At 74.5% G+C, this 110,564-nt stretch carries 113 protein-coding genes (1 of these 113 running past the window's edge); 55 read left to right on the top strand and 58 right to left on the bottom strand.

Annotation, left to right across the window (positions count from 1 at the left end):
- The 7 genes from IE170_RS25755 to IE170_RS25725 all read left to right on the top strand — a co-directional run.
- Positions 1–34 carry the 3' end of a HipA family kinase gene (locus IE170_RS25755; protein ID WP_189811815.1) on the top strand. 854 nt of this gene lie to the left of the window's left edge, so 34 of the gene's 888 nt are visible here — the last part of the coding sequence; its start codon lies off the left edge, out of view; its stop codon occupies positions 32–34.
- Positions 31–414: a DUF3037 domain-containing protein gene (locus IE170_RS25750; RefSeq protein ID WP_189811814.1), complete on the top strand. Its 384-nt coding sequence runs from the start codon at positions 31–33 to the stop codon at positions 412–414. The genes IE170_RS25755 and IE170_RS25750 overlap by 4 nt, the downstream gene beginning before the upstream one ends.
- A 142-nt stretch (positions 415–556) precedes the next feature.
- Positions 557–1,318: a 3-oxoacyl-ACP reductase FabG gene (gene fabG / locus IE170_RS25745; RefSeq protein ID WP_189811813.1), complete on the top strand. Its 762-nt coding sequence runs from the start codon at positions 557–559 to the stop codon at positions 1,316–1,318.
- A gap of 29 nt (positions 1,319–1,347) precedes the next feature.
- A complete protein-coding gene (locus IE170_RS25740; protein WP_189811812.1) occupies positions 1,348–2,109 on the top strand; it encodes an SDR family oxidoreductase in 762 nt (253 codons plus the stop codon).
- A gap of 152 nt (positions 2,110–2,261) precedes the next feature.
- A complete protein-coding gene (locus IE170_RS25735) occupies positions 2,262–3,848 on the top strand; it encodes an ABC transporter substrate-binding protein (protein WP_189811811.1) in 1,587 nt (528 codons plus the stop codon).
- A gap of 145 nt (positions 3,849–3,993) precedes the next feature.
- Complete coding sequence (locus IE170_RS25730; protein WP_189811857.1) at positions 3,994–4,662, top strand: uracil-DNA glycosylase; 669 nt, start codon at positions 3,994–3,996, stop codon at positions 4,660–4,662.
- Positions 4,663–4,759: 97 nt separating this feature from the next.
- Positions 4,760–5,275, top strand: coding sequence for a hypothetical protein (locus IE170_RS25725; RefSeq protein ID WP_189811810.1), 516 nt, complete (start codon positions 4,760–4,762; stop codon positions 5,273–5,275).
- A gap of 113 nt (positions 5,276–5,388) precedes the next feature.
- Here the strand turns inward: IE170_RS25725 and IE170_RS25720 are convergent, their stop codons facing one another.
- The gene (locus tag IE170_RS25720) at positions 5,389–5,937 is read right to left on the bottom strand and encodes a hypothetical protein (protein ID WP_229885155.1); all 549 of its coding nucleotides are present in this window, start codon (positions 5,935–5,937) and stop codon (positions 5,389–5,391) included.
- A 121-nt stretch (positions 5,938–6,058) separates the two neighbouring features.
- Entirely contained in the window at positions 6,059–6,583 is a 525-nt protein-coding gene (locus tag IE170_RS25715; RefSeq protein WP_189811808.1) for a DinB family protein, read from the bottom strand.
- A gap of 83 nt (positions 6,584–6,666) precedes the next feature.
- On the opposite strand from IE170_RS25715, the gene IE170_RS25710 reads away from it, so the two are divergent.
- Positions 6,667–7,572 (top strand): Gfo/Idh/MocA family protein, encoded by a 906-nt coding sequence (locus tag IE170_RS25710; protein ID WP_189811807.1) that lies wholly within the window; start codon positions 6,667–6,669, stop codon positions 7,570–7,572.
- Here IE170_RS25710 and lnt read toward each other — a convergent pair.
- The 5 genes from lnt to IE170_RS25685 form a co-directional block, all read right to left on the bottom strand.
- Entirely contained in the window at positions 7,517–9,121 is a 1,605-nt protein-coding gene (lnt, locus tag IE170_RS25705; protein WP_189811806.1) for an apolipoprotein N-acyltransferase, read from the bottom strand. The genes IE170_RS25710 and lnt overlap by 56 nt on opposite strands.
- 47 nt (positions 9,122–9,168) lie before the next feature.
- A complete protein-coding gene (locus tag IE170_RS25700) occupies positions 9,169–9,645 on the bottom strand; it encodes a nuclear transport factor 2 family protein (protein ID WP_189811805.1) in 477 nt (158 codons plus the stop codon).
- A 69-nt stretch (positions 9,646–9,714) separates the two neighbouring features.
- Positions 9,715–9,891, bottom strand: a complete 177-nt coding sequence (locus tag IE170_RS25695) for a DUF8839 family protein (protein WP_114056597.1) — start codon at positions 9,889–9,891, stop codon at positions 9,715–9,717.
- 119 nt (positions 9,892–10,010) lie between these two features.
- Positions 10,011–10,883: an undecaprenyl-diphosphate phosphatase gene (locus tag IE170_RS25690; protein WP_189811804.1), complete on the bottom strand. Its 873-nt coding sequence runs from the start codon at positions 10,881–10,883 to the stop codon at positions 10,011–10,013.
- A gap of 56 nt (positions 10,884–10,939) precedes the next feature.
- Complete coding sequence (locus IE170_RS25685; protein WP_189811803.1) at positions 10,940–11,665, bottom strand: TVP38/TMEM64 family protein; 726 nt, start codon at positions 11,663–11,665, stop codon at positions 10,940–10,942.
- Between the two features lie 404 nt (positions 11,666–12,069).
- On the opposite strand from IE170_RS25685, the gene tuf reads away from it, so the two are divergent.
- The 3 genes from tuf (at position 12,070) to IE170_RS25670 (ending at position 15,140) form a co-directional block, all read left to right on the top strand.
- Positions 12,070–13,251 carry an elongation factor Tu gene (tuf, locus tag IE170_RS25680; protein WP_189811802.1) on the top strand — a complete coding sequence of 394 codons (1,182 nt, stop codon included), beginning with the start codon at positions 12,070–12,072 and terminating at the stop codon, positions 13,249–13,251.
- A 99-nt stretch (positions 13,252–13,350) separates the two neighbouring features.
- Positions 13,351–14,226 carry a patatin-like phospholipase family protein gene (locus IE170_RS25675; RefSeq protein ID WP_189811801.1) on the top strand — a complete coding sequence of 292 codons (876 nt, stop codon included), beginning with the start codon at positions 13,351–13,353 and terminating at the stop codon, positions 14,224–14,226.
- A 122-nt stretch (positions 14,227–14,348) separates the two neighbouring features.
- The gene (locus IE170_RS25670; RefSeq protein WP_189811856.1) at positions 14,349–15,140 is read left to right on the top strand and encodes a spermidine synthase; all 792 of its coding nucleotides are present in this window, start codon (positions 14,349–14,351) and stop codon (positions 15,138–15,140) included.
- Positions 15,141–15,149: 9 nt separating this feature from the next.
- On the opposite strand, the gene IE170_RS25665 is transcribed toward IE170_RS25670, so the two are convergent.
- Complete coding sequence (locus IE170_RS25665) at positions 15,150–16,478, bottom strand: MFS transporter (protein WP_189811800.1); 1,329 nt, start codon at positions 16,476–16,478, stop codon at positions 15,150–15,152.
- A gap of 150 nt (positions 16,479–16,628) precedes the next feature.
- Positions 16,629–17,666 carry a DUF8017 domain-containing protein gene (locus IE170_RS25660; protein WP_189811799.1) on the bottom strand — a complete coding sequence of 346 codons (1,038 nt, stop codon included), beginning with the start codon at positions 17,664–17,666 and terminating at the stop codon, positions 16,629–16,631.
- Between the two features lie 97 nt (positions 17,667–17,763).
- Here IE170_RS25660 and IE170_RS25655 point away from each other — a divergent pair, with 97 nt between their 5' ends.
- From IE170_RS25655 to IE170_RS25640, 4 genes are all read left to right on the top strand, one after another.
- A complete protein-coding gene (locus IE170_RS25655) occupies positions 17,764–18,216 on the top strand; it encodes a DUF4442 domain-containing protein (protein ID WP_185902628.1) in 453 nt (150 codons plus the stop codon).
- A gap of 143 nt (positions 18,217–18,359) precedes the next feature.
- Positions 18,360–18,569, top strand: a complete 210-nt coding sequence (locus IE170_RS25650; RefSeq protein WP_189811798.1) for a DUF2191 domain-containing protein — start codon at positions 18,360–18,362, stop codon at positions 18,567–18,569.
- Positions 18,570–18,701: 132 nt separating this feature from the next.
- On the top strand, positions 18,702–21,230 hold the full coding sequence (locus tag IE170_RS25645; RefSeq protein ID WP_189811797.1) for a beta-glucosidase family protein: 2,529 nt from the start codon (positions 18,702–18,704) through the stop codon (positions 21,228–21,230).
- 58 nt (positions 21,231–21,288) lie between these two features.
- Positions 21,289–21,960, top strand: a complete 672-nt coding sequence (locus IE170_RS25640) for a DedA family protein (RefSeq protein WP_189811796.1) — start codon at positions 21,289–21,291, stop codon at positions 21,958–21,960.
- 57 nt (positions 21,961–22,017) lie between these two features.
- Here the strand turns inward: IE170_RS25640 and IE170_RS25635 are convergent, their stop codons facing one another.
- Entirely contained in the window at positions 22,018–22,575 is a 558-nt protein-coding gene (locus IE170_RS25635; protein WP_189811795.1) for a gamma carbonic anhydrase family protein, read from the bottom strand.
- A gap of 161 nt (positions 22,576–22,736) precedes the next feature.
- On the opposite strand from IE170_RS25635, the gene IE170_RS25630 reads away from it, so the two are divergent.
- Positions 22,737–23,519 carry an acyltransferase gene (locus tag IE170_RS25630; RefSeq protein WP_189811794.1) on the top strand — a complete coding sequence of 261 codons (783 nt, stop codon included), beginning with the start codon at positions 22,737–22,739 and terminating at the stop codon, positions 23,517–23,519.
- An 8-nt stretch (positions 23,520–23,527) separates the two neighbouring features.
- On the opposite strand, the gene IE170_RS25625 is transcribed toward IE170_RS25630, so the two are convergent.
- A complete protein-coding gene (locus tag IE170_RS25625) occupies positions 23,528–24,394 on the bottom strand; it encodes a DMT family transporter (protein ID WP_189811793.1) in 867 nt (288 codons plus the stop codon).
- A 107-nt stretch (positions 24,395–24,501) separates the two neighbouring features.
- Between IE170_RS25625 and IE170_RS25620 the strand changes: the two genes are divergently transcribed.
- On the top strand, positions 24,502–25,080 hold the full coding sequence (locus IE170_RS25620) for a helix-turn-helix domain-containing protein (RefSeq protein WP_189811792.1): 579 nt from the start codon (positions 24,502–24,504) through the stop codon (positions 25,078–25,080).
- A 13-nt stretch (positions 25,081–25,093) separates the two neighbouring features.
- Here IE170_RS25620 and IE170_RS25615 read toward each other — a convergent pair whose 3' ends face one another.
- Positions 25,094–25,504: a CoA-binding protein gene (locus IE170_RS25615; protein WP_189811791.1), complete on the bottom strand. Its 411-nt coding sequence runs from the start codon at positions 25,502–25,504 to the stop codon at positions 25,094–25,096.
- A 179-nt stretch (positions 25,505–25,683) separates the two neighbouring features.
- Between IE170_RS25615 and IE170_RS25610 the strand changes: the two genes are divergently transcribed.
- The 3 genes from IE170_RS25610 (at position 25,684) to IE170_RS25600 (ending at position 30,689) form a co-directional block, all read left to right on the top strand.
- Positions 25,684–26,310 (top strand): YigZ family protein, encoded by a 627-nt coding sequence (locus IE170_RS25610; protein ID WP_189811790.1) that lies wholly within the window; start codon positions 25,684–25,686, stop codon positions 26,308–26,310.
- A 201-nt stretch (positions 26,311–26,511) separates the two neighbouring features.
- The gene (locus IE170_RS25605) at positions 26,512–27,681 is read left to right on the top strand and encodes an exonuclease SbcCD subunit D (protein ID WP_189811789.1); all 1,170 of its coding nucleotides are present in this window, start codon (positions 26,512–26,514) and stop codon (positions 27,679–27,681) included.
- Positions 27,678–30,689, top strand: coding sequence for an AAA family ATPase (locus IE170_RS25600; protein WP_189811788.1), 3,012 nt, complete (start codon positions 27,678–27,680; stop codon positions 30,687–30,689). Before IE170_RS25605 ends, IE170_RS25600 begins: the two co-directional genes overlap by 4 nt.
- On the opposite strand, the gene IE170_RS25595 is transcribed toward IE170_RS25600, so the two are convergent.
- A complete protein-coding gene (locus IE170_RS25595; RefSeq protein ID WP_189811787.1) occupies positions 30,679–31,125 on the bottom strand; it encodes an Lrp/AsnC family transcriptional regulator in 447 nt (148 codons plus the stop codon). The two genes, IE170_RS25600 and IE170_RS25595, sit on opposite strands and share 11 nt — an antisense overlap.
- Positions 31,126–31,220: 95 nt before the next feature.
- Here IE170_RS25595 and IE170_RS25590 point away from each other — a divergent pair, with 95 nt between their 5' ends.
- Positions 31,221–31,760, top strand: coding sequence for a rhodanese-like domain-containing protein (locus IE170_RS25590; protein ID WP_189811786.1), 540 nt, complete (start codon positions 31,221–31,223; stop codon positions 31,758–31,760).
- Between the two features lie 51 nt (positions 31,761–31,811).
- Here IE170_RS25590 and IE170_RS25585 read toward each other — a convergent pair whose 3' ends face one another.
- The 3 genes from IE170_RS25585 to IE170_RS25575 form a co-directional block, all read right to left on the bottom strand.
- The gene (locus tag IE170_RS25585; protein WP_189811785.1) at positions 31,812–33,518 is read right to left on the bottom strand and encodes a DUF885 domain-containing protein; all 1,707 of its coding nucleotides are present in this window, start codon (positions 33,516–33,518) and stop codon (positions 31,812–31,814) included.
- A 191-nt stretch (positions 33,519–33,709) separates the two neighbouring features.
- Positions 33,710–35,131, bottom strand: a complete 1,422-nt coding sequence (locus IE170_RS25580) for a GNAT family N-acetyltransferase (protein WP_189811784.1) — start codon at positions 35,129–35,131, stop codon at positions 33,710–33,712.
- A 137-nt stretch (positions 35,132–35,268) separates the two neighbouring features.
- A complete protein-coding gene (locus IE170_RS25575) occupies positions 35,269–36,120 on the bottom strand; it encodes an alpha/beta fold hydrolase (protein WP_189811783.1) in 852 nt (283 codons plus the stop codon).
- Positions 36,121–36,495: 375 nt separating this feature from the next.
- On the opposite strand from IE170_RS25575, the gene IE170_RS25570 reads away from it, so the two are divergent.
- Positions 36,496–37,251, top strand: coding sequence for a GntR family transcriptional regulator (locus tag IE170_RS25570; protein WP_189811782.1), 756 nt, complete (start codon positions 36,496–36,498; stop codon positions 37,249–37,251).
- Between the two features lie 549 nt (positions 37,252–37,800).
- On the opposite strand, the gene IE170_RS25565 is transcribed toward IE170_RS25570, so the two are convergent.
- From IE170_RS25565 to IE170_RS25555, 3 genes are all read right to left on the bottom strand, one after another.
- A complete protein-coding gene (locus tag IE170_RS25565) occupies positions 37,801–38,958 on the bottom strand; it encodes an ROK family transcriptional regulator (RefSeq protein WP_189811781.1) in 1,158 nt (385 codons plus the stop codon).
- A 109-nt stretch (positions 38,959–39,067) separates the two neighbouring features.
- Positions 39,068–39,718, bottom strand: coding sequence for a response regulator transcription factor (locus IE170_RS25560; protein ID WP_189811780.1), 651 nt, complete (start codon positions 39,716–39,718; stop codon positions 39,068–39,070).
- A 4-nt stretch (positions 39,719–39,722) separates the two neighbouring features.
- Positions 39,723–40,904: a sensor histidine kinase gene (locus IE170_RS25555; RefSeq protein WP_189811779.1), complete on the bottom strand. Its 1,182-nt coding sequence runs from the start codon at positions 40,902–40,904 to the stop codon at positions 39,723–39,725.
- A gap of 108 nt (positions 40,905–41,012) precedes the next feature.
- Here IE170_RS25555 and IE170_RS25550 point away from each other — a divergent pair, with 108 nt between their 5' ends.
- From IE170_RS25550 to IE170_RS25540, 3 genes are read left to right on the top strand one after another with little or no spacing between them, the layout of a single operon-like run.
- Positions 41,013–41,921: an ATP-binding cassette domain-containing protein gene (locus IE170_RS25550; RefSeq protein ID WP_189811778.1), complete on the top strand. Its 909-nt coding sequence runs from the start codon at positions 41,013–41,015 to the stop codon at positions 41,919–41,921.
- 32 nt (positions 41,922–41,953) lie between these two features.
- Positions 41,954–42,703: an ABC transporter permease gene (locus tag IE170_RS25545; RefSeq protein ID WP_229885152.1), complete on the top strand. Its 750-nt coding sequence runs from the start codon at positions 41,954–41,956 to the stop codon at positions 42,701–42,703.
- Between the two features lie 50 nt (positions 42,704–42,753).
- Positions 42,754–43,188 (top strand): hypothetical protein, encoded by a 435-nt coding sequence (locus IE170_RS25540; RefSeq protein WP_189811777.1) that lies wholly within the window; start codon positions 42,754–42,756, stop codon positions 43,186–43,188.
- Between the two features lie 83 nt (positions 43,189–43,271).
- Here IE170_RS25540 and mug read toward each other — a convergent pair whose 3' ends face one another.
- The 8 genes from mug to bioB form a co-directional block, all read right to left on the bottom strand.
- Entirely contained in the window at positions 43,272–43,829 is a 558-nt protein-coding gene (mug, locus tag IE170_RS25535; RefSeq protein ID WP_189811854.1) for a G/U mismatch-specific DNA glycosylase, read from the bottom strand.
- Positions 43,826–45,259, bottom strand: a complete 1,434-nt coding sequence (gene purB, locus IE170_RS25530; protein ID WP_189811776.1) for an adenylosuccinate lyase — start codon at positions 45,257–45,259, stop codon at positions 43,826–43,828. The genes mug and purB overlap by 4 nt, the downstream gene beginning before the upstream one ends.
- A 71-nt stretch (positions 45,260–45,330) precedes the next feature.
- Positions 45,331–46,122: an SGNH/GDSL hydrolase family protein gene (locus IE170_RS25525; RefSeq protein WP_189811775.1), complete on the bottom strand. Its 792-nt coding sequence runs from the start codon at positions 46,120–46,122 to the stop codon at positions 45,331–45,333.
- Between the two features lie 54 nt (positions 46,123–46,176).
- On the bottom strand, positions 46,177–47,202 hold the full coding sequence (locus IE170_RS25520; RefSeq protein WP_189811774.1) for a hemolysin family protein: 1,026 nt from the start codon (positions 47,200–47,202) through the stop codon (positions 46,177–46,179).
- A complete protein-coding gene (locus IE170_RS25515; protein ID WP_189811773.1) occupies positions 47,199–48,548 on the bottom strand; it encodes a hemolysin family protein in 1,350 nt (449 codons plus the stop codon). Before IE170_RS25515 ends, IE170_RS25520 begins: the two co-directional genes overlap by 4 nt.
- Before the next feature lie 276 nt (positions 48,549–48,824).
- A complete protein-coding gene (gene bioD / locus IE170_RS25510) occupies positions 48,825–49,571 on the bottom strand; it encodes a dethiobiotin synthase (RefSeq protein ID WP_189811772.1) in 747 nt (248 codons plus the stop codon).
- A 1-nt stretch (position 49,572) separates the two neighbouring features.
- The gene (locus IE170_RS25505) at positions 49,573–50,886 is read right to left on the bottom strand and encodes an adenosylmethionine--8-amino-7-oxononanoate transaminase (protein WP_189811771.1); all 1,314 of its coding nucleotides are present in this window, start codon (positions 50,884–50,886) and stop codon (positions 49,573–49,575) included.
- The gene (gene bioB, locus IE170_RS25500) at positions 50,879–52,126 is read right to left on the bottom strand and encodes a biotin synthase BioB (protein ID WP_189811770.1); all 1,248 of its coding nucleotides are present in this window, start codon (positions 52,124–52,126) and stop codon (positions 50,879–50,881) included. Before bioB ends, IE170_RS25505 begins: the two co-directional genes overlap by 8 nt.
- A gap of 155 nt (positions 52,127–52,281) precedes the next feature.
- On the opposite strand from bioB, the gene IE170_RS25495 reads away from it, so the two are divergent.
- Entirely contained in the window at positions 52,282–53,475 is a 1,194-nt protein-coding gene (locus IE170_RS25495) for an 8-amino-7-oxononanoate synthase (RefSeq protein WP_189811769.1), read from the top strand.
- A gap of 49 nt (positions 53,476–53,524) precedes the next feature.
- On the opposite strand, the gene IE170_RS25490 is transcribed toward IE170_RS25495, so the two are convergent.
- A complete protein-coding gene (locus IE170_RS25490; RefSeq protein ID WP_189811768.1) occupies positions 53,525–53,746 on the bottom strand; it encodes a DUF397 domain-containing protein in 222 nt (73 codons plus the stop codon).
- Between the two features lie 11 nt (positions 53,747–53,757).
- Positions 53,758–54,642 carry a helix-turn-helix domain-containing protein gene (locus IE170_RS25485; RefSeq protein WP_189811767.1) on the bottom strand — a complete coding sequence of 295 codons (885 nt, stop codon included), beginning with the start codon at positions 54,640–54,642 and terminating at the stop codon, positions 53,758–53,760.
- A 197-nt stretch (positions 54,643–54,839) separates the two neighbouring features.
- Here IE170_RS25485 and IE170_RS25480 point away from each other — a divergent pair, with 197 nt between their 5' ends.
- The 8 genes from IE170_RS25480 to IE170_RS25445 all read left to right on the top strand — a co-directional run bounded on the left by IE170_RS25480 (position 54,840) and on the right by IE170_RS25445 (position 61,940).
- Positions 54,840–55,292, top strand: coding sequence for an ATP-binding protein (locus IE170_RS25480; protein ID WP_189811766.1), 453 nt, complete (start codon positions 54,840–54,842; stop codon positions 55,290–55,292).
- A gap of 265 nt (positions 55,293–55,557) precedes the next feature.
- Positions 55,558–55,860 carry an urease subunit gamma gene (locus IE170_RS25475; RefSeq protein ID WP_189811765.1) on the top strand — a complete coding sequence of 101 codons (303 nt, stop codon included), beginning with the start codon at positions 55,558–55,560 and terminating at the stop codon, positions 55,858–55,860.
- Between the two features lie 13 nt (positions 55,861–55,873).
- Positions 55,874–56,185 carry an urease subunit beta gene (locus IE170_RS25470; RefSeq protein WP_189811764.1) on the top strand — a complete coding sequence of 104 codons (312 nt, stop codon included), beginning with the start codon at positions 55,874–55,876 and terminating at the stop codon, positions 56,183–56,185.
- Positions 56,178–57,899, top strand: a complete 1,722-nt coding sequence (locus tag IE170_RS25465; RefSeq protein WP_189811763.1) for an urease subunit alpha — start codon at positions 56,178–56,180, stop codon at positions 57,897–57,899. The genes IE170_RS25470 and IE170_RS25465 overlap by 8 nt, the downstream gene beginning before the upstream one ends.
- On the top strand, positions 57,899–58,576 hold the full coding sequence (locus IE170_RS25460; protein WP_189811762.1) for an urease accessory protein UreF: 678 nt from the start codon (positions 57,899–57,901) through the stop codon (positions 58,574–58,576). The genes IE170_RS25465 and IE170_RS25460 overlap by 1 nt, the downstream gene beginning before the upstream one ends.
- A 30-nt stretch (positions 58,577–58,606) precedes the next feature.
- Positions 58,607–59,293 carry an urease accessory protein UreG gene (ureG, locus tag IE170_RS25455; RefSeq protein ID WP_189811761.1) on the top strand — a complete coding sequence of 229 codons (687 nt, stop codon included), beginning with the start codon at positions 58,607–58,609 and terminating at the stop codon, positions 59,291–59,293.
- Positions 59,290–60,081 carry an urease accessory protein UreD gene (locus tag IE170_RS25450; RefSeq protein ID WP_229885158.1) on the top strand — a complete coding sequence of 264 codons (792 nt, stop codon included), beginning with the start codon at positions 59,290–59,292 and terminating at the stop codon, positions 60,079–60,081. The genes ureG and IE170_RS25450 overlap by 4 nt, the downstream gene beginning before the upstream one ends.
- Before the next feature lie 197 nt (positions 60,082–60,278).
- Positions 60,279–61,940 carry an alpha/beta hydrolase gene (locus IE170_RS25445; RefSeq protein ID WP_229885150.1) on the top strand — a complete coding sequence of 554 codons (1,662 nt, stop codon included), beginning with the start codon at positions 60,279–60,281 and terminating at the stop codon, positions 61,938–61,940.
- A gap of 65 nt (positions 61,941–62,005) precedes the next feature.
- On the opposite strand, the gene IE170_RS25440 is transcribed toward IE170_RS25445, so the two are convergent.
- From IE170_RS25440 to IE170_RS25415, 6 genes are all read right to left on the bottom strand, one after another.
- Entirely contained in the window at positions 62,006–62,716 is a 711-nt protein-coding gene (locus tag IE170_RS25440; protein ID WP_189811759.1) for a lysophospholipid acyltransferase family protein, read from the bottom strand.
- Between the two features lie 141 nt (positions 62,717–62,857).
- Positions 62,858–63,016, bottom strand: coding sequence for a hypothetical protein (locus IE170_RS25435; RefSeq protein WP_185902661.1), 159 nt, complete (start codon positions 63,014–63,016; stop codon positions 62,858–62,860).
- 32 nt (positions 63,017–63,048) lie between these two features.
- Complete coding sequence (locus IE170_RS25430) at positions 63,049–64,008, bottom strand: cytochrome c oxidase assembly protein (protein WP_189811758.1); 960 nt, start codon at positions 64,006–64,008, stop codon at positions 63,049–63,051.
- Positions 64,009–64,099: 91 nt separating this feature from the next.
- The gene (locus tag IE170_RS25425) at positions 64,100–65,125 is read right to left on the bottom strand and encodes a 6-phosphofructokinase (protein WP_189811757.1); all 1,026 of its coding nucleotides are present in this window, start codon (positions 65,123–65,125) and stop codon (positions 64,100–64,102) included.
- Between the two features lie 204 nt (positions 65,126–65,329).
- On the bottom strand, positions 65,330–66,058 hold the full coding sequence (locus IE170_RS25420; RefSeq protein ID WP_189811756.1) for a type 1 glutamine amidotransferase: 729 nt from the start codon (positions 66,056–66,058) through the stop codon (positions 65,330–65,332).
- 18 nt (positions 66,059–66,076) lie between these two features.
- Positions 66,077–67,315 carry a MurT ligase domain-containing protein gene (locus IE170_RS25415; RefSeq protein ID WP_189811755.1) on the bottom strand — a complete coding sequence of 413 codons (1,239 nt, stop codon included), beginning with the start codon at positions 67,313–67,315 and terminating at the stop codon, positions 66,077–66,079.
- 122 nt (positions 67,316–67,437) lie between these two features.
- Between IE170_RS25415 and def the strand changes: the two genes are divergently transcribed.
- Positions 67,438–68,001 (top strand): peptide deformylase, encoded by a 564-nt coding sequence (gene def / locus IE170_RS25410; protein ID WP_189811754.1) that lies wholly within the window; start codon positions 67,438–67,440, stop codon positions 67,999–68,001.
- A gap of 122 nt (positions 68,002–68,123) precedes the next feature.
- Here def and IE170_RS25405 read toward each other — a convergent pair whose 3' ends face one another.
- Positions 68,124–68,768 carry a TetR/AcrR family transcriptional regulator gene (locus tag IE170_RS25405; RefSeq protein ID WP_189811753.1) on the bottom strand — a complete coding sequence of 215 codons (645 nt, stop codon included), beginning with the start codon at positions 68,766–68,768 and terminating at the stop codon, positions 68,124–68,126.
- 191 nt (positions 68,769–68,959) lie between these two features.
- On the opposite strand from IE170_RS25405, the gene IE170_RS25400 reads away from it, so the two are divergent.
- Positions 68,960–70,186, top strand: a complete 1,227-nt coding sequence (locus IE170_RS25400; protein WP_125543652.1) for an acyl-CoA dehydrogenase family protein — start codon at positions 68,960–68,962, stop codon at positions 70,184–70,186.
- Here IE170_RS25400 and IE170_RS25395 read toward each other — a convergent pair.
- Complete coding sequence (locus tag IE170_RS25395; RefSeq protein ID WP_223856580.1) at positions 70,183–70,968, bottom strand: hypothetical protein; 786 nt, start codon at positions 70,966–70,968, stop codon at positions 70,183–70,185. The two genes, IE170_RS25400 and IE170_RS25395, sit on opposite strands and share 4 nt — an antisense overlap.
- Before the next feature lie 66 nt (positions 70,969–71,034).
- Positions 71,035–71,472: an SRPBCC family protein gene (locus IE170_RS25390; RefSeq protein WP_189811752.1), complete on the bottom strand. Its 438-nt coding sequence runs from the start codon at positions 71,470–71,472 to the stop codon at positions 71,035–71,037.
- A 155-nt stretch (positions 71,473–71,627) separates the two neighbouring features.
- Here IE170_RS25390 and IE170_RS25385 point away from each other — a divergent pair, with 155 nt between their 5' ends.
- Positions 71,628–71,813, top strand: a complete 186-nt coding sequence (locus tag IE170_RS25385) for a DUF5999 family protein (RefSeq protein ID WP_189811751.1) — start codon at positions 71,628–71,630, stop codon at positions 71,811–71,813.
- Between the two features lie 164 nt (positions 71,814–71,977).
- On the opposite strand, the gene IE170_RS33245 is transcribed toward IE170_RS25385, so the two are convergent.
- Positions 71,978–74,080 carry an ATP-binding protein gene (locus tag IE170_RS33245; protein WP_189811750.1) on the bottom strand — a complete coding sequence of 701 codons (2,103 nt, stop codon included), beginning with the start codon at positions 74,078–74,080 and terminating at the stop codon, positions 71,978–71,980.
- 83 nt (positions 74,081–74,163) lie between these two features.
- Positions 74,164–75,120, bottom strand: coding sequence for a fibronectin type III domain-containing protein (locus tag IE170_RS33240; RefSeq protein WP_268255663.1), 957 nt, complete (start codon positions 75,118–75,120; stop codon positions 74,164–74,166).
- A gap of 214 nt (positions 75,121–75,334) precedes the next feature.
- Here IE170_RS33240 and IE170_RS25370 point away from each other — a divergent pair, with 214 nt between their 5' ends.
- Genes IE170_RS25370 through IE170_RS25345 form a run of 6 tightly spaced genes read left to right on the top strand, consistent with a single transcriptional unit; the run spans position 75,335 to position 81,141 of the window.
- Positions 75,335–76,933, top strand: coding sequence for an ABC transporter substrate-binding protein (locus tag IE170_RS25370; protein WP_189811749.1), 1,599 nt, complete (start codon positions 75,335–75,337; stop codon positions 76,931–76,933).
- A 32-nt stretch (positions 76,934–76,965) separates the two neighbouring features.
- Positions 76,966–77,931 carry an ABC transporter permease gene (locus IE170_RS25365; protein ID WP_189811748.1) on the top strand — a complete coding sequence of 322 codons (966 nt, stop codon included), beginning with the start codon at positions 76,966–76,968 and terminating at the stop codon, positions 77,929–77,931.
- Positions 77,924–78,817: an ABC transporter permease gene (locus IE170_RS25360; RefSeq protein WP_189811747.1), complete on the top strand. Its 894-nt coding sequence runs from the start codon at positions 77,924–77,926 to the stop codon at positions 78,815–78,817. The genes IE170_RS25365 and IE170_RS25360 overlap by 8 nt, the downstream gene beginning before the upstream one ends.
- Complete coding sequence (locus tag IE170_RS25355) at positions 78,814–79,791, top strand: ABC transporter ATP-binding protein (protein WP_373299055.1); 978 nt, start codon at positions 78,814–78,816, stop codon at positions 79,789–79,791. The genes IE170_RS25360 and IE170_RS25355 overlap by 4 nt, the downstream gene beginning before the upstream one ends.
- Positions 79,784–80,446 carry an ABC transporter ATP-binding protein gene (locus IE170_RS25350; RefSeq protein WP_189811746.1) on the top strand — a complete coding sequence of 221 codons (663 nt, stop codon included), beginning with the start codon at positions 79,784–79,786 and terminating at the stop codon, positions 80,444–80,446. The genes IE170_RS25355 and IE170_RS25350 overlap by 8 nt, the downstream gene beginning before the upstream one ends.
- A gap of 35 nt (positions 80,447–80,481) precedes the next feature.
- Positions 80,482–81,141 (top strand): DUF2278 family protein, encoded by a 660-nt coding sequence (locus tag IE170_RS25345; RefSeq protein ID WP_189811745.1) that lies wholly within the window; start codon positions 80,482–80,484, stop codon positions 81,139–81,141.
- A 39-nt stretch (positions 81,142–81,180) separates the two neighbouring features.
- On the opposite strand, the gene IE170_RS25340 is transcribed toward IE170_RS25345, so the two are convergent.
- Positions 81,181–82,020, bottom strand: coding sequence for a hypothetical protein (locus IE170_RS25340; protein ID WP_189811744.1), 840 nt, complete (start codon positions 82,018–82,020; stop codon positions 81,181–81,183).
- Positions 82,020–83,294 (bottom strand): VWA domain-containing protein, encoded by a 1,275-nt coding sequence (locus IE170_RS25335; protein ID WP_189811743.1) that lies wholly within the window; start codon positions 83,292–83,294, stop codon positions 82,020–82,022. Before IE170_RS25335 ends, IE170_RS25340 begins: the two co-directional genes overlap by 1 nt.
- Positions 83,295–83,427: 133 nt before the next feature.
- Between IE170_RS25335 and IE170_RS25330 the strand changes: the two genes are divergently transcribed.
- The gene (locus IE170_RS25330; RefSeq protein ID WP_189811742.1) at positions 83,428–83,706 is read left to right on the top strand and encodes a hypothetical protein; all 279 of its coding nucleotides are present in this window, start codon (positions 83,428–83,430) and stop codon (positions 83,704–83,706) included.
- A 6-nt stretch (positions 83,707–83,712) separates the two neighbouring features.
- Here IE170_RS25330 and IE170_RS25325 read toward each other — a convergent pair whose 3' ends face one another.
- Both IE170_RS25325 and IE170_RS25320 read right to left on the bottom strand, forming a co-directional pair.
- Positions 83,713–84,342 (bottom strand): TetR/AcrR family transcriptional regulator, encoded by a 630-nt coding sequence (locus IE170_RS25325; RefSeq protein ID WP_189811741.1) that lies wholly within the window; start codon positions 84,340–84,342, stop codon positions 83,713–83,715.
- A gap of 84 nt (positions 84,343–84,426) precedes the next feature.
- Positions 84,427–86,487, bottom strand: coding sequence for a galactose-binding domain-containing protein (locus tag IE170_RS25320; RefSeq protein ID WP_189811740.1), 2,061 nt, complete (start codon positions 86,485–86,487; stop codon positions 84,427–84,429).
- A 401-nt stretch (positions 86,488–86,888) separates the two neighbouring features.
- Between IE170_RS25320 and IE170_RS25315 the strand changes: the two genes are divergently transcribed.
- Entirely contained in the window at positions 86,889–87,443 is a 555-nt protein-coding gene (locus tag IE170_RS25315; RefSeq protein ID WP_223856579.1) for an HPP family protein, read from the top strand.
- Positions 87,444–87,453: 10 nt separating this feature from the next.
- Here IE170_RS25315 and IE170_RS25310 read toward each other — a convergent pair whose 3' ends face one another.
- Together IE170_RS25310 and IE170_RS25305 are read right to left on the bottom strand one after the other, a co-directional pair.
- A complete protein-coding gene (locus tag IE170_RS25310; protein ID WP_189811739.1) occupies positions 87,454–88,650 on the bottom strand; it encodes an amino acid aminotransferase in 1,197 nt (398 codons plus the stop codon).
- Positions 88,651–88,719: 69 nt separating this feature from the next.
- The gene (locus IE170_RS25305) at positions 88,720–89,691 is read right to left on the bottom strand and encodes an EamA family transporter (protein ID WP_229885157.1); all 972 of its coding nucleotides are present in this window, start codon (positions 89,689–89,691) and stop codon (positions 88,720–88,722) included.
- Positions 89,692–89,829: 138 nt separating this feature from the next.
- Between IE170_RS25305 and IE170_RS25300 the strand changes: the two genes are divergently transcribed.
- The 3 genes from IE170_RS25300 to IE170_RS25290 all read left to right on the top strand — a co-directional run bounded on the left by IE170_RS25300 (position 89,830) and on the right by IE170_RS25290 (position 92,646).
- Positions 89,830–90,288 carry an Lrp/AsnC family transcriptional regulator gene (locus IE170_RS25300; protein WP_189811738.1) on the top strand — a complete coding sequence of 153 codons (459 nt, stop codon included), beginning with the start codon at positions 89,830–89,832 and terminating at the stop codon, positions 90,286–90,288.
- Positions 90,289–90,450: 162 nt separating this feature from the next.
- Positions 90,451–91,896 carry a glyceraldehyde-3-phosphate dehydrogenase gene (locus IE170_RS25295; protein ID WP_189811737.1) on the top strand — a complete coding sequence of 482 codons (1,446 nt, stop codon included), beginning with the start codon at positions 90,451–90,453 and terminating at the stop codon, positions 91,894–91,896.
- An 84-nt stretch (positions 91,897–91,980) separates the two neighbouring features.
- On the top strand, positions 91,981–92,646 hold the full coding sequence (locus tag IE170_RS25290) for an MSMEG_1061 family FMN-dependent PPOX-type flavoprotein (protein WP_189811736.1): 666 nt from the start codon (positions 91,981–91,983) through the stop codon (positions 92,644–92,646).
- An 18-nt stretch (positions 92,647–92,664) separates the two neighbouring features.
- Here the strand turns inward: IE170_RS25290 and IE170_RS25285 are convergent, their stop codons facing one another.
- Positions 92,665–93,405 (bottom strand): LmeA family phospholipid-binding protein, encoded by a 741-nt coding sequence (locus tag IE170_RS25285; protein ID WP_189811735.1) that lies wholly within the window; start codon positions 93,403–93,405, stop codon positions 92,665–92,667.
- Positions 93,406–93,419: 14 nt separating this feature from the next.
- Positions 93,420–95,639 (bottom strand): MMPL family transporter, encoded by a 2,220-nt coding sequence (locus IE170_RS25280; RefSeq protein WP_189811734.1) that lies wholly within the window; start codon positions 95,637–95,639, stop codon positions 93,420–93,422.
- Positions 95,640–95,742: 103 nt separating this feature from the next.
- On the opposite strand from IE170_RS25280, the gene IE170_RS25275 reads away from it, so the two are divergent.
- Positions 95,743–96,363: a TetR/AcrR family transcriptional regulator gene (locus tag IE170_RS25275; protein ID WP_229885148.1), complete on the top strand. Its 621-nt coding sequence runs from the start codon at positions 95,743–95,745 to the stop codon at positions 96,361–96,363.
- A 19-nt stretch (positions 96,364–96,382) separates the two neighbouring features.
- Here the strand turns inward: IE170_RS25275 and IE170_RS25270 are convergent, their stop codons facing one another.
- Together IE170_RS25270 and IE170_RS25265 are read right to left on the bottom strand one after the other, a co-directional pair.
- Positions 96,383–97,687, bottom strand: a complete 1,305-nt coding sequence (locus IE170_RS25270) for an MFS transporter (protein ID WP_229885147.1) — start codon at positions 97,685–97,687, stop codon at positions 96,383–96,385.
- Positions 97,684–98,799, bottom strand: a complete 1,116-nt coding sequence (locus IE170_RS25265) for a PLP-dependent cysteine synthase family protein (RefSeq protein ID WP_189811732.1) — start codon at positions 98,797–98,799, stop codon at positions 97,684–97,686. The genes IE170_RS25270 and IE170_RS25265 overlap by 4 nt, the downstream gene beginning before the upstream one ends.
- Positions 98,800–99,766: 967 nt before the next feature.
- Here IE170_RS25265 and IE170_RS25260 point away from each other — a divergent pair.
- From IE170_RS25260 to IE170_RS25250, 3 genes are all read left to right on the top strand, one after another.
- Complete coding sequence (locus IE170_RS25260; protein WP_189811731.1) at positions 99,767–100,198, top strand: VOC family protein; 432 nt, start codon at positions 99,767–99,769, stop codon at positions 100,196–100,198.
- A gap of 172 nt (positions 100,199–100,370) precedes the next feature.
- Positions 100,371–101,303, top strand: a complete 933-nt coding sequence (locus IE170_RS25255) for a trypsin-like serine peptidase (protein ID WP_189811730.1) — start codon at positions 100,371–100,373, stop codon at positions 101,301–101,303.
- Positions 101,304–101,349: 46 nt separating this feature from the next.
- Positions 101,350–101,628, top strand: coding sequence for a carboxypeptidase-like regulatory domain-containing protein (locus tag IE170_RS25250; RefSeq protein ID WP_189811729.1), 279 nt, complete (start codon positions 101,350–101,352; stop codon positions 101,626–101,628).
- A gap of 4 nt (positions 101,629–101,632) precedes the next feature.
- Here IE170_RS25250 and IE170_RS25245 read toward each other — a convergent pair whose 3' ends face one another.
- The 3 genes from IE170_RS25245 to IE170_RS25235 all read right to left on the bottom strand — a co-directional run bounded on the left by IE170_RS25245 (position 101,633) and on the right by IE170_RS25235 (position 104,209).
- On the bottom strand, positions 101,633–101,884 hold the full coding sequence (locus IE170_RS25245) for an EF-hand domain-containing protein (protein WP_189811728.1): 252 nt from the start codon (positions 101,882–101,884) through the stop codon (positions 101,633–101,635).
- Positions 101,885–102,084: 200 nt separating this feature from the next.
- Positions 102,085–103,548 (bottom strand): amino acid permease, encoded by a 1,464-nt coding sequence (locus IE170_RS25240; RefSeq protein ID WP_189811727.1) that lies wholly within the window; start codon positions 103,546–103,548, stop codon positions 102,085–102,087.
- Between the two features lie 442 nt (positions 103,549–103,990).
- Complete coding sequence (locus IE170_RS25235; RefSeq protein ID WP_189811726.1) at positions 103,991–104,209, bottom strand: hypothetical protein; 219 nt, start codon at positions 104,207–104,209, stop codon at positions 103,991–103,993.
- A 218-nt stretch (positions 104,210–104,427) separates the two neighbouring features.
- Here IE170_RS25235 and IE170_RS25230 point away from each other — a divergent pair, with 218 nt between their 5' ends.
- Positions 104,428–104,847, top strand: coding sequence for a CBS domain-containing protein (locus IE170_RS25230; RefSeq protein WP_189811725.1), 420 nt, complete (start codon positions 104,428–104,430; stop codon positions 104,845–104,847).
- An 18-nt stretch (positions 104,848–104,865) separates the two neighbouring features.
- Here the strand turns inward: IE170_RS25230 and IE170_RS25225 are convergent, their stop codons facing one another.
- Positions 104,866–105,492, bottom strand: coding sequence for a TetR family transcriptional regulator (locus IE170_RS25225; protein WP_229885146.1), 627 nt, complete (start codon positions 105,490–105,492; stop codon positions 104,866–104,868).
- A 62-nt stretch (positions 105,493–105,554) separates the two neighbouring features.
- Here IE170_RS25225 and IE170_RS25220 point away from each other — a divergent pair, with 62 nt between their 5' ends.
- Positions 105,555–106,580, top strand: coding sequence for a saccharopine dehydrogenase family protein (locus IE170_RS25220; protein ID WP_223856576.1), 1,026 nt, complete (start codon positions 105,555–105,557; stop codon positions 106,578–106,580).
- Here IE170_RS25220 and IE170_RS25215 read toward each other — a convergent pair.
- The 4 genes from IE170_RS25215 to IE170_RS25200 are packed head-to-tail and all read right to left on the bottom strand — an operon-like array spanning position 106,570 to position 109,646.
- Positions 106,570–107,757: a zinc-dependent alcohol dehydrogenase gene (locus IE170_RS25215; RefSeq protein ID WP_189811724.1), complete on the bottom strand. Its 1,188-nt coding sequence runs from the start codon at positions 107,755–107,757 to the stop codon at positions 106,570–106,572. The two genes, IE170_RS25220 and IE170_RS25215, sit on opposite strands and share 11 nt — an antisense overlap.
- A 26-nt stretch (positions 107,758–107,783) precedes the next feature.
- Positions 107,784–108,812 (bottom strand): iron-containing redox enzyme family protein, encoded by a 1,029-nt coding sequence (locus IE170_RS25210; protein WP_229885145.1) that lies wholly within the window; start codon positions 108,810–108,812, stop codon positions 107,784–107,786.
- A complete protein-coding gene (locus IE170_RS25205; RefSeq protein ID WP_189811723.1) occupies positions 108,809–109,015 on the bottom strand; it encodes a CDGSH iron-sulfur domain-containing protein in 207 nt (68 codons plus the stop codon). The genes IE170_RS25210 and IE170_RS25205 overlap by 4 nt, the downstream gene beginning before the upstream one ends.
- Positions 108,999–109,646 (bottom strand): HemK2/MTQ2 family protein methyltransferase, encoded by a 648-nt coding sequence (locus IE170_RS25200; RefSeq protein ID WP_189811722.1) that lies wholly within the window; start codon positions 109,644–109,646, stop codon positions 108,999–109,001. The genes IE170_RS25205 and IE170_RS25200 overlap by 17 nt, the downstream gene beginning before the upstream one ends.
- A 249-nt stretch (positions 109,647–109,895) precedes the next feature.
- Between IE170_RS25200 and IE170_RS25195 the strand changes: the two genes are divergently transcribed.
- Positions 109,896–110,411: a hypothetical protein gene (locus IE170_RS25195; protein WP_229885143.1), complete on the top strand. Its 516-nt coding sequence runs from the start codon at positions 109,896–109,898 to the stop codon at positions 110,409–110,411.
- The last annotated feature ends 153 nt before the right edge of the window (positions 110,412–110,564 follow it).

Genomic DNA, 110,564 nt, shown 5'->3' with positions numbered 1-110,564 from the left:
GGACGGCAGCGAGCGGAAGAGCGGCGACGAATGACCGGGCGGGACGTCTTCGAATACGCGCTGGTGCGCGTGGTGCCCCGGATGGAGCGCGGCGAGTGCTTCAACGCCGGGGTGATCGTCTACTGCCGGGCGCGCTCGTACGTCGCCGCCCGCACCCACCTCGACGAGGCCAAGCTCCTCGCCCTGGACCCCGGCGCCGACGTGACCGGCGTACGGGCGGCCCTGCGCGGTGTCGAAGGCGTGTGCAGCGGCGGCGAGCGGGCCGGGCAGGCCGCCGGCGACGACGCGGGCCGCCGCTTCCGCTGGCTGATCGCGCCGCGCAGCACGGTGGTGCAACCGGGCCCGGTGCACACGGGTCTGACGGCGGATCCGGAAGCCGAGGTGGAACGCCTGCTCGACCTGCTGGTGCGCTGATCCGGACGTTCGGGCGGGCCCCGGGCCCGGCGCCGTTGACACCGGGTGCCGGGGCTCCTAGCGTCTCCTCAGCTGAGGCTACTAAGCGGTTGCTCACCCACGGGCGGCCGCCCAGAGGATTCCAAGGGCGAGGAGATCCAGCATGTCCACCACCGAGCAGCGCGTCGCGATCGTGACCGGGGCGGCCCGCGGCATCGGCGCGGCCACCGCCGTGCGCCTGGCCGCCGAGGGCCGCGCGGTCGCCGTACTCGACCTCGACGAGGCCGCCTGCAAGGACGCCGTCGAGGCCGTCACCGCGGCCGGCGGCAAGGCCGTCGCCATCGGCTGCGACGTCTCGGACGCCGCACAGGTCGAGGCGGCCGTCGAGCGCGTCGCGAGCACGCTCGGGGCGCCGACCATCCTCGTCAACAACGCGGGCGTGCTGCGCGACAACCTGCTGTTCAAGATGAGCGAGGGCGACTGGGACACGGTCATGAACGTGCACCTGCGCGGCGCGTTCCTGATGTCGAGGGCCTGTCAGAAGCACATGGTCGACGCGCAGTTCGGCCGCATCGTCAACCTCTCCAGCAGCTCGGCGCTCGGCAACCGGGGCCAGGCGAACTACTCGGCCGCCAAGGCGGGCCTCCAGGGCCTGACCAAGACCCTCGCCATCGAGCTCGGCAAGTTCGGCATCACCGCGAACGCTGTCGCGCCCGGCTTCATCGCCACCGACATGACCGCCCAGACGGCCGCCCGCGTCGGCATGGGCTTCGAGGACTTCCAGGCGGCGGCCGCCACCCAGATCCCCGTCCAGCGCGTCGGGCGCCCGGAGGACGTCGCCAACGCGATCGCCTTCTTCACGGGGGACGCCGCGGGCTTCGTTTCCGGCCAGGTCCTGTACGTGGCCGGCGGCCCGCTCGCCTGACGGCGGCGGAGAGAGGCAGGGGAGAGGCGATGGCGTACGAGGGAACGGACAGCGGCAAGGTCGCGCTGATCACCGGCGCGAGCCGGGGCATCGGCCGGGGCATCGCCGAGGCGCTCGTGGCCCGGGGCGACCGGGTGTGCATCACGGGCCGCAACGAGGAGGCGCTGAAGGAGGCCGTCGAGGCGCTCGGGGCGGACCGGGTGATCGGCGTGGCCGGAAAGGCACACGACGAGGCCCACCAGGCCGTCGCGGTCGAGCGCACGATGGAGGCGTTCGGGCGCGTCGACTTCCTGATCAACAACGCGGGCACCAATCCCGTCTTCGGCCCGATCGCGGACCTCGACCTGGGGGTCGCGCGCAAGGTCTTCGAGACGAACGTGGTCTCGGCGCTCGGCTTCGCCCAGCGGACCTGGCACGCCTGGCAGAAGGAGCACGGTGGCGCGATCGTGAACATCGCGTCCATCGCCGGCGTCTCGGCCTCGCCCTTCATCGGTGCGTACGGCATGAGCAAGGCGGCCATGATCAACCTGACGCTCCAGCTCGCGCACGAGATGGCGCCGGGGGTCCGCGTCAACGCGATCGCACCCGCCGTGGTCAAGACCAGGTTCGCGCTGGCGCTCTACGAGGACCGGGAGGCGGAGGCCGCGGCCGCGTACCCGCTGGGGCGCCTGGGCGTTCCGGCCGACATCGGGGGAGCTGCGGCTTTCCTCACGTCTGCGCAAGCGGAATGGATCACCGGTCAAACACTGGTCGTCGACGGGGGAATGTTCCTCAATGCCGGAGTTCACTGATCGATAATCGGACGAATTTGCCTCCTGACGGGAGGCAAATTCGTATCGAAGGGGTCCTAAATCGGTCAAGCGGCGCACTAAACCTGCCCATTGGATTTGTGCCGCACTGCGGTAGGGTCTGCCGCACCCCTGGCTGATCGAGGAGCGTGCACGTGTTCAACCGGACCAGAAGCCTGCAGATCACTGCGGCCCTTGCGTCCATATCCCTGCTCGCCGGATGCGGTCTGCTTTCGGACGACAGCAAAGACGCCGAAAAGAAGATCACCGTCGGCACGACGAGCGCCCCCACCACCCTCGATCCCGCCGCGGCCTGGGACGGCTCCTGGGAGCTCTACCGCAACGTCTACCAGACCCTCCTGGCGTTCCCCACGGGCTCCGCCAAGCCCCAGCCCGACGCCGCGCAGAACTGCGAGTTCACCGACTCGGCGAACGAGTCCTACCGCTGCACCCTGCGCAAGGGCCTGAAGTTCTCCAACGGCGAGGCGCTCGACGCGAAGGCCGTCAAGCACTCCCTCGACCGGATCCGGACCATCGGCTCCAAGGTCGGCCCGAAGGACCTCTTCGGCAGCCTCGACCGGATCGAGACCCCCGACGCGCAGACGGTCGTCTTCCACCTGAAGACCCCCGACGCCACCTTCCCCTTCGTCCTCGGCTCGCCCGCCGCCTCGCTGGTCGCCCCCGGCGCGTACCCCGCCGACAAGGTCCGCGAGGACGGCAAGGTCACCGGATCCGGCCCGTACGTCCTGGAGTCGTACAAGGAGGGCAGCGAGGCCGTCCTGACCGGGAACGCCTCCTACAACGGCTTCGCGAACCGCCGCAACGACGGGGTCACCATCCGCTACTACGCGGACGCCGGCCAGATGATCTCCGCGCTCAAGGCCAAGGAGATCGACGCCACCTACCGAGGCCTCTCCGCCGCCCAGGTCAGGGAGCTCCAGGACCCCGCGGCCCACTCCCAGGGCGTCCAGGTCGTCGAGAACGTCGGCTCCGAGATCCGCTACCTGGTCTTCAACCCCAAGGACGACCCGAACGTCGCCAAGCCGGCCGTCCGCCAGGCGATCGCCCAGGTCATCGACCGCGGCATGCTCGTCTCCAAGGTCTACCAGGGCACCGCCGAGCCGCTGTACTCGATGGTCCCCAAGGGCGTCGTGGGCCACAAGACGCCCTTCTACGACAAGTACGGCCAGGCCGACGTCGCCAAGGCCAAGAAGATCCTCAAGGACGCCGGCATCACCCAGCCGGTCGAGCTGACCTTCTGGTACACCACCGACCGCTACGGCGCCTCCACTGCGGACGAGTTCACCGAGATCAAGCGCCAGCTCGACGAGAGCGGCCTGTTCAAGGTCACCCTGCGCGGCCAGCCCTGGAAGGCCTTCCAGGAGGGCTACAAGAGCGGCCAGTACCCCGTCTTCGGCCGAGGCTGGTTCCCCGACTTCCCGGACCCGGACAACTTCATCGCGCCGTTCGTCGGCAAGGAGAACGCGGTCGGCACCCCGTACGAGCCCGCGCAGATCCTCACCGACCTGCTCCCGAAGTCCCGCCGCGAGGGGGACCGCGCGGCCGGCATCCCGCAGTTCGAACAGGCGCAGCAGATCTTCGCCGAGGACGTCCGCCTGCTGCCCCTGTGGCAGGGCAAGCTGTACGTGGCCGCGCGCGAGGACATCGCGGGCGCCGAACGCGCGCTGGACCCGCAGACCGTCTTCCAGATGTGGGAGCTGTACCGCAAGACCAGCTGGTGATCCGCCCCGCAGGGGGCGCCCCGGGACCGCACTGGCCCCCGGAAACCCCCTGCGGGTGAAGCACTGTCAGTGGCGGCCGGTAGGTTCGGGGACGTTGCACGCGCTGCGCGTACTTGTACTACCGGAGGTTGTCGACGTGACCCAGATGCTGCCCGAGTCCTGGCTCCCCGTCCTCGGCGGGGAGCTGGACCAGCCCTACTTCAAGGAGCTCACCGAGTTCGTCGAGGAGGAGCGGGCGAACGGGCCGGTCTACCCGCCCCGCGAGCAGGTCTTCGCGGCGCTGGAGGCCACTCCCTTCGACAAGGTGAAGGTGCTGGTCCTGGGCCAGGACCCCTACCACGGCGCCGGCCAGGGGCACGGCCTGTGCTTCTCCGTCCTGCCCGGCGTCAAGACGCCGCCCTCCCTGCGCAACATCTACAAGGAGATGCAGGCGGAGCTCGACCTCCCCGTCCCGGACAACGGCTACCTGATGCCGTGGGCCCAGCAGGGCGTCCTCCTGCTGAACGCGGTGCTGACCGTCCGCGAGGCCGAGCCCAACTCGCACAAGGGCAAGGGCTGGGAGAAGTTCACCGACGCGGTGATCCGCGCCGTCGCCGACCGGCCCGACCCGGCCGTCTTCGTCCTGTGGGGCGCCTACGCCCAGAAGAAGCTCCCGCTGATCGACCAGGAGCGGCACGTCGTGGTCAAGGGCGCGCACCCGTCCCCGCTGTCCGCGAAGAAGTTCTTCGGCTCCCGCCCCTTCACGCAGATCAACGAGGCCGTTGCCGCGCAGGGCCATGAGCCGATCGACTGGCGGATCCCGAACCTCGGCTGACCCCCCACCGCGCCTCGGCCCCCCGGCCGGTGCCTCCGGTTAGCGTCGGACGATCAGACCGGAGCAGGTCTGCAGGGCGAGCAAGCCGGAGGCCGCGGTGACCGAGCAGCAGGAGGCGTCGGAGGACGCCGTCATGACCCGGATCGGCCAGGCGGTCATCCTGCTGCACGCCGGGGACCGCGAGGAGGCCCGCAACCGGCTCCGCGACCTGTGGACGGAGCTCGGCGAGGACGGCGACGGCCTGCACCGGTGCACGCTCGCCCACTACCTGGCCGACGCCCAGGACGACCCGGCCGACGAACTGGCCTGGGACCTGCGGGCCCTGACCGCCGCCGACGCGCTGCGGGAGGGGCCGCGCCCCCGGCAGGAGCCCCCGCCGCCGGCCGTCCGCGTGTTCTACCCCTCGCTGCACCTGAGCCTGGCCGCCGACTATGCGAAACTCCAGCGCACCGCCGAGGCCCGGCTCCACCTGGAACGGGCCCGGGCCGCCGCCCGGGCGCTGCCGGACGACGGCTACGGGGCCGGCGTACGCTCCGCCATCCGGCGCCTGGAGCGGCGGCTGGCGGGGGAGCCGGGGCAGGGGCCCCTGCCGTTCCCCGGACAGCACCCCTGAGCAACCGCACAGGGCCGCAGGCAGCCCGCCGTCGGCCCTCCCGGGGCTTCCCCCGGCCGGCCCGGCACCCCACGGGCCGCCCGCGGCCGCGGGCGGGCGCCGTCCGGCCGGCCTCAGCCGCCTTCGACGCCCCCGCAGATCCGGGCCTCCGGGCTGTCCGGCGACCACTTGCCGTGCTTGCGGCCGAACGCGCACACGTCCTCCGGCCGGACCGGCAGCCGCTCCGCCACCTCGCGCGGTACCCGCGCCTGCGGCTCCGCGCGCTCCCGCGGCCCCTTCCCGCCTTGGCCGGGGCTGCCGGCCCTGCCGGGCGGCAGCGGCTCCGGGATGTCCGGGACGGGCGGCGCGGCCCCTCCGGGAAGCGCCCCCGCGGACGCCGCGGCGGGCTCCGCCGCGGCCGGCACCGAGGGACCGGAGCCGGTGGCGGAGGCCGTCGCATGGGCCGGCTGCTCCGGCAGCGCCTTGAGCGCCTCCAGCGCGGGCGCCCGGACCTCCACGGGGTCCGACGGGCCGGTCGGCTCGTGCCGGGGCGGCGTGCCGGCGGTCCCGGGGGCGCCGGCGGGCTGCATCGGGGCGGGGGTGACGTTCATACAGCCGGACACGGCCGAGACGGCGCAGGCCACCGACAGCAGCAGTTTCGTCGTGGTTCGGGTTGGATGCACTCGCGCAACTCTGCTGTGTGGGGACCCCGTTGTGAAAACCAGGAGACGGAATTGACCCCGCACGGGTGACGGACGTCAGCCGGACACCGCCAGTCGGACACCCGTGCCCGGGCGCCGGACGTCAGCTGCCGGTGGCGCCGTCGAGCTGCTCGCGCAGCAGGTCCGCATGCCCGTTGTGGCGCGCGTACTCCTCGATCATGTGGGTGTAGACCCAGCGCAGGCTGAACACCTCGCCGCGGTGATGGCTGCCGGCCTTCGACGCCAGGTCCAGCGAGCGGCCCGCCGCGGCCTTGCGGGCCTCCTCCACCTCCGTGCGCCACACCCGCTCCGCGTCGGCCCAGGTGTCCTCCGCCGTGAAGTGGAAGTCCCCGTCCCGGTCCTCGCGCGTGACGTAGAGGTCGGGCAGGTCCTCGCCGAGCATGATCTCCCGGAACCAGTACCGCTCCACCTCCGCCATGTGCCGCACCAGGCCCATCAGGGACAGCTCGGACGGCGGGAGGGGCGCCTTGCGCAGGTCCTCCTCGGCGAGGCCCTCGCACTTCCAGGCGAGGGTGGCGCGGTGGTAGTCCAGCCAGCCCTCCAGCATCTCGCGTTCGCCGGCGCGGGTGGAGGGTTCGGTGCGGGAAGATCCCGAAGTCGTCGTCATGGCGGCCATCCTGGGCCACCGCGAGCCGCCCCACCAGCGATTAAGCTGCGGGGATCGGACACGGAACGACACGGAGGTGCACGGTGAAGGTCGGCGTCATCGGACTCGGCGACATCGCCCGCAAGGCGTACCTGCCCGTCCTCACCGCCCGCCCGGGCCTGGAACTGCACCTCCAGACCAGGACCCCCGCCACCCTGGAGCTCATCGGCGAGACCCACCGGATCCCCGTCGCGCAGCGCCACACCGGGCTCGACGGGCTGCTGGCCGAGGGCCTCGACGCGGCGTTCGTGCACGCACCCACCTCCGCCCACCCCGAGATCGTCGGCCGCCTGCTGGAGGCCGGCGTCCCGACGTACGTGGACAAGCCGCTCGCCTACGAGCTCGCCGAGTCCCGCCGGCTGGTCGAGCTCGCCGAGGCGCGCGGGGTAAGCCTCGCCGTCGGGTTCAACCGCCGCCACGCCCCCGGCTACGTGCAGTGCGCCGACCACCCGCGCGAGCTGATCGTCATGCAGAAGAACCGGGTGGGGCTCCCCGAGGACCCGCGGACCCTCGTCCTCGACGACTTCATCCACGTCGTCGACACCCTCCGCTTCCTCGCGCCCGGCGAGACCGACCACCTCGACGTGCGCGCCCACGTGCGCGACGGGCTGGTCCAGCACCTCGTCCTGCAGATGTCCGGCCCCGCCTTCACCGCCCTCGGCATCATGAACCGCCGCTCCGGATCGCCCGAGGAGGTCCTGGAGGTGTCCGGGCAGGACACCAAGCGGCAGGTCGTCAACCTCGCCGAGGTCATCGACCACCGCGGCCAGCCGACCGTGCGCCGCCGCGGCGACTGGGTGCCGGTCGCCCGCCAGCGCGGCATCGAGCAGGCGGTCGACGCCTTCCTCGAAGCCGTGGCCGCGGGGAAGGCGGTCGGCGCGCGGGACGCGCTGCTCACCCACGAGCTGTGTGAGCGGGTGGTGCGCTCGGTCCAGGAGCAGGCTTCCTGAGCCGCAGCGCCCGCATCCCGGCGGCCGCGCCGCAGCCGCCCAGCAGCAGCACGGACGCGGCCACGGCCCAGTCGCCGAAGCGGAGGTAGGCCGTCGTGCCCCGGCCGAGCGGGACCTCGTACACCTCGGCCGTGCTCGCGGAGACCGGCAGCCGCGGGCCGACCGGCTCGCCCGACGGGCCGTGCACCGCGCTGATCCCGGTGAGCGTGGCGTGGACGACGGGGCGGCCGGTCTCCGCGGCCCGCAGCGCGGCGAGCGAGGCGTGCTGCGCGGGCGCCCAGCTCTCCTGGAAGGTGGACGTGGCCGACTGGGCGACCAGCAGGCCCGCCCCCTCGCGCACCAGGTGCCGGCCCATGTCGGGGAACGCCGACTCGAAGCACACGAGCGGGCCGATGCGCACCCCCGCTCCGTCCGGCAGTTCCATCACCACCGGTGCCGCTCCACGCCGGCGGTCCTCGCCCGCCGCCCTGCCGACCGAGGTCGCCCAGCCGAGGACGGACCGGGCCGGCACGTACTCCCCGAAGGGGACCAGGCGCATCTTGTCGTACCGGTCGCCGGTCGGGCCGTCCCGGCCGACGAGCACCGAACTCTTGAAGATGCCCTCCCCGCCGCCCCCGCCGCCCCTGGCGGCCGCTCCGGCCGCCGTGGCCGCTCCCGCTTCGGCGGGGCGCCGGGCGTCGACGTTCACCAGGACCGGCGCCCCCACCTCCGCTGACAGCGCGGCCAGCCGCCGGGCAAGGTCGGGGCGCGCGGCCAGGTCCGCCCCGACACTGCTCTCGCCCCACACCACCAGGTCGAGCGGCCGCCCGGCCAGGGCCCGTGTCAGCCGCTCACCGGCGGTGAAGCGCCGCTCGGCGCTGTCAGGCCCGTCGGCCACCGGGCCCGGCTGGACGACGGCCACCCGCAGCCCGCCGGACACCTCCGGCCGCGGCGCCCACTGCCACGCCGCCCCGGTCAGCACCGCGCACCCCGCCAGCCCCGCCACGGCCGGGACCCGCGCCGCCGGAACGGCTACCAGCAGCACCACCGCACAGTTCACCGCCACCACCAGCAGGCTCACCAGCCACACACCGCCCACCGAGGCCAGCCGCAGCGCCGGCCCGACCTGCCACTGGCTCGCCCCCAGCAGCCCCCAGGGCCCGCCCAGCCCCTGCCACGACCGGACCAGCTCCGACAGCAGCCAGCCCGCCGGGACGAGCACCAGTGCGGCCGCCGCCCGACCCGGCGGCGGCGCCCCGCCGAGCAGCGACCGCACCAGCAGCGCCCACGGGGTCCACAGCACGCCCAGCAGGGCCGCCACCGGCAGCAGGAACACGTGCAGGCTCGGCAGCAGCCAGTGGTGCACGGCCAGGATGAAGCCCGCCCCGCCGAGCCAGCCCTCCAGCGCGGCGCGCCGTGCCGTCGGCGCGGAACGCAGCAGCAGCATCCACGGCACGAGCGCCGCGTACGCCCACCACCACAGCGCCGGCGCCGGGAACGCCAGACACGGCAGCGCCCCCGCGGCGACGGCGGCGGCCGCACGGGCGAACCGGGTACGCCTCGGGATCATGACGCGCCTCCGCTTCCAGTGTGGGGCAGAGCCCGGTCGGCAGCCCCTCAGGCGGACAGCCGGCGCCACTTCTCGTGCACGGCGACGCGGGTGATCCGCCAGCCGTCCCGGTCGGAGCGGGCCAGCACGAAGGAATAGCGCCCGGCGGCCACGAAATTGGGCGCGGCGTCCCCGGCGGGCGCAGATCCCGCCGCATCCAGCCGCATGGGGTTGACGAAATCGGCCCGCACCCGAGCCCGCACGGCCGGCCAGCCGCTCCCGTCGCCCTCCAGCCGGACCAGCCGGTTGACGACGAGGTGCTGGCGTACCGGGAACCGTCGCAACGCCTCCGCGAGCCAGTCGGCCACCTCGCCGGCCGGGCCCTCGATCCCGCCCGCCGAGGTGTAGTCGGCCCGCCCCCCGGGAGCGAACAGCGCCCGGTAGGCCTCCCAGTCGCCGTCGTCCACGGCCACCGCGTACCCCGTGACCACGTCGTCGATCGCCATCCGGTCCATCACGGAGGCGAGATCCCCGCGCTGCGTCATCGGGTCAGTGTGGGGGCCCGGCGCCGCCCGGCCAAGAGGCGTGCGTACACCGGGCCGACGCCGGCGCGGTCAGTGGCCGGAATGCACCTCCCGCTGCCGGACCACCACCAGGAACGCGTCGCTGGCCAGGTCCATCACCACCTCCGCCGGCACGCCCTCGCGTATCCGCTGCGCGGCGTACTCCTCGGCGGGCCAGCTCCCCCGCGGACTCCCCGCGGGAAACCGCTCCAACACCACTCGGCCCATGGGAACCCCCTACTGCTCGCCAGGCCGTTCTCCGGTCTCCACACACAACGACGAGGCGGCCGCGGGGAACGTTCCCCGCGGCCGCCGCAGTTCACTCGAACAGGTGATCGTCGCGGGTGTCAGCCCGCCGACTCGGCGGCGTGCGGGCTGAGGACGCCCAGGCCGATCAGGACGAACAGGGCGATGCCGAGCAGGATCCGGTAGACCACGAAGGGCATGAAGCTCTTGGTGGTGATGAACTTCATGAACCACGCGATCACCGCGTAGCCCACGACGAAGGCCACGACCGTGGCGAAGATCGTCTGCCCCCAGGCGACATGCCCCTCGCCCAGTGCCTTCAGCTCCATGCCGCCCGACGCGAGCACGGCCGGGATCGCGAGCAGGAAGGAGTAGCGGGCCGCCGCCTCGCGCGTGTAGCCCATCAGCAGGCCGCCGGAGATCGTCGCGCCGGACCGGGAGACACCCGGAACCAGGGCCATCGCCTGGCACAGACCGAAGATCAGGCCGTCGCGGACGCCCAGCTCCCGCAGCGTCTTGCGCTCGCGGACCGCCCGGTGCCGGCCGCCCTCCTCGTCACGGGCCGCGAGCCGGTCGGCGACGCCCAGGACGACACCCATCACGATCAGGGTCGTCGCCGTCAGCCGCAGGTCGCGGAACGGGCCCTCGATCTGGTCCTTCAGGGTCAGCCCCAGCACGCCGATCGGAATCGAGCCGACGATGACGAGCCAGCCCATCACGGCGTCCTGGTCCGAGCGCAGCGATTTCGTGTAGAGCGACCGGAACCACGTGGAGACGATCTTCGCGATGTCCTTGCGGAAGTAGATCAGCACCGCGGCCTCGGTGCCGATCTGCGTGATCGCCGTGAACGCCGCCCCCGGGTCCTCCCAGCCGGCGAACGCGGCGGTCAGCCGGAGGTGGGCGCTGGAGGAGATCGGCAGGAACTCCGTCAACCCTTGGACAAGACCGAGGATTAGGGATTCGAACCAGGTCATGTCGGCGTCGCTCGTCCTTGTGCTCGTCGTGCTCGTCGGACAGTTCGGATCAGATGCTAGGCCCCGGAAACGCCCGCCCCGACCACGGGAGCCGGCGCCGGGAGGGGCTCCCCGCCCGTCCGCGCGGCCGAGGCCGCCAGTCGCCGCCGCCCCCGCCACCCGACGACCGCCGCGGCGGCCACGGAGACGGCGATGAACGCGAACGAGAACAGGAACGCGGGGGAGTCGGGGGTGTCCGCACTGGCCCCCGCGACCACGTACGCGGCGGTGTTCGGGACCACGCCCAGCGCCGTCGCGGACAGGAACGGCAGCCAGCCGCAGCGCGACATCGCCGCGCAGTAGTTGGCGGCCGCGAACGGCAGACCCGGGAAGATCCGCACCGCCAGCATCGACCGGAACCCGTGCCGCGCCAACTGGTCGTCGGCCGCCCGCAGCCAGCGGCCGCGCATCAGCGGCCGCAGCGCGTCCCGCCCCAGCACCCGGCCCATGCCGAAGGAGATCCCGGCGCCGATCACCGAGCCCGCCACCGCGGCGGGCAGCCCGAGCGGGATGCCGAAGAGCGCGCCGGCGGCCAGGTTCAGCAGCGGCCGGGGCACCAGTGCCGCCGTGCCGAGGCCGTACGCGACCGCGAACAGCACGGCCGCGGCGCCCACCGGGAGACCCGGCGGCCAGCCCTGCGACAGCAGGCGCTGCGGCTCGTAGACCAGCACGCCGACCCCGGATGCCGCGAGCAGCACCACGAGCAGGGACAGCCGGGCCCACGGGGCGAGGAGGAGGGACATCCGGGGAGACTAACCGACGTAAGCGGCGCCCCGCCGTAATCCGGGTCTCATGCGGAGGAACGCCCGGTGGCCGCGAGATGACCCCGAACAGCCCGCCCGTCCGGGCGCCCTCCCGTCCAACGGGCCGCAGAGACGGGGAAATTCGTTCGACGGGGGCGCCCGCCGTCCGGCAGGATCGCGGCATGTCCCGGTCCGCCTTCACCGCTGAGCCGTCCGCAGTCGCGGACGCGCCGAAGGCTGTCCTCCCGCCCCTCGGCGCACAGGCCGCCGCCATCGACGGCGCACGAAGCTGACCCTTCCCGGACAGTCCGGCGGACCCCGCAGGGGGAGGGTCGGCCCGCCCAGGGGTCCCGTCCCGGCCACGGCCGGCGGCGCGCAGAGCGAACGACACGGGAAGAGACACCATGGCCAAGACGGCCTTCGTACGGACCAAGCCCCACCTCAACATCGGCACCATGGGCCACGTCGACCACGGCAAGACCACCCTCACCGCCGCCATCACCAAGGTCCTCGCCCGGCGCGGAGGAGCCTCCTTCGTGCCCTTCGACCGCATCGACCGCGCCCCCGAGGAGGCCCGGCGCGGCATCACCATCAACCTCGCGCACGTCGAGTACGAGACGGACACCCGGCACTACGCACACGTCGACATGCCCGGTCACGCCGACTACGTCAAGAACATGGTCACCGGCGCCGCCCAGCTCGACGGCGCGATCCTCGTCGTCTCCGCCCTCGACGGCGTCATGCCGCAGACCGCCGAGCACGTCCTCCTCGCCCGGCAGGTCGGCGTCGACCACATCGTCGTCGCCCTGAACAAGGCAGACGGCGCCGACCCGGAGCTCGCCGACCTCGTCGAGCTGGAGGTGCGCGAGCTGCTCACCGCCCACGGCTACGGCGGCGACACGGCACCCGTCGTACGGGTCTCCGGGCTGCGGGCGCTGGAGGGCGACCCGAAGTGGACCGGGGCCGTCGAGGCGCTGCTCGACGCGGTCGACACCTACGTCCCCATGCCCGTGCGGTACACGGACGCGCCCTTCCTGCTGCCCGTGGAGAACGTGCTCACCATCACCGGCCGCGGCACTGTCGTCACCGGAGCCGTGGAGCGCGGGCGGATCCGCACCGGCGACAGGGTCGCCGTCCTCGGCGGTGACGGCGGGCCCGTCGAGTCCGTCGTCACCGGCCTGGAGACGTTCGGAAGGCCGATGGACTCCGCCGAGGCCGGGGACAACGTGGCCCTGCTGCTGCGCGGTGTGCCGCGCGACGGGGTGCGCCGCGGCCACGTGGTGGCCGCGCCCGGGAGCGTGGAGCCGCGGCGGCGCTTCACCGCGCAGGTGTACGTGCTGTCCGCACGGGAGGGCGGCCGGCGGACCCCGTTGACGACGGGGTACCGGCCGCAGTTCTACATCCGCACCGCCGACGTCGTCGGCGCCGTGGACCTGGGCGCGGCCGCGGCCGCCCAGCCCGGGGAGACGGTCGCGATGACCGTCGAGCTCGGGCGGGACGTGCCGCTGGAGGCGGGCCTGGGCTTCGCCGTCCGCGAGGGCGGGCGGACCGTCGGCGCGGGCACGGTCACCACCGTGCTCGGCTGACCGGCACCGGGGGACGCCGCCCCCGCCGTTCCGGCGGCGGGCGGCGTGCGCCAGACTGCCTGACCGACGGCACGGACGACGGCGAAGGGGCGGCGGGCGATGGGCAGCACGGAGGGCGCGGGCGGCGCGGGCCGCGGCACGGCACTGGTGCTGGGCGGCGGCGGGCTCACCGGCGTCGGCTGGGAGTGCGGGATCCTGTACGGGCTTGCCGAGGCGGGCGTGGACCTCGCCCGCGCCGACCTCGTGGTCGGCACCTCGGCGGGCTCCCTCGTCGGCGCCCAGCTCGCCTCCGGCCGGCTCACCCCGCAGGGGCTGTACGAGCGCCAGCTCGCCGACCCGGCCGGCGAGACCGCGGCCCGGGTCGGCGCCGGCCTCCTCGCCCGGTACGCCGCCGCGATGCTGCGCTCCCGCGACGCGGCGGCCTACCGGCGCCGCATCGGGGCCATGGCGCTGGCCGCCGACACCGGCGGGGAGGCGGCGCGCCGCCGGGTGTTCGAGGAGCGGCTCGTCTCGCACGAGTGGCCCGGGCAGCGCCGGCTCGTCGTGACCGCCGTCGACGCCCTGACCGGCGAGCCGGCCGTCTTCGACCGCGACTGCGGGGCCGGGCTGGTAGACGCCGTCGCGGCGAGCTGCGCCGTGCCCGGCGTCTGGCCGCCCGTGACGGTGGGGGAGCGGCGCTTCGTCGACGGAGGGATCCGCTCCGCGGTCAACGCCGACCTGGCCGCCGGATACGAGCGGGTCGTCGTCCTCGCCCCGATCGCCCTCGGCTCCCGGCTGCTCCCCTCGCCGGCCTCGCAGGCCGAGCGGCTGCGGCGGGACGGCGCCCGCGTCCTGCTGATCACCCCGTCGGCCGCGGCCCGCCGGGCCATCGGGCGGAACGTCCTCGACCCCGCACGCCGGGCCCCCGCCGCGCGGGCCGGGTACGCGCAGGCCGCCGAACACGCGGCCGAGGCCGCCGCAGTGTGGAACGCCTGAGCGCCTGCGCGGACGGACGGCGCCCGCCGGGCGGACCGGCCGCCCGGCTGCCGGACAATGGTGCGGTGAGCGACGAGCAGATCCCGGTGGTCCGGGCCGTGGGGCAGGGCACCGCCAAGCTGATGCCGGACGTCGACCGGGACCGGGCGTGGCTGCTGACCGTCGACGGCGCCCCCCAGTCGTACGTCGACCTCGACGACCCGGAGCACCTGGAGTTCGAGTACGCCCGCCGCATCGCGCACGTCCTGGACTGCGCGGCCGAGCCGGGCCGCCCGCTGGACCTGGTGCACCTCGGCGGCGGCGCCCTGACGCTGCCGCGCTACGCGGCGGCCACCCGCCCCGGGTCGCGGCAGTGCGTCGTGGAGTTCGACGCGGGGCTGGCCGCGCTGGTGGCGGAGCACCTGCCGCTGCCCGCCTCGGCGGGTGTGACGGTGTACGTCGACGACGCGCGGGCGTGGCTGGAGGCGGCGCCCGCGGACAGCGCGGACGTCCTCGTCGCCGACGTGTTCGGCGGCTCGCGCGTGCCGGCGCAGCTGACGTCCCTGGAGTACGCGCGCCGGGCGGCCCGGGTCCTGCGGCCCGGTGGGGTGTACGCGGCGAACCTGGCGGACGGGGCGCCGTTCGGCTTCCTCCGCGGCCAGCTGGCCAACTTCCGCGCCGCGTTCGACGAGGTGGCGCTCATCGCCGAGCCGGGCGTCCTGCGCGGCCGCCGCTTCGGCAACGCCGTCCTGCTCGCCTCCGACCGCGAGCTCCCCCTCGCCGCGCTGGCCCGGCGGTGCGCCGCCGACGCCTTCCCCGCCCGCGTGGAGGACGGGCCCGCGCTGGAGCGGTTCGTACGCGGCGCCCTCCCGGTCGCCGACGCGGACGCCGTCGCCTCGCCCGAGCCGCCCGACGGCGCGTTCGGCATCGGCTGACCGCCGGCCTCAGCCGCGCACCGTCTCCGACTCCGCGGGGGTCTCCGGCGCGGGGGCGGGCAGCGAGCCGGCCTTCGGAGGCGAGGGACGGCGCGTCATCCGGCGGACGTCGGGCACCGCGAGGACAGCGGCGGTGACCGCCACGACCAGGACGGCGCAGCCCCACAGCGCGTTCGTACGGCCGAACGCCGCCTCGGCGGGCCCCGCCAGGGCCGTCGCCAGCGGCAGCATCGACACCGAGCCGAACCAGTCGTAGGCGGAGACCCGGGAGAACTTGTCCTCCGGGATCTCCTGGTGCATCGTCGTCATCCAGCTCACGCCGAAGACCTCGATGGCCGCGCCGCTGACGAACATCACCGCGCAGAGGCCCCACACGGGCAGCGGGACGGCGAGCCCGGCCGACGGCAGCGCCAGCGGGAACACGCACAGGGTGCCCACCAGCAGCAGCCGGCGCGGCTTCCACACCATCATCAGGACGGCGCCGGCGAGGGTGCCCACCCCGAACAGGGCGAGCGCCAGGCCCCAGGGGGCGGGGCCGCCCAGCCGGTCGCGGGCCACGAGCGGCCCGTACACGGCCTCCGCCGCACCGACGACCGCAACGACGACCGAGAACTGGAGCACGATGCTCCACAGCCAGGGGCGGGTCCTGAACTCCACCCAGCCCTCGCGCAGGTCCGCCAGGAGGCCGCCGCCCGGGGCCCGTTCGGGGACGTGGCTGACGTCGAGGGCGGCGCGCAGCGCGCCGGCCAGCGCGAACGCGGCCGCGTCGACGGCGAGGACCCAGCCGGGCCCCATCGCGGCGATCATCGCCCCGCCCAGCGCGGCCCCGCCGATGCCGGCGCCGTTCATCGCCATCCGGAAGAGGGCGAACGCGCGGTTCGCGTGCTCGCCGGAGACGCTGGAGAGCAGCATGCCCTCGGCGGCCGGGTTGAAGAAGGCCGTGCCGGTGCCGCAGAGTGCGGTGAGCAGCATCATCTGCCACAGCTGCGGTGTCCCCGTGAGCACGAGGACGGCGAAGGCGGCCTGCGAGGTGCAGTTGAGGGCGTTGGCCGCGACCATCACGCGGTGGCGCGGCAGCCGGTCGGCGACGGCGCCGCCGACCAGGAGGAAGAGCACCAGCGGCAGGGTGCGGGCCGCCGCCACCAGGCCGACGTCGCCCCCGGAGCCCCCCGCCTCCAGGACGGCGAAGGCCGAGGCGATGAGCGCCCCGTGGCTGCCGAGGTTGGTGATGACGGCCGCGCCCGTCAGGAGCGTGTAGTTGCGGCCGGCCCATGCGGGCCTGCGGCGCCGCGGGGCGGGCGCGGACGGGGCGGGAGGGGTGGCGGCGGGAGAACTCACCCTGGGACTATCCCCGTCCCGGGCCGGGATGCCAAACGGATATCCCGCCCGGGACGGACGCCGCACCCGGGGCCCGGCAGGGCGCCCGCGGCGGGCACCGGCAGGGTCAGCCCCGGATCGGCTTCCGGATCGGCCTGGATCGAGCCCCGATCAGCCCGTCGTTCCGGTGCCGTGCAGGCGCACCGAGCTGAGGACCTTGTCCATCGTCGCCTGCGGGACCTCGCCCTCGACGCCGACGGCGCTGAAGAGGATCCAGCTGGAGAAGTCGCCGTTCGCGGTCTTGAAGCTGAACGCGATGGACTTGCCGTCGCGGGAGCACTTGTTCTCCTTGGGCACGCCGAGCGCGGTCGCGGTCGCCATGTGGCCCTTGAGGCCGGAGGAGGTCGTGTACTCCTTGGGGTCGGAGACCTTCACGGTCCCCTTCGGGGCCTTCTGCGCGAACGCGGCGAACGCCCAGTTCCCGGCCTCGTTGCGGACGGCCTCCGCGGTGTCCTTGGCGCCCTGGCCGCCCTTGGTGCCGGTGCCGGCCAGCTCGGTCTTCTCCTCGCGGCCGTCCTTGTCGGAGTCGATCTTGCACCAGTCCTCCTTGAGGAAGGCCGGTGCGGAGAAGCTGATGATCGGCTTGCCGTCGTTCTTCACGTCGTCGGTGAAGCTGGCGATGACGCCGGGGCTCGCGACGTTCCACTCCGGCGGCACGTCGAAGGCGGTGCCGTACTTGGGGTTGACCACGGCCTTCCAGCCCGGGACCACCGGCTGGACGTCGCCGCCGCCGCGCGGGTTCTCGCCGGTCGGGGCCGGCTCGCTCGGGGCCGGGGCGGCGGACGAGGAGGCGGCGGCGGGCTTGCCGTCGGCCTCGTTGCCCTTCCCGTCGTCCCGGGTGAGGACGAACGCCCCCGTCGCGGCCGCCGCGACGACCACCGCGGACACGGCGACGATCGCGACCGTCTTGGTGGAGAGGCCGCCGCCCCCGCCGCCCGGCGGTGCCGGAACGGCCTGCTGGGGCTGCGTCCACGGCTGCGCCGGCTGCCCCGGCTGGCCCGGTGCCTGGTGTCCCGCCTGCGGGTATCCGTAGCCGGGCTGCTGCTGATACGGGTTCGGCTGCTGTCCCGGCGGCTGCTGGTACGGGTTCTGTTGCGCGTCCTGAGGGTTGGACTGTCCCCCGGGCGGCTGCTGCTGTCCTGGCCACATGGCCGACAACCATAGTGGGAGGCACCGTCACCGGGAACGGCCGCCCCCGGCAAGAGGTCTGGTCAAGCGGGTCTACTCGCGGGTAACATCGCCGCCCATGAGCGCAGACCAGATGAACGTGGGCGAACTGCTCGCCGCGACCGTGCCCATGGCCAAGACCCTGAACCTCCAGTTCCTGGAGACCACCCCGGAGCGCGCGGTCGTCCGGCTGCCGGACCAGCCCGACTACCACAACCACGTGGGCGGCCCGCACGCCGGCGCCATGTTCACCCTGGCCGAGTCCGCCAGCGGCGCCATCGTGCTCGCCGCCTTCGGCGACCAGCTCTCGCGCGCCGTGCCCCTGGCGGTGAAGGCCGAGATCGCCTACAAGAAGCTCGCCAAGGGCGTCGTCACCGCCACCGCCACGCTGGGCCGCCCCGCCGCCGACGTCGTCGCCGAGCTCGACGCCGGAGGCCGCCCCGAGTTCCCCGTCGCCGTCGCCATCCAGCGCGAGGACGAGGCCGTGACCGGCGAGATGACCGTCGTGTGGACCCTGCGCCCCAACGCATGACCACACCTCCCAGGGGGAATGAGTGGGGCCGCGCCTGCCGGGCGCGGCCCCACTCGCGTCTCCCGGGCCCGCTCCGGCCCGGACGCCGGGGCCCGCCCGGCCCCGGCCGCGGCGCCGCGGACACCGACGACAGGGGAGCCCCCATGGCAGGCAGAGCCAAGATCGACATCAGCCTCGACGCGGAACTCGTGGTGGAGGTGATGGTCCTCGCCGGGGTCTCCTCACCGCAGGACGCGGTCGAGGCCGTCGTACGCGACTACATCTCCCGCGGGCACCGCACCGAGGCGCGCGTGGAGTCGCAGGACGAGCCGCGGCGCACCCCCGACCCCCTGCTGCAGCCGCCGCAGGGCTGAAACTCCGCGCCGCCCCTGCGCGTCCCGCCCGGCCCGCCGCCCGTACGGCGCCACAGTGGCCCCGGGAGCGGTCCGGCGCGGGCCGCTCCCGCCGACCGGAGCCGCAGGGGGCACCATGAGCGAGGCCGTGTCATGAGCGGGGCCCTCTCCCGGCGTTCGGCGATGCGGCTGCTCGGCGCCCTCGGCGCGGCGGGCGCGGTGCTCGGCGCGGGCGGCTGCGGAGCCGCGCTGCCGCCCGGCGCCACTGCCCGTACGGGGACCACCCGTACCGCCCCCGCTCCGGCGGCGGGCGCGGGCGCCGCGGCGGCAACCGGCCGGCCCGGCAGCGCCGCCCGCGTCGAGGCCCTGCTGGAGCGGCTCACCCTGGCCGAGAAGACCGCCCTCCTGCACGGCGCCCCCGACCCTGCAGGACGCGCCCCCGCCGGCCATCTGCCGGGCGTACCCCGCCTGGGCATCCCGCCGCTGCGGTTCGCCGAAGGCCCCGCCGGGGTGCGGGGCGCCGGCCCGGCCACCGCCCTGCCCGCGCCCGTGGTGCTGGCCTCCGCCTTCGACCCGGCGCTGGCCCGCGAGTACGGCCGCGTCCTCGGCCGCGAGGCCCGCGCCCTCGGCCAGGACGTGCTGCTCGCCCCCGCGGCCGACCTCATCCGCACCCCACTCGGCGGCCGGAACTCCGAGCGATTCTCCGAGGACCCGCGGCTGACCGCCGACCTGGTCGCCGAAGTGGTCCGCGGCATCCAGGAGGAGGGCGTCGTCGCCGCCGTCCGGCATTTCGCCCTCGCCACGCGGGAGCAGGGCCGGCACATCGCCGACGCGGTCGCCGGGGAGCGGACCCTGCACGAGAGTGCGCTGCGCGGCTTCGAGGCGGCCGTCGCCGCCGGGGCCGGCGCCGTCGTGGCCGGACCACACAAGGTCAACGGCACCCGCGCCTGCGAGAACACGGCCCTCCTGGACGACGTGCTGCGCGGCCGCTGGGGCTTCGCCGGCTGGGTGCTCTCCCACCGGGACACCTCCCACGGCACCGTCGCGGCCATCGGCGCCGGCCTCGACATGGAGATGCCGGGCGACACCCGCTTCGGAGCCCCGCTCGTCGAGGCCGTCCGCGCCGGCACCGTCGCCGAGGCCTCCGTCGACCAGGCGGTGCGCCGCATCCTGACCGCCATGGACCGGTTCGGCCACCTCGACGGCCGGCCCGGCGCCCGGCCCGCCCGCGACGCGGCAGCCGGGGCGCGGCTCGCCCGCCGGACCGCCGCCGCCGGCGCCGTCCTGCTCCGCAACGAGCGCGGCACCCTGCCGCTGTCCGGGGCCGCGGCCCGCTCCCTCGCCGTCATCGGGCCCACCGCCCGGATGCCGTCAGCGGGGGCAGCAGGCGGCTCCTCCGAGGCCGCCTCCCCGCTCACCGCCCTCGTCCGGCGCGCCGGGAGCGGCGCCTCGGTGGTCCACGCGACCGGCGAGGACGTCCACGGCCGACCGCTCCCTCCGGACCTGCTGACCCCGCCCGCCGCCCTTGACGACCGGTGGGTCGCCGCCGGGCGCACCTGGAGCCACGAGGGCCGCTTCACCCTCGCCGAGGACGACGAATGGACCCTGCTCGTCCACTACTCGGGCGAGCGCCCGACCGTCCGCCTCGACGGCGAGGAGCTGTTCCCCCTCCGGCAGGGCGCCGCCGAGCAGTACGCGGGCGGACTGCCGGCCGCCGCGCCCGACGGGCTCGCCGTCCGCCGCCACACCGTAGCCCTGCGGGCCGGCGAGCACCGGCTGTCCGTCACCGCCCGGGGCGGCCCCCGCGGGCAGCGGTTCCGGATGCGCCGCACCACGGGCGCGACGAGGGCCGCCGACGTCGCCGAGGCCGTACGGCTCGCGAAGTCCGCCCGCAGCGTCGTGCTGTTCGCCCACGAAGAGACCGCCGAGGGTGCGGACCGGGCCTCGCTGGGCCTCCCCGGCGGACAGGCCGCCCTGATCGAGGCCGTCGCTGCGGCGAACCCGCGCACCACGGTCGTGCTGCAGACGCCCTCGGCCACGGCCATGCCGTGGCTCGCCCGCACCGGCGCGGTCCTCCAGATGTACCACCCGGGCCAGGCGGGCGCGGAGGCCGCCGCGGCCGTCCTCTTCGGCGACACCGACCCGGGCGGGCGGCTCACCCAGACGTTCCCGGCCGACGAACGGCAGGGCCCGGCGGCCGCGAGCCCGCAGGGCCCGGGGCCGGGCGGACGGGAGGAGTACACCGAGGGCGTCCACACCGGCCACCGCTGGTACGAGGCGCAGCGCGCGGCGCCGCTGTTCCCCTTCGGACACGGGCTGTCGTACACCTCGTGGGAGTATGCGGACCTCGCGGTCCGGCCCGAGGGCGCCGGGCTGCGCGTCGAGTTCACCGTCCGCAACACCGGCCGCCGCAAGGGCACCGAGGTCGCCCAGGTGTACGTCGGCCCCTCGCCCCGGATCGCCCTCGACCAGCCGGTGCGCGCCCTGGCCGGCTACCGGCGCCTCATGCTGGGGCCGGGGCAGTCCGAGCGGGTCACCGTCGGGGTCGACGCGCGGGCCCTGTCCTGCTGGGATGCGGAGAAGCACGCCTGGGTCCTGGGCACCGGCCGGCGGGAGGTCTTCGCGGGCCGCTCCTCGCGCGACCTGCCGCTGCGGGCGGGGGCTGTCGTCCGGAACGGATAGGCTGCCCGTTCGGCGCGTCACCGGGGACGCGCCGGTTCGCAAACGGGAGGACGCACCGGTGCACATCCAGGAATGGCTGGAGCAGATTCCGGCGGTGGCCATCTATGTCCTGGTCGGTGGGGTCATCGGGCTGGAGAGCCTCGGCATCCCGCTGCCGGGGGAGATCATCCTCGTCAGCTCGGCGCTGCTCGCCTCGCAGCACGGCGAAATCGACCCGCTGGTCCTGGGCATCTGCGCCACCACCGGGGCGATCGTCGGAGACTCGATCGGCTACGCGATCGGCCGCCGCGGGGGCAAGCCCCTGCTGGAACGGCTCGGGAAGCGGTTCCCGAAGCACTTCGGGCCGGCGCAGGTCGCCCTCGCGGAACGCTCCTTCGAGAAGTGGGGCATGTGGGCCGTCTTCTTCGGCCGGTTCGTGGCCCTGCTGCGGATCTTCGCCGGGCCGCTGGCCGGCGTGCTGCACATGCCGTACTGGAAGTTCCTGATCGCCAACGTCTTCGGCGGCATCCTGTGGGCGGGCGGCACCACGGCCGTCATCTACTACGTCGGCATCGTCGCCGAAGCCTGGCTGAAGCGGTTCTCCTGGCTGGGCCTCGTACTCGCGGTGCTGGTCGGCCTCACCTCGATGATCGTCATCAAGCGGCGCGCCGCGAAGGCGGCCGCCCAGGCTCCGGCGCCGGAGGCGCCCGAGGAGCCCGCGCAGGCCGAGCCGGCGGCCGCCCGCAGCTGACGCCGGCGGCCGCGGCGGATCAGGCGTGCCGGGCGGGCCCGCCGGATCCGCCGCGGATCAGGCGTGCGGGGCGACGCAGGCGCGGTGCTGTTCCGCGAGCTCGCGGTACATCGCCGCGTTGAGCCGGATGCCCTCGCGCTCCTCGTCGGTCAGCTCCCGCCGCACCTTCGCGGGGACGCCCGCGACGAGCGAGCCCGGCGGGACCACCATCCCCTGCGGTACGAGCGCCTGCGCGGCGACCAGCGAGCCGGCGCCGATGACCGCGCCGTTCAGGACGGTCGCGCCCATGCCGATCAGGCAGTCGTCCTCGACGGTGCAGCCGTGCACGACCGCGTTGTGGCCGATGGACACGCGCTCGCCGACGGTGACCGGGAAGCCGGGGTCCACGTGCAGCGTGCAGTTGTCCTGCACGTTGCTGTCGGCGCCGAGCACGATCGGGCCGCAGTCGGCGCGCAGCACCGCCGAGTACCAGATGCTCGCGCCCGGCCCCAGTGTGACGTCGCCGACCACGACCGAGGTCGGCGCCGTGAAGGCGCCGGGGTCGATCTGCGGGCTCTTTCCCCCGACGCCCGCGACGAGTGCCCCGGCCGGGGCGTGGTCCGCGTGTTCCGCCATGTTCTCTTCCTCAGTCCTGGGTGTTACGGCCGCCCGGGGGCGGCGCGCCCGGTGGATCCGACGTGTCGCGCCAGGGGCACCGTAGGCCATGGCCGTCCTCCGGCCTGCGATGGGGTGAAGGTCACGGCGCGGCCGGGGCCCCGGCACGCTACGGTGAGCCGGTGCCGAAGAACCAGAACACGTTCTCATCTCTGACCGCCCTGCGCCGCCGCCTCGCCGGCCGCGCGGCGCACGCCGCCTGGCGCTGGATGCAGCAGGCCGGCGCCGTCACCGCGCAGACACCGGGGCGGCTCCGCTTCGGGGCGATCGGGCACGGCACGCGGCTCGCCTTCCCCCAGGGCACCGTCTTCGGCGAGCAGTGGATCCGGCTGGGCGACCACTGCATCGTCGCCGAACAGGTCACGCTCACCGCCGGGATGCTGCCCGGCCTCGACCTCGGTGCAGAGCCCGTCCTCGTCATCGGCGACGGCGTGGTGCTCGGCCGCGACACCCACGTCATAGCCGACAGCCGCATCACCATCGGGAACGACACGTTCTGCGGGCCCGGGGTGTACATCACCTCCACGAACCACAGCTACGACGACCCGAACGAGCCGGTCGGCAGGCAGTGGCCGCGCAGCGCGCCCGTCGAGATCGGCCCCGGCTGCTGGCTCGGCACCGGCGCGGTCATCCTCCCCGGAGCGCGGCTGGGCCGGAACGTCGTCGTCGCCGCGGGATCGGTCGTCCGAGGCGAGGTGCCCGACCACGCGGTCGTCGCGGGCGCGCCCGCCCGCATCGTCCGGCGGTGGACCGAGGAGGGCGGCTGGCAGCCTCCGCTGCGCACCCCGGCCCCCGTGCCGATCCCCGACGGCGTCACCCCCGACCAGCTTCGGGCGCTCGGGGAGCTGGCCGAGGCCGAGCAGCGCACCGCCCGGGCGGCCGCCGGCGAGCCGGCGGCGGGGTAGGCCCGTACCTATCCGGCGGCCAGGAGAACCGTCCCTGCGAGGGCGAGGCCGGCGCCGGCCGCCTGGACCGCGCGCAGCCGCTCCCGGAGCACGGCGTACGCGGCGAGCGCCGTGACCACCGGGTACAGCGAGGACAGCACGGCGGCGACGGTGACCGGGCCGTTCTGGGCGGCGACGGAGTACGTGCCGTTCGCGGCGACGTCGGCGAGCCCGACGAAGGCGAGGGCGGGCAGCAGCCGCCACAGGGTGCGCATGCCGGTGCCGTCCGGGAGCGCGGGGGAGCCGCGCCGCACCTGCACCCACAGGGCGGCGCCGCCGGCGGCCACGTTGACGACGCGCTGCACGAACAGGGCGAGGAACAGCCCAGTGACGTTCGCCGAGGCGTGTGAGATCAAGGCCATCACGGCGCCGAACCCGAAGGCCGCGATCAGCGTCAGCACCACAGCACGGCGCTGCACCGGCGCCCCGCGCAGTTCGGGGCCGCCCGCGAGCACGATGCCGACGACGGCGATGGCGATCCCGGCGAACTGGCCCGCCCCCGGCTCCTCGCCCAGCGCCAGGCCGACGCCGACCGGGACGACCACGCCGAGCGAGCCGAGCGGCGAGACCACGCCCATCGGGCCGAGCGCGAGCGCCTTGTAGAAGCTGAGCATCGCGACGGGCCCGACCAGGCCGGCTGCGACCGCGAACCACAGCTGCGGCCCGGCCTCCCGCCAGGCGCCGGTGCTCAGGACGACCGCCCCGAGGGCGAGCACGGCGAGGACCTGGGACGCGACGACCACCGTCAGCGCCGGCAGCCGCCGGGTGAGCAGCCCGCCGCCGAAGTCGGCGAGTCCCCACAGCACGGCTGTGGCCAGGGCGAAGAGGGAGGTCATGGGCGGGGCCTCGCAGTACAGTGCGGTGAACGGTGGAGTGCAGCGTCGGGTACGCGGCACGATAGTTCATTCTGTTGGACTGCGGCATCCAGGATATTGGACGGAACGTGTCGGACTTCGAACAGCTCACCCAGGCCCTCGCCCGCAACCTCCGGTACTGGCGCGGCGAGCGCGGCTTCACCCTGGAGGCGCTGGCCGCCCGCGCGGGGGTGAGCCGCGGCATGATCATCCAGATCGAGCAGGCCCGTACGAACCCCAGCGTCGGCACCACGGTCAAGCTCGCCGACGCCCTCGGGGTCAGCATCACCACGCTCCTGGACCGGGACCGCACCCCCCAGGTGCACGTGGTTCTCCCGGGGCACGGCGTGCGCATGTGGTCCACCGAGGCGGGCAGCCGCGCCAGCATGCTCCTCGGCGACGACCGCCGCGGCCCTGTCGAGATGTGGAGCTACCGCCTGGAGCCGGGCGAGGCCGCCGACTCCGACCCGCACCCGGCCGGAACCTTCGAGATGCTCCACGTCACCGCCGGGGAGCTGACCCTCGTCGTCGCCGACGAGCGGTACGCGGTGCCCGCGGGCGGCGCCGTCTCCTTCGAGGCGAACGCCCCCCACGCCTACCGCAACGAAGGCGGGACACCGATGGAGATGACCCTCGCCGTCTCCATCCCGCCCGTCGCCGGGCCCTGACGGCCGGGCCGGGCTACGGCCGCAGCGCCGGGATCTCGATGGCGGGGCAGCGGTCCATGACCATCTCCAGCCCGGCCGCACGGGTCCGGGCGAACGCGGACTCGTCCACCACCCCCAGCTGGAACCAGACGGCGTCCGCGCCGGCAGCGACGGCCTCGTCGGCTACATCACCCGCGAGGGAGCTGTTGACGAACACGTCGACCACGTCCACCTTGAACGGGATCTCCGCGAGCGAGGCGTACCCCTGCTCGCCGTGCACGGTCTCGGCCTTCGGGTGCACGGGCACCACCCGCTTGCCGAACCGCTGGAGCACCCGCGCCACCCCGTAGGCGGCCCGGTCGGTGTTGTTGGACAGGCCCACCACGGCCCAGGTGTCGCCGAGCTCGGTGAGGATCCTGCGGATGGTTGCCGGGTCGCCGTACACGGATGCGCCTCCTGCTGCGATGCTGCCGCTCACGGCCGCCGACCGGCCGCACCCGCTCAACGGCCGGGACGCCCGCCCGATTCCCCGCGGTACCGGCGCGAGGGTGCAGGGCCCGGGCAGCGGTTCGCTCCCCGGGCGGTGGCCCAGGGCCGTCCGCGGCCACGGACTAGGGTGGAGCGGTGAAGTCAGACCAGTACGCGACGGTGGCCCGGGAGGGCGCGCACGAGACCGAGATCAACCGCTCGCGCTTCCTGTGCTCGCTCGCCCCGGCCGCGACCGAGCAGGAGGCGCAGGACTTCGTGGCCCGCATCCGCCGCAAGCACCCCGCAGCCACGCACAACTGCTACGCGTACGTCATCGGCGCCGACGCCGCCGTCCAGAAGGCCAGCGACGACGGCGAGCCCGGCGGCACCGCCGGCGTCCCCATGCTCCAGATGCTGATGCGCCGCGACATCCGGTACGCGGTCGCCGTCGTCACCCGCTACTACGGCGGCGTCAAGCTCGGCGCCGGCGGGCTCATCCGCGCCTACGGAGGCGTCGTCGGGGAGGCCCTCGACGAGCTCGGCACCGTCACCCGCCGCCGCTACCGGCTGGCCACCGTCACCGTCGACCACCAGCGCGCCGGCAAGACGCAGAACGACCTGCGCTCCACCGGGCGGACCGTCGTCGGGCTGCACTACGGCGCCGCCGTGGAGATCGAGGTCGCCCTGCCCGAGGCGGACCTGCCCGCCTTCGAAGCCTGGCTCGCCGACACCACCGCCGGCACGGCCGTGCTCACCCTCGGCGGGGAGACGTACGCCGCCTGACACCGGAACCTGCGGGGCCTGGGGGGCGGTTCGCCCCGATTGAGACGTTCGTCTCACCGCCCTGCCCGACGCCCCCCGAACGGCGGTGCGGGCCGTGGTCGAGGCGTTAGCGTAGGGGGTCCATCGGAGGAGTTCATCGGCAGCGGGCGACGCAGGGGGACGGACGGGCATGCGGTGCGCAACGGCCGGCGGAGCCGCCGAGTGAGGCTCCTGCACACCTCGGACTGGCACCTCGGCCGGTCCTTTCACCGGGTCAACCTGCTCGGCGCGCAAAGCGTCTTCATCGACCACCTGGTCGACACCGTCCGCGAGCACCGCGTCGACGCCGTCCTCGTCGCCGGCGACGTCTACGACCGGGCTGTGCCCCCGCTGCCCGCCGTCGAGCTGTTCGACCGCGCCCTGCACCGGCTCGCCGACCTCGGCGTGCCCACCGTGATGATCTCCGGCAACCACGACTCCGCCCGCCGCCTCGGCGTCGGCGCCGGACTCATCGGCCGGGCCGGCATCCACCTCAGGACCGACCCCGAGGGCTGCGCCGACCCCGTCGTCCTGGCCGACGAACACGGCGACGTCGCCGTCTACGGGCTGCCCTACCTGGAGCCGGCCCTCGTCAAGGACACCGTCGGCGCCGCGAAGGCCGGCCACGAGGCCGTCCTCGGCGCGGCCATGGACCGCGTCCGCGCCGACCTCGCCGGGCGGCCCGCCGGCACCCGCTCCGTCGTCCTCGCCCACGCCTTCGTCACCGGGGGGCAGGCCAGCGACAGCGAACGCGACATCGCCGTCGGCGGCGTCGAAGCCGTCCCGGCCTCCGTCTTCGCCGGGGTCGACTACGCGGCCCTCGGCCATCTGCACGGCTGCCAGACCATCAACGAACGGGTCCGCTACTCCGGTTCCCCCCTCGCCTACTCCTTCTCCGAGGCCGCCCACCGCAAGAGCACCTGGCTCGTCGACCTCGGCCCCGCGGGCGAGATCACCGCCGAGCGCATCGACACCCCCGTCCCCCGGCCCCTCGCCCGGCTCCGCGGACGGCTCGACGACCTCCTCGACGACCCCGCACACACCGCGCACGAGCACTCCTGGATCGAAGCCGTCCTCACCGACCCCATCCGCCCCGACGACCCCATGGCCCGCCTCACCGCCCGCTTCCCCCACACCCTCAGCCTCGCCTTCGACCCCGAGGGCCGCGAGGACGACGGCGGGGCCACCTACGCCCAGCGCCTGCGCGGCCGCACCGACCAGGAGATCGCCGAGGACTTCGTCGCCCACGTCCGCGGCGGCGCCCCCGACGACGCGGAGCGCGCCGTCCTGCACGACGCCTTCGAGGACGTCCGCGCCGCGGCCGGCGCCGAAGGGCAGGAGGCCCGCCGGTGAGGCTGCACCAGCTCCGGATCACCGCCTTCGGGCCGTTCGCCGCAACCCAGGAGGTCGACTTCGACGCCCTGTCCGGCGCGGGCATCTTCCTGCTGCACGGACCGACCGGGGCGGGCAAGACCTCCGTCCTCGACGCCGTCTGCTACGCCCTCTACGGCGCCGTGCCCGGCGCCCGCCAGGCCCCCGGCACCACCCTGCGCAGCGACCACGCCGACCCCGGCACCCCCACCGAGGTCAGCCTGGAATTCACCGCCGGCGGCCGCCGCCTGGAGATCACCCGGCGCCCCGAGCAGGACCGGCCCAAGAAGCGCGGCACGGGCACCACCCGGGACAAGGCGCAGAGCCTGCTGCGCGAGTACGACGGCCGGCAGTGGACCGGGCTGAGCAGGTCCCACCAGGAGACAGGCGAGGAGGTCGAGCAGCTGCTCGGCATGAGCCGCGAGCAGTTCTGCCAGGTCGTCCTCCTCCCGCAGGGCGAGTTCGCCAAGTTCCTGCGGGCCGACGAGAACGCGCGCGGCCGCCTCCTCGGCCGGCTCTTCGACACCCGCCGCTTCGCCGCCGTCGAAACCCTGCTCGCCGAGCGCCGCCGCGCCGCCGAGGCGCGCGTCCGCGCCGGCGACGAGAAAGTCCTCGGCACCGTCCAGCGGATCGCCCAGGCCGCCGGCGACTGCGCCGACCTGCGCGCCCGGCCGCTGCCCGCGCTGCAGCCCGGCGACCCGGGCCTCGCCGCGGCCGTCCGCGCCTGGGCGGCGGTCGCCCGCTGCTCCGCCCGCGAGCGCCTCGCCGTCGCCGAATACGCACTGGCCGCGGTCGAGGGCCGGCACGCCGCCGCCCGCCGGGCCGCCGAGGAGGCCCGCGAACTCGACCGCCTTCAGCGCCGGCACGCCGAGACGGCCCGCCGCGCCGCCCTGCTGGAACAGGCCGCCCCCGAACGGCAGCGCGTCCGCGACCTCCTCGACCGGGCCGCCCGCGCCGCCCTGGTCGCCCCCGCGCTCGACCTGCGCGAGGCCGCCTCCGCGGCCTGCCGGGCCGCCGCCGGAGCCGAGGCCGCCGCCCGCGCCGAACTCCCCGCCTCCCTCGCCGGGGCGGGCGCCGAGCAGCTGGCCGCCGTCGAACAGCGGCTCCGCGAGGACCTCGGGGCGCTGGGCGCCGCCCGCCGCGCCGAGCAGCGCTGCGCCGAGGCCGCCCGCGAACGGGCCGCCCTGGACCGCGAGGCCCGCGCCGCCGAGGAGCAGCTGCGCGAATCCGCCGAGTGGCTCGACCGCTGGGAGGAGACCCGTACCGCCCTGGCCGCCCGCGTCGACGCCGCCCAGCAGGCCGCCACCCTCGCCGAGCAACTCGCCGGCCGGCTGGAGCCCGCCCGGCTGCACCTGAACGCAGCCCGGCGCCGCGACGCCCTGGACGAGGACGCCCGGCGCACCGAAGCCGGACTCCTCACGGCCCGCGAGGAGTCAGCCGCGGCCCGCGAGCGCTGGCTGGAGCTCAAGGAGGCGCGGCTGCGCGGCATCGCCGCCGAACTCGCCGGCGCGCTCGTCGCGGGGGAGCCCTGCACCGTCTGCGGTTCGGCCGAGCACCCCGCGCCCGCCCGCCCCGCCCCCGGGCACGTGGACCGGGCCGCCGAGGACGCCGCCCACACCCGCTACGAACAGGCCGAAGAGCGCCGCGCCGCGCGGGAGAGGGAGCGCGCCGCCGTCCTGCAGGCCCGCGCCGAGGCGGCAGCGGCCGCCGGGGACGCCACCACCGCCGAACTCCTCGCCCTCACCCAGGACCTCGGCTCCCGGCACTCCGCCGCCCACGCCGCCGCCGCGGGACTGCACGCGGCCCGCGAACAACTGGCCCGCGCCGACCGCGAGCACACCGCGCGCGCCGCCGACCGGCTCGAAGCGGAACGCCGCGCCGCCGCCCGGGCCTCCCGGCGCGAGGCCCTCGACCGCGAACACGCCGCCCTCGAAGCCGAACTGGCCCTCGTCCGGGGCGATGCCCCCACCGTCGCGGCCCGCGCCGAAATCCTGGAGGGCAGGGTCCGCATGGTCACCGCGGCCGCGGCGGCGCTGCGCCGGTCCGAGGCGGCCGCCGCCCGGCTGAAGGAGGCCGACGGCCAGCTCGCCGACGCCGCATTCAAGGCCGGCTTCGACACCGTCGCCGAGGCGGCCGCCGCCGTCCTCCCGGACCACGAGCGCACCGCGCTCCGGCACCGGCTCGACGCCTGGCAGGCCGAGGAGGCCACGCTCGCCGACCGGCACGCCGAAAGCGACACCGCCGCCGCGGCCGCCCTCCCGCCGGCCGACCCCGCCGGCGCCGAAGCGGAAGCCGAGCGGGCCGCGGCCCGCCTGCGCACCGCCGCGTCCGCGTACGACGCCGCCCGCGTGCGGTGCGCCGAACTGGACCGGCTCTCCCGCCAGGCCGACCTCGAACTGCGCGCCCTCGGCCCGCTGCGGGAGGCGTACGAGCGGGTGGCCCGGCTGGCCGGGCTTACCGCGGGCACCTCCGCGGACAACGAGCGGAAGATGAGGCTGGAGGCGTACGTGCTGGCCGCGCGCCTGGAGCAGGTCGCGGCCGCCGCGTCGGTGAGGCTGCTGCGCATGTCGGGCGGCCGCTACACCCTCGTCCACTCCGACGCGAAGGCGAGCGGACGCGGCCGCTCCGGCCTCGGCCTCCACGTGGTGGACGCCTGGACCGGCCGCGAGCGCGACACCGCCACCCTGTCGGGCGGCGAGACCTTCTTCGCCTCCCTCGCCCTCGCCCTCGGACTGGCCGACGTCGTCACCGACGAGGCGGGCGGCGTCCGCCTGGACACCCTGTTCATCGACGAGGGCTTCGGGAGCCTCGACGACCAGGCCCTCGACGAGGTCCTCGACGTCCTGGACTCACTGCGCGAACGCGACCGCAGCGTCGGCATCGTGAGCCACGTCGCCGACCTGCGCACCCGCGTCCAAGCCCAGCTCGAAGTCGTCAAACAGCGCGGCGGCTCGGTGGTCCGCCACCACACCGCCGCCCCTACGGGCTGAGGGGACGGCGGGGGAGCGGCGAGGAGTACACGACGCTGGTCGTGACCGCGCCGAGCCCGGAGATCCGGCCCGCCACCTCCTCCAGATGCCCCATCGAGCGGGCGGCTACCTTCAGCACGAAGCAGTCGTCGCCCGTGACGTGGTGGGCCTCCAGGATCTCCGGGGTGGCCTCCAGCAGGTCGTGGAACGGCTTGTAGTTGCCGTGCGGGTAGCGCAGCCGGACCAGCGCCAGGATCGACTTCCCCAGCTTCTCCGGGTTCACCACGGCCGTGTACCCGGTGATCACCCCGGCCTCCTCAAGGCGGCGCACCCGCTCGGTGACGGCGCTCGCGGACATGGACACCGCCCGGGCGAGCTCGGCGAAACTGGCGCGCCCGTCCTCCTGGAGGGCCGCGAGGATGCGCCAGTCCGTGGTGTCGGGGGAATACTCGGTCATGAGGCAGATGTAGCAGGGGAATCCACGGCGGAACAAGGGGAAGGCCGGGGAAAGACCCTTCCGGGATGATCACGGCGGGCCGTAGATTCCTGCCCATGACGACGACACCGAAGCCCGCCGCCTCCGACGCCGCCGCTGTGGGGCGCACCGCCGCGCCCGTGAACCCCGTCCTGCGGGTGCCCCCGGCGGCGCCCGCCGCGGCCGCGGCCTACTTCGCCGCCAGCCTCGCCTTCCACGCGGACACGGCCGACGTCGCCGCCGCCTTCCGCGCCCACCGCGAGGAGGGCGCCGACCTCGGCTTCCAGCTGGTCGACTCCCGCTCCACCCCGGCCTGGGACCAGGCGCACATCCCGGGCGCCGTCCACCTGCCGACGGCGCTCATCCCCGAACAGGCCGAGCGCGTCCTCGACAAGGGCGTCCCCGTGGTCACGTACTGCTGGGGCCCGGGCTGCAACGGCGCCACCCGGTCCGCCCTCGCCCTCGCCGAACTCGGCTTCCAGGTCAAGGAGATGCTCGGGGGCATCGAGTACTGGATCCGCGAGGGCTTCGAGGTCGAGACCTGGCAGGGCCGGCAGCAGCGGCCCGAAGCCGACCCGCTGACCGCGCCGACCGACTCGGACGACTGCGGCTGCTGAGCCGCCCCCGCCGGACGGGGCCGCCGTTCCACCGGCGGCCCCCGGGTGCCGCTACAGGCGGGACAGCTCCTCCACCAGGTCGTCCAGGCCCAGCGAGCCCTGCGACAGCGCCGCCATGTGCCACGCCTTCAGGTCGAAGGAGTCGCCGTGCGCGGCGCGCGCGTTGTCCCGGCCCAGCAGCCAGGCGCGCTCGCCCAGCTTGTAGCCGATCGCCTGCCCCGGCATCGACAGGTAGCGCGTCACCTCGCTCTCGATGAACTCCGCCGGCCGGCTGTTGTGCAGCGTGAAGAACTCCTGCGCCAGCTCCACCGTCCAACGCTCGCCCGGGTGGAACGGCGAGTCGGCGGGGATCTCCAGGCCCAGGTGCATGCCGATGTCGACGATGACCCGCGCCGCGCGCATCATCTGGCAGTCCAGGTAGCCCAGGCGCTGCTCGGCGTCCTTGAAGTAGCCCAGCTCGTCCATCAGGCGCTCCGCGTACAGCGCCCAGCCCTCGACGTTGGCGCTGACCAGGCCGACGCTCGCCTGGTAGCGGGAGAGCCGGTCGGCGACGTGCGTCCACTGAGCCAGCTGCAGGTGGTGGCCAGGCACCCCCTCGTGGTACCAGGTGGAGACCAGGTCGTACACGGGGAAGCGGGTCTGCCCCATCGTCGGCAGCCAGGTCCGGCCGGGACGCGAAAAGTCCTCGGACGGGTTGGTGTAGTACGGGGCCGCCGCGCCGCCAGGAGGCGCGATCATCGACTCGACCCGCTTGACCCGCTCGGCGAGTTCGAAGTGGGTGCCGTCCAGGTTCTCGACGGCCTCGTCCATGAGGCCCTGCAGCCAGGCCCGGACCTCCTCGACGCCGTCGATGTGGGTGCCGTGCTCGTCCAGGTGGCGCAGTGCCTCCCACGGGCCCGCGCCCGGCAGGATCCTGGCCGCCTCGGTCTTCATCTCGGCGAGCAGGCGGTGGTACTCCGACCAGCCGTAGGCGTACGCCTCGTCCAGGTCGAGGTCCGTGCCGTTGTAGTAGCGCGACCAGCGGGCGTACCGCTCGCGGCCCACCGCGTCGGGCGCTCCCGCGACCGCCGGGGCGTACACCTGTGCCATCCACGCCTTCAGGCCGGCCACGGCGGCCGTCGCGACGGAGGCCGCCTCCGCCAGCTCGGCGCGCAGGGTCTCGGGACCGCCGGCCGCGAACTCGTCGAAGAAGGCGGTGGTGCCGTCCTCGTCCTGGCCGGCCCAGGTGGCGAGCTGGTCGATGAACGTGGCGGTGGCGCGCGGGCCGGCGTGCAGGCCGCGGTCCAGGCCCAGCTGCAGGCACTCGCGGTAGCCGCCCAGGGCCGCGGGGACCGCCCGCAGGCGCTCGGCGATGGCGGCCCAGTCGTCTTCCGTGTCCGCCGGGGTCAGCGTGAAGACCTCCCGGACGGCGTGCGCGGGGGAGTGGATGTTGCTGACCGTGCGCAGGTCCTCGTCCGCCTCGTACACGGCGAGTTCGGCGGTGAGGCGCTCCCGCAGCAGGCGGGCGCAGCGCCGTTCGGCGTCGCTGTCCGCGCCGGGCAGCCGCTCGGCGGCGTCGAGGCGGGCGAGGGTGGTGCGGGCCAGGTCGGCGACGGCTGCACGGCCGGCCGGGGAGAAGTCCGGGAGGCTGCGGGAGCTCGACGCGACACCGAGGTAGGTGCCGGTGATCGGGTCGAGGGCGATGAGGTCGTCGACGTAGGCGTCGGCGACCTGGCGCGGCAGCCGGGACGGGATGTCGCTGCGGAGGGTGTCTGACATGCGGACATCTTCGTACGGGGGGCGGCCCCCCGTCACCAGCGTTCGCTGTGGGCCTGCGGACCCCGGCCCGTTGTGCCACGGCCGTGCGCCCGGATCGCCCGCCGGGGCTGCCCCTGCGGACACGGCGGCGGGCGGCCGCAGAGGCCGGCAGCGGGCCGGCCGGGCCGCGGGCGGCGGCCCGGCGGCGGCCGTCAGCCGGCGGACCGCTGCTGCGCCTGCGGGGTCGTCGCCGCGGCGGTGGCAGGCTCAAGGCGGGCGGTGATCACGAGGGTGCCGTCCTCGACCTGGTAATCGAGGGGCAGCCCGAGGCCGCGCATCGCCGCGACCATGCCCGTGTTGGAGGCCTGGGTGACGGCGTAGACGCTGCCGCACCCCGCCTCGACGGCCATCGCGACGAGCCGCCGCAGCAGTTCGGAGCCGATTCCGCGGCGCTGCCACTCGTCCTCGATCAGCAGGGCGACCTCGGTCTCGTCCCCGTCCCACAACAGGTGGCCGAGGGCGATGAGCCTGCCGGAAGCGGTGGTCGCGGCCAGGGTGCGGCCGAAGCGCGGGCCGAGCAGGTGGTCGAGGTAGCGGTCGGCGTCGGCGACCGGCCCGTGGTAGCGCAGGCCGAGGGTGCGCTCGGAGCAGCGGTCGTGCATGGCACGGGCGGCGGCCAGGTCGGAGCCGTCGGCGCGGCGCACGGTGATCTCGTTGCCCTCCGGCAGCGTCAGGACGTCCTGGCTGCGCGGGACGCGCGGGCCGAGCCGGGCGTCGAGCTCGATGAGGGCGCGGGCGCGGGCGAACTCGGTCGGGGTGAAGGGCAGATGGGGCCGCTCCACGGTGATGGCCCCTCCCGAGGGGTCGCGCAGCCGCATGACCGTGGACTCGAGGACACCCTCGGGCGGGACGTCGGCGTCCGAGTTGGGGCGCCCGGACAGGGTGGTCGCGGGGACGGAGTGGATGGTGCAGCGGCCGAGCAGCCGGCGCAGCGACAGCGGCAGTTCGGCGGCGTCCAGTGCGGTGCGGGTGGCGAGGGCGAGCAGGCGGGTCGGCGGGTCGACCAGGTCGTGGGCGTCGGCCCGCTCGATCCAGGTGTCCCGGCCGCCGGCATCCGCGGCGGCGCGGGTGAGGTCGGCGGACGGCAGTCCGCCGGGTGCGCGCAGCAGGAACTCGTCGACGGTGCCGCCCTCGGGCAGCGGGTGCGTCTGCAGGGTCAGGATGTCCACGCCGGCCCGCGCGAGCGCCGTGCACAGCGCGGCCAGACTGCCGGGCTCGTCGCGCACGGTCGTCCGCATGCGCCACAGGGCGGACGCGCCCGCGGCGGGCGCCTCCGGCGCGGCGGCCGGTTCGGTAAGGGGCCCCGCGGCCCCCGTATCGGAGGGCGCCGTGCTCGCGGGCGGCGGGGCGTGGCCGTGGCGGCGCGCCCACCAGGTGTGGAACGCCGCCGTCAGCACGAGCGCCGCGGCCGAGGCGACGAGCAGCGTGGGGCCGCTCGGGCCGTGCACGACGAGGTTGGCGATGCCGTCGGCGACCGCGACGGCGCAGAAGAGCGCGGCCAGTTCGATGACGTCGCGGCGCCAGTGGTGGCGGTGGTGGTGGGGGCGGGCGGAGGCGGAGAGCTGTTCAGTCATGCACGCCACTGTGGCCGAGGGGTGTTGCGTGATCACGAACGGTCTGTGTCCGGCTGGTTAAGTGTCAATCTGGCCGATTTCGCCCTGTTTTCGGGGGACGACGGATCTCGACGTGACCGCTACACGCCGTGCCCGTTTCAGCGGGTCGGGCGGCCGGTGGTCCGTACGGTGTCAAGAACCACTCGGGCGACCAGTGCGGGGTCGTCGTTCATCGGGACGTGGCCGCAGCCGCGCAGCCGCACCAGCCGGGCGTCACGGACGACGTGCTTGGCCCGTACCCCCTGGCGGGGCAGGAGCAGCCGGTCCCGCGAGCCCCAGGCGATGGTGACCGGAACATCCGGGACGTCGTCGGTGAAGCGCACCGAGCGGCCCGCCGCCAGGGTCTCCTCGAAGCCGGTGGCCTGCCGGAGGGCCAGTGTCTCGGCGACCACGGCCTCCGGCGAACGGCGCGCGGGGCGGGCGTAGATGGTGCCGGTGAGCGCGGTCCGGCCGGCGGCGCTGTGGGAGAGGCGCTCCAGCGTCGACAGCGGCAGGGCCATCGCGCCGACCCGCATCGCCCGCAGGGTGGCGAAGGCGTACCGGCGCTCGGCCTCGGTCCAGAAGCCGGCCGGGGAGAGCGCCGTCACCGAGCGGGCCAGGCTGTCGCGGCCCATCTCGAGTGCGAGGAGCCCGCCGAGGGAGTTGCCGACGACGTGCGGGCGGTCGGCGCCCAGCACCGAGCAGAGCGAGCCGAGGGCGGCGGCGACGGTCGGCAGGTCGTACGGGACGCCTTCCGGCAGGGGCTCGGAGGTCCCGAAGCCGGGGAGGTCGACCGCGATGACGTCGTGCTCGGCGGCCAGGATGTCGGTCACCGGCTCCCAGGCCTGCAGGTGGTGCCCTATGCCGTGCAGGAGGAGGAGCGGTTCGCCGGAGCCCTTGCGCTCGTACGTGACGGTGGCGGTGCGGGGGCCCAGCGGTGTGTCGACCGGGAAGGAAACCGTGGCGGTCATGCTGCTCCTCGTCGGGGAGACGCGTGTGAGACAGGCTGTCAGTAATGACTACGTCATGATTACCGCCCGGTAGGGCGTCACTACAAGCCTGCGGTGCGGGCGTGTCGGGGCGGACCCGCGGCGGGGCGGGGCGAGCGGCCGACTGCCTGCGGGGGAGCCTCGGATGTCCACATGGGCGGCTCGGGGCGCGCACGAACATCGCATGAACGGCGCGATGCGAATGCCCGGTCTGCCCGGGAAAGGGGGGACCATTGGTCTTGACCAAGGTGCCGCACCGTCCTATGGTCGCAGGGATAGTGCAAGAACCTTTAATAAACAAGGGCGCGGAACTGCCGCTGGAACACGGCGATTGCAGCGATGGCAGGAGGAGTCAGGGTGGGGACCACGCAGCTGGAAACGGTGCCGGAGCCGAAGTACTGGCACCTCAAGACCGTCCTGAGCGAGGCACTCGACCGCGACTTCGCCGTCGGTGAGGTCCTGCCGAACGAGCGGGAGCTCGCCGCCCGCTTCGGCGTGGCCCGCGCGACCCTGCGCCAGGCCTTGGAGCAGCTCGAACTCGAAGGCCGCCTCCAGCGCCGCCGCGGCGTCGGCACCACCGTCGCCCCGCCGCGGGTCGGCGTCGCCGTCGGCGGAGCCCGCCAGGGCTGGCCCGGCGAGGAGGCCGACGGCTGGCAGGCCGTCGACGCGGCCGAGGCACTCCCGCCCGCCGCGGTGGTCGGCCTCCTCGGCACCGCCGCCGAGCAGCCGGTCCACACCGTGCGGCGGACCCGCGTCACGCACGGCCAGTCCGTCGCCGCCGAACTGCTGTACGTCCCCACCGGCTCCGTGCCCGGCCTGGCCGCCATCGATGCCCCGGCCGGACCGGCCCGCGCCCGCGCCGTCCTGCGGGAACTCCAGCGGCTCACCCTGGACGGCCAGGACCGCTCGGTCGAGCTCGGCTCGGCGCGCGCCGACGACGCCAAGGAACTGGACCGCCTGCCCGGCGCCCCCGTCCTGGTGGTCACCACCCGCTACTTCACGGCCTCCGGCACGGCCGCCGTCTCCGTCGCCACCTACCGCGCCGACACCTGCCGCCTCACCTTCGGCGACTCGGGCGTCGAGATCGCGCACGAGGACCGCGCCGCTTCCTGACCCCGTACGACCACCCCGGTCCACGGCCCCCGTCAGCCACCCGCCCGGGGGCTGCCCCACGCCCGGGCCGTGCAGCGGGCGCGGCTGGGCGGGATGACTGGGGGCAGCTCCGCGCTCCGGGCTGGGAAGGCCGCGCGGCCAGGACGGAGACCGGGAGCCGGCTCCGCGCCCCGCGCCGGGAGGAGGAGCCGATACGCGGCCCCGAGGAGAACCGTGACAGCGCCGCGCCCGGGGCCCGGGGGAGGGCGCGCGGCCCCGAGGCGGACTGGAGGCAGTGACGCCCGCCCGGGGCCGCTGCGGGTCACCGCCACCGAGGACGGACCGGGAGCGAACGCCGGGGACACGGCCTCCCGCCCGGGGCGCAGGCCGTCTCTTCCGCCTCGGGCTCCCCCCAGCTCCGCTGGGCGGTGCTCTCATGCCTGCGCTGCCCGGTACCGCACCTTGCCGTTTCGCCGCGCCCGCGTGCCCCAGTACGCGGAGAGCCCTCCGTCTTGCGGTGCACCGCACCGGACGACGCGGGCTTGACCGGCAGGACCCAAACGGGGCGGCCTAGCGGCGGCGGGAGGTGACCGACTTCTCCACGGCGAACAGCTCCTCCTCGACCTGGTCCAGCGCCAGCCGCAGGGCGCCGGTCGCCACCGCGGCCTCGCCGAGCAGGGACTGCGCCACCCGCGGCGGACGCAGGCAGTAACGCTCCAGCTCCCGCCGCAGCGGATCCAGGACGCCGTCCAGCCCGGCGGCCCAGCCACCCACGACCACCAGCTCGGGGTCCATGGCCAGCACCAGCGCAGCCACATCGTGCACGAGCCGCTGGATGAACCGCTCCACCGCGGCCACGGCCCGCTCGTCCCCGCGCCGGGCCATGGCGAACACCTCGGCCACCGCCTGCTCGTCCAAGGGGTGCAGCGGCTCGCCCGTCGTCGAGAGCAGCTTCTCGGGCGTCACCTCCCGGCCCAGCAGGTGCAGCGCGCCGATCTCGCCGGCCGCCCCGCCGTACCCGCGGTGCAGCCGGCCGCCGATCAGCGAGCCCGCACCCGGGCTGAGACCGGCCATCACGAACACCATGTCGTCGGTGTCCTGCGCCGCCCCCTTCCAGTGCTCGGCCAGCGCAGCCGCGTTCGCGTCGTTCTCCACCTGCACCGGGCAGCGGAACGACCTCCGCAGCCGCTCGCCGAGCGGCAGCCCCGTCCACTCCGGCAGGGCCGTGCCCAGACGCACCGTGCCGTCCGCCTCCACGATCCCCGGACTGCCGACCCCGACCGCCCGCAGAGAGTCCCGGGGCACCCCGGCCCGCCGCAGCAGATCGGCCACCGCCGCACGGACCTTGTCGAGCCGCTCGTCCGCCGGCGCCGTCTCGGCGACGTCCTTCGTACCGGCCCCGATGACCCGGCCGTCCAGCCCGGACAGCAGGACCGCGATCCGGTGGGAGCCGATCTCGATGCCGAGCAGGTGTCCCGCCTCGGCCCGGAACCGGAAGCGGCGGGCAGGCCGCCCCTGGCGCCTGGCACCCTCCTCGGCCTCCGCCTCGACGACGAGCCCGGTGCCCATCAGCTGCTCCACGACGCCCTCGACGGTCGGCCGGGAGAGCCCGGTCACCCGCGTGAGGTCGGTGAGCGTCGGCGACTGGGCGGCCCGCAGCGCACGCAGCACCACGGCCGAATTGATCCGCCGGAGCAGAGAGGGATCCCCGCCGGTCAGCTGCCCCAACGTCGTTTCCTCCCAGCCGGCGAGCCTGTCAGCCGGATCGTACTGCCCGCCCCCGGCGGCGGCGAGAAGCGCCCCCCTGGCCGCACCCCGCGGCGGCGGCTGCGCCCTCTCAGGCCGGGGCTACGAACCCCGACTCGTACGCCGCGATCACCGCCTGTGTCCGGTCCCGAGCACCCAGCTTCGCGAGCACCGCACTCACGTGGGACTTCACGGTCTCGGCCCCCACGAACATCTCGGCCGCGATCTCCGCGTTCGTCATCCCGCGTGCCATCCGCCGCAGCACTTCCTCCTCCCTCTCCGTCAACGCCGCCCGCTCCAGCCGGGCCCGCGCCGAACTCGTTCCGTACTCCGCGGCGAGCGACCGCACCGCCGCCGGGAAGAGGAGGGTCTCCCCTTCCGCGACCAGCCGCACGGCGTGCACGATCTCGGACGGCCGGGCCCGCTTCAGCAGGAACCCGTCGGCCCCCGCCCGCAGCGCCCGGTACACGTACTCGTCGTTTTCGAAAGTCGTCACCACCAGGATCTTCGGCGGTTCGTCGATGCTCTTCAGGACCGCCTTGGTCGCCTCGATGCCGTCCAGCAGCGGCATCCGCACGTCCATCGCCACCACGTCCGGCCGGAGCTTCCGCACCAGCGGGATCACGGCCGCCCCGTCGGCGGCCTCCCCGACCACCTCGATGTCGGGCTGTGCGTCCAGTACAGCGCGCAGACCCGCACGCACCAGCGGCTCGTCGTCGACGAGCAGAACCGTGACAGACATCCGCTCAGCCTATGCCCTTCAACGGCAGCCGGGCCCTGACCCTCCACCGCCCTGCATGCGGACCCGTGTCGGCGGTCCCGCCGAGCAGGGCCGCCCGCTGCCGTATGCCCCGCAGCCCGCTCCCGCTCCCGCCGGGGCCGGCCTCCTCCATGTCCGCCGGCAGCGGATTGGTCACCTCCAACTCCAGTCCCTTCTTCGTCACGTCCACCCGGACCCGCACCGGGACCGGTCCGCAGTGCCGCAGCACGTTCGTGAGCGCCTCCTGCAGGATCCGGTACGCCTCCTGGGAAACGGGTCCCGGCAGCGAGTCCAGCGACCCGTCCAGTTCCGCGTCCACCTCCGCGCCCGAGGCCCGCGTGGACTCCAGCAGCCGGCCGGCGTCCGCGAGGGTCGGCCGCTGGGACGGCCGGGGCCCCGCATGCCGCAGCAGCACCAGCACGCGCTCCAGGTCTTCCAAGGCGGCGCGCCCCGTCTCCTCGATGGCATCCAACGCCCGCTTGGTGAACGCAGGATCACCCGCAGCGCGCGCTGCGCCGGCCTGCACCACGGCCACGGTCAGTGCGTGTCCGATCGTGTCGTGCAGCTCCCGCGCGATCCGCGTGCGCTCCAGCAACTGCTCGGTCCGCTCCTCCAGGACGGACAGCCGGTCCGCGGTCGACGGCCCCAGCAGCCGCACCGCGACAAGGGTGACCAGGTCCCCCATCAGATGCACCACCGTGACCAGCGCCAGAGGGGGCAGCGGAACGAGCACTGCGGCCAGCCAGCGCGGCGGCACCACCGGCAGCACCTCCGCGTTCTCCAAGGGGAAGCCGAGGGCGACGGCCAGCAGTTCGACGGTGGCCATCGCGAGGACGACAGTCGCGAACATCGCCGCGGCCGCCAGCAGCATGCGCACCTCCAGCCACAGGACCGTCCGCCACCGGTCCCCCCACCGCTTCGACGAGGACGCCGATATGGCGCCCTCGCCGGAGCTCCATTCGTCGGGGGTGAGGAGGAAGCGGGCCTGCAGGCCCTCGGCCATCCGCACCCGAGGCAGCAGACCGAGCGGCGCGATCACCAGGGCGGGCACCCACAGGTGCCGTGGGTCTATGAACCCCCACAGCGCCACCAGCAGCATGGGCACGCACAGGTGCAACCAGCGCGAATAGGTGAGCGGTTGGAGAGGCGCCCTGATCAGTCGGTTCATGGCCCCATCGTGTCAGCGGCCGAGCACACGGCTCCTCCCCCGCACGGGGGAGACGGTCCCCCCGCGCGGGGGAGGATCGAAGACGCCGGCCGCGGCCAACCTTGAGGCATGAACACGATCCAAATGCGGGCACTGACCAAGGAATACGGCGCGAAGACGGCCGTGGACCACCTCACCTTCGATGTCCTTCCCGGCCGGGTGACGGGCTTCCTGGGCCCCAACGGCGCCGGGAAGTCGACCACCCTCCGGCTCCTTCTGGGCCTCGACCGGGCCACGTCCGGCACGGCCACCGTCGGCGGCCTCCGGTACACCGACCTCGAACAGCCCCTGCTGCGCGTCGGCGCTCTGCTCGACGCCCACGCCGCGCACGGCTCGCGGACCGCCCGCAGCCACCTGCGCGCCCTGGCGGCCGCCAACCGCATCCCGGCGCGACGGGTGGAAGAGGTGCTGGAGCGGACGGGCATCGCGCCCGCCGCCGACCGGAGGATCAAGACGTACTCGCTGGGCATGCGGCAGCGGCTCGGCATAGCCGCCGCCCTCCTCGGCGACCCCGGCGTCATCCTGCTCGACGAGCCCGCCAACGGCCTCGACCCGGAGGGCATCATCTGGATCCGGGAGCTGATGCGCGGCCTGGCCGCAGAGGGCCGGACCGTGCTCGTCTCCAGCCACCTGATGTCGGAGACCGCCGCCTTCGCCGACCACCTCCTCATCCTGGGCCGGGGCAGACTGCTCGCCGATACGCCGACCGCGGCGTTCATCGAGGAGCGCAGCACGCCACGCGTCCGGCTGCGTACCTCGGAGCCGGGACGCCTGCGGGCGGCGCTCGCCGAAGCCGGCCTGGAGGCGGTGGAGGGCTCGGGCCACTGGACCGTCGAAGGGGTCCGGGCGGAGCGGATCGGAGCGCTCGCGGCCCGCGAGGGCATACCCGTGCTCGAACTGGCCGACGAGCAGGTCTCGCTGGAGCAGGCCTACCTCGACCTCACCGCGGTCCACGCCGAATTCACCACCGCCCGCTGACATCTCCGCCCCTACAGCAGAGGAGACCTGCCGTGTACGGAACCGCACTGCCCACCCGACCCGCCCTGCACGCGGAATGGATCAAGATACGGTCGCTCCGGGGCACCGTCGGGGCCCTGACCGCGATACTCGTCGCCACTGCCGGCATTCAGGCGCTGTCCGCCGCCGCAGGCACCGTGGAGGACGGCAGCCTCGGCGAGGACCCCCTGTTCGCCGCCTTCTTCGGGATCAACTTCGGGCAGATAGCGGCCATAGCCTTCGGCGCGAGCGCCTTCGCCGCCGAGTTCCACAACGGCGGACTGCGCGTCTCCCTCACCTCCGTTCCGAACCGCACCCGGTTCTACCTCTCCAAAATGGCAGTGGTCGCCGCCCTGGCCCTTGCTGTCGGATTGGCTGCGGGGCTCGCCTCCTTCACAGCCGGGCAGGCGCTCGGCGGGGCGTCCGCGCCGGGATGGGACACACCCGGTGCGGGCCGGGCCGTCGTCGGCAGCGGCCTCTACCTGATGGTGATGGCGCTGTTCGCAGCCGGCCTCACAGCGGTCCTGCGCAGTGGCACCCTCGTCCTGGGTCTGCTCATACCGCTGATCCTCATCGTCTCCTTCGTCATCGGCGGGCTCGTGGGAGGACCGGCGCAGTACCTGCCCGACCGCGCCGGGCAGATGGTGCTGCGGAGCGTGGAGCACGGGGCGCTCGGCCCGTGGACCGGGCTGGGTGTGAGCGCGCTGTGGGCGCTCGCCGCGCTGGCCGCGGGCTGGCTGGCGGTCCGCCACCGGGACGCCTGACGGGACGTGACGACCCGCCAGTTGTCAGTGGCGGCTCGGATACTGACGGCATGACCACGGCAGAGCATCTCGAGACCATCGACCGGCTCCGCGTGCAGGGGTTTTCGGAGACCAGGGTGCGGTCCGGGGCCGTGACCAGCGGTCCCGGCTACCACCTGGCCGAGCTCGGACCGAGCCGCTGGTACGGGGACGAGGACGCGGCCGACCGCGCGGCACACGAGGACCAGCTGGCCGCGGAGTACGGGGCGCTGGTCCGGCGGCTGGAGGACCGCTGGGGGGCCTCCGACGTGTTCAGCCTAATCGGGCTGCGGCTGAAGCAGGGAGGTGGGGAAACCGCAGAGCCCTGGCGGGAGATGGGCGACACCGCCGACCACCTGCACCTGTGGCGGGCCGGTGACCGGTGGGTCGCCGTGTACGCGGCCCGCTGGGGGGCCGACCACTCGCCGCAGCTGATGGCGGCGGTCACCGTGATCGACCCGCCGTAGATCCCGTGAGGGCAGGGCCCCTACGCCTTCGGGTGTCGGACGGGTGTGGTCGAGCGGCCGGCAGGCGGGGAGCCGGCTTCCGGTCAGGCGTCGTCGTCGGGTGCGGGGGATTCGGCGGCGGCGCGGAGGCGGGCGAACTCCGCTGCCATGGTCTCTGCCGTCCAGTGGGCGTTGAGTCCGCTGGGGTTCGGCAGGGCCCAGATCCGGGTGCGGCCGATGGTCCGCTCCTGCGGGCCGATGAGGGCCTTCCGCTCGCCGCAGGCGGTGCGGTAGGCGGTGACACCGACGACGGCCAGCCATTGCGGGCGCAGCCGCTCGACCTTGGCGGTCAGGATCCGGCCGCCCTCGACGAGCTCCTGAGCGGTCAGCTCGTCGGCGCGGGCCGTGGCCCGGGCGACGACGTTCGTGATGCCCAGCCGGTAGGCCAGCAGCTGCTCCTGCTCCGCCGGGGCCAGGCGGCGGGGGGTGAAGCCGGACAGGTGCAGGACCGGCCAGAAGCGGTTGCCGGGGCGGGCGAAGTGGTGGCCCGTCGCGGCGGAGAGGAGACCGGGGTTGATACCGCAGAACAGCACGCGCAGGCCGCCCGCGACCACGTCGGGGACGACGCGGTCGCGGGCGGCCTGAAGCTCCTCGGGGGTCAGAGGATCGACCCCGGGGTGTACCCGGCGGCCTCCGGGTACTGCTTGGAGATCTCCTCGACGCGGGCGACGATCGTCGCGACCTGGTCACCGGCGGCTCCCGTGAAGGACAGCTTGTCGGCCATCAGGGCGTCGAGCTGGGCCCGGTCCAGCGGCATCCGGTCGTCGGCGGCCAGCTTGTCCAGCAGCTCGTTGCGCTCGGCGCCCTGCTCGCGCATGGCGAGCGCGGAGGCCACCGCGTGCTCCTTGATGACCTCGTGGGCGGCCTCACGGCCGACGCCCGCCCGCACTGCGCCCATCAGGACCTTGGTGGTCGCGAGGAACGGCAGGTAGCGGTCCAACTCGCGGGCGACAACGGCGGGGAAGGCGCCGAACTCGTCGAGGACCGTCAGGAAGGTCTCCAGCAGGCCGTCGAAGGCGAAGAACGCATCGGGGAGGGCGACGCGGCGGACCACGGAGCAGGACACGTCGCCCTCGTTCCACTGGTCGCCGGCGAGCTCGCCGGTCATCGAGGCGTAGCCGCGCAGGATGACCATCAGGCCGTTGACGCGCTCGCAGGAGCGGGTGTTCATCTTGTGCGGCATCGCGGAGGAGCCGACCTGGCCCGGCTTGAAGCCCTCGGTGACGAGCTCGTGGCCGGCCATGAGCCGGATCGTCTTCGCGATCGAGGACGGCGCCGCGGCCAGCTGCACGAGTGCGGTGACCACGTCGTAGTCGAGGGAGCGGGGGTAGACCTGGCCGACCGAGGTGAAGGCCTGGGCGAAGCCGAGGTGGGCGGCGATCCGCTGCTCCAGGTCGGCGAGCTTCGCGGCGTCGCCGCCGAGAAGGTCCAGCATGTCCTGGGCGGTGCCGACCGGGCCCTTGATCCCGCGCAGCGGGTAGCGGCCGATCAGGTCCTCCAGGCGGTCGAACGCGACCAGCAGCTCGTCTGCCGCGGTGGCGAAGCGCTTGCCCAGGGTGGTCGCCTGGGCGGCGACGTTGTGGGAGCGGCCTGCCATGACCAGCTCGGCGTGCTCGCCGGCCAGCCTGCCCAGGCGGGCGAGGACGGCCACCGTGCGGTTGCGGGCCAGTTCGAGGGAGAGCCGGATCTGGAGCTGCTCGACGTTCTCGGTCAGGTCGCGGGAGGTCATGCCCTTGTGGACGTGCTCGTGGCCGGCGAGGGCGTTGAACTCCTCGATGCGGGCCTTCACGTCGTGCCGGGTGACCTTCTCGCGCTCGGCGATCGAGGCGAGGTCGACGTCCTCCAGGACGCGCTCGTAGTCGGCGAGGGCGGCGTCGGGGACGTCGATGCCGAGGTCCTTCTGGGCGCGCAGCACGGCGAGCCACAGCCGCCGCTCCAGCGTGACCTTGTACTCGGGGGACCACAGGACGGCGAGCTCCGGGGAAGCGTAGCGGCCGGCCAGGACATTGGGGATGCGGGGCTTGGCTGTCACGTAAAGGGATTCTACTTGGGGAGGTGCTGTGCGTTTACGCAGGTCGGGACCCCGTCCCGGTTTGTGCCTTGCTACGAGGGCCGCTCGGCCGCGGCCGCCTCGTACGGGACCAGCTCCGGGCGCTTCGCGGGCAGGCCGTCCCCGGAGGAGCGGCCCGCCAGCCGGCGGCCGATCCACGGCAGCAGGTGCCGGCGGGCGAAGCTCAGGTCCTGCGAGCGGCGGGCCGCCCAGCCCGGCAGCACCGCGGGCGGCAGTCCCGCCCGCCAGTCCTCCTCGGCCGGCAGCCCCAGGGACTGCCACACCGCCTCGGCGACCCTGCGGTGCCCCTCGGCGGTCAGGTGCAGCCGGTCCACGTCCCACATGCGGGGGTCGCCGAGGACCTCTGCGCCGTACAGGTCGACGACGACGGCGCCGTGCCGGGCGGCGAGCTCCTCGACGATGCCGAAGAGCTGCTCCATCCGCGGGCGGAACCGCTCCATCACCGGGCCGTTCCGGCCGGGGGAGCGCATCAGCACCAGCGTCCGGCACGAGGGGGCCAGGATACCGACGGCCTCTTCGAGGTGGCCGCGGACCCGGCCCATGTCGACCTTGGGCCGCAGGGCGTCGTTGAGCCCGCCGACGAGGGTCACCACGTCCGCCCGCATCGCCGCCGCGGCCGGGGCCTGCTCGGCCGCGATCTGGCCGATCAGCTTCCCGCGGACCGCGAGGTTCGCGTAGCGGAAGCCCGGCTCGCGCGCCGCAAGGCGGGCGGCCAGCAGGTCCGCCCATCCCCGGTAGGAGCCGTCCGGGCGCAGGTCGGACATGCCCTCGGTGAAGGAGTCGCCGACCGCGACGAAGCTGGTGTAAGACGCATTGATCCCCATGGCGCTGCGAGCCTACCGCGCGGTAGCCCCGGGGTGCCGGGCACCCCGGGGCCGTCAGGCGGAAGCGGGGCGGCCGAACAGCTCGCGCAGGACGTCCTCCATCGTCACCAGGCCGGTCATCGCCCCGTCCGCGCCGAGGACGGCCGCCAGGTGCGTGCGGCTGCGCCGCATCGCCGTGAGCACGTCGTCCAGCGGGGTGTCCGCCCGGACCTGGGCGATGGCGCGCAGATCCGCCACCGGGAACGGCTGGTCCCGCTCGGGCCCGTCCGCGTCCAGCGCGTCCTTGACGTGCAGGTAGCCCAGGATCCGGGCCTGCCCGTCGACCACCGGGAAGCGGGAGTAGCCCGAGGAGGCCGACAGCCCCTCCAGGCCCGCCGGGGTGATGCCCAGCTTGGCGGCGACGACCCGGTCCGACGGCAGGACGACGTCCCTGACGGGCCGGCGGCCGAGTTCCAGTGCGTCGTGCAGGCGCTCGCTCGCCCGGTCGTCGATCAGGCCGGCCTCGCTGGAGTCCTTGACGATCTGTGCCAGCTCGTCGTCGGAGAACGTCGCCGACACCTCGTTCTTCGCGTCGACCCGCAGCAGCCGCAGCAGCACGTTCGCGAAGGCGTTGATCGCGAAGATCACCGGCCGGAGCGCACGGGTCAGCGCCACCAGCGGCGGCCCCAGGAGCAGGGCCGTCCGCACCGGCTCGGAGAGCGCCACGTTCTTCGGGAGCATCTCGCCGAAGAGCATGTGCAGGTACGTCGCCAGGGTGAGCGCGATCACGAACGAGATCGCGTGGACCAGCCCGGACGGCACGCCGACGAGCTCGAAGACCGGCTCCAGCAGGTGCGCGATGGCGGGCTCGGCCACCGCGCCGAGCACCAGCGTGCACAGCGTGATGCCCAGCTGGGCCGCGGCCATCAGCGCCGACACGTGCTCCAGGCCCCACAGGACGGACCGGGCCCGCCGGTCGCCCTGTTCGGCGTGCGGCTCGATCTGGCTGCGCCGGACAGAGATAAGGGCGAATTCGGCGCCGACGAAGAAGGCGTTCACGACGAGGGTCGCGAGGCCGATCAGGAGTTGCAGCAGGGTCATCGCGCGGTCTCCCCGCCCTCGTCGCCCTCGGCGTCGCCGGAGCCGTCCGGTGCGTGCAGCAGGACCCGCGCGGCCCTGCGCCCGCTCGCGTCGACCACGTCGAGCCGCCATCCGTCGAGGTCCAGGCTGTCGCCGACGGCCGGGATCCGGCCGAGGCCGGTCGCCATCAGCCCGGCCAGCGTCTCGTACGGGCCGTCCGGGACACGCAGTCCTATCCGCCGCAGCTGGTCGGTGCGGGCGGAGCCGTCCGCCGAGTACAGCTCGCGCCCGGCGCCGTCCCGGCCGGCCGGGGCCAGGTCGGGGGCCTCGTGCGGGTCGTGCTCGTCGCGGACCTCGCCCACGACCTCCTCGACGATGTCCTCCAGGGTCGCCACCCCGGCCGTGCCGCCGTACTCGTCGATGACGACGGCCATCGTCTGCTTCCCGGACAGCCGGTCCAGCAGCCGGTCCACGGTCAGGGACTCCGGTACGAACAGGGGGGCGCGCAGCAGCTGCGATACGGGGTGGCGGTGGCGCGCCTCGGCCGGGAGGGCGAGGACGTCCTTGATGTGGACGGTGCCCACCACGGAGTCGAGATTGCCCCGGTAGACCGGGAAGCGCGACAGGCCGGTCGCCAGCGTCGCGTTGGCGACGTCCTCGGCGGTGGTCTGCACGTCCAGGGCCGTCACCTGCACGCGCGGCGTCATGACGTTCTCCGCGGTCAGGTCGGCCAGGTTGAGGGTCCGCACGAACAGCTCGGCGGTGTCCCGCTCCAGCGCGCCCTCCCTCGCCGAGTGCCGGGCCAGCGCCACCAGCTCCTGGGGGGTGCGGGCGGAGGCCAGCTCCTCGGCCGGCTCCATGCCGAGCCGGTGCACCATGTGGTTCGCGGTGGTGTTCAGGTGGCTGATGAACGGCCGGAAGATCCGGCTGAAGACACGCTGCATCGTCGCCACGCGCTTGGCCACGGCCAGCGGTGAGGAGATCGCCCAGTTCTTCGGCACCAGCTCGCCGACCACCATCAGCACGACGGTCGAGACGGCCGTGCCGAGGACCACGGCGGTGGAGGAGGCGGCGCCGGGCGGCAGGCCCATCGCCTCGAAGGGGCCCCGGAGCAGGGCGGAGATGGACGGCTCGGAGATCATGCCGATGATCAGGCCGGTCACCGTGATGCCCAGCTGCGCTCCGGAGAGCTGGAAGGTCAGGCTGCGGACGGCGGACAGCGCGCTGTCCGCGCCGCGTTCGCCGCGCTCGACGGCCCGTTCGAGTTCGCTGCGCTCGACGGTGGTCAGGGAGAACTCGGCCGCCACGAACACCCCGCAGGCAAGGCAGAGCAGCAGCGCCACGACGAGCAGGAGCACTTCGGTCATCGGTCCGTCACCTCCGTTCCATGATCGGCCAGGAGGAGGGGCAGCGCGCGATGTCGGCTACTGGGGGGCTCGCCCATGGGCGGACGCTCACACCTTTCGTCGGGAGTGCCGGTCGGAACCGGCCGGGAACGGCGGTTCGTCCGAGCCGGCCGACCGGGCGGGCAGCCCGGGCCGCGGCTCTGCCCACCATGGTAAAGGACCAGCAAAGTGGCGTGGCTGCCCGTGTACGGGTCCCCGCAAACGCGGGACGCGCCGGTACGGGCAGCCGCCCCGCCCTCAGGCCGCCGGCGCCCCACCCGCCGGGCCGGGCGCCCAAGCGGCCCGGAAGTCCGCCGCGGACCAGGTGCCCGACAGTGCCGGCGCCAGCCAGGTCGGCGCCGCCGCCCGGAACTCCTCCGGGGCCAGCGCCCCGGACCGCTCCGGGACCGCGCCGAGCAGCGGCAGCCCGGAGGAGGACGGCAGGTCGGCCAGGTTGCAGCGGCAGGCGAGGTCGGGGGCGGCGGGCCAGCTGCCCACCACGACACCGAGCGCCGACAGGCCGCGCGCCCGCAGCGCCTCCGCGGTCAGCGTCGTGGAGTTCAGCGTGCCGAGGGCCGCGGGCGCGACGACCAGCACCGGAGCGCCCATGAGCGCCGCCGCGTCGGCCAGGGTGCGCCCGGCCGCGTCGAAGCGGACCAGCAGCCCGCCCGCACCCTCCACCAGCACCAGGTCGTGCGAGGCGGCGAGCTTGCCCGCGGCCTCCGCGACCTCCTCGGGTGTCACGGCCGCCATCCCGGCACGCCGCGCCGCCGTGTCCGGAGCGAGCGGCTCCGGGTACCGGGCCAGTTCGACGGCCGTCACGCGGGGGCCGGCCAGCCGGGCCGCTTCGGCGGCGTCCCCCGGAACCCCCGGCTCCAGGCCGGTCTGGGCGGGCTTCAGGACGGCCACGGAACGGCCTTCGGCGGCGGCCGCGGCGGCGACGGCCGCCGTCACCACCGTCTTGCCGATCTCCGTGCCCGTCCCGGACACCACGATCACGCCCATCTCAGCCCTCCCCGGCCGCAGCGCACACGGCGCGGCAGATCCGCGCCACGTCCTCGTCGCCCGTCACGAACGGCGGCATCGTGTACACCAGGTCGCGGAACGGCCGCAGCCAGACGCCCTCGCGCACCGCCGCCGCCGTCGCGGCCGCCATGTCCACCTCGTGGTCCAGCCGGACCACGCCGATCGCGCCCAGGACCCGCATGTCGAGGACGCCGGGCAGCGCCCGGGCCGGGGCCAGCCCCTCCAGGAGCCCCGCCTCGATCCGCTTGACCTCCCGCTGCCAGTCCTGGCCGAGCAGCAGGTCGATCGAGGCCAGCGCCACCGAGGCGGCCAGCGGGTTGCCCATGAACGTCGGCCCGTGCGCCAGGACCGGCACCTCGCCCCGGGAGATCCCGGACGCCACCCGCTCCGTGCACAGCGTGGCCGCGAGCGTCAGGTACCCGCCGGTCAGGGACTTGCCCAGGCACATCACGTCGGGCGTGATGCCCGCGTGGTCCGCGGCGAACAGGGCGCCGGTGCGCCCGAAGCCCGTCGCGATCTCGTCCAGGACGAGCAGGACGTCGTACTCGTCGCACAGCTCGCGCAGGACGCGCAGGTAGCCGGGGCTGTGGAAGCGCATGCCGCCCGCGCCCTGGACCACCGGCTCCACGATGACGGCGGCCAGCTCGTCGGCGTGCGCCGCGATCAGCGTGCGCAGGTGCGCCGCGTACGCCGGGTCGACGGGGGCGTCGAAGCCGGCGGGCGGGACGTCCGCGAAGACCTGCTCCGGCAGGACGCCGGACCACAGCCCGTGCATGCCGCCCTTGGGGTCGCAGACGGCCATCGGCGTCCACGTGTCGCCGTGGTAGCCGCCGCGCCAGGTCATCAGCCGGCTCTTGCCGAGGCGGCCCAGCGAGCGCCAGTACTGCAGGCACATCTTGGCCGCGACCTCGACCGCGACGGAGCCCGAGTCGGAGAGGAAGACGTGTTCCAGGCCCTCCGGGGTGATCTCGACGAGCTTCGCGGCCAGCCGGACGGCGGGCTCGTGGGTGAGCCCGCCGAACATCACGTGCGACATGCGGCCGAGCTGGTCGGCCGCTGCCTCGTTCAACACCGGGTGGTTGTAGCCGTGGATGGCCGACCACCAGGAGGACATGCCGTCGACCAGCTCGTCGCGGCCGTGCGCCGGCTGCGCGAGGCGCAGCCGGACACCCGAGGCGGAGGAGACGACGAGCGGCTCCTGGCGCCCCGGCATCGGCCCGTACGGGTGCCAGACGTGCTGCCGGTCCAGGGCGAGCAGTTCGCCGGCCGTCAGCGGGGGGTGCCGGTCAGGCATTGGGGGCGAGGTCCGTGCCGGCGCCGCGGCGGCGCACCGCGACCAGGTCCGGGCGCACCGCGCCGGGCTCCGCCTGGGAGGGCGCGGCGGGCGCGGCCTCGGCGGCGGCCCCTGTGGGGTCCGCGTGGCCCGCGCAGCCGCCGCAGGCCGAGCCGCAGCCGGCCTCGGCGGGTGCGGAACCGCACGGCCCGTGACCGGCCGCCGCACCCGCGGCCGCAGTGGCAGCCGCGACGTCGGCGCGGTGTGCGGGCAGGCTCGACGTGCCGGCGCCCTCCACCGTGAAGCCGGCGTCCGCGATCATGTCGAGGTCGGCCTGGCCGGCCTGGCCCTCGCTGGTGAGGTAGTCGCCGAGGAAGATCGAGTTCACCAGGTGCAGCGCCAGCGGCTGCATGGTGCGCAGGTGGACTTCGCGGCCGCCGGCGAGGCGCACCTCGACGTCCGGGCAGACGAACCGGACCATCGCGAGGATCCGCAGGCAGCGCTGCGGGGTGAGGTTCCACTCCTTGGCCAGCGGGGTGCCCTCGAAGGGGATCAGGAAGTTCACCGGGACCGAGTCCGGGTCGAGCTCGCGCAGCGAGAAGACGACGTCGACCAGGTCCTCGTCGCTCTCGCCCATGCCCGCGATGAGGCCCGAACAGGCGGACAGGCCGGCGGCGTGCGCCTTCTGCACCGTGTCGACGCGGTCGGCGTAGGTGTGCGTCTTGGTGATCTGCCCGTACGTCGCCTCGGACGTGTTCAGGTTGTGGTTGTAGGCGTCGGCCCCGGCGTCCTTCAGCCGCTCGGCCTGGCCGTCGGAGAGCAGGCCCAGGCAGGCGCAGACCTCGACGCCCTCGTTCTGCTCCTTGATCGCCTCGATGGTCTTGCCGACGCGCTCCACGTCCCGGTCCGTCGGGCCGCGGCCGCTCGCCACCAGGCACACGCGCTTGGCGCCGCCCGCGATGCCGGCCGCCGCGGCCGCCGAGGCCTCGTCCGGCTTCAGCCAGGTGTACTTGAGGATCTCCGCCTTCGACCCGAGGCGCTGCGAGCAGTAGGAGCAGTCCTCGGGACAGAGCCCCGACTTCAGGTTGACGAGGTAGTTCAGCTTGACCCGGCGCCCGAACCACTGGCGGCGCACCTTGCCGGCCGCGGCCACCACGTCGAGCAGTTCGTCGTCGGAGGTCGCCAGCACGGCGAGCGCCTCTTCGCGGGTCGGCAGCTCACGCCGCAGCCCCTTGTCCACCAGGGTGTTCAGCAGGTCCATGACGCCGATCCTGGACCACGCGAGCGCTCCCGGCCAAGGAGAGATCGCACAACATGGCCGGAACGGAGTGTGTGTATCGCCACACCTGGCACTCGAGTCGCGGCCGCTAGGGTCGGGCATCGTCTGTGGACAGCCGACAAACCGCGAGGACCCGAATGCCCCAGCACAGCCGCGAGGCCGACGCGCCCGCCGACGTGTTCGCCTGGATCGACGAGGCCGAGCGGGCCCGTGAACAGGCGGGACTGGTGCGGACCCTGCGGCCCCGCAGCGCCGCCTCGCCCCTGCTGGACCTCGCGAGCAACGACTACCTCGGCCTGTCCCGACACCCGGAGACCGTCCGAGGCGCGTGCGCGGCGGCCGAGGAGTGGGGCGCGGGCGCCACTGGATCGCGCCTGGTGACCGGCACGACCGCACTTCATGCCGAGCTCGAGCGAAAGCTCGCCGACTTCTGCGGGTTCGAGGCCGCGCTGGTGCTGTCCTCGGGGTACGCGGCCAACCTGGCGGCCGTCACCGCGCTCGCCGGCCGGGGCGCCCTCGTCGCCTCCGACTCCGGCAACCACGCCTCGATCGTCGACGGCTGCCGGCTCTCCCGCGCCGAGACGGCGGTGATCCCGCACGCCGATCCGGAGGCCGCCCGCAAGACGCTCGCCGCGCACACCGGGCGCGCCCTGCTGGTCACGGACTCCGTCTTCTCCGTCGACGGTGACGCCGCCCCGCTCGCCGGCTACGCCGACGCCTGCAGGGCCCGGGGTGCGGCGCTGGTCGTGGACGACGCGCACGGCCTCGGCGTCCTCGGCGAGGGCGGCCGGGGCGCCCTGCACGCGGCCGGGCTGGCGGGGGCGCCGGGGGTGGTCGCGACGCTGACCCTCTCGAAGTCCCTGGGCAGCCAGGGCGGGGCCGTCCTCGGCCCGGCCAAGGTGATCCGCCACCTGGTCAACACGGCCCGCACCTTCATCTTCGACACCGGGCTCGCGCCGGCCGCCGCGGGCGGGGCCCTGGCGGCACTGCGGCTGCTGCGCCGCGAACCGGAACGGGCCGCACGGGCCCGCGAGGTGGCAGCGCTGCTGCACGGGCGGCTCACCACGGCCGGACTGGCCTCGGCCCGGCCCGACGCCGCCGTGGTGTCCGTACGGGCCCCCTCGGCGGCGGCGGCCCTGCGGTGGGCCGCCGACTGCCGGGAGGCCGGGCTGTCCGTGGGGTGCTTCCGGCCGCCGTCGGTTCCGGACGGCGTCTCGCGGCTGCGGCTGACCGCCCGCGCCGATCTCACGGGGGACGAGATCGAGCGGGCCGTCGCGGTGATCCTGCGGACCGCCCCCGCGGGGGCGGCGGAGCTGCCCCGGGCCTTCTGACGGCGGAGCCGCCGGGTCCGGTGTGCGGTGCCCGGCGGGCCGGTTGCGGTCAGGCGGGCCCGTGCGCCCGCACGCAGGCGAGGAAGCCGTTCCAGGCGGGCCCGGTGAAGAGCACCGCCGGGCCGTCCGTCCGTTTGGAGTCGCGGACGGCCAGGAGGCCGCCGGAGAGCACGGCCGTTTCCACACAGTTGTTCATTCCGGTGCTGCGGCTGCTCCGCCGCCACGTCGCGCTGTTCAGAAGTCCGCCTGTGAAGAGGGGGGTTGCGGACACGGGGTGCCTCCTTACGCGCCGTCAGCCAGTGAGCTGATGAGATCCGACGAGTCTTCGGGCGGGAGGGCGTGCGCCTGGATGGTGCGGAACGCGGCGCTGTAGGCCTCGAGGTCTTCCTTCCGCTCCAGATAGAGGCTACTCGTCAAATGGTCGAGGACCACCACATCCAGATCGGCGATGTTCGGAAATGAGAAAATAACGAACGGTCCGGTCAGGCCGAGATGACCCCCCACGCTGAACGGCAGCACCTGTAGGCGCACTTGGGGCAGGCGGGCCACCGCCACCAGGTGCCTCAGCTGCGCCTTTATCACCCCCGGCCCCCCGATCTGCCGCCGCAGCACGGCCTCGTCGAGCACCGCGCTCAGCTCCAGCGGCGGATCGGCCCGCAGCACCGCCTGCCTGGCCAGCCGTACCTCGACCAGCGCGTCCACCTTCGGCTCCGGTAGCCCGCCGAGGGCGGCCCGCGTCACCGCGCGCGCGTATTCCGGGGTCTGGAGCAGCCCCGGCACCACGGACAACTCGACCGTCCGGGCGGAGCGGGCGCCGGCCTCCAGGCTGATGAAGTCCCGGTACTCCTGCGGCAGGAGGCCCCGGTAGTCGTGCCACCACTGCCGCTCCCGGCCGGCGCCGCCCCCCGGCCCCGGGCCGGCCGCCGAGACCGACAGCGCCTCCAGCAGGGCCCGCTGCTCGGGGCGGACGACGTCTTCGTACGCGTCGAGCAGCAGCCGGATGTCCTCCGGTTTCACGCCACTGCGGCCCGTCTCGATGCGGCTGATTTTCGACTGGTGCCACCCCACGATCCGGGCGGCCTCGCCGCTGGTCAGTCCCGTGCGGTCGCGCAGCGCGCGCAGTTCCTCTCCGAGCTTGCGCCGACGCACCGCGGGGCCATGCTGCATACCCGCCTCCTTCCACCGGCACAGATCGCACCAGTCTGCCGTCCAAATACGCTATTCCGTAGCAGAGTTCACCGCATTGGGCGACAGATATATGCGGATCTCGGGTGAACGGCGGCAGCGGCAGGACGATGGGTGGCACTCTGGCGTCCAGCACAGATCCGGGGCGGTCACGCCCCGGAGGGAAAGGGACCGTCGCCATGGCAGACCACCAGGAAGCATCCGTCACTCTGCCGAGCGAACCCGCCTCGGTCGCCGCCGCCCGCCGCCACGTCGCCGAGGTGCTCGCCGACTGGGGACTGCCCGACGGCGCGGACACCGCCGACAGCGTCCGGCTGATCGTCTCCGAGCTCGCCACCAATGCCGTGCAGCACACGTTCGGCCAGTCGCCCACCTTCACGGTCGAACTCCGCCTGGAGCGGGAGGAGTGGCTCCGCATCGGGGTCACCGACAGCCACCCCCGGTGGCCCCGGCGGCTTCCCGCCGCCGTCCAGCAGGACAACGGCCGCGGCATGGTCATCATCCGCTGGCTCACCGCGGAGGCCGGGGGCCGGCTCTCCGTCAGCCCCACCGAGGACGGCGGCAAGACGGTCTGGATCGCCCTGCCCTGGCCCGTCGGGGCCCACGCCCCGGCCGGCCGCGGCCGCTGCTGAACGGCCCGCCGCACGAACCGGGTACCCGCCCGAAACATGCGTTAACGCGGCGGAAAAACGCGCGCCCTAGCGTGGACCGCCCTCGGCCGCCGCGCCGGCGACCGCCCAACCCGCGGCACAGGGGCGGTAGTCGGAGCGGAAAGCCTCCGCCGCCATCGGGAAAGAACCGACCGGTTGGGGAAAGCGCCGGTCCACGCCGGTGGCGCGGAAGGCTGCGGTCGTCCGGCGCCGTCGGCCCCCGTCCCCGGAAGCTTGGTGATGACCCGTGCACCTGACCCCCCACGAGCAGGAGAGGCTGCTCCTCCACGTGGCCGCCGACGTGGCCGCGCGGCGCAGGGCGCGGGGCGTGCTCCTCAACCACCCCGAGGCCGTCGCGCTGATCACCGCGCACGTCCTCGAAGGGGCCCGTGACGGGCGGACCGTCGCCGAGCTGATGGCCTCCGGCCGGACCGTCCTCGGCCGCGCCGACGTCATGGAGGGCATCCCCGAGATGATCCCCGACGTCCAGGTCGAGGCGACCTTCCCGGACGGCACCAAACTCGTCACCGTCCACGAACCGATCGTCTGAGAGGGGCCGCAGCGTGATCCCCGGCGAGACCGTCCACGGCGACGGCCCGGTCCTCTTCAACGAAGGCCGCCCCGTCACCCGCCTCACCGTCCTCAACGCCGCCGACCGGCCCGTCCAGGTCGGCTCCCACTACCACTTCGCCGAGGCCAACCCGGGCCTGCGCTTCGACCGTGCGGCCGCCCGCGGACTCCGCCTCGACGTGCCCGCCGGCACCGCCGTCCGCTTCGAGCCCGGCATCCCGGTCGAGGTGGCGCTCGTCCCCCTCGGCGGACTGCGCACCGTGCCGGGGCTGCGCGGGGAGACCGGGGGGCCGCTCGATGGGTGAGCTCGGGCGCGCCGTGTACGCGGACCTCTTCGGACCCACCGCCGGCGACCGGATCCGGCTCGCCGACACCGACCTGTTCATCGAGATCGAGCAGGACCTCGCGGGCGGACCGGGACGCTCCGGCGACGAGGCGGTCTTCGGCGGCGGCAAGGTGATCCGCGAGTCCATGGGCCAGGCCCGCACCACCCGCGCCGAGGGCGCCCCCGACACGGTGGTCACCGGCGCGGTGGTCCTGGACTACTGGGGGATCGTCAAGGCCGACATCGGCATCCGCGACGGCCTGATCTGCGGCATCGGCAAGGCCGGCAACCCGGACACCATGGACGGCGTCCACCCGGCCCTCGTCATCGGCCCCGAGACGGAGGTCATCGCCGGCAACGGCAGGATCCTCACGGCGGGCGGGGTCGACGCCCACGTCCACTTCATCTCCCCGACCCTCGCCGACGAGGCGCTCGCCTCCGGCGTCACCACCCTCGTCGGCGGCGGCACCGGCCCGGCCGAGGGCACCAAGGCCACTACCGTCACCCCCGGGTCCTGGCACCTCGCCCGGATGTTCGCCGCGCTGGAGGCGTACCCCCTCAACATCGGCCTGCTCGGCAAGGGCAACACCACCTCCCGCGAGGCCCTGCACGCACAGCTGCGCGGCGGCGCGATCGGCTTCAAGATCCACGAGGACTGGGGGGCCACGCCCGCCGCCATCGACACCTGCCTCGGCGTCTGCGAGGAGACCGGCGCCCAGGTCGCCCTGCACACCGACACCCTCAACGAGGCCGGCTTCGTCGCCGACACCCTCGCCGCAATCGCCGGCCGGACCGTCCACGCCTACCACACCGAAGGCGCCGGCGGCGGGCACGCACCGGACATCATCACCGTGGTCTCCGAGCCGTACGTGCTGCCCAGCTCCACCAACCCCACGCGCCCCCACACCGCCAACACGGTCGAGGAGCACCTCGACATGCTGATGGTCTGCCACCACCTCAACCCGGCCGTCCCCGAGGACCTGGCCTTCGCCGAATCCCGCATCCGGCCCTCGACGATCGCCGCCGAGGACGTCCTGCACGACCTCGGGGCGATCTCGATCATCTCCTCGGACTCCCAGGCGATGGGCCGCATCGGCGAGGTCGTCATGCGCACCTGGCAGACGGCGCACGCGATGAAGCGGCGCCGCGGCTTCCTCCCCGGCGACGGCCCCGCCGACAACCACCGGGCCCGCCGCTACGTCGCCAAGTACACCATCAACCCGGCCATCGCCCAGGGCATCGCCCGCGAGGTCGGCTCCGTCGAGACCGGCAAGCTCGCCGACCTCGTCCTGTGGCGGCCGGCGTTCTTCGGCGTCAAGCCCGACACCGTCATCAAGGGCGGCCAGATCGCCTACGCGCAGATGGGCGACGCCAACGCCTCCATCCCCACCCCGCAGCCCGTGCTGCCCCGACCCATGTACGGCGCCCACGGCCGCGCCCCCGCCCTGAACTCCCTCAACTTCACGGCGCAGGCCGCGCTGGACGACCGCCTGCCCGAGCGGCTCGGCCTCGGCAAGCGATTCGCGGCCATCGACAGCACCCGCAAGACAGGCAAGGCCGACATGCGGAACAACGACGCCCTGCCGCGCGTCGAGGTGGACGCCGACACCTTCACCGTCACGATCGACGGCGAGGCCGTCGAACCCGCGCCCGTGGCGGAGCTTCCCATGGCCCAGCGGTACTTCCTCTTCTGATGGGCGGCCCCGCAGCCCTGCTCGTCCTCGCCGACGGCCGCTTCCCCGCCGGAGGACACGCCCACTCCGGCGGCGCCGAGGCCGCCTGCAAGGCGGGCCGCATCCGCGACGCCGCCTCCCTGGAGGACTACTGCCGCGGCCGCCTGCACACGGCCGGGCTCACCTCCGCCGGCCTCGCCGCGGCCGCCGCCCTCGGCCTCGACACCGCCCTCCTCGACGCGGCCGCCGACGCCCGCACCCCCGCGCCCGCCCTGCGCACCGCGGCCCGCCGCCTCGGCCGGCAGCTCCTGCGCGCCGCCCGCGCCGCCTGGCCCTGCCCCGAACTCGACGCGCTCGCCACGGCGTTTCCGCGCGGCGCCCACCAGCCGGTCGTCCTCGGCGCCACCGCCCGGGCGGCCGGGCTCGGGCCCGCCGACGCCGCGCACCTGGCGGCGTACGAGAGCATCAGCGGACCCGCGACCGCGACGGTGCGGCTCCTCGGCCTGGACCCGTTCGAGGCGAGCGGCGTGCTCGCGCGCCTCGCCGGCGAGGCCGACGCCGTGGCCGGCCGGGCCGAGGCGGCCGCCCGCGCCGCGCTGGCCGAAGGCCCCGGCGCCCTGCCCGCCGCCTCCTCGCCCCTGCTGGAGATCGCCGCCCAGGCCCACGCCGCGTGGCCGGTCCGGCTGTTCGCCTCCTGACCCCCTCCCGCCACGCCCCCGGAGACCCGTATGCACCTCGACCACGGCACCGCCTACCCCGAGCGCCACACCCACGGCGCCGGGCCCCTCCGCGCGGACGGCTCACGCCGCGCCCTGCGCATCGGGCTCGGCGGACCGGTCGGCTCCGGCAAGACGGCCACGGTGGCCGCCCTGTGCCGGGCCCTGCGCGCCGAGCTGTCCATGGCCGTCGTCACCAACGACATCTACACGCGCGAGGACGCCGAGTTCCTGCTCCGCGAGGCCGTCCTGCCGCCCGAGCGGATCACCGCGGTCGAGACCGGGGCCTGCCCGCACACCGCCATCCGCGACGACATCTCCGCCAACCTGGAGGCCGTCGAGGAACTGGAGGAGGCCCTCGGCCCGCTGGACCTGATCCTCGTAGAGTCCGGCGGCGACAACCTCACCGCCACCTTCTCCCGCGGCCTGGCCGACGCCCAGGTCTTCGTCATCGACGTGGCCGGCGGCGACGACATCCCCCGCAAGGGAGGACCGGGCGTCACCACCGCCGACCTGCTGGTCGTCAACAAGACCGACCTCGCCCCGCACGTCGGGTCCGACCTGGACCGGATGGCCCGCGACGCCGCCGACCAGCGCGGCCCGCTGCCCGTCGTCTTCCAGTCCCTGCGCGGAGCGGACGGCGTAGCCCCCGTCGCCGCGTGGGTCCGCGAGCAGTACGCGGCCTGGGCCGTACGGTGACCGGGGCGCCGCCCGCCGCGGCGCCGGCGGGCGTGCGCGCCACCGCCCGGATCCGCGCCGTCGCCGACGGCCGCGGGGGCACCGCCCTGCCCGTCCTCGCCGGCGAGGGGCCGCTGGCCCTGCGCCGCATCCGGTCCGGGGCCGGCTCCCGCGAAGAGGCCGGCGTCATGCTGGTCGGCGCGATGAGCGCCCCGCTCGGCGGCGACCGCCTCGCCGTCCACGCCGAGGCCGGGCCCGGGGCGCGGCTCGCCCTGGGCACGGCGGCCGCCACGCTCGCCCTGCCCGGCCGGGACGGCGCGCCCGCCCTGTACGGCGTACGCCTGGCCGTCGCCGCGGGGGCCGCGGTGCGCTGGCTCCCCGAGCCGCTCGTCTCGGTCCGCGGCAGCGACCTGCGCGTGCACACGCGCGTCGAACTGGCCGCCGGGGCACGGCTGGTGCTGCGCGAGGAGCAGGTGCTGGGGCGCACGGGGGAGGAGCCGGGCCTGCTGCGCAGCCGGCTCACCGCCGACCTGGACGGCCGTCCGCTGCTGGACCAGGAGCTGGCCTGCGGGCCGGGCGCACCCGGCGGCTGGGACGGTCCGGCGGTGCTGGCCGGGCACCGGGCGGTCGGTCAGCTCCTCGTCGTGGATCCGGAGTTCGCCGCGGCGCCGCCGGCCCCGGCGGTGCTGGGGGAGTACGCGGTGGCGGTGCCGCTGGCCGGGCCGGCCGTGCTGGTCTCGGCGCTCGCGCCGGACGCGCTCGCGCTGCGCCGGGTGCTCGATGCGGCGTGTCGTACGTACGGCCGGTGAGCACCGGGCCAACCTGGGACGGCAGGGGTACCGCTCAGCGGTGTCCGCCTGTCCGGTTATCGGCTTGGCAAAGAACCGGACCGTGACCTGTTGTCAGCCGCGTTGCAGGCGAAAGGATCCTGCTTGCACGCGCACGACCAACCCGACCCGGCCCGGCCGACCTCGGACGGGCCGCACGATGCAGGGGGAACGACCACGTGACAAGCAAAGCGGCGCTGGGGAGCGCCGCCTTCTCCATCACCGCGGCCCTGGCCGCCGGACTGCTGCTCGCCCCGCCGGCCTCCGCCGCACCGAACCGCGGCGGCACCGTTCCGGAGGCGCTCGGCGTGCAGATCGCCGCCGCCCGCGCCGCACGCGCCGGCATCGACTGGAAGGACTGCCCGGCCGATTGGGGCCTCGCCGCCCCGATCCAGTGCGGCTGGGTGAAGGTCCCGCTCGACTACGCCAAGCCGTTCGGCAAGACCATCGACATCGCGGTCGACCGCGCCGTGAGCACCGGTACCAAGGAGGAGCGCCAGGGCGCCCTCGTCTACAACCCGGGCGGCCCGGGCGGCTCCGGTCTGCGCTTCCCCCGCAGGTCGACGACCAACTCGCCGCTCTGGGTGAACACCGCCAAGGCGTACGACTTCGTGGGCTTCGACCCGCGCGGCGTCGGCCACTCGGCGCCCATCTCCTGCATCGACCCGCAGGAGTTCGTGAGGGCCCCCAAGGCCGACCCGGTCCCGGACACCGAGGCCGACAAGACCGCCCAGCGCAAGCTCGCCGCCGAGTACGCGGACGGCTGCAAGGAGCGCAGCGGCGAGATGCTGCCGCACATGACCACCCCGAACAGCGCGCGCGACCTGGACGTCATCCGCGCCGCCCTCGGAGAGCGGAAGCTGAACTTCCTCGGCGTCTCGTACGGCACCTACCTCGGCGGGGTCTACGCGACCCTCTTCCCGACCCACGTGCGCCGCATGATCGTCGACAGCGTGGTCGACCCGTCCCGGGAGAACATCTGGTACGAGGCCAACCTCGGCCAGGACGTCGCCTTCCAGACCCGCTGGAACGACTGGCTCGACTGGGTCGCCAAGAACGACGCGGCCTTCCACCTCGGCGGGACGCGCGCCGCGGTCGAGGCCAAGTGGCAGCAGCTGCGCGCCCAGGCGAAGGCCAACCCGCTCGGCGGGGTCGCCGGCCCGGCCGAGCTCATCAACTTCTTCCAGGCCGCCCCGTACTACGACTCCTCCTGGGTGCCGGTCGCCCAGGCCTTCAGCGCCTGGGCCGCGGGCGACCCGCAGCCGCTGATCGAGGCGATCACGCCGGACATGTCCGACGTCCGGGGCAACGCCGCCGCGGAGAACGGCAACGCCGTCTACACGGCCGTCGAGTGCACCGACGCCAAGTGGCCGACGAGCTGGGCCGAGTGGGACCGCGACAACACCGCGCTGCACGCCAAGTACCCGTTCCTGACCTGGTCGAACGCCTGGATGAACCTGCCCTGTGCGACCTGGAAGTCCAAGCAGCACACCCCGATCGAGGTCGGCGCCCGCCGCGGCCTGCCGCCCGTCCTCATCGTCCAGTCCGAGCGCGACGCCGCCACCCCGTACCGGGGCGGGGCCGAGCTGCACCGGCGCCTCGCCGGCTCGCGCCTGATCACCGAGCGGGCCGCCGGCTCGCACGGCGTCACGAGCCTGGTCAACCCCTGCATCAACACCCGGGTCGACGCCTACCTGCTGCACGGGAAGGTCGACGCCCGGGACGTGGTCTGCGACCCCCACGCCACCCCGGTCGCACCGGCCCCGGCGGCCGCCCGGTCGCTCGCCGAGGACCCTGCGGCGCAGTTCCCGCCCCGCGAGGAGCTGCCCGTCCTCCGGTGACCCGGCCGACCCCGCGGCGGTGGCATGCGCCGCCGCGGGGTCGCGGCACCCGCACGGAAGGCGGCTCAGCGCGTCCTGCGCCGGGCCGTCTTCCGCGCCTCCTCGGCCTCCGCCTTCACCTCGGCGGCGTACCGGTCGACGTACTCCTGGCCCGACAGCTCCAGGATCGCGTACATGATCTCGTCGGTGACGGCGCGCAGCACCGCCCGCTCGCCCTCCATCCCGGCGTACCGCGAGAAGTCCAGCGGCCGGCCGAAGCGGATCGTGACCCGCCGGATCCTCGGGATCTTCCGGCCCGGCGGCTGCACCTCGAACGTGCCGACCATCGCGCACGGCACGACCGGCACCCCCGCGCCCAGCGCCATCGCCGCCACCCCGACCTTGCCCTTGTACAGCCGCCCGTCGTGCGAGCGGGTGCCCTCGGGGTAGATCCCGAGCAGCTCGCCGCGGGAGAGCACCTCCAGGCCCTCGCGCAGTGCGGCCCGGCCGGCCTCCTTGCCCGACCGGTCGACGGGGATCTGCCCGGCGCTGCGGAAGAAGAAGGCGGTCAGCCGGCCCTTCAGCCCCGGCCCTGTGAAGTACTCGGCCTTCGCGAGGAAGGTGATCCGCCGCCGCAGGACCGCGGGCATGAGGAAGTGGTCGGAGAAGGACAGGTGGTTGCCCGCGACGATCGCGGCCCCCTCCTCCGGGACGTACTCCAGCCCCTCGATCCGCGGCCGGAACAGCAGCCGCAGCAGCGGACCCAGGAACACGTGCTTGAGCAAGAGGTAGAACACCGGCAGCTCCCGTCGCCCCGTCCCGTCGTCACCGCCATCGTACGGACGGACGGGCACCCGCCGCGGTGCGCGGGCGCGGCGGCACGGCGGAGGCCGGCACGGCCGGTGGCCGGCCCGGACCGCGGCGCGCGCGGGCGCCGCTCAGCCGCTGCGGGACGCGCCCATCGCGGCCGTGAGGAGCCCCAGGACCACCCAGCCGAACCACAGCCAGCCGTTGCTGCCGAGGGCCACGGAGTAGGTGGCGACGGCCACGAGGGCGGCGAAGGTCATGACGGCCATCGCCTTGACGGAACCGGTCATGCCCCATGGTGGCGCGCGGAGGCGCCCGCGCGCTACTGACGCGCGCGGAGCGACGCCAGATAGGCGTTGTACGCCTCCAGCTCGGCGTCGCCGTTGCGGTCGGCGGCCCGGTCGGCGCGCTTCGCCGCCCGCTGTTCCGAGTGGTACCACTGGTACATCAGCGCGATCAGCACCAGCACCGAGGGGATCTCGCTGAAGGCCCAGGCGATGCCGCCGCCCCACTGCTGGTCGAGCAGGGGGTCGATGCCGAGCGACGCCGGCGGGTTGCTGTACGTCCCGATCATCGGCTCGCTCGCCATCATCAGCGCGATGCCGAAGAAGGCATGGAAGGGCATTCCGGCGAAGAGCTCCAGCATGCGCATCACGTAGCCCGGGCGGTGCGGGCCCGGGTCCACGCCCATGATCGGCCAGAAGAACACCAGGCCGACCGCCAGGAAGTGCACCATCATCCCGATGTGCCCGGGCTTGCTCTCCATCAGGAAGTCGAAGAGCGGGGTGAAGTAGAGGGCGTAGAGGCTGGCGATGAACATGGGGATGGTGAACGCCGGGTGGGTGACCACCCGCATGTAGCGGCTGTGCAGCAGCGCCAGCAGAAGCTCCCGCGGGCCCTTGCGGCCGCGGCCGGCCGGCGGCAGCGCGCGCAGTGCGAGCGTCACCGGGGCCCCCAGCAGCAGCAGGATCGGCGACAGCATGCTGATCACCATGTGCTGCACCATGTGCACGCTGAACATGACCATGCCGTAGTCGTTCAGCTTGGTGCACATCATCAGTGCCACGCTCAGCACGCCCGCGCAGAAGGCGACGATCCGGCCCGCGGGCCAGGCGTCCCCGCGCCGCTTGAGACGCACCACGCCCCACAGGTAGAGGCCGAGGCCGACGAGCGAGCCGATCAGGAAGAACGCGTCGAAGGAGAACTCCAGAGCGCGGCCCAGCGTGAACGGCGGCAGGTCCATGTGCGTGTGCATGCCCGAGCCGTGACCGCTGTGATCCATCTGTTCACTCCCTTGACCGTGGTGCCCCACCACAGTAGTGCCGCCCCCGTACGCGCTTGCGTCCGGGGGCGGCGACAGAAGGGGAGAAAGGTCACAGAACGGTCTGCGCCTCGTCGTAGCGCTCCGCCGGGACCGTCTTCAGGCTCTCCACCGCACGGGCGAGCGGCACCATCTCGATCTCCGTGCCGCGCAGCGCGGTCAGCATCCCGAACTCGCCGCGGTGCGCCGCCTCCACCGCGTGCCAGCCGAAGCGGGTGGCCAGCACCCGGTCGTACGCGGTCGGGGTGCCGCCTCGCTGGACGTGGCCCAGGATGACCGGGCGGGCCTCCTTGCCCAGGCGGCGCTCCAGCTCCACCGCCAGGATGTTGCCGATGCCGGCGAAGCGCTCGTGGCCGTACTGGTCGGTGCCGCCCTCCGCGTACTCCATGGTGCCCGGCCGCGGCTTCGCGCCCTCGGCGACGACGACGATCGCGAACCGCTTGCCCGCGGAGAAGCGCTCGCCGACGATCCCGGCCAGCTCCTCGATGTCGAAGGGCCGCTCCGGCACGACGATGGCGTGCGCGCCGGCCGCCATGCCCGAGTGCAGCGCGATCCAGCCGGTGTGGCGGCCCATGACCTCCACGACCATGACGCGCTGGTGGGACTCGGCGGTCGTCTTCAGCCGGTCCAGCGCCTCCGTGGCCACACCGACGGCCGTGTCGAAGCCGAAGGTGACGTCCGTCGAGGCGATGTCGTTGTCGATGGTCTTCGGCACGCCCACGATCGGCAGGCCGCCCTGCGCGAGCAGGTTCGCCGCCTTCAGCGTGCCCTCGCCGCCGATCGGGATGATGGCGTCCAGGCCGAGGTCCGCGACGTGGCCGCGGGCCCGCTCCACGCCGTCGCGCAGGTGCGCGGGCTGGACGCGGGAGGAGCCGAGGATGGTGCCGCCGCGGGCGAGGATGCCGGCCACCGCGTCGAGGTCGAGTTTGCGGTAGTCCGCCTCCAGGAGCCCGCGCCAGCCGTCGTGGAAGCCGATGACCTCGTCGCCGTGGTCGACGACGGCGCGGTGCACGACGGAGCGGATGACGGCGTTGAGGCCGGGGCAGTCGCCACCGGAAGTGAGCACACCAATGCGCATGGCAGGAAGACCTTTGCAACGTGGGCCGACGACCGGACCACGTCGTCCGGTTGGAACTACCCGTCACCCTACTAGCGGATCGGCACCGGACTGAACCATCCTCCGCATGATGGCCGCGTTCCTCGTGCGAACGCACACCGGCCCGGACCCCCCGAGGGGAATCCGGGCCGAACGCAGGGCGTACCCGCGGTTACGCGGCCGGGCTCAGGCGGGCTGCGTCGCCGCGGCGATGCGCTCCGCGCGCAGCGCGTCGTACCAGCGGTCGTCGATGGGCGGCAGCGCGTTCACGTCGAGGGCCAGCTTCAGCAGCAGGTCCGCGATGAGCGGGTTGCGGGCCATGACGGGGCCGTGCATGTACGTGCCGAACACCGTGTCGTTGTACGCGCCCTCGGTGCCGTCGCCCGTGCCGTTGCCGCGGCCCAGGCGGGTGCGGGCGAACGGCTTGGCGGCGGGGCCGAGGTGCGTGACGCCCTGGTGGTTCTCGAAGCCCGTCAGCTGCGGCAGGCCGAGCTGCGGGTCGATGTCCGCGAGGACGTCGCCGACGCAGCGCTCGCCCTCGCCGCGGACGGTGACGACGTCCAGCAGGCCGAGCCCCTGCTGCCGCTCGCCCATGTCGTTGACGAACTCGTTGCCCAGGATCTGGTAGCCGGCGCACACGGAGAAGACGATCGCCCCGTTCGAGACGGCCCGCTCCAGGCCGCCGTCGCGCACCAGGCGCTCGGCGGCGAGCCGCTGCGGGCGGTCCTCGCCGCCGCCGATCAGATAGATGTCGCCCGAGGTCGGGATCGGCTGGTCGCTGCGCACGTCCACGCGCTGCACGTCCAGGCCGCGCCGGCGCGCCCGGCGCTCCACCACGAGAACGTTGCCCTGGTCTCCGTACGTGCTGAGCAGGTCGGGGTAGACCCACACCAGGCGCAGGCTGTTGTCGCTCATGCTCTTGTCCTCTATGGGCTAGTTGCCGACGCGGCGGCGCACGTCCTGGAAGGCGGTGTAGTTGGCGATCAGCTCGATCTGGCCGGGCGGAGCGAGCTGCACGGCCTCGTCGAGGGTCTCGCAGACCCGGAAGTCCAGGCCGGCGACCTCGAGGCGGACCGCCAGGTCGAGCCGGCGGTCGCCGATCACGAAGATCGGGTGGCCGGCGAGGCGCGGGTAGTCCACGTCCCACAGCCAGGAGGTGTCCGTGCCGTCGGCGCCGCGGGCGTTGACCGAGAGGATCACCGGGGCCGGCGGCTGGTCGATCAGCGAAAACGTTTCGAGCCAGCCCGCCGGGTTCTTGGCGAGCAGCAGCCGCAGCTCCCGGTCCTGGAACCGCACGACGTCGTACCGGCCGGCGACCGCCTGCACCTGGTACATCCGCTCCAGCGCGACCTGCGGCGGCACGCCGAAGACGGCGGCCACGGCGGCCGAGGTGGCCGCGTTCGCCTTGTTGGCGCGGCCCGGCAGCTGGAGGCTGATCGGCCACGCCGAGCCGTGCGGGTCGAGGACGTGGTCGCCGGAGAGCACCCAGCTCGGGGTGGGCCGGCGGAAGCCGCACTCGCCGCAGAACCAGTCGTCGCCGGGGCGCTGCATCACGCCGCCGCAGGAGGGGCACGACCAGGCGTCGTCCTTCCACTCCTGGCCGGCGGCCACCCACACCACGTTCTGCGAGGAGGACGCCGACCACACGATCAGCGGGTCGTCGCAGTTGGCGACGATGACCGCCTTGGAGCCGGCCAGCCCCTCGCGCCACTTCTCCGCGAGCATGCGGGTCTCGGCGGCGCGGTCCAGCTGGTCGCGCGAGAGGTTCAGCAGCGCGATCGCCTTGGGTGTCACGTCCCGGGCGACCCCGGCCAGGTACTTCTCGTCCACCTCGATGACGCCGTACTTGGCGTCCGAGCCGCCCGCGAGGGCGGACGTGATGCCGGCCGGCATGTTCGCGCCGAGCGCGTTGGAGACCACCGGCCCGCTGGCCCGCAGGGCCTCCGCGATGAGGCGCGTCGTCGTGGTCTTGCCGTTGGTGGCGGAGACGAGGACGACGTCGAGGTGCTGCGCGAGCGCTCCGAGGAGGTCGGGGTCGAGTTTGAGTGCGACCTTGCCCCCGATCACCGATCCGCTTCCGCGCCCCGCGGCCCGCGACACCGCCGCCGCGGCCCTGCCCGCCGTCACGGCCAGCTTGGCGCGCGGCGAAAGCGGCTCTGTGTTGCCTGCCATCGTCCCTAGTCCTCCTTGCGTCGACCGGCCCCAGCCTATCCAGTACCGGCCGGGGCGCTGACCGCGGCGCCCCCGGACCGCCGCGGATCTCCTCATATATTCGCCCGTCGTAGGCTGTCGCCATGCGACAGCGCGTCATCCCCGGGACTTCCGGCACCGTCCGCACCATGAGCCTCCTGGGCGATCCGGTGCTCCACTCGCCGTGCGCGGAGGCGACCGATTTCGGTCCCGCCCTCGGCGCGCTGGTCGAGGACATGTTCGCCACCATGTACGCCGCCGAGGGCGTCGGCCTGGCCGCGAACCAGATCGGCGTGGGGCTGCGGGTGTTCGTCTACGACTGCCCCGACGACGAGGACGTCCGGCACGTCGGCCACGTCGTCAACCCCCGCCTCGTCGAAGCCGACGGCGACGAGTACCTCGGCCCCGAGGGCTGCCTTTCCCTTCCCGGCCTCGAGGCCGGCACGCCCCGCTTCGACCGCGCGGTCGTCGAGGGGACCACCGCGGACGGCGCCCCGGTGCGGATCACCGGCACCGGGTTCTTCGCCCGCTGCCTCCAGCACGAGTGCGACCACCTCGACGGCACCGTGTACGCCCAGCGGGTCACCGGGATGCGGGGCCGCCGGCTGCGGCGGGCGATCGGCAAAACGTCCTGGGGCGCCCGCGGCCTGCACGCCCTGGAGGGCTGACCCCGAGGCGCCGGCCCCGGCGGCCGGCCGCGTACGGGCTGCGTGGCGCCCGCGCACGGCCTAGGACCTGTCGTCGAACTCCCGCCTGCCCCCGGGCGACGACGGGAGTTCGACGACAGGGCCTAGAAGCCGGGGCCGTCCGCGCGGTCGCCGGCGGTGGACAGCCGGCCCCACAACAGGTCGGTGAGGCCCGAGACCAACTCCTCGCGCGTGCAGGGGCGTTCGCCGAGCCACCAGTCGCCGGCCGCGTGCATCATGCCGACGATCCCGTGCCCCCAGATGCGGGCCAGCCGCTCCCCGCCGGGGCCGAGGTCCACGCGCTCGCTGATCACCTCGGCCAGTTCCTCGCCTAGACGGCGCAGGAGCGGGGCGGAGTGCCGGCCCACGTCGAAGCCGGTGTCGGCGCCGTGCGAGTCCTCGGTGGGGTGCATCAGGAAGCGGTAGACCTGCGGGCGGGCCTCGATCGCCGCGAGATAGGTGTGCAGGGTGGACTCCACCCGGCGGCGGCGCTCGGCGGGCGCGTCGAGCGCGGCGCGCAGCGAGCCGAGCAGGGCGTCGGTGTGCCGTACGGCGAGGGCCTGGTAGAGCCCGGCCTTGTCGCCGAAGTGCCGGTAGAGGATCGGCTTGGTGATGCCGGCCTCGGCGGCGATGGCGTTCATGGACGCCCTGGGGCCGTCCCTGAGGACGACGCGGTCGGCCGCTTCGAGCAGCTCCCGGCGGCGGCGTTCGGCCGTGCCCGGTTCGCCGGCCTGCTGCGTGGTGTCCATGACGTGTTCTCTCCCCGCCCTTGCGATGGTGCGTGACGCCCACGCAACGTAACACCCCGGGCACCTCGGCAGATGAACCGGCCGGTGCGGGCAGGGTCGCGCTTGACACTGACTACTCGCCGGTAACAGACTGTGGCCACCGTAGAGGTTACCGCCAGTAACGCACTGGCGGGTGCGCTGTTGGAGGGGACATGGCGGAGTTCACCATGGAGCTCAACGAGGACCAGAGGCAGGTCCGGGACTGGATCCACGGCTTCGCCGCCGACGTCATCCGGCCCGCCGCCGCCGAGTGGGACGAGCGCGAGGAGACGCCCTGGCCCGTCATCCAGGAGGCCGCCAAGGTCGGCATCTACTCCCTCGACTTCTACGCCCAGCAGTTCTTCGACCCCACCGGCCTCGGCGTCCCGATGGCCATGGAGGAGCTGTTCTGGGGCGACGCGGGCATCGCCCTGTCGATCGTCGGCACGGGCCTCGCCGCCATCGGCGTCCTCGCCAACGGCACCGAGGAGCAGATCGGCACCTGGATCCCCCAGATGTACGGCACCCCGGACGACGTGAAGGTCGCCGCCTTCTGCTCCTCCGAGCCCGACGCCGGATCCGACGTCGGCTCCATGCGCACCCGGGCCGTCTACGACCAGGCCAAGGACGAGTGGGTGCTGAACGGGACGAAGACCTGGGCGACCAACGGCGGCATCGCCAACGTCCACATCGTCGTCGCCGTCGTCGACCCCGGGCTCGGCACCAAGGGGCACGCCTCCTTCATCGTCCCGCCCGGCACCCCCGGCCTCTCCCAGGGCCAGAAGTTCAAGAAGCACGGCATCCGCGCCTCCCACACCGCCGAGGTCGTCCTGGAGGACGTACGGGTCCCCGGGTCCTGCCTGCTCGGCGGCAAGGAGAAGCTCGACGAGCGGCTCGCGAGGGCCCGGGAGAGCGCCCGGGCAGGCGGCGAGCGCGTCAAGAACGCCGCCATGGCCACCTTCGAGGCCTCCCGCCCCGCCGTCGGCGCCATGGCGGTGGGCACCGCCCGCGCGGCCTACGAGGTCGCCCTCGACTACGCGAAGACCCGCACCCAGTTCGGCCGGCCGATCATCGACAACCAGGGCGTCGCCTTCCAGCTGGCCGACATGCGCACGCAGATCGACGCGGCCCGCCTGCTGGTCTGGCGCGCCTCCTGGATGGCGGTCGCCGGGCGGCCGTTCACCTCCGCGGAGGGCTCCATGTCGAAGCTGTACGCGAGCGAGGTCGCCAAGAAGGTCACCGCCCAGGCCGTGCAGATCCTCGGCGGCAACGGCTACACCCGGGAGTACCCGGTGGAGCGGATGCACCGCGACGCCGCCATCTACACCATCTTCGAGGGCACGAGCGAGATCCAGCGCCTGGTCATCGCCCGCACCCTGTCCGGCATGCCGATCCGCTAGCGGGTCGGCCGGTCCAGCGGCCGCAGGCAGCGCAGGGGGCCGCCCTCCGGGGCGTACTGCAGGGGGGCGATGAAGTCGCCGGCCGCGCACGGGGCGATGTGGACACGGTACTCGGCGTCCGGCGCCGCGCAATCGACCGCCATCAGCTGCCGCGCCGGCCGGTCGCCGACGTTGCGCACGCACTGCCCTGCGGCCAGCGGCCGTGCCTCCCCGCCGGCCAGCAGGCCGATGACGATCAGCGTCGGCAGGGCGAACGACACCAGCACGACGGCGGCGAGCACCAGCAGGGCCGGCGGACGGCGCCACAGCGGCTTCCCCGGGTCCAGCGGCCGCAGTATGCCGTTCGCCGGGGGCGGAAGCCGGTAATAGGCCGCCCGGGGGCCCAGGTTCATCAGCAGGGTCACCGGGGTGGCGAACAGCGACAGCGGGCCCCACCAGCCCTGCCACAGGGTGTCCGACTGCATCCGGCGGTAGGTGGCCAGCCCGCAGTCGCGGCACAGCGGACCCTCCGTCCGCAGGAAGCGCATCAGCACGAACATGCCCTGGTGCCCGCGCACCGTTCCGGGCGCGGCGGGCACCGAGCCGCACATCCTGCAGTCCGGCACCCCCGCCGGGCCGACCGGCATCCCGTACGGGCCCTGCGGCGCCACAGGGGGCGGCCCGGGCACCGGCGGGTACGGGCCCGGCCCCTGCTGCGGGACGTAGGAGCCGTACGGCGGCCCGTACTGCGGCCCGTGCTGCGCGTACGGGCCTGCGCCGTGCTGCGGGGGCGGTGTGGCCACGGGGGTTCCTCCTCGGTGCTGCGGCGGTCGCCGTGAGCGGTGATCACGGAACCCTAGCCCGGAATGTCAGGTACGCAGCAAACGTACGAGGGCGCGCCCGAACAGCAGCCGCCCTGCCGCCGCGACCAGCGGGTCGAACGGCCGGCCGAGCCCCCGCACCCGCAGGTCCTCGAGCCACAGCACCTCCGACCCGCCGCCCTCCAGCGGGCGCACCTCGATCTCCGCCCAGCCGAGCACCACCCGCCCGCGCTTCACCAGCCGGACCATCCCGGCCCGCCCGCCCGACGGGGGCCGCCACCGCTCGACTTCCATCGGATCGTCGCACGTGATCCGGCCCACACCGGTGCGCGCCGTGAAGCGGGTCCCGACCCCCGTCGGCGGCGGCGTCTCGACGGTCGTCCGGGTCAGCGGGACCTGCGCGCCGTGCGCCTGCCAGTCGGTGAGCCGCCGCCAGGCCTCGGCGGGCGGCAGACACGTACGGTGAACGATCCGGATACCGGGCATGAGCGCATGGTAATCGGGCATACACACCCCGAACCGGGCGGCCGAAACGGGTTCCGTCCGGGGGTGGCCATCGGCAATACTCACGGCCACCGTGGATCGCGGAACCGACCGGGGTGACCGCCGGCCTCCCGCGCCACAGAGCGAGGAGGTGCGCCATGTGCTCCCACCAGCCCCCCTGCCCGTCCGCCGACAGCGCAGACCACGATGCCGCCCGCGTGGTGGCCTCCCACCCCGAACAGGGCTGGAGCCTGCTGTGCAACGGCCTCCTGGTCTTCGACGACACCGGCGAACTGCTCCCCGACGGCCGCGTCGTGGCACCCCGCCGCCCGGTCCTGGTCTGAGCGAGGAGGCCGCATGCGCCAACAGCTGATCCGCAAGCCCGTCCCGAAGCCCGCCCCGCGAGACCTGGACCTGCGCACGCCGTCGGGAAGACCGCTCCCGTACTGACGGGAGCCCCCTCGGCAGCACGTCCGCAGCAGTGCCTCCGGCTCCCGCAGGCTGCCGGTCAGCCGGTGGGAGCCGCCGCGCCGCCCAGGAAGGCGCTCTCGTAGGCCGCGTCGCCGATCGCCGCCCGCGCCTGCCGCTCGCCCTGCTCCCGCAGGGCCGTCAGCGAGGGCGAGCCCATCTGGGGCCGCCCCACCGTCCGCCACCAGGCGTGCCCCGCGCCGAGCAGCCGGGCCGCGAGCTCGCCGTCACCGAGCGCCGCCACCGCCGCCGCGAGCAGGTCCAGCCCCAGCGCGATCCCGGTGCGGTCGCCCAGCAGCCTCTTCCCCGACAGCATGGCCCGCACGTGCCGGGCGGCCTCCTCCGGGTGTCCGAGACCGAACGCAGCGACCGCGAGGACGTAGTCCGCGTACGCCCGCAGCCAGCGCTCGTCGAGGTCGGCGCACGCCTCGCGCAAGCCGCGCGCCTCCTCGGCCGCCTCCTCGTACCGCCGAAGGTCGCACAAGGCGTACCCGGTGACCAGCCGGCACAGCAGCCGGCCCGGCCCGTCCGCCGGCCCGCCGTGCCCGGCCCTGGCCCGCGGCCCGGCCAGCTCCAGGGCCCGCCGCGGATCCCCGGGCAGCATCAGCGCCGCCGCGTACAGGTGGGCGGCCCGCAGGGCCTGCTCCGGGTCCTGCGCCCCGTCCGCCAGGCGCGTGCACTCCTCGCCCAGCCGCCGAGCCGTGTCCATGTCGCCCTGGAGCAGGGCGGTCAGCCCCAGGGTCCACAGTGCCTGGGCGCGGACCGGGCCCGCGGGCGGGCCTTCCTCCAGGGCCCGCTCCAGGAAACCGCGGCCCTCGTGGACGTGCCCGCAGGAGAACCAGAAGAACCACAGCGCCCCCGCCATCTCCAGGGCCGCCGCCGGGTCGGTGCGCAGCAGGTGCTCCAGCGCCGTCCGCAGCTGGGGGTGCTCGGCGGTCATCCGGCGGTACCAGTCGACCTGCCGCGGCCCGATCCAGCCCCGGTCGGCCGCCCGGGAGAGCGCGGCGTACCAGTGCGCGTGCCGGTCGGCGACGGCCCGCACCTCGCCGAGCTCGTCCAGCCAGTCGTGGCCGTACTCGCGGATCGAGTCGAGCATCCGGTAGCGGGCCCCCGCACCCCGCTCCTGCATCCGCCGCACCACGGATTTGGCGACGAGGCCGGAGAGCACCCGCTCGACACGGGCCGCGGACAGCGGGCCGCCCGAGCAGACGGCGCGCGCGGCGGCCACGTCGAAGTCGCCGGTGAAGACGGACAGACGGGCCCACAGCAGCCGCTCCAGCGGCTCGCACAGCTCGTGGCTCCACCCGATCGCGGTCCGCATCGTGCGGTGGCGCGGCGGCGTTCCGGGCCGGCCGCCGGCGTCGGCCAGCACCTCGAAGCGGTCGCCGAGGCGCTGTGCCATCCGCTCCAGCGGCCACGTCCGCAGGCGGGCCCCGGCGAGCTCCAGGGCGAGCGGGATGCCGTCGAGGCGGCGGCACACCTCGGCGGCGAGGGCCGCCCGGGCGGGATCGTCGAAGACGGCAGCCGTGCGCGGGGAGGCGGCCAGGGCGCGGTGGCGGAAGAGGGCGAGGGCGTCGCTGTCGGAGCCCTCGCAGGGCAGCGGGGAGAGCTCGACGACCTTCTCGCAGGGGCTGCCCAGCGGTTCGCGAGAGGTGACGAGGACGGTCAGGTCCGGTGCGGACTGCAGGAGTTCGCCGGCCAGGTGGCGGCAGTCGGCCACCATGTGCTCGCAGGTGTCGAGGACGAGGAGCAGCTCCTTGTCGGCCATCCAGGCGCACAGCTCCTCGTCGAGGGGGCGTGCGGAATGGTCGGCGAGCCCCACGGCCCGGGCGACGGTCATGGTGAGCAGCGCCGGATCGCGCAGTGGCGAGAGGTCCACCCACCAGAGGCCGTCGGGGCGGGCCTGTTCGGGGTCGGAGGCGGCGCGCAGGGCGAGGCGGGACTTGCCGACGCCGCCGACGCCGGTGAGCGTGACCAGTCGGCGGGTGTGCAACAGGAGGTGTAATGCGGTGAGTTCCTCCTCCCGGCCGATGAAGCCGGCGGGTTCCGGCGGGAGGTTCCCCGGTGGTGCGGAGACTGCGGGACCGGGGTCGCCGTCCGCGGGATCCGCCGGTCTGTTGTTGAACGAGTACTCTCCGAACACGGGAGTATTGTGCGTGATCTTCGCGATCCGACGTGCCGTTACGCCCGGATCGCTGTCACCTCGCGGATGTCCCTCCGGACCGTTCATCCCGCCAGTACGATGCGCTGCCGATCGGAGAAGGCGCCCCAGGTGCCGTCCGGCAGCCGGGCGCGCAGCCGCAGTTCCCACACGGTGCCCGGCGGCTCGGTGACGGTGAGGCGGTGCTTCGCCTGTCCGGCCGGGACCGCACCTGCACCGAATTGGATGACGGTGACGGGCATGCCGTTGACGTGCAGCTCGTACGCCTCGGTGGGCCGGCCGGTGTCGGGGGCCGTCCAGGCGAGGTCGACGGCACCGGGGGAGGAGGTCGCGGTGAAGCCGGAGGGTGCGGTCGCCGGGCCCTGCTCCGCCGAGGGCGGGGTGGTCGCCGCGGCGGGCGGGCCGTCGGGGGAGGAGTTGTCCGCGCCGTCGCGGGCCCGGACGGTGAAGGTGTACGCGGTGCCGGGCTGGAGGTCCGTCAGCGACGTGGAGGTCTCGCCGGGTCCGGCCGTGTGGATGCGGATGCCGGCCTGGTAGACGTCGTAGGCGGTGACGCCGGTGTCGTCGGAGGCCGCGGACCAGCTCAGGGTGACCGTACGGGGGCCGTCGGCGCGGGCCGTGGTGCGGGTGGGCGCGCTGGGCGGCCGGCGGTCCTCGGCCGCGGCGGCGGGGGTGGCGGTGCGGGCGGCGGCGCTGGGCGCCGAGGTGTTCCCCGCGGCGTCGCGGGCGCGGACGGTGAAGGTGTAGGCGGTCTGCGGGGCCAGGCCGGTGATGTCCGTCATCGTCTTCTCGGCCGGAAGGTCGCGGACCAGCCTCCCGTCCTGGAAGACCTGGTAGTTCGCCACCCCGTCGGCAGCGGCCGCGGCGTTCCACATCACGTGGACGGAGGTGGCGCTGCCGGCCTGGGCGGTGAGGCCGGCGGGGGCGGCCGGGGCGGTCGTGTCGCCGCCCGCGCACCCGGCCAGCAGCGCGGTGAGTGCGGCGGCCAGGCCGGGGCGGAGCAGGGCGGCGGTGCGGGGCACGGGCCCTCCTCGGCGGCCGTTCCTCGTAAAGGTCTAGACATATATGGCATGCGGGCGGGCGGCCGGGCAAGACCCGGACGCCACCGGCCGTGCGAGCGGCGAGGCATTGCCCGGTTCGTCTTCTTCTGCGCACCTCTGGCATTATTGCGATCTCTTTGCAACAGCAGGCGATCATGAACTGCTGATTACTCGGCAACACAGGGAAGTGCACAGCATGACGGCCCGGACAGCACGGGGAGCGGCCGCCGCGGCGCTCTCCGCCGTGCTCATCGCAGGCGCGGCGGCCTGCTCCAACCCCGCCGGAACCGCCGCGGCGTCCCGGGCGGCCGACACGGTCGTCGTCGGCATCGCCAACGAGCCCGAGACCCTCAGCCCCCTGCTCGGCTACGGCAAGGACGGCAACTCCAAGGTCTTCGACGGGCTCCTCACCCACGACGCGGACATGAAGCTGCAGCCCGCGCTCGCCGAGGCCCTCCCCGAGGTCTCCGCCGACGGCCTCACCTACACCTACCGGCTGCGCCGCGGCGTGGCCTTCAGCGACGGGGCGCCCTTCTCCGCCAAGGACGTCGTCTTCACCTACCGCACGATCCTCGACGCCCGCACGAACAACGCCTCCAAGGCCGAGCTCGACGCCGTCGCCGCGGTGGAGCAGCAGGGCGAGGACACGGTCGTCTTCACCCTGAAGTACCCCTACGCCCCCTTCGCCGAGCGCACCGTGCTCCCCATCGCCCCCGAGCACATAGCCGGCCGGCAGGACGTCAACGCGGGGGACTTCTCCACCCGGCCGGTCGGCACCGGCCCGTACGTCCTCACCGGCTGGTCCAAGGGCGAGAAGCTCACCTTCAAGGCCAACCCCTCCTACTGGGGCGGCGAGCCTGCCGTGAAGAAGTTCACCATGGCCGTCGTCAAGGACGACGACGTCCGCGCCACCCGCCTGCGCTCCGGCGAACTCGACGCGGCCATCCTCCCGCCGAACCTCGCCAAGGGCTTCGCCGGCGACAAGGCCCGCACCACCCTCGCCGCCAAGTCCTTCGACTACCGCAACGTCACCCTCCCCACCCACCACCCGGTCACCGGCGACCCCGCCGTCCGCCGCGCCCTCGACACCGCCGTCGACCGCAGGGCGATGGTCGACCGGCTGTTGGAGGGCGCGGGCAAGCCCGCGTACGGGCCCGTCCCCACCGGCAGCCCGTGGTTCGCCGCCGGCACCGAGCGCACCCACGACCTCGACAAGGCGAGGAAGATCCTCGACGACGCCGGCTGGAAGCTGGGCGGCGACGGCGTCCGCACCAAGGACGGCGTCCGCGCCTCCTTCCCGCTCTGGTACCTCTCCGGTGACAAGATCCGCCAAGACCACGCCCTCGCCTTCGCCTCCGACGCCAAGAAGGCCGGCATCGAGGTCAAGGCCGAGGCAGGCACGTGGGAGGCCATCGAGCCGCGGATGAAGACCGACGCCGTCCTCGCCGGCGGAGGCTCCCCGGCCGACCCCGACTTCGACCAGTACCTCCTGCTCACCTCCTCGCTCGGCGGCGACGGCTTCAACAACATGGCGTGGTACGACAACAAGACCGTCGACCGCGCCCTGGAAGAGGCCCGCCGCAGCGGCGACCCCGCCGTGCGCAAGGCCGCCTACGACACCGTCCAGCGCGAACTGGCCCAGGACCCCGGCTACGTCTTCCTCACCCACATCGACCACCTCTACGTCGTCGCCGACAAGTGGGAGGGCCTCACCACCCAGGTCGAGCCGCACGACCACGGCCTCGGGGCCGGCCCCTGGTGGAACGTCGAGGACTGGAAGCCGAAGCAGAAGTGACCGCCCGCCCCGGCCGCACCCCCTGGAGGCCGATGGCGCGCATGGCGGGCCGGCGGGCACTGCTCGCCGGCCCCGTCCTGCTCGCCGTCACCTTCGGCGTCTTCGCCGCCGCCGACCTGTCCCCCTTCGACCCCGTCAAGGCGTACGCCGGCACGGCCGGCCTCACCGCACCGCAGGCCGAACTCGACCGCCTGCGCGCCAACCTCGGCGCCGACCGCCCGCTCGTCGAGCGCTGGTGGGACTGGCTCACCTCGGCGCTCGGCGGCGACCTCGGCACCTCCGCCTCGCTGCGGCAGCCCGTCGCCGACGCCATCGCCGAGCGCGTCGGCTGGTCCGCGCTGCTCGCCGCCACGGCCTTCGCGGCCGCCCTCCTCGCCGGCACCGCCCTCGGCGTCCTCGCCGCCCGCCGCCGCGGCGGCCTCCTCGACCGGGCCGCCACCGGCCTCGCCTACACCCTGCAGGCCGCCCCCGCGTTCTGGCTCGGGCTGCTCGCCGTCTGGCTCTTCTCCGTCCGGTGGGGCGTGCTGCCCTCGGGCGGCCTGACGGACGCCGACAGCGACACCGTCACCGCCGGCCAGGTCGCCCGGCACCTCGTCCTCCCCGCGCTCGTCCTCGCCCTCTCCCAACTGCCCTGGTTCTACCTGTACGTCCGCCAGGGCGTCTGCGACGCGCTCGCCGAGGACCCCGTCCGCGGGGCCCGCGCCCGCGGGCTCGGCGAGCGGCGGGTGCTGCTCGGCCACGCCCTGCGCTCCGGGCTGCTGCCGGTGCTCACCCTGATCGGCTCCCGCATGCCCGAGCTGATCACCGGCGCGCTGCTCGTCGAGACCGTCTTCAGCTGGCCCGGCATCGCCGCCGCCACCGTCCAGGCGGCGACCTCGGTCGACTTCCCCCTGCTCGCCGCGCTCACCGTCCTCGCGACGGCCGCCGTCCTCGCCGGGAACCTCCTCGCCGACCTCCTCCACGGGCTCGCCGACCCCCGGGTGGGCTTCGATGGCTGACCCGCTCACCGCCCCCGCGTGGCGCCCCGCTCGCGGCCGCCGCGGCCGGCGCCCCGGTCGGCGGGCCTCCGGTCTCAGGCTGTGGGTCTGCGCCGCCGTCTTGGCCGCGGCCGTCCTCGCGGTGCTGCTCGTCCCCCCGCTGGTCCGGCTCGACCAGCAGGCCGTGGACCTCTCCGCCCGCCTCCTCCCGCCTTCCCCCGCCCACCCCTTCGGCACCGACGACCTCGGCCGCGACCTGCTGCTGCGCTGCGTCCACGGCCTGCGGGTCTCGCTGCTCACCGGCGTCGTCGCCGCGCTCGCCGCCACCGTCGTCGGCACCGCCGTCGGAGCGGCCGCCGCCGCCCTCGGCGGGTGGACCGACCGGCTCGCCATGCGCGTCGTGGACGGCTTCGCCTCCGTCCCGCCCCTGCTGCTCGGCGTCTTCGCCGTGGCGCTGTTCCGGCCCGGGGTGTGGCCCGTCGTCGTCTCCGTCGCGCTCACCCACTGGCTGTCCACCGCCCGCATCGTGCGCGCCGAGGTGCTCTCCCTGAAGTCCCGGCCCTTCGTGGACGCGGCCGTCTCCGGCGGCGCCTCCCGGTGGCGGGTCACCGTACGCCACCTGGTGCCCGGGGTGCTCCCGCAGGCCGGGCTGGCCGCCGTCCTGATGGTGCCGCACGCGGTGTGGCACGAGTCCGCGCTGTCCTTCCTCGGCCTCGGGCTGCCCGCCCACCAGGCCAGTCTGGGCGGCCTCGTCCAGGCCGGGCGGGGCTCGCTGCTCGCCGGGGCCTGGTGGCCCACCCTCTTCCCCGGCCTCTTCCTGATCGTGCCCACCCTCGCGGTCGCGGGCCTGGCCGCCGCCTGGCGCGAGCGCCTCGACCCGCGCCGCCGCTCGGAGCTGATCCCGTGACCGACGCTGCCCCCGCCCTCGACGTACGCGGGCTGAGCGTGCGCTTCCGGATGCCCGGCGGCCGGTACGTGGCCGCCGTCTCGGACGCCTCATTCCGGCTCGCCCCCGGCAGCTGCCTGGCCCTCGTCGGGGAGAGCGGCTGCGGCAAGTCCGTCCTCGCCTCCGCCCTCCTCGGCCTGCTGCCCGGCAACGCCGACACCGCCGGCTCCGCCGTGCTGCCCGACGGACTCGACCTGCTCGGTGCGGGTGAGGCGGTCCTCGCCCGCACCGTCCGCGGCCGCCGCATCGGCCTGGTCCCGCAGAGCCCCGCCGCCCACCTCACGCCCGTACGGACCATCCGCTCCCACCTGGAGGAGGCCGTCCGCGAACTCGCCCACCCGTCCGCCTCCGCCGCCGCCCGGGGCCGCCGAGCCGCCCGCGAAGCCGTACGCGCCGCCGCCGAGCGGGCCGCCGAGCGGGCTGCGTTCCCCGCGAGCCACCTCGACCGATACCCGCACGAACTCTCCGGCGGGCTCGCCCAGCGAGCCGCGACCGCCCTCGCCCTCATCGGCGACGCCCCGCTGCTGCTCGCCGACGAGCCCACCACCGGCCTCGACCGCGAACTCGTCCACCGCACCGTCGACGAACTGCGCGCCCACACCCGGGACGCCGGCCGCGCCCTGCTGATGATCACCCACGACCTCGCCGCCGCCCACCGCATCGCGGACACCGTCGCCGTCATGTACGCCGGCCGCATCGTCGAAACCTCACCGGCGGACGCCTTCTTCGGCCGGCCCGGCCCCCGCCACCCGTACGCCCGCGGCCTCCTCGACGCCCTGCCCGAGCGCGCCTTCGTCCCGATCCCGGGCGCGCCGCCCGAACTGGGCGCCCTCCCGCCCGGCTGCGCCTTCGCCGCCCGCTGCCCGGACGCCGACGCCCGCTGCCGCACCGAACTGCCCGCACCCGCCTCGGGGGTGGCCTGCCACCATGCTTGAACTCCGCGACATCACCGCCGGGTACGAGCGGCGCCGGCCAGTCGTCGAGGGCGCCAGCCTCATCCTGCGCCCCGGCGAATCCCTCGGCCTCCTCGGCCCGAGCGGCTGCGGCAAGTCCACCCTCGCCCGCGTCGCCGCCCTCCTGCACCGCCCCGACCGCGGCACCGTCACCGTCGACGGCCGCACCGCGACCGGCTTCCGCCACCGGGCCCCGCGTTCCCTGCGCACCGCCGTCGGCGTCGTCTTCCAGCAGCCGCGCCTCGCCGCCGACCCCCGCATGCGGCTGCGGGACCTCGTCGCCGAACCGCTGCGCGCCACCGGACGGCGCGCGGAGGCGGCCGCCGCCGTCGCCGGGCTGGCCGAGCGGGTCGGCCTCGGCGCGGACCTCCTCGACCGCAGGCCCCACGAGGTCAGCGACGGCCAGCTCCAGCGCGCCTGCCTGGCCCGCGCCCTCGTCCTGAGGCCCCGCTGGCTCGTCTGCGACGAGATGACCGCCATGCTCGACGCCTCCACGACCGCGGCCCTCGTCGGAGTCGTCGAGGAGTACCGGGCCGACACCGGCGCCGGCCTGCTCGCCGTCGGACACGACCCCGTCCTCCTTCGGCGCTGGTGCGACCGGACCGCCCACTGGAAGGAGATCACCGGGCCGCCCTGACCGAGGGGGCAGCCGGTGGATGGTTCACTGGCCGCATGCCCCTGGAGAACTTCGGCGTACTGTCCGGCACCCTGCACCGCCACTTCCGCGACCGGCCCGACGCGCAGGGCCGCTGGTACCACGTCCACCTGGAGGTGGACACCCCCGAAGGCCGCTACGCGTGCGCCGTCGACGTCGACAGCAAGAAGTCCGCGGTCGGCGTCCAGTGGAAGGTGTTCACCCTGCACCCCTCGGTGCTGGAGCCCGTGGACGCGCCGTCCCCCGGCTACCACGACCTGGCGACCGCCTCCGGATCCGGGGCGATCGACTACCAGCGCCACCCCGCGCTGGCCGAGCGCACCGGCTGCCTCTTCGTACGCCGCCCCCCGGGATGGGTGCAGCGGATCCTCGACCGGATCGACCCGCCCCGCCCCTGGACCGCAGGCAGCCACCTGGAGGCCTCGGCGGCGCTGGAGCCGATCCTCGTCCCCGGCCGGCCGGTCCTCGTCTTCGGCGAGCCCTTCGACGAGGGGCTCGGCATGCACAACATCCACCAGAACCAGGGGGATCCGGCCGGCAGCCAGTGGTGGGACGAGAACGGCACCTGGCAGGACGGCGCCACCATGACGCGCCGCCCCGACGGCCTCTACGACGTGTTCCTGTCCAAGTTCTCCACCCAGGCCGACACGACCGACGCCGACGGGCACCCGGTGTAGGGCGCCCGCCGGCGTCCGGTGCTGCGGCGGGTGCAGGGGTCAGCCGCGCGGCGGCACGTGCGGCGGGCGGCCCCGGCCGCGGGTCACGGAGTACCCGAACACGCCGGCCAAGGCGGCCAGTACGCCGCCCGCGGCCGTCCACACCCAGCGGTCGGACCAGCGGCCGCCCGACCAGCCGCCGTCCGGCTCCCCCACCGCGGCGGGCCGGTCCTTGCCCGCGGAGCCCGCCGCGCCGCTCTCGGCCTCGGCCGCGAGCCGGGCCGTGATGCCGGGCACGAGCGGCTGGGCCAGTGCCCCGTCCACGGCGAAGGCTCCGCCGGTGTCGCGGGTCTCGGCGGAGACCTCCACCCGCACCGGCTGGCCGAGGTCCTCCTTCGCCACCTCCGCCGCCGTCAGGCGCACGTAGTAGCTGCCGGGCAGCGGGTCGTGGGCCCACGGTTCGGCTCCCGGCCGCACCGTGCGCAGCGTGCAGGACAGCTCCACCGAGGCGGCGTCCTTGGCGGCGGCCGCGCTCTGGGCGCCGTACGTGCAGGCCTGCCGGCGGCGCAGCCCGTCGTACACGTCGATCCGCCAGGTCGAGGCGGCGTGCCGGGAGGCGGCGGGCGGCAGCTTCACCGATGCCTTGACCGTGGCGCGCTGCCCCGAGTCCAGCGGCAGGACCCAGTACAGGTAGTCGCCGGTCGACGCCTCCGCCGTGGCCCGCTGGCCGGGTTTGACCGGCGTGGCCGTGCGGAACGCCGTACCGGCCTCGGTCGGTCCGGCAGCCCCGCCGCTCGGACTCGCGCTCGCGGAAGGGGAGTCGGCGGCGGCCGCGCCGGCCCCCGCGAGCAGGCCGCCCGCGGCGAGTGCCGCGGCGGTCAGCATCCGTACGGTACGCATCAGCTGGTCCTCCAGACCGAGATACGCCAGCGGGAGATCCAGCCCCACACGAGGCCCGCGACGAGGCCGGCGAGGGTCAGGAGGCCGAGCAGCCACCAGCCGCGGCCGAGGCCGAAGGAGGCGGCGTCGGAGGCGCCGTCGGGGCCGTCCACCAGGTCGATCACGAGCTCGACCGGCATGCCCGGGGCGGTCTTGACGGAGGCGGGCGCCGAGAAGGAGTTGCCGACCTGGAGGCACACCGTCTCCGCGGCCGTCCCGCCGTCCCCGTCCTCGTCGTCCGACTCGCCCTTCGGGTAGCGCAGGCCCGTCGAGATGGCGTCGGTGCGGCCGTCGCCGGCCTCCGAGCCGCGGACGATCTCCCGCCCGTGGACGGTCACCGCGCGCAGCAGGACCCCGTAGTCGTTGTTCACCGCCCGGTCCGCGGCGATGCTCACCGAGGCCCGCAGCTCCTGGCCGGGCCGGACGTCCACCTGGTACCAGCGGTGCTCGCCGAACGACTCGCGGTCGGTGTACAGGCCCGCGCCGAGCTTCGGCGCGCCCTGGCACTGCTTCGCGCCCTGGGTCGCCACCGGGGTGACGACGGGGGCCGCGGCCCGGTCCACCAGCTGCTTGACGCGGCCCGACAGCTCGGCCGTGTGCTGGACGGAGGTGTACGTGCCGCCGGTCGCCTCGGCGATGCAGACCAGCTGCTCCCGCGTCTTCGCGTCGGGCACCAGGCCGAGGGTGTCGATCACCAGGTGGATCCCCTGGGCGGCGATGTCGCGGGCGACCTCGCACGGGTCGAGGGGGGCGCAGGTGTCCTCCCCGTCCGTGATCAACACGATCCGGCGGGTGGCGTTGCCGCCCTTGAGGTCCTCCGCCGCGCCGAGCAGGGCCGGGCCGATCGGGGTCCAGCCGGTGGGCGCGAGGGTGGCCACGGCCGCCTTCGCCTCCACCCGGTCGAGCTTCCCGACCGGGTAGAGCTGTTTGGTGTCCTTGCAGCCCAGCTGGCGGTCGTCCCCGGGGTAGTCGGCGCCCAGGGTGCGTATGCCGAGCCGCACCTCCTCCGGGGTGGCGTCGAGCACCTCGTTGAACGCCTGCTTGGCGGCCGCCATGCGGGACTTGCCGTCGATGTCCGTCGCCCGCATCGAGCCGCTGACGTCCAGCACCAGCTCGACCTTGGGGGAGTCCTTCGCCGCCGGTTCGCCGGCCGCCGCGCTCGCCGGGAACAGCCCGGCCGCGAGCGCGGCCAGCAGGCCGCACGCCCCGGCCGCCGCCCATTTTCTTGTGATCATCGCCGGATCGTATTGAGGATCATGCGGCAATCCAAACCCCTGCCGCCCGCCGGCGGCCTGCGAGCCGCACACCGCGCCACTATCCTGGGCACACGGACCCAGCCCCGCGCGCGTCCGGCCGGAGGCGACAACCATGAGACGACGCCACCACTTCCACATCGACCACGCCGGCCACTCCGTCAGCGCGACCGTCGAGACGGGTCACCGCGTCGACGTGGAACTCCTCGTCGACGGCAAGGAGACCGGCCACGGCACCACCCACGGCGACCGGCCCGTCGCCCTCCACGTGGAACTCCCGACGGAGCCGGTGACACCGGTGACCGTGCGCGTCACGCCCGGGCCCGGCGTCCCCCGCTGCGTCCTGGTCGCGCCGGGTGCCGACCCGATGGTGATGTCGCCGAGGCCCTACTGAGGGGCCCTACCGAAGGCCGGACGCGGCGGGGTGCGGTGTCCCGCTGCCCTCGACGAGCCCCGCGACGTGCTCGGTCACCATGGCGAGGATGGCGGCGGCCGCCGCGTCGTCGCCGAGGACGAGGAAGTTCAGGGTGAGGCCGTCCGTCATGGCGGCCAGGTAGCGCGCCAGCACCGGCACGGGGACCCGCAGCTCCAGGCCGAGGGTGCCGCACACCTCCTCGACGAGGCCGGCGTACACGTCGCGGTACAGCTCGTGCTGCCGGCGGGCGAGGTGCTCGAAGCCCGGCCGGCGCAGGGCGTACTGGGCCAGCTCGTAGGTGAGCATGTGCTCGGCGGGGTGGGCGCGGACGTGGTCCCAGTACGCGGCGAAGCCCGCCTCCACCGTCTCGCGCAGGGTGGCCCGCGGGCGGATGGCCTCCTTCACCACCCCGAGGTAGTGCTCCGTGATCGTCTCGATCACCGACTCCAGCAGTGCCTCCTTGGAGTCGAAGCAGTAGTGGAAGACGCTCAGCGACACCCCGGCCTCGGCGGCGATCGAGCGGGTCGTGGTGCGGGGGACGCCGTCGCGGGCCATCGCCCGGATCGCCGCCTCGGTCAGCAGGCGGCGCCGCTCGGCCAGCGGCATGCGGGGCATGGGTGTCCCTTCCTGTCCCTGCGTGCGGTGCGTGGTCCGGTGGGCGGCCGGGCCGCGTACGCAGACCCGGCCGCCCCGGGGCCGTCAGCTGCTGAACACCCCGAGCTCGTACAGCGAGTAGCCCCACTGCGTGCCGCGGCCGAGGCCGTGGACGCGTACGTGCCGGGCGGTCACGCCGTCGAACCGGGCGGTGTCCAGGCCGCCGTCGCCGGTGGTGGTGGACCACACCGTCCGCCATTGCGCGCCGTCGTCGGACACCTCGATCCGGTACTCCCGGCCGTGGGCCCGCTCCCAGTCGAGGGTGACGCGCTTGACGAGGGCGGGGGAGCCGAGGTCCACGGCCAGCCACTGGTCGTCGGACCAGCCGCTCGCCCAGCGGCTGGACCGGCTGCCGTCCACGGCGCGGCCGGCCGCGTAGCTGACGAACGGGTTCCACTCGGTGGAGCTCGACGAGGCGGACGCGCCCGCGGCGAGGTTCACGCCCGCCTTGTGCCGCTCGGAGGCCCCCCAGGTGCGCAGGTAGGACTCGGCGCCCTTGAACAGGTCGTCGACGACGCCCTGCCCGCCGACGATCCGGACGTCCTCGATCCAGTCGGGGACCATCCCGTAGTGCGCGGCGCCGTCGGTGTTGAGGTCCCAGGTGCGCTGCCCGGTGGTCTGCCGGTCGATGACCGAGCCGCCGTCGGTGCTGCGGAAGGGGTAGCGCACCGGGTTCGGGGTGTCCGCCCCGCGCGGCGCGGGCCAGCCGCCGACGCCGTTCATGTCGGTGCCGAAGCCGTAGCCGACGCCGTACTTGTCGCGGAGGGCGTCGGTGCGCTTGGCCTCGGCGCTGAAGCTCTCGGCGCCGTTCATGTAGCCGGTGGCGAAGCCGCCCAGCTTGTAGAGGCGCTCCAGCCAGCCCGTGTCCATCCAGCTGTGCGAGGAGATCACGCCCGGGTAGGACTCGGACTCCAGGACGTCCAGGGCCCGGCCGGCGGCCTTGACGCTCATGTGGTCCACTTCGAGCATCATCTTCCGCTTCATCATGCCGCGCAGCGCGTACTCGCCGAGCTCGGTCAGGCCGCGGGTGTTGCAGCGGGCCTCGGCGGAGTACGAGGGCATCGACACGCCCGCCGGGAGCTGCTTCTGCGCCGAGGGCGCCGCCGCCAGGCCGATGGGGTTGTCGTGCTGCGGGCCGGTGCACTGCTCCGTCTGCCAGAAGGTGCCCGTGGACAGGAACTGGCCCACGTTGATGGCGGTGCCGAGCGCGCCCTCGTCGAAGCGGACCCCGCACAGGGCGTTGTCGAACTTGTGGCACAGGAACATGCTGCGCACACCGAGCCGGTGCAGTTCGTCGAGGCCGCGGTCGATGTCCTCCCGGCTGCACTGGGCGATGTCCAGGACCTGCTTGCAGCCGAACGGCTCCGAGGTCTCCACGCCGAGGACCACGGCGAGCTTGCCCTGCTTGACCACTTCGCGTGCCTGGTCCGCGTCGGTGACGATCCGGAACCAGCCCTTGCCGGCCCCGCCGTACATCTTGTCGACGTAGGCCTGCATGTCGTACGTCTTCTGCGCCTCCAGGCGGATGGCGGTCATCTCGTCGCAGCCGCGGTCCTTGAAGAAGTAGACCGAGCAGATGACCCCGTTCGTGACGAGGTCGTTGACGAGGACGCGCTGGCCGCCGCGCCAGGCCCGCTCGATCCACGCGTAGTAGTTCTGCTGGTGGGTCAGCGAGTCGTGCGCGGGCCAGTCCTTGAACGTCGGCCAGCCGTTCGGGTCGTGCTTGCCGTCGCCGCCCTTGGTGATGAAGTCGAAGACGGCGAGGGTGCCGTCGGGGTAGTGCTCGGGGCAGTCCTTCAGCGCGTCGGCGATGCCCTGTTCGGAGAACGGCCGGCCGCAGATGAGGCGGCCGCCGAAGCCCTCGTTCGACATGATGTGGTCGTGCGCGTCGACGAACCCGCGCACATTGCCCTGCGCATCGGTGCCCTTGAAGGGCTCGCCGCTGACGTTGATCTGCGAGTCGGGCGCGGGCCGGGCGGTGGGGGTCCACCACTCGGCGTCGGCCGAGGCGCCGGGCGCGGGGCCGAGCGACACGGCCAGCACGGTGGTGAGGAGCAGGGCGAGCAGTGTGAGTGGTCGGCGGCGGACGGGACGGCGTCTGGTCATGGTCACACTCGCGTCATCGGGAGTCGGCTGGCGCGGTCGAGGACGCAGGGCCGTGTCCGGAAACCCGGCTGATTGTCATGTCCCGCGCGAAAGGTGCGTCGAGAATCCCGACTGCCGCGCGGAGAGTCAAGAGTCCGGGTCAAGCGACCTGATGAAACATCAGGTCTGCCTCCGGCGGGCATCGGTGCCGGTCCCGGCCGTGACCCGGTGTCCGCCGCCCGATCGCACGGGGTTAGGCTCGGGGGAGGACCGTGCCGGTTTGCACCACCATCCCGGCACGGGATCAGCGCCGTTGTCGACCACAGGCCGCGCTGCCCGGGGGTGCCCCACCCGCCGCCCCCGCCGCCCCGCCCGCCGACCGCCGCGTCCCGATCCGGCCCGCCGCCGAGGAACACCCTCCATTGAGTACGCCGCCCCTGCGCGCCCTCGTGCGCAGTACGCCCCGCCCACGCACGCCCGAGAGCAGCCCGTCCCGCCGGCGCGCGCCCGCGCGCCCCACCCCGGCCGCGGCCGCCCACAGCGTCAGCGGCGCCACCGCCGTCCTGCTCGCCCTGGTGGGCATCGGCGCGCTGGTCCACGAGCCGGTCCTGATACCGTCCCTCGCCGCCAGCGCCGCCCTCGTGCACAGCGCGCCCGGCCTGCCGCTCGCCCAGCCGCGCAGCGTCGTCGGCGGCCACCTGCTGGGCGCACTCGCCGGCTACGCGGTCCTCGCCGCCGCGGGCGGCAGCGCCTGGGCCGCGGCCGTCGCCGGCGGCCTGGCCCTCGCCGCGAACACCGCCGCCCGCACCCCGCACGCCCCGGGCTGCGCCAGCGCGGTCATCGTCGTCCTCCAGGCCCCGGCGCCCGCGCGCTTCCTGCCGCTTCTGCTCGGCGCGGCGCTCCTGCTGGTCCTCACGGGGTACGCCGTCTCGCGGCTGCGGCCCGGCGCCCCCCGCTATCCCGCCTACTGGTGGTGAGCGGCCGCCCTCACGCGCCGTCCTCGCCGAGCACGCCTGCGATGCCGCGGGCGACGCAGGCGATGCGGTCGGCGGGCAGCCCCGCGATGTTGATGCGGCCGGCCGTGGTGCCGTAGACCGCATACCGGCTGCGCAGCCGCAGCATCTGCGGCGCGGTGAGCGGCAGCATCGAGAACATGCCCTTCTGCCGCGCGAGCGCCGCCGCCTCGGCCGGCCGGCCGAGGGCCGCCAGCTGCTCGGCCAGGCCGGTCCGGTTGGCCTCGATGCGGGCGCGCATGCCGTCGAGCTCGGCCCGCCACAGGGAGCGCAGGCCGTCGTCCTCCAAGACCGCCGCGACGACCGCCGCGCCGTGCTCCGGCGGCATCGAGTACAGGGTGCGGGCCGCGTTCTGCAGGGCCGTCTCCACGTGCCGCAGGGACGCGCGGGAGGCGCCGAGGACGATCGCGCAGCCGGTGCGGTCGCTGTAGAGCCCGAAGTTCTTGGAGCAGCTCACCGCGACGAGCATCTCCGGCACCCGCTCGGCGAGCAGCCGCGTGGCCGCCAGGTCGGCCTCCAGGCCGTCGCCGAGGCCGTGGTAGGCGAGGTCGACGAACGGGACCCAGCCGTTCCGGGCCGCCAGCCCGGCCAGCTCGTCCCAAGCCTGCGCCGAGGGGTCCACGCCGGTCGGGTTGTGGCAGCAGCCCTGGAGCAGCACCACGTCGTCCCGCTGCGCCTGCGCCAGGTCCTGCAGCAGCCCCGCCGTGTCGGAGCGGCCCTCCGCGTCGACCCACCGGTAGGTGCGGACCGCCAGGCCGGCGGCCTCCAGTATCGGGCGGTGGTTGACGTACGCCGGGTCGCTGATCCACACGGTCGCTCCGGGGCGGGTGCGGCACACCAGGTCGGCCAGCAGCCGCAGCGCGCCGCTGCCGGCGACGGTCTGCACGGCGACCGCCCGGTCGGCCGCGCCGCCGGCCCCGCCCAGGACCATCGCCAGCATGGCCCGGTTGAACGCCGTGTTCCCCGACAGGCCGCGGTACTCCTTGGACGCGGAGCGCTCGGCGAGGCGCAGTTCCGCCTCGCGCACGGCGGCCATGACCGGTGTCGTGCCCGTGTCGTCCCGGTAGACGCCGAGGACCAGGTTGAGGCGCTCGGGCCGGGCGTCGGCGCCGTACGCCTCCGTCAGGTCCCACAGCGGATCGACGGGCGGGGGGAGGAGGAGCTCGAGCATCTGCGGGAAACCTCGGACTGGGCTGGACGGAAGCGGAAGAGCGGGAGCGGGAGGCGGCGGGGCGGCCGGTCAGGGCCGGGGGTGCGGCGCGGCCGGCGCGGGGGCGGCCCGGCCGGGGGTGCGGTTGGCGAGGAAGACGCCCGCCGCGATGACGGGCACGCCGAGCAGCACCGCCGCCGTCGGCGCCTCGCCCAGCAGCGGTACGGCGAGCAGGACCACCAGGACCGGGCTCAGGCTGCCGACGGCCGAGCTGCGCTCGGCGCCCAGCCGGCGGATCGCGAAGGCGTACAGCAGCCCCGCGCACAGCCCGACGCCGAGGCCCTGCACGACCGTGAACACGGCGATGTCCGACGCGGTCGCCGAGGCGAGGCCGCTCGGCAGCGCCCCCGTCAGGACGAGCGCGGCCAGCACGGCGAACGACGGCAGGCACAGCAGCCCGATCGAGCCGACCGGGTCGAGCCCGACCTCCTTCAGCCCGACCGTGTACAGCGCCCACAGGCCGCTGGCGGCGAGCAGGATCCCCGACCCCGCGAGGACCGACGCGTTCACGGGGAACACGTGGCGCCACACCAGCGCGACCACGCCGGCCGCGATCAGCACGAGGCCGGCCGCCTGGGTGCCGCGCGGCAGGCCCCGCCCGGAGGCGGCCACGAGGGCAGCGACGAACAGCGGCACCATGCCCGGCACGATGGAGCCGACGAACGCCGCCGACGTGAGGGAGCCCCCGTACATCGCCGCGAGGAAGAACGGCACGCCGGCCCCGCAGGCGACCTTGAGCGCAACGCCGGGCCGGACGGCGGCCAGGGCGCGGCGGCGCCGCCACAGCGCGGGCGCCAGGACGACGAGCGGGACGCCGAAGCGCAGCAGGCCGGCGTCGGCGGGAAGCAGGGTGGAGGAGCCCAGCGCGCGGGCGCTCAGCGCGAACGCGGCCCAGATGAGCACGGTCAGCGCCAGCGCCGCCATGCCCTGCGCCTGCGGGCTGAGCCCGTGCAGCCCCGCCGTACGGGCCTGCGGCGGTGCCGGGGCGGGGGCGGTGTTCACGGCGGCCAAGGTCGCTCCTCCAAGCTGAAGAGGGCCGTATCCGGCCACGGGGCAACGCTAGACCTTCCGCCGGGGCAGCCGATTGCCACTTCTGCCCTCCAGGCGTACGTTGAGGGCAGAATCTGCCAAGGAGGGGCCATGGACGCCGTGGATCTGCAAATCATCCGGGAGTTGCAGGCCGACGGCCGGCTCTCGAACCAGGAGCTCGCCGACCGGGTCCGCCTCTCGCCCTCGCCCTGCCTGCGCCGGGTCCGGCGGCTGGAGGAGGCCGGTCTGATCAGGGGCTACACGGCGATGGTCGACCAGGTGGCGTTCGGGCTGCCGATCACCGTCTTCGTCCGGATACGCCTGGAGCGCCACACCGGGGAGGCGGTGCGGATCTTCGAGGAGCACGTCGCCGTCATCGAGCACATCCAGGACTGCTACCTGATGGCCGGAAGCAGCGACTACCTGCTGCGGGTCGTCATCGAGAGCCTGGAGGCGTACGAGGCCTTGGTGCGCCACCGGATCCACGCGATCCCGGGCATCGCCTCCATCGAGTCGAGCTTCGCCTTCGGCAGCGTGAAGCAGTCGAGGATCTACCCCGCCCCCAAGTGACGCCGCCCCTCACGGCAGCCGCACGATTCGGGCATACGCCATCGGAAGCCGCATCCCGCAGGCTTACCGGCCCCGGCGGCGAATCCGACACGGGTGCCGCTTGAAGGATCAAAGTACGAGGGGGTTAGCATATGAGCGCCGCCTAGCTCGAAAGATAAACCTGTGACTGTCAACGAGGACTCGTTCACCAACTGGAAGAACCGCGAGGAGATCGCGGAGTCGATGATCCCGATCATCGGGAAGCTGCAGCGCGAGCGGGACGTCACCGTCCTGCTGCACAGCCGCTCCCTGGTGAACAAGTCGGTGGTCAGCATTCTCAAGACCCACCGCTTCGCCCGGCAGATCGACGGCGAGGAGCTGTCGGTCACCGAGACGATGCCGTTCCTCCAGGCCCTCTCCGCGCTCGATCTCGGCCCGTCCCAGATCGACATCGGCATGCTGGCCGCGACGTACAAGACCGACGACCGCGGTCTGTCCGTGGCCGACTTCACCGCCGAGGCCGTCGCCGGCGCCACCGGTGCGAACAAGATCGAGCGCTCCACCGGCCGGGACGTCGTCCTCTACGGCTTCGGCCGCATCGGCCGCCTCGTCGCCCGCCTCCTCATCGAGAAGGCCGGTTCGGGCAACGGCCTGCGCCTGCGCGCCATCGTCGTGCGCGGGGGAGGTGAGCAGGACCTCGTGAAGCGTGCCTCGCTGCTGCGCCGCGACTCCATCCACGGCCAGTTCCAGGGCACCATCACCGTGGACGAGGCGAACAGCACGATCATCGCCAACGGCAACGCGATCCGCGTGATCTACGCCAACGACCCCTCCGAGGTCGACTACACGGCGTACGGCATCAAGGACGCCATCCTCATCGACAACACCGGCAAGTGGCGCGACCGCGAGGGCCTCTCCAAGCACCTGCGCCCCGGCATCGACAAGGTCGTCCTGACCGCCCCGGGCAAGGGCGACGTCCCGAACATCGTCCACGGCGTCAACCAGGACATGATCAAGCCGGACGAGCGCATCCTCTCCTGCGCCTCCTGCACCACCAACGCGATCGTCCCGCCGCTGAAGGCCATGGACGACGAGTACGGTGTGCTGCGCGGCCACGTGGAGACCGTCCACTCGTTCACCAACGACCAGAACCTGCTGGACAACTACCACAAGGCCGACCGCCGCGGCCGCTCCGCGCCGCTCAACATGGTCATCACCGAGACCGGCGCCGCCTCGGCCGTCGCCAAGGCGCTGCCCGACCTCAAGGCCCCGATCACCGGCAGCTCGATCCGCGTCCCCGTCCCGGACGTCTCGATCGCCATCCTCAGCCTGCGCCTGGGCCGCGAGACCACCCGCGAGGACGTCCTCGACTACCTGCGCAACGTCTCGCTGCACTCGCCGCTGAAGCGCCAGATCGACTTCACGACCGCGCCCGACGCCGTGTCGATGGACTTCGTCGGCTCGCGCCACGCGTCGATCATCGACGCCGGCGCCACCAAGGTCGACGGCGACAACGCGATCCTGTACCTCTGGTACGACAACGAGTTCGGCTACTCGTGCCAGGTCATCCGCGTCGTGCAGCACGTCTCCGGGGTCGAGTACCCGACCTTCCCGGCGCCGCAGGCCTGACGGCAGCCCCGCCTCCGGCAGTACGGGCGCCCGCCCCGGGGACGATTCCCCGGGGCGGGCGCCCGTTTCCTATAGTGGCGCCGTGTGAGCACCCAACTCCGGCCCGAAGGCCGCATATTCGACACCCTCGATGCCACCGCCGTGCGGGACACCGACGCCCTGCGCGCCCTCTACGAGCAGCCCGGCGAGCTGGTCCGGCGCAAGGAGGTGGACCGCCTCCACGACGTGGCCCGGGACTTCATCGCCCGGGCCTCCCTCGTATTCGTCGCCACCGCCGGCGCGGACGGCCGCTGCGACGTCTCCCCGCGCGGTGGTCCCGCCGGGTTCGTCACCGTCCTGGACGAGTTCACCCTCGCCGTGCCCGACGCCACCGGCAACAAACGGCTCGACAGCGCGCACAACGTCGTCGAGACCGGCCGCGCCGGGCTCGTCTTCATCGTCCCCGGCCGCGGGGCGACCCTCCGCGTCAACGGCCGGGCCTGCATCTCCGCCGATCCGCGGCTTCTGGAGAGGCTCACCCCGGTCGGCAAGCCGCCTCGCAGCGCCCTCGTCGTCGAGGTGGAAGAGGCGTACCAGCACTGCCCGAAGGCGTTCCTGCGCGGCGGCGCGTGGAAGCCGGAGGCGTGGCTGTCCGAGGACGAGGTGCCCAGCTCGGCCGAGATCACCCTGTCGCACGTCGGCGTGCCCGGCCTGACGCTGGAGCAGATCCGGCAGAGCGAGCGGGAGTCGCTGCTGTACCGGTACGAGTGACCCCGGCCGCAACGGCCTTCAGTCGAGGGCGACGCCCTCGCCGCGGGCGTGCGCGGTGACGCCGTCCGGACCGACCGACACCTCGGAGGCGTTCAGCCCCATCGGCAGGGCGGGCAGCTTCCACTGCTTCTCCGCGAGCGCCTGCCTGATCATCGGCATGGCCGGGTCGACGGGCGCGCCGGCAAGCGTCGCCGAGGTCGCGTGGGGGGTCACGGTGTCGCCTTGGAGGCGGAGTTCGACGGTGACGGCGACCGGGAGGCCGAGCGCGCGGCGCTCGATCCTGAGCCGGCCGTTCCCGGCGTCGGACACGGTGGTGCCCTTGCCGCCCGCCTCGGCGGCCAGCGCGTCGAAGGGGACGGTGTAGCGGGCGTCGACCGACGCCGCCTCGTAGCCGTCCCCTTTCCGGGACACGTCCTTCAGCTCGACGTCGGCCGCCACCGGCCGACCGTCCGGGGCGTGCCCCTCGGCCCTGACCCGCACCTCCGGGTGCGTGCCGCGGGCCGCCCCCAGCAGGAACGGGTAGCCGCCTATCTCCACCTGCGGCTCCGACCGCAGGTCGGGGTGGCGGGCGGCGATCCGGTCCGCGAGTCGGGCCTCGCCGCGGTGCCGGGCGAAGGCGTCGGCCGCGGGCAGGGCGAGGAGGACCGCCAGGGCGGCGGTGGCGGCGATCACCGTCCGCCGGCGCCGGTTCGGGGGCGTGCTCGGGCGGTCGGCGGCGGGTGCGGCCGCGGCGGGTGCGGTCGGCGCGTCTGCGGGCATGGGTTCGGGCTTCCTCACGGTGCGGGGATCGGCTCGGTGGCGGGTCCGGGCGCGGCCGGGTCCGGCCGTGTCGTGCCGCGGCCCGTGCCCTCGCCCTCGATGTCCATCCGGGGCAGCAGGCGGTCCAGCGGTCCGGGCAGCCACCAGTTGCGTGTGCCCAGCAGCACCATGCCGGTCGGGACCAGCAGCCCGCGGACGACCGTGGCGTCGAGCGCGACGGCCGTGGCCAGGCCGACGCCGAACATCTTCACCACGGGATCCGCGGACAGCAGGTAGCTCAGGAACACGCACACCATGATCGCTGCTGCCGAGGTGATCACGCGCCCGGTACCCGCCAGGCCCTCGACGACGGCGCGCCGGTTGTCCCCGTGCCGCAGGTACGCCTCGCGGACGGAGCTGAGCAGGAACACCTCGTAGTCCATGGAGAGCCCGAACAGGACGGCGAACATCAGCAAGGGCACGTACCCCGGGATGGGCACCGGCCCCTCCAGGCCGATCAGCCCGGCTCCGAGGCCCCGTTGGAACACGGCGGTGAGCACACCGTACGCGGCGGCCACCGACAGCAGGTTCGTCACGGCGGCCTTGACCGCGACGACGGGCGAGCGGAAGGCAAGCAGGAGCAGCAGGGCGGCCACGGCGACGACGGCCCCGATGACCGCGGGCATCCGCCGCGCCAGACGGTCGTTCAGATCGGCCTGTGCGGCAGCGGACCCGCCCACGTGCGCGGCCGTCCCGCTGCCCGCCGTGGCGGAGGGCAGGGAGGACTCCCGCAGGCGGTCGACGAGCGCGGCGGTCCGCGGATCACCGGGGCCGGTGTCGGGGACGACCTGCCAGCGGGCGGTACGGGCGTCCGCGGCGAGCTGCGGCGCGCCGACGGAGGCAACGCCCGGGTCGGCGTCCAGCGCGGAGGTGATCGCGGTGAGGCGGCCGTCGCCGGGGCCGGAGGCGGCGGTCGGCAGGGACGCCGTCACCTGCAGGGGTCCGTTCACACCGGGGCCGAAGGCGGCCGCCAGCCGGTCGTGGGCGGTGCGGCTGTCCGTCCCTGCGACCTTGTCGCCGGCGTCGAGCGCGCCGAACGACAAACCGGCCGCGGGGGCGGCCAGTGCGGCGACCAGGGCCAGGGCGCCGAGGAGGTGGCGCCACGGCCGGTCGGCGACGTACACGGCGATCCGGTGCCAACGGCCCCCATGCGCCCGGACTGCGCCCTCTGCGGTTGCGGCGGGCGGGGGCGGGGCGATCCGCCGGCCGAGGAGCGCGAGCAGCGCCGGCAGCAGGGTGAGCGCGGCCGCCACGGCGACCAGTACGGCGATCCCCGGCGCCAGCGCCAGCGCGTACAGCAGGGGCAGCCCGCCGAGCGCCAGCCCGGCCAGGGCGGCGGCCACCGCACAGCCCGCGAAGGCGGCGGCCTTGCCGGCGGTGGCGGTCGTGCGCGCGGCCGCATCCACGACCCCGGTGCCCCCGGCGAGAAGGGAGCGGAAGCGCACCAGGCAGAACAGCGTGTAGTCGATGCCCACGCCCAGCCCGATCATCGCGGCGATCACGGCACCGGAGGAGGGCATGTCCACGAGGTGCCCGAGGAGGCCGACAGCGGCCAGCGAGACCCCCAGGACCACGACCCCGACGGCGATCGGCAGCCCGGCGGCCGGGGCCGAGCGCAATCCGAGGAAGAGGACGGCGGCGGCCGCGGCGAGGCCGATCAGCTCGCTGTGCCCGGTGGACCCCTTGTCGGCGGCCGCGGCGAGTTCACCGCCGGGAGTCACCTCGATGCCCGCCCGACGGGCCGGCTCGGCGGCCGCCTCCACGGCCGCGGCGGTCTCCGGGGCGATGTCGCGGGCGGTGACGTCCAGGCCGAGCGTCAGGTAGGCGGTGCGGCCGTCCGCGCTCATCGCCGCCCCGCCGGCGGGGGAGTAGGGCGTGGTGACGTCGGTGACGTGCTCGACGCGGGCGATCCGCGCGGCCGCCTCCTCGACCGCGGACCTCATGGCGTCCGAGGCCAGCGGGGCACTGCCCGCCGGTGCGTGCAGCACCACGGGCTGGTTCCCCGACGGAGGCCCGGGGAATGCGGCCGCCGCGTCCCGTGCCGCCTGGCTGTCGCTGCCGGGGATGGACACGGCCTCGCTGGTGGTCCGGCCGTACACCAGGACCGCGGCGGCCAGTGCGAGCAGCACCGCCGACCAGGCGGCGAGGACCCGGCCGGGTCTGCGGGCGCAGCGGCGCCCCAGGGCGTGGAACATCGTCGGCTCTCACCTCTCGTCACCAACAACTTGCACTCCGAGTGCATATTTACGCTTGCACTTGGAGTGCAACAATGTCAATGCGAGGAGATCGGGAGGACGAGTGGAGAAGCGACCGGAGTCGGCGGCCGACGGGCGGACCGAGCGCGGCCGGCAGACGCGCGAGCGCATCGCCGACGCACTGCTCGCCCTGCTCGACGAGGGGGCCACCGAATTCCCGGCGGACAAGGTGGCGGCCCGCGCCGGGGTGTCGCGGCGCTCGGTGTTCCACCACTTCGCCGACATGTCCCAGCTGGTCGACACCGCCATCACCCGGCGGCTGGAGCAGCTCGCCGAGCAGATCAGACCGCTGCCGACCGCCGGCCCGCGCGCCGAGCGGGTGGCCGCGCTCGCCGAGCAGCGCGCCCGGATCCTGGAGTGGATCACTCCGGCCCGGCTGGCGGCCATGCGGATGGACCACCCCTCGCCGCGCATGCGGCGGGTGATCGACGAGGCGTTCGCCGACGGCCGCCGCCGAATGGAGGCCGTCCTCGCGGCGGAGCTCGACCCCTTGCCGGAGGACCGCCGCCGCGACCTCGCCGACGGCCTGGACGCCGTCACCACCTGGGGCGCCTGGCACCACTGGCGTTCGACGGGCCTGAGCGCCGAGCAGGCCCGGCACGCCATGGAGGCCACCGTGCTGAACCTGCTCGCCTCCGCCGACCCGGGGCCGGCCGTCGGCTGAGCCGCGCCCGCGCGGGCCCTCAGGCCGCCGCCGGCTCCGCCGGGGCGCCCCTGCCGGGTGGTGCGAGGCGCCCGGTGCGCTCCAGGGCCAGCAGCGCGCCCGCGCACAGCACGCCGAGGGCGAGGAGCGCGAGCCAGGGCAGCGACGGCACGCCCGCGGCGCGGGCCGCGTCGAGCGCCGCGCCGGTGAGCAGGTTCCCCACGGTGATGCCGATCCCGCAGACGGTGTTGTACAGCCCGTAGTGCGTGGCCACGAGCCGGTCCCCGGACAGCCCGACGAGGGTGTCCATCTCGAACGGGTACGCCACCATCGTCCCCACGGCGAGCAGCACGGCGGCCAGCACGGGCACGCCCGCCGCGTGCAGCCACCGCCACCCTCCCCCGTCCGGCAGCGGCAGCGCCGGTGCCAGCAGCAGCGGGGCGAAGGCCGCGGCCATCGCCAGCAGCCCCCACACGAGCGCCCGCCCGGACGTCGTGCGGGCCCGGCACCAGGCGGTGACGCGGGTCTGGAGCAGGATCGTCAGCAGCCCGGGCACCGCGAACAGCGCGGCCGCCGCCGCCGTGCCGAAGTGCCCCGGGCCGCCGAGGCGCCGCACCTCCAGCGGCAGCGCCAGGTACACCTGGTAGGACAGGACGTACGAGCCGGCCATGGCGGTCGAGAACAGCACGAACGGGCGGTTCGCGAGGATGCCCCGCCACTGGGCGAGGACCGGCGGGCGCGGCCCGTCCCCGGTGCCGGCCGGGCCGTCGGCCCGGCGGGCGGGCAGGCGGCGGATCTGGACCGCGCCGAGGACGGCGAAGATCCCGGCCGCGGTCAGGCAGGTGACGCGGAAGCCGGCGCCCGTGAGCAGCATGCCGACCGGCGGGCCCAGCAGGATGCCCGCCTGGTAGAAGACGTTGAACAGGGCGAACGCCTCCACCCGCCGCTCTGACGCCTCGACGGCGAGGTAGGCGCGCGACGCCGGGTTGAACAGGGCGCCCGCGAGGCCGACGGCCGCCGACGCGACGAGCAGTGCGGGCAGCGAGCCGACCAGGCCGAGCAGAGCGAACCCGGCGGTCCGCAGCAGCAGCCCGGCCACGATCAGCGGCTTGTAGCCCAGCCGGTCGGCGAGGGTCCCGCCGACCAGGAACATGCCCTGCTGGCTGAAGTTCCGCACGCCGAGGACGAGGCCGACCGTCCAGGCGGCCATGCCGAGCGTCCCGGACAGGTGGACCGCCAGGTACGGCATCAGCATGTAGAAGCCGAGGTTGATGGCGAACTGGTTGACCATCAGCAGCCGGACGCCCGTCCCGTACGAGCGGAGCGGCGCCAGGATGCCCTTCACCGGGACGCCTCCCGCACCCCGTCCGCGCGCCCGGCCAGGGGGTCGACGACGGCGGTGCAGCGGGTCCAGCGGACGACCTCCTTCTCGTCGGCCCGGCCCACGACCTCCGGCTCGGCGGCCGGGGGCGCGTCGAGGAGCCCGTGGGCGGCGCACCAGTCGTCGTCGTACACGGTGCCGAGGTAGCGCTGCGGCCCGTCGGGGAAGACCGCAGCGATCCGGGTGCCCTCCGGGCGGGTGCGGGCCAGCCAGCCGGCGACCAGCGCCACGGCGCCCACGCTCCAGCCGCCCGTGGCGTAGTGCGAGGACGCCAGCCGCCGGCAGGCCCACACGGCCTCGGCCGGCGCCACCCAGTGCACCTCTGTGAAGCTGCCGTAGGCGACGTTGCGGGGGTGGATGCTCGACCCGAGGCCGCGCATCAGCCGGGGCCGGGCCGGCTGCCCGAAGATGGTGGAGCCGATGGTGTCGACGCCGACGAGCTCCAGGCGGGGGTAGAGCTGGCGCAGGACCCGCGAGAGGCCCGCGGAGTGCCCGCCGGTGCCGACACTGCACACCAGGACGTCGATGTGGCCGAGTCCCGAGGCGAGTTCGAGGGCGAGCGGGGTGTAGGCGGTGGTGTTGTCGGGGTTGTTGTACTGGTCAGGGCACCAGGCGCCGGGGTCCTCGTCCAGCAGCCGCCGTACGCGTTCCCGCCGGGCCTCCTGCCACCCGCCGGCCGGGTGCGGCTCGGGGACGACCTCGACCCGGGCCCCGTACGCGGTCAGCAGCCTCGTCATGGAGGGCTCCAGGCCGGGGTCCGTGACCAGGGTGACCGGGTGCCCGTGGACCATCCCGGCGAGGGCGAGGCCCAGGCCGAGGGTGCCGCTGGTGGATTCGATGACGCGGGCGCCGGGCCGCAGCTCCCCGCGGGCGCGGGCCCGTTCGACCATGTGCAGGCCGGGGCGGTCCTTGATGCCGCCGGGGTTGAACCCCTCCAGCTTGGCCCAGAAGCCGCGGCCGCAGGGCGCGAACGGCTCGGACACGCGCAACACGGGGGTGTTCCCGACGAGCCCGGACAGGGCGGCGCCGGGGGAGGGCGGTGCGGCAGCCGGGGGGCGGGGGGTGGTGGAGGACATGCGGGGGCTCCGTTCGGTTTCGGTATTTCCTGGCGGGGCGGGGTGAACGGGCATGCCGAATACCGGCCTCGCCGCCCGCTTTTCCGGCGGTTTTCGGCAGCGGCGGACCGCGGAGGCGCCGGCGCAGGAGAATGTGCGGCGGAAGCGGTAGGGGAATCACCGCGAAAAGTGACGGGAATCGGATGCCTCGGAAAACCGGCGAATCCCGGGGTGCGCGGGACGGTGAAAGGGGTGCGGATTTCCCCTCCGCCCCGGTACGGGCACGCCGGCGGGCGCCGGTCTAGATGCGGAGCACTCCGGGGGTCCGGGGCGGTACGGCCCCCTGTGTCTGCGGCCGTCCGGGGGCGGCGGGGGACGCGGCGGAATCCGCGGGCGCGGCCGGCCGGCCGGCGGGCGCGTCCGGGCAGCCTGCGAGCACCGCGCTGCCGTCCGTCCGGCCGGGTGCGCAGTGCTCGCCCTGGTGGCCGGCGCCGCCTCCGCCGTGTACGCGGTCCCGGTGCGCGGCCCGGGCCACGGGCCCCGTAGCGGAATCCGGCACGGAAGGCGCCGCCGGTGCGGAGACCGCGGCCGTCGCGGGCCGGACATGGTGTGCGGTTGCCGCGGTTTCCCCGCCGTGCGCGCAGAGGAATCCGACCAGCAGCAGGACCAGCCACAGGGGCGCCGACGCAATCCGGCAGACCCGGATCCACGGCGCACGAAAGGCGGTTCCCGCTGCTGTCACGCCGCCATGGTAGCCGTGCTTTACCGCCTTTCGGCAGATGCGTCCCGCACGATGGCCCGAACCTTTCCCCGAAAAGAGGTACGGTCCGCATATCGGTGAATGCACGGTCCTGGGGCTTTCCGGCGGGGCCTGCGCCGGGCGGCGGAGCGGCCGGCCGGTCGTGGCGTTCCGCCGCGCACGGACGGTCCGCGTGCGACGGTGGAACCGGCCGGAACCGCCGGCCCCGGCCCGAGGAGGCACCCCGCCGTGAACTGGACCCTGGAAGTCGTGCCCGTCCCCGTCACCGACATCGACCGCGCCAAGGATTTCTACGCGGAGAAGGCGGGCTTCAAGGTCGACCTCGACAGCGAGGTCGCCCCCGGCATGCGGATCGTCCAGCTGACCCCGCCCGGCTCGCGCTGCTCGATCGCCATGCTGCAGGGCATGCCCGCGGCGCCCGGCACGAAGGAGATGGCCCCGGGCACCCTGCACGGCCTCCAGCTGTGCGTCACGGACATCGAGGCGGCCCGCGCCGAGCTGGTCGCCCGCGGCGTCGACGTCTCGCCGGTGCGCCACGTCGGCGAGTCCGGCTGGGAGGACGGCAAGGGCGACACCTGGAACTCGTTCATGACCTTCCACGACCCCGACGGCAACGGCTGGGTCGTCCAGGAGGCCCCCTCGGAACTCTCGGAGCGCTGACCGCGGCCCCGCCGCGTGGCGACGGGCGGGGGATCGGCGTTCCATGGGAAGTGGGGGGAGCGCGCCCGGACGGTGCGCGGCCCGGACTCCTGGAAGCGTTCGCGGTGCATCGTCGTGCGCTCCTCGCCACACATCCACCCCCACGCCATTCCACGCATCCCCGGGAGTCGCCATGACGAACGGTCCGCACACCGCTGTCTCGAACCAGCCCGTGGAAATCACCGCGCCCGCCGCCGAGCAGGCCGTCTTCGAAGGCCCGTCGGAAGGCGCGCAGGGCGGCAGCCCCGCCGCGTTCACCTCCGACGGGCTGGAGCAGGTCGCCGGCCACACCCGCGCCCTGTCCGAGTCCGTGCCCGCCGAGGCGTGGACGGCACCCTCCGCGCCGCTGCCGGACATCGGCGAGGCCTCCTTCGGCCCACCGGACATGCTGGAGACGGTCCACGGCCCGGACGACCGGGTCCAGATCACCGACACCGCGGCCTACCCCTGGCGGGTCAACGCCTCGCTGCTCATCACCGCGGCCGACAACTCGCAGTGGATCGGCACCGGCTGGTTCATCGGCCCGCACACCCTGGTGACCGCGGGCCATGTCGTGCACATCAAGCACAGCGGCGTGCCGGGCCGCGACGGATGGGTGAAGTCCATCCAGGTCATGCCCGGCCGCAACGGCACCTTCCTGCCGTTCGGCGCCGTCACCAGCACCAACTTCCGTTCCGTGACCGGCTGGACGGCCGACGGCGACGAGAACTTCGACTACGGGGCCATCGTCATCCCCACCGAACTCGGCGCGGTGACCGGCTGGTTCGGCTTCGGCTCCTGGCCGGACGCCGACCTGCTGAAGACGAGCGTCAACATCTCCGGCTACCCCGGGGACCAGCCCCCCGGAACGCAGTGGTACGACGGCCGCGGCGTCAGCTCCGTGAACCCGCTGAAGGTGTTCTACGACATCGACACCGCCGGCGGGCAGAGCGGCAGCGCGGTCTACCGCATCCACAACGGCGGCCGGTACGGCATCGCGGTCCACGCGTACGGCGGGCTGACCACCAACTCCGGCACCCGGATCACGAAGGCGGTCTTCGACAACCTGGTCCTGTGGAAGGCGTGATCCCCGCCCCGCCCGGCCCGCCCGGGCCCGTCGGCGGTGGGCGGCGATGACCGCGTCCGGCGGCCCCGCCGTCCGCCTCGTCACCGGCACCGTCCTCGACGCGGACGGCGCGCCGGTGGCGGGCGCCTCCGTCCACCTGGCCGACGGCCCCGTACCCCTTCCGGACATCGCCGCGCTCACCGGCCCCGACGGCCGCTTCTCGTTCCCGGTCGGCGCCGACGGCGTCTACACCGTCGCCTGCCGGACCGCGGACGGGCGCGGCGCCCGGGCGGCCGTCGCCGTCGGACCGGCCGGGGCCCCGCCGGTCGAGCTGCGCCCCGGGTGAGCCCCTACCAGCCGAAGCGGCGGTCGACCACCGCGGCGAACTCCTCGAAGGTGAGGACGCGGTCGCCGTTCTGGTCCGCGGCGTCGAAGAGGGCCGAGGAGTCGTCCGCGTCGCCCACGCCCCAGACCGGTATGACGCCCTGCGCGGCGAGCGTGGGGCCCTTCGCCCGCAGGGCGGCGATGACCTCCGTCCGCGTCAGCGTGCCGTCGCGGTCGAGGTCCAGTGCGTCGAAGAGGGTGCGGGCCTTGTCGCTCATCACGTCGTCCTGCTTCCTGGTGCTGCCGCGCGTCCGCGCTGCACGTGCCGGCGCGTCCTTCCTGCCCGGAAGGACGCGGGCGTCCGCCGCGGGGTTGCCCGTACGGGGCCCCCGTACCGGCCGGAGCCGGAAAAGGGCGTACCGGCCGTTGCCGGCCGGTACGCCCCTCGGGGGATGTCAGGGTGATTCGATCGGGACGGTCAGGACCGGCCCGCGGGCTCCGGGTCCTTCTCGCCCGCCGCGGCGCGCTTGGCGACCTGCGGGCTGCGGGACTTCAGGACCGACCAGCCGACCACCAGGCAGACCGCCCAGCCGGCGCCCACGTAGAGGGAGATGCGGCTGTCCGGGTCGATGGCGATCATGCAGGTGACCAGCAGGAGGAACGCGACGGCGATCCAGCTGCACACCGTTCCGCCGGGCGCCGGGAAGGACGACGCGGGCAGACGGCCGGCGACGACCTCGCGGCGGTAGCGGATGTGGCTGATGAGGATCATCATCCAGGTCCAGATGCCGGCCGCGGTCGCGACCGAGGTCACGTAGCCGAAGGCCTTCTCCGGGACGACGTAGTTCAGGACCACGCCGATGCCCATCAGGGCGACGGAGAGGGTGATGCCGACCGCCGGGGTCTTGGTGGAGCTCAGCTTGCCGAGGACCTTCGGGGCCTCGGAGTTGGAGGCCAGGTCGCGCAGCATGCGGCCGGTGGAGTACATGCCGGAGTTGCAGGACGACAGGGCCGCGGTCAGCACCACGAAGTTGACGATCGCCGCGCCGGCCGGGATGCCGATCTTGGCGAAGGCCGCCACGAACGGGCTGACGCCGGGCTGGAACTCGGTCCACTTCACGACCATCAGGATCACGCTGAGGGCGCCGACGTAGAAGACGATGATGCGCCACGGCAGGGTGTTGATGGCCTTGGGGAGGGTCTTCTCCGGGTTCTCGGACTCACCCGCGGTGACGCCGACGAGCTCGACGGCCAGGTAGGCGAACATGACGCCCTGCAGGGTCATCAGGCTGGAGCCGACACCCTTCGGGAAGATGCCGTCGAAGGCCCACAGGTTCGAGACGGCGGCGGTGTCGCCGGCCGCGCTGAACCCGAACGTGATGACGCCGATGCCGATCACGATCATGCCGAGGAGGGCGGTGACCTTGACCATCGAGAACCAGAACTCGATCTCGCCGAAGATCTTCACGGAGATCAGGTTGGCGAGGTAGAGGACCACCAGGAAGACGAGGGCGGTCACCCACTGGGGCACTTGCGGGAACCAGTAGTGCACGTAGATCGCCGCGGCGGTCAGCTCGGCCATGCCGGTGACCACCCACATGAGCCAGTACGTCCAGCCCGTCGCGAACCCGAAGAACGGGCCGAGGAACTCGCGGGCGTACTCCGCGAAGGAACCCGACACCGGCCGGTAGAGGAGCAGCTCGCCGAGCGCTCGCATGATGAAGAAGACGATGACGCCGGCGAGGGCGTACATCAGGATGAGGCTGGGCCCGGCCTTCGCGATGTTCGCGCCCGCGCCCAGGAAGAGGCCGACGCCGATGGCGCCGCCGATCGCGATCATCTGGACCTGGCGGCTGCCGAGTCCGCGCTCGTAGCCCTCCTCGGGCGTGCCGCCCTGGGCCGAGCCGTCGCCGTGGTGCTTGTCGACCTGCGTCGAGGTCATGCTGTGGTGCGCCTTTCCGCTCCATGCCGATCCGCGCCGCGCTCGGCCGCAGATCGGGTTCCGATCCCCCGGATGCTGATGGAGTTGCATGCCGGCGATCGGCCGGCTCCAGCGCCCCTGCTCGGACGTGGGTGGTGTCCGGCAGGCGGTCGTGAAGATGTACCACGCAGACCGACGCGCCACCGTGGCGAGCATCACGGGCATTCCGGTCATTCGCCTGTGACCAGGCCGAAAGGCCCTTGTGTGGTGACTCGATCGTTATCCGGATCTGAGCCTCCTCTGAGCGAACACCGAATGACATCGGGACAACACGTGCCAGGTCTGACACGCACCATTCCGCTACGAGCGCGTACCGTGACGGGGAAGGGCCGCCAACAGGGCATACGGGCGCCCCACGGGCCGTGCGGCGATTCCGAGTCCCGCTCCTCCAGCGCCTTCGGCGTCAGTGGTCGCCGCGGCGGCCGGCGTCCTCCCCGGACGCGGCGTCGTCCCTGCGCCTACGGTCCAGCGCCGTGTCGCCGGAGCCGCCGGAGCCGCGCGGCGTTCCCGCCGGCTGCGGCGGGTCCGCGTCCGGCGAGCGGTCGCCGACCTGCTCCTCGCGCCCCTTGCCCGGTGCCTGCTCCTTGTCGTCCATGCCGCCGCCCCGCCTGTCGCCGCTCATCGCCGCACCCTCCTCGTCTCGGCTCCACCCGGCTCGCTCCGGCCCGTACCGGTCCGGTGGCCACCAGGCGGCTAACCCCGTACGCACCCCCCAAACCGCTTCGGGCCGCACCGCCCGCAGCGGCGGCCCGCCGCGTTTGCCTGGTCCGGCCGGAGGGCAGCCGTGCCCACGAGGGCGGAACCGGACAGCCCTCCGGGGCCGCCGGAAGGGAGGCAGCCATGTCCCGCAAGATCCGAGAGGTCATGACGAAACGCCCCGCGACCGTCGCCGTCCAGGTCACGGTGGCCGAGGCCGCGCGCCGCATGCGCGACGAGGACATCGGCGACGTCCTGGTCGTCGACGAGGGCAGCCTGAAGGGCCTCGTCACCGACCGCGACCTCGTCGTGCGCGTCATCGCCGAAGGCCGGGAGCCGGAGAGCACCAGCGTCTCCGACGTCTGCAGTCCGGACCTCGTCACGGTCGGACCGGACGACGACATCGACAAGGCCGTCGACCTGATGCGCTCCCGTGCGCTGCGCCGCCTGCCCGTGACGGAGGGCGGACGCCCCGTGGGCGTCGTGTCCCTGGGCGACCTGGCCATCGACCGCGACGGCTCCTCCGCCCTCGCGGACATCAGCCAGGCGCCGCCGAACACCTGAGCCGCCGCGCCGGCCCGCTCAGGGCAACAGCTGGCGGACCAGGTTGTCCGCCGCCCACCGCTCCCAGCGGTCCGGGGTCCAGCCGCGCCGGCCGACGAGGAGGCCGTAGGTCTCCGGGCCGAGGACCGCCAGGGCGGCGTCCGCCGCCGAGTCGGCGTCGTGGCCGGCGCGCAGCCCCCCGCGCGCCTTGGCGGCCAAGGCGGAGGCGAACCGGTGCTGGACGGCGTGCCGCTGGTCGAGGCTGGTCTGCCACAGCGCGGCCAGTTCCGGATCTGCGGCCGCCGCCCCGCGGACGACCTCCAGGATCGGCGCGGCGCGCTCCAGGATGCGGCGGGCGCCGGCCGCCTGGAGGGCAAGCTGCGCGGCCGGGTCGGGCTCGGCGAGGACCTCGCGCGCCCAGGGGCGGTCCAGGGTCGCCAGGGGGTCGGCGTCCCCGGCGACGGCAGTGTCGAGGAGCTCCTTCAGCAGGGCGCGCTTGTTGCCGAACGTGAAGTACACCGTCTGGACGCCGACGCCTGCCGTGCGGGCGATGTCGGCGACGCTCGTCGCGGCCCACCCCTGCCCGGTGAACAGCCCGGCGGCGGCGTCCAGCATGCGCTGCCGTGTTCGGCGGGCCTTCTCGGCCCTGGTCGTGGGTGCGGCCACCGGCCCTCCTCGCGTACGCGGGACTTTGACTGTAGTGACACTCCAGTGTATTCCACTGGAGCATGACTACAGTGAAATCGGGTCGGATCCTGCTCGTCGGCGGCTACGGCGCCGTGGGCAGCGCTGCCGCCTCCGCACTGGCAAGCCGGTTCCCGGGCCGCACGCTCATCGCCGGCCGCGACGCCGCGCGGGCCGCCCGGCTCGGCGGCGTCCGCGCGGACGTCGGCGACCCGGGCGGGTTCGGGCGCACGCTGGACGGACTCGGCGACGTGGCCGCGGTCGTGATGTGCGTGGAGCCCCCCGACGGGGCCGCCGCCCGCGCCTGCCTGGAGCGCGGCATCGGCCTCGTCGACGTCGGCGCCACCCGCCGGCTTCTCGACGACATCGCCGGCCTGCACCCCGTGGCGGCAGCGGCGGGGGCGACCGCCGTGCTCAGCGTCGGCGTGGCCCCCGGACTGACGAACCTCCTCGCCCGGCGCGCGCACGAGGAGGTCGGCGGCGCGGAGCGGATCGACCTGACGGTCCTGCTGGGCAGCGGCGAACGCCACGGCGCCGACGCCGTCCGCTGGACGGTCGACCACCTCGCCTCACCCCCGGCAGCCGCCCCGCTGCGCACCACGCTGCCCGGATTCGGGGCGCGCACCGCGTACGCCTTCCCCTTCTCCGACCAGTACACGCTGCCCCGCACCCTCGGCACGCCCCGCGTGGCCACCCGCCTCTGCCTCGACTCCCGGCCGCTGACCGCCACCCTGTTCGGGCTGCGGCGGGCCGCCCGCCGGCCCGCGGTGCGCCGCGTACTGAACGGGGCGTTCCGCCGCATCCACCTCGGGGGCGACGGCTTCGCCGTGCGGGCCGACGCCCACCGCGGCGGCCGGCACTGCGCCTACGCGCTCACCGGACGCGCGCAGAGCCGGGTCACGGGCCTCGTGGCCGCCCACGTCACCGCTGAACTCCTCGGCGGGTCCCTGCCGGCCGGCGTCCACCACATCGAGGAGCTGCCCGTGTTCGCCCGCCTGCCCGAGGCCCTCGCCGAGAACGGCGTCACCCTGCACCGGCCGGCGTTCGACGGCCCCCCTGTCAGGGGGTGAGGAGGGTCTTCATCATGCCGTCCTTCTTCGCCTGGAAGCGGGCGTACGCGTCGGGCCCCTCCTCCAGCGGCAGGACGTGCGTGGCGAAGCCCTCGACGCCCAGCGGGTCGGCGTCGGTGAGCAGCGGCAGGATGTCGTCGGTCCACGCGCGGACGTTGGCCTGCCCCATGCGCAGCTGGACCTGCTTGTCGAACAGGGTGAGCATCGGCATCGGGTCGACGGCGCCCCCGTAGACCCCGGACACCGAGATCGTGCCCCCGCGCCGCACCAGTTCGATGGCGGTGTGCAGGGCCTCCAGCCGGTCGATGCCCGCGTGTTCCAGGAGCGGCCGGGCCAGCGCATCGGGGAGGACGGCGGTGGCCTTCTGGGCGAGGGCGGCGGCGCTGCTGCCGTGGGCCTCCATGCCGACGGCGTCGATGACGGCGTCCGTGCCGCGCCCGTCGGTCAGGTCGCGGACCGCCTCGACGAGCGCGCTCCCCTTGTGCTGCCGCAGGTCGAGGGTGTGGGCGCCGTGGTCCCGGGCCCGCTGCAGGCGCTCGTCCACGAGGTCGATCCCGATGACGAGGCGGGCCCCGCGGTGCCGGGCGATCCGGCAGCACATCTGGCCGATGGGGCCGAGCCCGAGCACCGCGACCGTCCCCGCGTCGGGCAGCCCGGCGTACTCCACCGCCTGCCATGCCGTCGGCAGGACGTCGGAGAGGTACACGAACCGCTCGTCGGGCGGCCCGTGCGGGACCTTCACCGGCAGGGTGTCCCCGAACGGCACCCGCAGGTACTCGGCCTGCCCGCCCGGGACCTGCCCGTACAGCTTGGTGTAGCCGAAGAGGGCCGCGCCCTTGCCGTATTCGCGGACCTGCGTGGTCTCGCACTGCGACTGGAGCCCCTGGTCGCACATGAAGCAGGCGCCGCAGGAGATGTTGAACGGCACCACCACCCGGTCGCCGGGGCGCAGGGTGCGGACCTCGGGCCCCGTCTCCTCGACGACGCCCATCGCCTCGTGGCCGAGGACGTCCCCGCGGTCGATGTACGCGCCGAGGACGGCGTACAGGTGCAGGTCGGAGCCGCAGATGCCGGTCGACGTCACCTTGACCACGATGTCGGAGGGGTCTTCGATGCGGGGGTCGGGGACGTCCACGACCCGGACGTCCTCCCGGCCCTGCCAGGTCAGTGCGCGCATGACGGATTCCTCCTCGGAACTGGTCTTCAGGCGGCGACCGGCTGCGGCAGCGGGTGCCGCAGCGCGCTGCGCCCGTTCGTCCAGGCGGTCAGGATGTGGTCGGCGAGGCGGTCCTCCAGCAGGACCGTGGCGTCGCAGCCGAACGCGATCCGCGGCTCCAGCGCCGGATCGTCCTCCAGGAGCCCGCCGATGACCTCCCGGCGGACCACCTGCTCGTGGACGGCGTCCGCGGTGACGTGTTCGGCGTAGAAGCGGATCGCGGCCGGGCCCGCCCCGCAGGCGGTGAGGGCGTCGACCATGCGGGCGGAGCCCGGCGACGACGTGGTCTCCACGCAGGCGAAGTGGCCGACGAGCGCGGCCCGCCAGGCCCGGTGCAGCCCGAACAGGGACATCAGGTTGACGGTGGCCAGGGCCGCGGCGGGCACGGCGGGCAGGTACCGGTTGTAGCCGGCGTCCAGGCCGAGGTCCTCCATCAGGTCGGCGAACAGCCGGGCGTGGACGGCCTCCGCGCGGCCCGCGCCGAACTCGTCGTACTCGATGGCGACGAACGCGGCCTTGGCCCGGCCGGTCAGCCGCGGGATGGCCCAGGCGTGCGGGTCGGCCTCCTTCAGGTGGTACGGGGAGCGGAGGACGGCGTACTCGCGGGCCCGCCACAGCCCACCGGTCTCGGCGATGCTGCCGCTGACCCCGCCGGCGCGGTCGGCGGGGGTCGTCAGCAGCGGGCCGAACGACTCCTCGACGGTCCGCGGCGACGGCACGGCCTCCCGGAGGGCGTCGAGGAAGCGCCCTTCGAGGGCAGCGCGCACGCGCAGCAGCCCCGGGTCCCACTCGCGGTCGTCCGACACCCCGTCAAGTCCCCTGTAGTGCAGCTCGTACAGCAGGTACAGGGCGAAGTGGAGGTCGTCGCCCCACGGGTCGACGCCCGCGCCGCCGGCGGCCCGCACCAGTCCGGCCGGCGCCTCGCGCCCGTGGCGCAGGCAGTCGGCCAGCGCGGCCGACACCTCGCCGCGGGGCTCGGCGTACCAGGCGGCCTCCGCGGGCCCCACGGCGCTCACCGGCGCCGCTCCCGGGGCCGGTGGCTGGTGTCGCACCACGGGAGGGTCCGGCTGCGCCGGCAGGTGCACAGGGCGACCATGAAGCGGTCGCTGCGCCGGATCCCGTCGGGCGTCTCGACCTCGACGGGCCCCTCGACGAGGACCGGCCCGTGCGGGTCGACCACGACGCGCCGGGGGGCGCGGGGTTCAGGGGCGTTCGGCACGGATCACCACCAGTTTCTCCCTCGTTGCCGTTGCGGGGGCCAGGCCGCGCTCGTGCAGCCACGACCTGCGGGACGACAGGACGGGCCCCCAGGGGACGTCCGCCCGCAGCACGATGCGGGCCGCCAGGCCCTGCGCCCGGAGCTTCGCCACGGTGGTGGCCGCCCCGCACAGCGCCGAATGGACCAGCAGCAGGACGCCGCCGGGCCTCAGCAGCCGCGCGGCCCGCGCGCAGATCCGGTCGACGACCGCGCGGCCGTCGGCGCCGGCGTCCCAGGCCACCGCCGGGCCGGATCCGCGGCTGGTGCGGGCGGGCACGTACGGGGGGTTGCTGACGACGAGGTCGAAGCGGCGGCTTGGCGCACAGGTCTCGGCGTCGGCGAGCTCCACGCGTACGGGCAGCCGGGCCCGGTGGGCGTTGAGGCGGGCGGTGCGCACGGCCGGCCACGACACGTCGACGGCGGTGACGGCGGCGCCGCGCGCGGCGGCCAGCAGGGCGAGGACGCCGCTGCCGGTGCCCACTTCCAGGACGCGGCTCCCCGGCGCTATCGGTTCGGCCTTCAGGGCCTGGGCCAGGAGCCGGGTGTCGGCCTGGGGGCGGTAGACCCCGGGCAGCAGGACGAGTGCGGTCATACGCTGCGGCTGCCCTGCCCCCGGACCGGTATGCCCCGCTTTCCCGCACGGTTTTGCCGAGCGGGGTGCCTCCCGGGCTGTCAAGCCCCGAATTTCCGGAACGTGTCCCGGATGGGCCGTCTCGGGCCTACTGGTGGTGCGCCCCCCGAAACGGAGCAACGGGAACCCCGCAAGGCCGGGACCCGCCCCCTCCACCGCACGGGCCGCACTGAGAAGGACACCCATCCCGACATGCATCAGGAGAGCCCCATGTACCGCACCATGCACACCGCCGCCGGCGCCAGCAGCACCGGCTCCATGCGTCCCAAGCGGCGCAGCATCCGCTTCGCGACGCTGGTCGCCTCGGCCGCGGTCGTCACCGGCGGGGTGCTCCTGCCCGCGGCCGCCGCCTCGGCCGCCCCGATGCCCGCCCAGGCGGCGACCGCGCTCCCGGCTGCCGGAGGCGCCGGAGGCGACGGCGGCGCCGGCGGGTCCGGCCTGGTCGGCGGCGGGGGCGGCGCCGGAGGCTCCGGCGGCGGCAGCGTGACCGGCGTCGGCGGCGCGGGCGGCAGCGGCGGCGACGGCGGCAGCGGCCTCCTCGGCGGCGCCGGCGGCGCGGGCGGCAGCGGCGGCAGCGGCGTCGTCGGCGGCAGCGGCGGCAGCGGCGGCAGCGGCGGCTTCGGTGTCTTCCAGGGCGGCGACGGCGGCAAGGGCGGTTCCGGAGGCTTCGGCATCTTCGGCGGCCTCGGCGGCGCCGGCGGCAAGGGAGGCGGCAGCATCTTCTGACCCCACCCGCGGCCCGACCTGACCTCACCTGACCCGATCGGCGGGGTGGAGGCCTCCGGCCCCCACCCCGCCCCACCCCCCCACCAGCCACTCCTCCCGAGGCGGAGAACCCCATGTCCACCACCTCCTGGCACCGCCCGATCGTCCTCGCGG

It is taken from the genome of Streptomyces toxytricini, from assembly GCF_014649915.1.
GTDB classification, from domain to species: domain Bacteria; phylum Actinomycetota; class Actinomycetes; order Streptomycetales; family Streptomycetaceae; genus Streptomyces; species Streptomyces toxytricini.
Note: the sequence above shows the minus strand (reverse complement) of the source record. Positions and strands in the feature narration are given on the sequence as shown.

Coding starts and splice junctions, on each gene's coding strand:
- IE170_RS25750 (WP_189811814.1), top strand. CDS start 31: ATGACCGGGCGGGACGTCTTCGAATACGCGCTGGTGCGCGTGGTGCCC.
- fabG (WP_189811813.1), top strand. CDS start 557: ATGTCCACCACCGAGCAGCGCGTCGCGATCGTGACCGGGGCGGCCCGC.
- IE170_RS25740 (WP_189811812.1), top strand. CDS start 1,348: ATGGCGTACGAGGGAACGGACAGCGGCAAGGTCGCGCTGATCACCGGC.
- IE170_RS25730 (WP_189811857.1), top strand. CDS start 3,994: ATGCTGCCCGAGTCCTGGCTCCCCGTCCTCGGCGGGGAGCTGGACCAG.
- IE170_RS25715 (WP_189811808.1), bottom strand. CDS start 6,583: ATGACGACGACTTCGGGATCTTCCCGCACCGAACCCTCCACCCGCGCC.
- lnt (WP_189811806.1), bottom strand. CDS start 9,121: ATGATCCCGAGGCGTACCCGGTTCGCCCGTGCGGCCGCCGCCGTCGCC.
- IE170_RS25700 (WP_189811805.1), bottom strand. CDS start 9,645: ATGACGCAGCGCGGGGATCTCGCCTCCGTGATGGACCGGATGGCGATC.
- IE170_RS25695 (WP_114056597.1), bottom strand. CDS start 9,891: ATGGGCCGAGTGGTGTTGGAGCGGTTTCCCGCGGGGAGTCCGCGGGGG.
- IE170_RS25690 (WP_189811804.1), bottom strand. CDS start 10,883: ATGACCTGGTTCGAATCCCTAATCCTCGGTCTTGTCCAAGGGTTGACG.
- IE170_RS25685 (WP_189811803.1), bottom strand. CDS start 11,665: ATGTCCCTCCTCCTCGCCCCGTGGGCCCGGCTGTCCCTGCTCGTGGTG.
- tuf (WP_189811802.1), top strand. CDS start 12,070: ATGGCCAAGACGGCCTTCGTACGGACCAAGCCCCACCTCAACATCGGC.
- IE170_RS25675 (WP_189811801.1), top strand. CDS start 13,351: ATGGGCAGCACGGAGGGCGCGGGCGGCGCGGGCCGCGGCACGGCACTG.
- IE170_RS25670 (WP_189811856.1), top strand. CDS start 14,349: ATGCCGGACGTCGACCGGGACCGGGCGTGGCTGCTGACCGTCGACGGC.
- IE170_RS25660 (WP_189811799.1), bottom strand. CDS start 17,666: ATGTGGCCAGGACAGCAGCAGCCGCCCGGGGGACAGTCCAACCCTCAG.
- IE170_RS25655 (WP_185902628.1), top strand. CDS start 17,764: ATGAGCGCAGACCAGATGAACGTGGGCGAACTGCTCGCCGCGACCGTG.
- IE170_RS25650 (WP_189811798.1), top strand. CDS start 18,360: ATGGCAGGCAGAGCCAAGATCGACATCAGCCTCGACGCGGAACTCGTG.
- IE170_RS25645 (WP_189811797.1), top strand. CDS start 18,702: ATGAGCGGGGCCCTCTCCCGGCGTTCGGCGATGCGGCTGCTCGGCGCC.
- IE170_RS25635 (WP_189811795.1), bottom strand. CDS start 22,575: ATGGCGGAACACGCGGACCACGCCCCGGCCGGGGCACTCGTCGCGGGC.
- IE170_RS25625 (WP_189811793.1), bottom strand. CDS start 24,394: ATGACCTCCCTCTTCGCCCTGGCCACAGCCGTGCTGTGGGGACTCGCC.
- IE170_RS25595 (WP_189811787.1), bottom strand. CDS start 31,125: ATGACCGAGTATTCCCCCGACACCACGGACTGGCGCATCCTCGCGGCC.
- IE170_RS25590 (WP_189811786.1), top strand. CDS start 31,221: ATGACGACGACACCGAAGCCCGCCGCCTCCGACGCCGCCGCTGTGGGG.
- IE170_RS25585 (WP_189811785.1), bottom strand. CDS start 33,518: ATGTCAGACACCCTCCGCAGCGACATCCCGTCCCGGCTGCCGCGCCAG.
- IE170_RS25580 (WP_189811784.1), bottom strand. CDS start 35,131: ATGACTGAACAGCTCTCCGCCTCCGCCCGCCCCCACCACCACCGCCAC.
- IE170_RS25575 (WP_189811783.1), bottom strand. CDS start 36,120: ATGACCGCCACGGTTTCCTTCCCGGTCGACACACCGCTGGGCCCCCGC.
- IE170_RS25560 (WP_189811780.1), bottom strand. CDS start 39,718: ATGTCTGTCACGGTTCTGCTCGTCGACGACGAGCCGCTGGTGCGTGCG.
- IE170_RS25555 (WP_189811779.1), bottom strand. CDS start 40,904: ATGAACCGACTGATCAGGGCGCCTCTCCAACCGCTCACCTATTCGCGC.
- IE170_RS25550 (WP_189811778.1), top strand. CDS start 41,013: ATGAACACGATCCAAATGCGGGCACTGACCAAGGAATACGGCGCGAAG.
- IE170_RS25540 (WP_189811777.1), top strand. CDS start 42,754: ATGACCACGGCAGAGCATCTCGAGACCATCGACCGGCTCCGCGTGCAG.
- IE170_RS25525 (WP_189811775.1), bottom strand. CDS start 46,122: ATGGGGATCAATGCGTCTTACACCAGCTTCGTCGCGGTCGGCGACTCC.
- IE170_RS25520 (WP_189811774.1), bottom strand. CDS start 47,202: ATGACCCTGCTGCAACTCCTGATCGGCCTCGCGACCCTCGTCGTGAAC.
- IE170_RS25515 (WP_189811773.1), bottom strand. CDS start 48,548: ATGACCGAAGTGCTCCTGCTCGTCGTGGCGCTGCTGCTCTGCCTTGCC.
- bioD (WP_189811772.1), bottom strand. CDS start 49,571: ATGGGCGTGATCGTGGTGTCCGGGACGGGCACGGAGATCGGCAAGACG.
- IE170_RS25505 (WP_189811771.1), bottom strand. CDS start 50,886: ATGCCTGACCGGCACCCCCCGCTGACGGCCGGCGAACTGCTCGCCCTG.
- bioB (WP_189811770.1), bottom strand. CDS start 52,126: ATGGACCTGCTGAACACCCTGGTGGACAAGGGGCTGCGGCGTGAGCTG.
- IE170_RS25495 (WP_189811769.1), top strand. CDS start 52,282: ATGCCCCAGCACAGCCGCGAGGCCGACGCGCCCGCCGACGTGTTCGCC.
- IE170_RS25485 (WP_189811767.1), bottom strand. CDS start 54,642: ATGCAGCATGGCCCCGCGGTGCGTCGGCGCAAGCTCGGAGAGGAACTG.
- IE170_RS25480 (WP_189811766.1), top strand. CDS start 54,840: ATGGCAGACCACCAGGAAGCATCCGTCACTCTGCCGAGCGAACCCGCC.
- IE170_RS25465 (WP_189811763.1), top strand. CDS start 56,178: ATGGGTGAGCTCGGGCGCGCCGTGTACGCGGACCTCTTCGGACCCACC.
- IE170_RS25460 (WP_189811762.1), top strand. CDS start 57,899: ATGGGCGGCCCCGCAGCCCTGCTCGTCCTCGCCGACGGCCGCTTCCCC.
- ureG (WP_189811761.1), top strand. CDS start 58,607: ATGCACCTCGACCACGGCACCGCCTACCCCGAGCGCCACACCCACGGC.
- IE170_RS25435 (WP_185902661.1), bottom strand. CDS start 63,016: ATGACCGGTTCCGTCAAGGCGATGGCCGTCATGACCTTCGCCGCCCTC.
- IE170_RS25430 (WP_189811758.1), bottom strand. CDS start 64,008: ATGGATCACAGCGGTCACGGCTCGGGCATGCACACGCACATGGACCTG.
- IE170_RS25425 (WP_189811757.1), bottom strand. CDS start 65,125: ATGCGCATTGGTGTGCTCACTTCCGGTGGCGACTGCCCCGGCCTCAAC.
- IE170_RS25420 (WP_189811756.1), bottom strand. CDS start 66,058: ATGAGCGACAACAGCCTGCGCCTGGTGTGGGTCTACCCCGACCTGCTC.
- IE170_RS25415 (WP_189811755.1), bottom strand. CDS start 67,315: ATGGCAGGCAACACAGAGCCGCTTTCGCCGCGCGCCAAGCTGGCCGTG.
- def (WP_189811754.1), top strand. CDS start 67,438: ATGCGACAGCGCGTCATCCCCGGGACTTCCGGCACCGTCCGCACCATG.
- IE170_RS25405 (WP_189811753.1), bottom strand. CDS start 68,768: ATGGACACCACGCAGCAGGCCGGCGAACCGGGCACGGCCGAACGCCGC.
- IE170_RS25400 (WP_125543652.1), top strand. CDS start 68,960: ATGGCGGAGTTCACCATGGAGCTCAACGAGGACCAGAGGCAGGTCCGG.
- IE170_RS25390 (WP_189811752.1), bottom strand. CDS start 71,472: ATGCCCGGTATCCGGATCGTTCACCGTACGTGTCTGCCGCCCGCCGAG.
- IE170_RS25385 (WP_189811751.1), top strand. CDS start 71,628: ATGTGCTCCCACCAGCCCCCCTGCCCGTCCGCCGACAGCGCAGACCAC.
- IE170_RS25370 (WP_189811749.1), top strand. CDS start 75,335: ATGACGGCCCGGACAGCACGGGGAGCGGCCGCCGCGGCGCTCTCCGCC.
- IE170_RS25365 (WP_189811748.1), top strand. CDS start 76,966: ATGGCGCGCATGGCGGGCCGGCGGGCACTGCTCGCCGGCCCCGTCCTG.
- IE170_RS25360 (WP_189811747.1), top strand. CDS start 77,924: ATGGCTGACCCGCTCACCGCCCCCGCGTGGCGCCCCGCTCGCGGCCGC.
- IE170_RS25350 (WP_189811746.1), top strand. CDS start 79,784: ATGCTTGAACTCCGCGACATCACCGCCGGGTACGAGCGGCGCCGGCCA.
- IE170_RS25345 (WP_189811745.1), top strand. CDS start 80,482: ATGCCCCTGGAGAACTTCGGCGTACTGTCCGGCACCCTGCACCGCCAC.
- IE170_RS25340 (WP_189811744.1), bottom strand. CDS start 82,020: ATGCGTACCGTACGGATGCTGACCGCCGCGGCACTCGCCGCGGGCGGC.
- IE170_RS25335 (WP_189811743.1), bottom strand. CDS start 83,294: ATGATCACAAGAAAATGGGCGGCGGCCGGGGCGTGCGGCCTGCTGGCC.
- IE170_RS25330 (WP_189811742.1), top strand. CDS start 83,428: ATGAGACGACGCCACCACTTCCACATCGACCACGCCGGCCACTCCGTC.
- IE170_RS25325 (WP_189811741.1), bottom strand. CDS start 84,342: ATGCCCCGCATGCCGCTGGCCGAGCGGCGCCGCCTGCTGACCGAGGCG.
- IE170_RS25320 (WP_189811740.1), bottom strand. CDS start 86,487: ATGACCAGACGCCGTCCCGTCCGCCGCCGACCACTCACACTGCTCGCC.
- IE170_RS25310 (WP_189811739.1), bottom strand. CDS start 88,650: ATGCTCGAGCTCCTCCTCCCCCCGCCCGTCGATCCGCTGTGGGACCTG.
- IE170_RS25300 (WP_189811738.1), top strand. CDS start 89,830: ATGGACGCCGTGGATCTGCAAATCATCCGGGAGTTGCAGGCCGACGGC.
- IE170_RS25285 (WP_189811735.1), bottom strand. CDS start 93,405: ATGCCCGCAGACGCGCCGACCGCACCCGCCGCGGCCGCACCCGCCGCC.
- IE170_RS25280 (WP_189811734.1), bottom strand. CDS start 95,639: ATGTTCCACGCCCTGGGGCGCCGCTGCGCCCGCAGACCCGGCCGGGTC.
- IE170_RS25265 (WP_189811732.1), bottom strand. CDS start 98,799: ATGTCCTCCACCACCCCCCGCCCCCCGGCTGCCGCACCGCCCTCCCCC.
- IE170_RS25255 (WP_189811730.1), top strand. CDS start 100,371: ATGACGAACGGTCCGCACACCGCTGTCTCGAACCAGCCCGTGGAAATC.
- IE170_RS25250 (WP_189811729.1), top strand. CDS start 101,350: ATGACCGCGTCCGGCGGCCCCGCCGTCCGCCTCGTCACCGGCACCGTC.
- IE170_RS25245 (WP_189811728.1), bottom strand. CDS start 101,884: ATGAGCGACAAGGCCCGCACCCTCTTCGACGCACTGGACCTCGACCGC.
- IE170_RS25240 (WP_189811727.1), bottom strand. CDS start 103,548: ATGACCTCGACGCAGGTCGACAAGCACCACGGCGACGGCTCGGCCCAG.
- IE170_RS25235 (WP_189811726.1), bottom strand. CDS start 104,209: ATGAGCGGCGACAGGCGGGGCGGCGGCATGGACGACAAGGAGCAGGCA.
- IE170_RS25230 (WP_189811725.1), top strand. CDS start 104,428: ATGTCCCGCAAGATCCGAGAGGTCATGACGAAACGCCCCGCGACCGTC.
- IE170_RS25220 (WP_223856576.1), top strand. CDS start 105,555: ATGACTACAGTGAAATCGGGTCGGATCCTGCTCGTCGGCGGCTACGGC.
- IE170_RS25215 (WP_189811724.1), bottom strand. CDS start 107,757: ATGCGCGCACTGACCTGGCAGGGCCGGGAGGACGTCCGGGTCGTGGAC.
- IE170_RS25200 (WP_189811722.1), bottom strand. CDS start 109,646: ATGACCGCACTCGTCCTGCTGCCCGGGGTCTACCGCCCCCAGGCCGAC.
- IE170_RS25195 (WP_229885143.1), top strand. CDS start 109,896: ATGTACCGCACCATGCACACCGCCGCCGGCGCCAGCAGCACCGGCTCC.